This window comes from Vibrio sp. SCSIO 43009, from assembly GCF_023716525.1.
GTDB classification, from domain to species: Bacteria; Pseudomonadota; Gammaproteobacteria; order Enterobacterales; family Vibrionaceae; genus Vibrio; species Vibrio alginolyticus.
Genome location: NZ_CP071842.1, coordinates 2,421,366 through 2,536,708 on the forward strand (window position 1 = coordinate 2,421,366; position 115,343 = coordinate 2,536,708).

General features: G+C 44.5%; 107 protein-coding genes, 1 tRNA gene and 2 pseudogenes (2 of these 110 cut by a window edge). 53 read left to right on the forward strand and 57 right to left on the reverse strand.

Going from position 1 to position 115,343, the window contains the following annotated elements; translation table 11 throughout:
* The 7 genes from J4N43_RS11175 to J4N43_RS11205 all read right to left on the reverse strand — a co-directional run.
* Positions 1-360 carry the beginning of a TrkH family potassium uptake protein gene (locus tag J4N43_RS11175; protein WP_053350461.1) on the reverse strand. 1,008 nt of this gene lie to the left of the window's left edge, so only the first 360 of its 1,368 coding nucleotides appear in the window; it begins with the start codon at positions 358-360; its stop codon lies off the left edge, out of view.
* Positions 357-1,019, reverse strand: coding sequence for a potassium channel family protein (locus tag J4N43_RS11180; protein ID WP_005388291.1), 663 nt, complete (start codon positions 1,017-1,019; stop codon positions 357-359). Before J4N43_RS11180 ends, J4N43_RS11175 begins: the two co-directional genes overlap by 4 nt.
* 250 nt (positions 1,020-1,269) lie before the next feature.
* Complete coding sequence (locus tag J4N43_RS11185; RefSeq protein WP_005382264.1) at positions 1,270-2,478, reverse strand: DEAD/DEAH box helicase; 1,209 nt, start codon at positions 2,476-2,478, stop codon at positions 1,270-1,272.
* A 99-nt stretch (positions 2,479-2,577) separates the two neighbouring features.
* On the reverse strand, positions 2,578-3,318 hold the full coding sequence (locus J4N43_RS11190) for a transglycosylase SLT domain-containing protein (protein ID WP_080996858.1): 741 nt from the start codon (positions 3,316-3,318) through the stop codon (positions 2,578-2,580).
* A 210-nt stretch (positions 3,319-3,528) separates the two neighbouring features.
* Complete coding sequence (locus J4N43_RS11195) at positions 3,529-4,773, reverse strand: NAD(P)/FAD-dependent oxidoreductase (RefSeq protein WP_053350460.1); 1,245 nt, start codon at positions 4,771-4,773, stop codon at positions 3,529-3,531.
* A 7-nt stretch (positions 4,774-4,780) separates the two neighbouring features.
* The gene (locus J4N43_RS11200) at positions 4,781-5,848 is read right to left on the reverse strand and encodes a class I SAM-dependent methyltransferase (protein ID WP_053350459.1); all 1,068 of its coding nucleotides are present in this window, start codon (positions 5,846-5,848) and stop codon (positions 4,781-4,783) included.
* A 27-nt stretch (positions 5,849-5,875) separates the two neighbouring features.
* Entirely contained in the window at positions 5,876-6,274 is a 399-nt protein-coding gene (locus J4N43_RS11205; protein WP_005382272.1) for a hypothetical protein, read from the reverse strand.
* A 76-nt stretch (positions 6,275-6,350) separates the two neighbouring features.
* Between J4N43_RS11205 and J4N43_RS11210 the strand changes: the two genes are divergently transcribed.
* Genes J4N43_RS11210 through J4N43_RS11290 form a run of 17 tightly spaced genes read left to right on the forward strand, consistent with a single transcriptional unit; the run spans position 6,351 to position 21,565 of the window.
* Entirely contained in the window at positions 6,351-7,079 is a 729-nt protein-coding gene (locus tag J4N43_RS11210; RefSeq protein WP_017634792.1) for a beta-ketoacyl synthase chain length factor, read from the forward strand.
* Positions 7,076-7,843, forward strand: coding sequence for a lysophospholipid acyltransferase family protein (locus J4N43_RS11215; protein ID WP_005388305.1), 768 nt, complete (start codon positions 7,076-7,078; stop codon positions 7,841-7,843). Before J4N43_RS11210 ends, J4N43_RS11215 begins: the two co-directional genes overlap by 4 nt.
* Before the next feature lie 13 nt (positions 7,844-7,856).
* Positions 7,857-8,117 carry a phosphopantetheine-binding protein gene (locus tag J4N43_RS11220; protein WP_053350458.1) on the forward strand — a complete coding sequence of 87 codons (261 nt, stop codon included), beginning with the start codon at positions 7,857-7,859 and terminating at the stop codon, positions 8,115-8,117.
* A gap of 15 nt (positions 8,118-8,132) precedes the next feature.
* Positions 8,133-8,390, forward strand: a complete 258-nt coding sequence (locus tag J4N43_RS11225; RefSeq protein ID WP_005382279.1) for an acyl carrier protein — start codon at positions 8,133-8,135, stop codon at positions 8,388-8,390.
* Positions 8,390-8,950 (forward strand): COG4648 family protein, encoded by a 561-nt coding sequence (locus tag J4N43_RS11230; RefSeq protein ID WP_025766967.1) that lies wholly within the window; start codon positions 8,390-8,392, stop codon positions 8,948-8,950. The genes J4N43_RS11225 and J4N43_RS11230 overlap by 1 nt, the downstream gene beginning before the upstream one ends.
* A gap of 4 nt (positions 8,951-8,954) precedes the next feature.
* Positions 8,955-10,355 carry an AMP-binding protein gene (locus J4N43_RS11235; protein WP_053350457.1) on the forward strand — a complete coding sequence of 467 codons (1,401 nt, stop codon included), beginning with the start codon at positions 8,955-8,957 and terminating at the stop codon, positions 10,353-10,355.
* Between the two features lie 10 nt (positions 10,356-10,365).
* Positions 10,366-10,734: an ApeI family dehydratase gene (locus J4N43_RS11240; protein ID WP_017634794.1), complete on the forward strand. Its 369-nt coding sequence runs from the start codon at positions 10,366-10,368 to the stop codon at positions 10,732-10,734.
* Positions 10,727-12,433: a glycosyltransferase family 2 protein gene (locus tag J4N43_RS11245; RefSeq protein WP_042524042.1), complete on the forward strand. Its 1,707-nt coding sequence runs from the start codon at positions 10,727-10,729 to the stop codon at positions 12,431-12,433. The genes J4N43_RS11240 and J4N43_RS11245 overlap by 8 nt, the downstream gene beginning before the upstream one ends.
* Positions 12,417-13,970, forward strand: coding sequence for an HAL/PAL/TAL family ammonia-lyase (locus J4N43_RS11250; protein ID WP_017448720.1), 1,554 nt, complete (start codon positions 12,417-12,419; stop codon positions 13,968-13,970). Before J4N43_RS11245 ends, J4N43_RS11250 begins: the two co-directional genes overlap by 17 nt.
* Positions 13,970-14,416 (forward strand): acyl-CoA thioesterase, encoded by a 447-nt coding sequence (locus J4N43_RS11255; protein WP_053350456.1) that lies wholly within the window; start codon positions 13,970-13,972, stop codon positions 14,414-14,416. Before J4N43_RS11250 ends, J4N43_RS11255 begins: the two co-directional genes overlap by 1 nt.
* Positions 14,416-15,036 carry a LolA family protein gene (locus tag J4N43_RS11260; RefSeq protein ID WP_042523990.1) on the forward strand — a complete coding sequence of 207 codons (621 nt, stop codon included), beginning with the start codon at positions 14,416-14,418 and terminating at the stop codon, positions 15,034-15,036. Before J4N43_RS11255 ends, J4N43_RS11260 begins: the two co-directional genes overlap by 1 nt.
* On the forward strand, positions 15,008-17,350 hold the full coding sequence (locus J4N43_RS11265; RefSeq protein WP_053350455.1) for an MMPL family transporter: 2,343 nt from the start codon (positions 15,008-15,010) through the stop codon (positions 17,348-17,350). Before J4N43_RS11260 ends, J4N43_RS11265 begins: the two co-directional genes overlap by 29 nt.
* A complete protein-coding gene (locus tag J4N43_RS11270; RefSeq protein WP_053350454.1) occupies positions 17,347-17,958 on the forward strand; it encodes a DUF3261 domain-containing protein in 612 nt (203 codons plus the stop codon). Before J4N43_RS11265 ends, J4N43_RS11270 begins: the two co-directional genes overlap by 4 nt.
* Positions 17,959-17,978: 20 nt before the next feature.
* Positions 17,979-19,166 (forward strand): beta-ketoacyl-[acyl-carrier-protein] synthase family protein, encoded by a 1,188-nt coding sequence (locus tag J4N43_RS11275; RefSeq protein ID WP_053350453.1) that lies wholly within the window; start codon positions 17,979-17,981, stop codon positions 19,164-19,166.
* Entirely contained in the window at positions 19,159-19,623 is a 465-nt protein-coding gene (locus tag J4N43_RS11280; RefSeq protein WP_053350452.1) for a hotdog family protein, read from the forward strand. The genes J4N43_RS11275 and J4N43_RS11280 overlap by 8 nt, the downstream gene beginning before the upstream one ends.
* A complete protein-coding gene (fabG, locus tag J4N43_RS11285) occupies positions 19,620-20,345 on the forward strand; it encodes a 3-oxoacyl-ACP reductase FabG (RefSeq protein ID WP_005388326.1) in 726 nt (241 codons plus the stop codon). Before J4N43_RS11280 ends, fabG begins: the two co-directional genes overlap by 4 nt.
* Positions 20,342-21,565, forward strand: a complete 1,224-nt coding sequence (locus J4N43_RS11290) for a beta-ketoacyl-ACP synthase (RefSeq protein WP_053350451.1) — start codon at positions 20,342-20,344, stop codon at positions 21,563-21,565. Before fabG ends, J4N43_RS11290 begins: the two co-directional genes overlap by 4 nt.
* Positions 21,566-21,659: 94 nt before the next feature.
* On the opposite strand, the gene J4N43_RS11295 is transcribed toward J4N43_RS11290, so the two are convergent.
* Entirely contained in the window at positions 21,660-23,351 is a 1,692-nt protein-coding gene (locus J4N43_RS11295) for a class I SAM-dependent methyltransferase (RefSeq protein ID WP_005382296.1), read from the reverse strand.
* Positions 23,352-23,514: 163 nt separating this feature from the next.
* Positions 23,515-23,591: transfer RNA gene (locus J4N43_RS11300), tRNA-Arg, on the reverse strand.
* Between the two features lie 203 nt (positions 23,592-23,794).
* Between J4N43_RS11300 and folD the strand changes: the two genes are divergently transcribed.
* Positions 23,795-24,655, forward strand: coding sequence for a bifunctional methylenetetrahydrofolate dehydrogenase/methenyltetrahydrofolate cyclohydrolase FolD (folD, locus tag J4N43_RS11305; protein WP_005382297.1), 861 nt, complete (start codon positions 23,795-23,797; stop codon positions 24,653-24,655).
* Positions 24,656-24,723: 68 nt separating this feature from the next.
* Here folD and J4N43_RS11310 read toward each other — a convergent pair whose 3' ends face one another.
* The 4 genes from J4N43_RS11310 to J4N43_RS11325 form a co-directional block, all read right to left on the reverse strand.
* The gene (locus tag J4N43_RS11310) at positions 24,724-25,923 is read right to left on the reverse strand and encodes a NupC/NupG family nucleoside CNT transporter (protein WP_005382298.1); all 1,200 of its coding nucleotides are present in this window, start codon (positions 25,921-25,923) and stop codon (positions 24,724-24,726) included.
* A gap of 257 nt (positions 25,924-26,180) precedes the next feature.
* Positions 26,181-27,125 carry a LysR family transcriptional regulator gene (locus J4N43_RS11315; RefSeq protein ID WP_025766976.1) on the reverse strand — a complete coding sequence of 315 codons (945 nt, stop codon included), beginning with the start codon at positions 27,123-27,125 and terminating at the stop codon, positions 26,181-26,183.
* Between the two features lie 87 nt (positions 27,126-27,212).
* Positions 27,213-28,184 carry a lytic murein transglycosylase gene (locus J4N43_RS11320; protein WP_005388330.1) on the reverse strand — a complete coding sequence of 324 codons (972 nt, stop codon included), beginning with the start codon at positions 28,182-28,184 and terminating at the stop codon, positions 27,213-27,215.
* Between the two features lie 48 nt (positions 28,185-28,232).
* Positions 28,233-28,514 carry a YcgL domain-containing protein gene (locus J4N43_RS11325; protein ID WP_005382303.1) on the reverse strand — a complete coding sequence of 94 codons (282 nt, stop codon included), beginning with the start codon at positions 28,512-28,514 and terminating at the stop codon, positions 28,233-28,235.
* Between the two features lie 197 nt (positions 28,515-28,711).
* Between J4N43_RS11325 and minC the strand changes: the two genes are divergently transcribed.
* Genes minC through minE form a run of 3 tightly spaced genes read left to right on the forward strand, consistent with a single transcriptional unit; the run spans position 28,712 to position 30,470 of the window.
* Positions 28,712-29,374 (forward strand): septum site-determining protein MinC, encoded by a 663-nt coding sequence (minC, locus tag J4N43_RS11330; RefSeq protein WP_005382304.1) that lies wholly within the window; start codon positions 28,712-28,714, stop codon positions 29,372-29,374.
* A 17-nt stretch (positions 29,375-29,391) separates the two neighbouring features.
* On the forward strand, positions 29,392-30,204 hold the full coding sequence (gene minD / locus J4N43_RS11335; protein ID WP_005388331.1) for a septum site-determining protein MinD: 813 nt from the start codon (positions 29,392-29,394) through the stop codon (positions 30,202-30,204).
* 2 nt (positions 30,205-30,206) lie between these two features.
* Positions 30,207-30,470: a cell division topological specificity factor MinE gene (gene minE, locus J4N43_RS11340; protein ID WP_005388332.1), complete on the forward strand. Its 264-nt coding sequence runs from the start codon at positions 30,207-30,209 to the stop codon at positions 30,468-30,470.
* A 77-nt stretch (positions 30,471-30,547) separates the two neighbouring features.
* Here minE and rnd read toward each other — a convergent pair whose 3' ends face one another.
* From rnd to yoaA, 7 genes are all read right to left on the reverse strand, one after another.
* Positions 30,548-31,666 (reverse strand): ribonuclease D, encoded by a 1,119-nt coding sequence (gene rnd, locus J4N43_RS11345; protein ID WP_031777213.1) that lies wholly within the window; start codon positions 31,664-31,666, stop codon positions 30,548-30,550.
* 78 nt (positions 31,667-31,744) lie between these two features.
* The gene (fadD, locus tag J4N43_RS11350; protein WP_033906908.1) at positions 31,745-33,436 is read right to left on the reverse strand and encodes a long-chain-fatty-acid--CoA ligase FadD; all 1,692 of its coding nucleotides are present in this window, start codon (positions 33,434-33,436) and stop codon (positions 31,745-31,747) included.
* Between the two features lie 106 nt (positions 33,437-33,542).
* Complete coding sequence (locus J4N43_RS11355; protein WP_005382215.1) at positions 33,543-34,397, reverse strand: alpha/beta fold hydrolase; 855 nt, start codon at positions 34,395-34,397, stop codon at positions 33,543-33,545.
* Between the two features lie 6 nt (positions 34,398-34,403).
* Positions 34,404-34,961, reverse strand: a complete 558-nt coding sequence (locus J4N43_RS11360) for a Slp family lipoprotein (protein ID WP_005382214.1) — start codon at positions 34,959-34,961, stop codon at positions 34,404-34,406.
* A 41-nt stretch (positions 34,962-35,002) separates the two neighbouring features.
* Positions 35,003-35,308, reverse strand: a complete 306-nt coding sequence (locus J4N43_RS11365; protein ID WP_017819942.1) for a hypothetical protein — start codon at positions 35,306-35,308, stop codon at positions 35,003-35,005.
* Between the two features lie 60 nt (positions 35,309-35,368).
* Positions 35,369-36,070, reverse strand: a complete 702-nt coding sequence (tsaB, locus tag J4N43_RS11370; protein WP_053350450.1) for a tRNA (adenosine(37)-N6)-threonylcarbamoyltransferase complex dimerization subunit type 1 TsaB — start codon at positions 36,068-36,070, stop codon at positions 35,369-35,371.
* 29 nt (positions 36,071-36,099) lie between these two features.
* Positions 36,100-38,040: a DNA repair helicase YoaA gene (gene yoaA / locus J4N43_RS11375; RefSeq protein WP_005382210.1), complete on the reverse strand. Its 1,941-nt coding sequence runs from the start codon at positions 38,038-38,040 to the stop codon at positions 36,100-36,102.
* A 218-nt stretch (positions 38,041-38,258) separates the two neighbouring features.
* On the opposite strand from yoaA, the gene purU reads away from it, so the two are divergent.
* A complete protein-coding gene (purU, locus tag J4N43_RS11380; RefSeq protein ID WP_005382206.1) occupies positions 38,259-39,092 on the forward strand; it encodes a formyltetrahydrofolate deformylase in 834 nt (277 codons plus the stop codon).
* Positions 39,093-39,166: 74 nt separating this feature from the next.
* Here the strand turns inward: purU and J4N43_RS11385 are convergent, their stop codons facing one another.
* Positions 39,167-39,766, reverse strand: coding sequence for a VOC family protein (locus J4N43_RS11385; RefSeq protein WP_158159586.1), 600 nt, complete (start codon positions 39,764-39,766; stop codon positions 39,167-39,169).
* Between the two features lie 220 nt (positions 39,767-39,986).
* Between J4N43_RS11385 and argS the strand changes: the two genes are divergently transcribed.
* The 3 genes from argS (at position 39,987) to J4N43_RS11400 (ending at position 42,925) form a co-directional block, all read left to right on the forward strand.
* Positions 39,987-41,720, forward strand: a complete 1,734-nt coding sequence (gene argS, locus J4N43_RS11390) for an arginine--tRNA ligase (protein ID WP_005388349.1) — start codon at positions 39,987-39,989, stop codon at positions 41,718-41,720.
* A 104-nt stretch (positions 41,721-41,824) separates the two neighbouring features.
* A complete protein-coding gene (locus tag J4N43_RS11395; protein WP_005382194.1) occupies positions 41,825-42,253 on the forward strand; it encodes an HIT family protein in 429 nt (142 codons plus the stop codon).
* 150 nt (positions 42,254-42,403) lie between these two features.
* On the forward strand, positions 42,404-42,925 hold the full coding sequence (locus J4N43_RS11400; protein ID WP_042523163.1) for a YqhA family protein: 522 nt from the start codon (positions 42,404-42,406) through the stop codon (positions 42,923-42,925).
* Positions 42,926-43,033: 108 nt separating this feature from the next.
* Here J4N43_RS11400 and J4N43_RS11405 read toward each other — a convergent pair whose 3' ends face one another.
* The 5 genes from J4N43_RS11405 to znuA all read right to left on the reverse strand — a co-directional run bounded on the left by J4N43_RS11405 (position 43,034) and on the right by znuA (position 51,065).
* Complete coding sequence (locus tag J4N43_RS11405) at positions 43,034-43,264, reverse strand: FeoC-like transcriptional regulator (RefSeq protein ID WP_005426709.1); 231 nt, start codon at positions 43,262-43,264, stop codon at positions 43,034-43,036.
* Entirely contained in the window at positions 43,261-45,537 is a 2,277-nt protein-coding gene (gene feoB, locus J4N43_RS11410) for a Fe(2+) transporter permease subunit FeoB (protein ID WP_053307516.1), read from the reverse strand. The genes J4N43_RS11405 and feoB overlap by 4 nt, the downstream gene beginning before the upstream one ends.
* Positions 45,537-45,764: a FeoA family protein gene (locus tag J4N43_RS11415; protein ID WP_005382190.1), complete on the reverse strand. Its 228-nt coding sequence runs from the start codon at positions 45,762-45,764 to the stop codon at positions 45,537-45,539. Before J4N43_RS11415 ends, feoB begins: the two co-directional genes overlap by 1 nt.
* A gap of 833 nt (positions 45,765-46,597) precedes the next feature.
* The gene (locus tag J4N43_RS11420; protein ID WP_053350448.1) at positions 46,598-49,975 is read right to left on the reverse strand and encodes an AraC family transcriptional regulator; all 3,378 of its coding nucleotides are present in this window, start codon (positions 49,973-49,975) and stop codon (positions 46,598-46,600) included.
* A gap of 202 nt (positions 49,976-50,177) precedes the next feature.
* Positions 50,178-51,065 carry a zinc ABC transporter substrate-binding protein ZnuA gene (gene znuA, locus J4N43_RS11425; RefSeq protein ID WP_033906913.1) on the reverse strand — a complete coding sequence of 296 codons (888 nt, stop codon included), beginning with the start codon at positions 51,063-51,065 and terminating at the stop codon, positions 50,178-50,180.
* Between the two features lie 78 nt (positions 51,066-51,143).
* Between znuA and znuC the strand changes: the two genes are divergently transcribed.
* Positions 51,144-51,932 carry a zinc ABC transporter ATP-binding protein ZnuC gene (znuC, locus tag J4N43_RS11430; protein ID WP_005382185.1) on the forward strand — a complete coding sequence of 263 codons (789 nt, stop codon included), beginning with the start codon at positions 51,144-51,146 and terminating at the stop codon, positions 51,930-51,932.
* Complete coding sequence (gene znuB / locus J4N43_RS11435; RefSeq protein ID WP_005382183.1) at positions 51,925-52,710, forward strand: zinc ABC transporter permease subunit ZnuB; 786 nt, start codon at positions 51,925-51,927, stop codon at positions 52,708-52,710. Before znuC ends, znuB begins: the two co-directional genes overlap by 8 nt.
* Positions 52,711-52,829: 119 nt before the next feature.
* Here the strand turns inward: znuB and sucD are convergent, their stop codons facing one another.
* From sucD to sdhC, 8 genes are all read right to left on the reverse strand, one after another.
* Entirely contained in the window at positions 52,830-53,702 is an 873-nt protein-coding gene (gene sucD, locus J4N43_RS11440; RefSeq protein ID WP_005382181.1) for a succinate--CoA ligase subunit alpha, read from the reverse strand.
* Entirely contained in the window at positions 53,702-54,868 is a 1,167-nt protein-coding gene (gene sucC / locus J4N43_RS11445; protein ID WP_005382179.1) for an ADP-forming succinate--CoA ligase subunit beta, read from the reverse strand. Before sucC ends, sucD begins: the two co-directional genes overlap by 1 nt.
* A gap of 213 nt (positions 54,869-55,081) precedes the next feature.
* Entirely contained in the window at positions 55,082-56,290 is a 1,209-nt protein-coding gene (odhB, locus tag J4N43_RS11450; protein ID WP_005382177.1) for a 2-oxoglutarate dehydrogenase complex dihydrolipoyllysine-residue succinyltransferase, read from the reverse strand.
* 28 nt (positions 56,291-56,318) lie between these two features.
* On the reverse strand, positions 56,319-59,144 hold the full coding sequence (gene sucA, locus J4N43_RS11455; protein WP_017634810.1) for a 2-oxoglutarate dehydrogenase E1 component: 2,826 nt from the start codon (positions 59,142-59,144) through the stop codon (positions 56,319-56,321).
* 171 nt (positions 59,145-59,315) lie between these two features.
* Positions 59,316-60,026 carry a succinate dehydrogenase iron-sulfur subunit gene (locus J4N43_RS11460; protein ID WP_005382174.1) on the reverse strand — a complete coding sequence of 237 codons (711 nt, stop codon included), beginning with the start codon at positions 60,024-60,026 and terminating at the stop codon, positions 59,316-59,318.
* 15 nt (positions 60,027-60,041) lie between these two features.
* Positions 60,042-61,808 carry a succinate dehydrogenase flavoprotein subunit gene (gene sdhA, locus J4N43_RS11465; RefSeq protein ID WP_005382172.1) on the reverse strand — a complete coding sequence of 589 codons (1,767 nt, stop codon included), beginning with the start codon at positions 61,806-61,808 and terminating at the stop codon, positions 60,042-60,044.
* Positions 61,809-62,153, reverse strand: coding sequence for a succinate dehydrogenase, hydrophobic membrane anchor protein (gene sdhD / locus J4N43_RS11470; protein ID WP_005382169.1), 345 nt, complete (start codon positions 62,151-62,153; stop codon positions 61,809-61,811).
* Positions 62,147-62,539 (reverse strand): succinate dehydrogenase cytochrome b556 subunit, encoded by a 393-nt coding sequence (gene sdhC / locus J4N43_RS11475; protein WP_017634811.1) that lies wholly within the window; start codon positions 62,537-62,539, stop codon positions 62,147-62,149. Before sdhC ends, sdhD begins: the two co-directional genes overlap by 7 nt.
* Positions 62,540-62,935: 396 nt before the next feature.
* On the opposite strand from sdhC, the gene J4N43_RS11480 reads away from it, so the two are divergent.
* On the forward strand, positions 62,936-64,225 hold the full coding sequence (locus J4N43_RS11480) for a citrate synthase (protein WP_017819951.1): 1,290 nt from the start codon (positions 62,936-62,938) through the stop codon (positions 64,223-64,225).
* Between the two features lie 91 nt (positions 64,226-64,316).
* Here J4N43_RS11480 and J4N43_RS11485 read toward each other — a convergent pair whose 3' ends face one another.
* A complete protein-coding gene (locus tag J4N43_RS11485; protein WP_005382162.1) occupies positions 64,317-65,075 on the reverse strand; it encodes a Nif3-like dinuclear metal center hexameric protein in 759 nt (252 codons plus the stop codon).
* Between the two features lie 231 nt (positions 65,076-65,306).
* Between J4N43_RS11485 and J4N43_RS11490 the strand changes: the two genes are divergently transcribed.
* On the forward strand, positions 65,307-66,080 hold the full coding sequence (locus tag J4N43_RS11490; protein WP_017819952.1) for a DUF1853 family protein: 774 nt from the start codon (positions 65,307-65,309) through the stop codon (positions 66,078-66,080).
* Between the two features lie 61 nt (positions 66,081-66,141).
* Here the strand turns inward: J4N43_RS11490 and pgm are convergent, their stop codons facing one another.
* Together pgm and seqA are read right to left on the reverse strand one after the other, a co-directional pair.
* Positions 66,142-67,788, reverse strand: coding sequence for a phosphoglucomutase (alpha-D-glucose-1,6-bisphosphate-dependent) (pgm, locus tag J4N43_RS11495; RefSeq protein WP_158159585.1), 1,647 nt, complete (start codon positions 67,786-67,788; stop codon positions 66,142-66,144).
* A 92-nt stretch (positions 67,789-67,880) separates the two neighbouring features.
* On the reverse strand, positions 67,881-68,423 hold the full coding sequence (gene seqA / locus J4N43_RS11500; protein WP_005382149.1) for a replication initiation negative regulator SeqA: 543 nt from the start codon (positions 68,421-68,423) through the stop codon (positions 67,881-67,883).
* A 92-nt stretch (positions 68,424-68,515) separates the two neighbouring features.
* Here seqA and J4N43_RS11505 point away from each other — a divergent pair, with 92 nt between their 5' ends.
* The 3 genes from J4N43_RS11505 (at position 68,516) to fldA (ending at position 70,199) form a co-directional block, all read left to right on the forward strand.
* Positions 68,516-69,283, forward strand: a complete 768-nt coding sequence (locus tag J4N43_RS11505) for an alpha/beta fold hydrolase (RefSeq protein ID WP_017819953.1) — start codon at positions 68,516-68,518, stop codon at positions 69,281-69,283.
* A gap of 112 nt (positions 69,284-69,395) precedes the next feature.
* Positions 69,396-69,617 (forward strand): DUF2788 domain-containing protein, encoded by a 222-nt coding sequence (locus J4N43_RS11510; protein ID WP_005393038.1) that lies wholly within the window; start codon positions 69,396-69,398, stop codon positions 69,615-69,617.
* A 48-nt stretch (positions 69,618-69,665) separates the two neighbouring features.
* Positions 69,666-70,199, forward strand: coding sequence for a flavodoxin FldA (gene fldA / locus J4N43_RS11515; RefSeq protein ID WP_005382146.1), 534 nt, complete (start codon positions 69,666-69,668; stop codon positions 70,197-70,199).
* Positions 70,200-70,251: 52 nt separating this feature from the next.
* On the opposite strand, the gene J4N43_RS11520 is transcribed toward fldA, so the two are convergent.
* Positions 70,252-70,755, reverse strand: coding sequence for a DUF4442 domain-containing protein (locus tag J4N43_RS11520; RefSeq protein ID WP_005382144.1), 504 nt, complete (start codon positions 70,753-70,755; stop codon positions 70,252-70,254).
* Positions 70,756-70,955: 200 nt separating this feature from the next.
* Between J4N43_RS11520 and fcrX the strand changes: the two genes are divergently transcribed.
* A complete protein-coding gene (fcrX, locus tag J4N43_RS11525; protein WP_005382141.1) occupies positions 70,956-71,405 on the forward strand; it encodes a ferric iron uptake transcriptional regulator FcrX in 450 nt (149 codons plus the stop codon).
* Positions 71,406-71,628: 223 nt separating this feature from the next.
* On the opposite strand, the gene glnS is transcribed toward fcrX, so the two are convergent.
* Complete coding sequence (gene glnS / locus J4N43_RS11530; RefSeq protein ID WP_005382124.1) at positions 71,629-73,299, reverse strand: glutamine--tRNA ligase; 1,671 nt, start codon at positions 73,297-73,299, stop codon at positions 71,629-71,631.
* 276 nt (positions 73,300-73,575) lie between these two features.
* Positions 73,576-75,069: an N-acetylglucosamine-specific PTS transporter subunit IIBC gene (gene nagE, locus J4N43_RS11535; protein WP_005384985.1), complete on the reverse strand. Its 1,494-nt coding sequence runs from the start codon at positions 75,067-75,069 to the stop codon at positions 73,576-73,578.
* 490 nt (positions 75,070-75,559) lie between these two features.
* Here nagE and nagA point away from each other — a divergent pair, with 490 nt between their 5' ends.
* The 4 genes from nagA (at position 75,560) to asnB (ending at position 81,479) form a co-directional block, all read left to right on the forward strand.
* Positions 75,560-76,696: an N-acetylglucosamine-6-phosphate deacetylase gene (nagA, locus tag J4N43_RS11540; RefSeq protein WP_053350445.1), complete on the forward strand. Its 1,137-nt coding sequence runs from the start codon at positions 75,560-75,562 to the stop codon at positions 76,694-76,696.
* A gap of 2 nt (positions 76,697-76,698) precedes the next feature.
* Positions 76,699-77,913: a DNA-binding transcriptional regulator NagC gene (gene nagC, locus J4N43_RS11545; protein ID WP_005382105.1), complete on the forward strand. Its 1,215-nt coding sequence runs from the start codon at positions 76,699-76,701 to the stop codon at positions 77,911-77,913.
* 81 nt (positions 77,914-77,994) lie between these two features.
* Positions 77,995-79,584, forward strand: coding sequence for a cation:proton antiporter domain-containing protein (locus J4N43_RS11550; protein ID WP_158159584.1), 1,590 nt, complete (start codon positions 77,995-77,997; stop codon positions 79,582-79,584).
* 230 nt (positions 79,585-79,814) lie between these two features.
* Positions 79,815-81,479: an asparagine synthase B gene (gene asnB, locus J4N43_RS11555; protein WP_005384979.1), complete on the forward strand. Its 1,665-nt coding sequence runs from the start codon at positions 79,815-79,817 to the stop codon at positions 81,477-81,479.
* Positions 81,480-81,594: 115 nt separating this feature from the next.
* Here asnB and rfaH read toward each other — a convergent pair whose 3' ends face one another.
* Entirely contained in the window at positions 81,595-82,095 is a 501-nt protein-coding gene (gene rfaH / locus J4N43_RS11560; protein WP_005382098.1) for a transcription/translation regulatory transformer protein RfaH, read from the reverse strand.
* Positions 82,096-82,428: 333 nt separating this feature from the next.
* Here rfaH and J4N43_RS11565 point away from each other — a divergent pair, with 333 nt between their 5' ends.
* The gene (locus J4N43_RS11565; protein WP_005382097.1) at positions 82,429-83,817 is read left to right on the forward strand and encodes a peptide MFS transporter; all 1,389 of its coding nucleotides are present in this window, start codon (positions 82,429-82,431) and stop codon (positions 83,815-83,817) included.
* Between the two features lie 49 nt (positions 83,818-83,866).
* Here the strand turns inward: J4N43_RS11565 and hemH are convergent.
* The 3 genes and pseudogenes from hemH to htpG form a co-directional block, all read right to left on the reverse strand.
* Positions 83,867-84,828, reverse strand: a pseudogene (hemH, locus tag J4N43_RS11570) (ferrochelatase).
* Positions 84,829-84,995: 167 nt separating this feature from the next.
* A complete protein-coding gene (gene adk, locus J4N43_RS11575) occupies positions 84,996-85,640 on the reverse strand; it encodes an adenylate kinase (RefSeq protein ID WP_005382094.1) in 645 nt (214 codons plus the stop codon).
* A gap of 320 nt (positions 85,641-85,960) precedes the next feature.
* On the reverse strand, positions 85,961-87,865 hold the full coding sequence (htpG, locus tag J4N43_RS11580) for a molecular chaperone HtpG (protein WP_053350443.1): 1,905 nt from the start codon (positions 87,863-87,865) through the stop codon (positions 85,961-85,963).
* A 271-nt stretch (positions 87,866-88,136) separates the two neighbouring features.
* Between htpG and J4N43_RS11585 the strand changes: the two genes are divergently transcribed.
* Genes J4N43_RS11585 through J4N43_RS11600 form a run of 4 tightly spaced genes read left to right on the forward strand, consistent with a single transcriptional unit; the run spans position 88,137 to position 90,644 of the window.
* On the forward strand, positions 88,137-89,015 hold the full coding sequence (locus tag J4N43_RS11585; RefSeq protein WP_005382092.1) for a transcriptional regulator: 879 nt from the start codon (positions 88,137-88,139) through the stop codon (positions 89,013-89,015).
* Positions 89,016-89,026: 11 nt separating this feature from the next.
* Positions 89,027-89,542: a transmembrane regulator ToxS gene (gene toxS / locus J4N43_RS11590; RefSeq protein ID WP_005382091.1), complete on the forward strand. Its 516-nt coding sequence runs from the start codon at positions 89,027-89,029 to the stop codon at positions 89,540-89,542.
* Between the two features lie 46 nt (positions 89,543-89,588).
* A complete protein-coding gene (locus J4N43_RS11595) occupies positions 89,589-90,344 on the forward strand; it encodes a sulfite exporter TauE/SafE family protein (protein WP_047102891.1) in 756 nt (251 codons plus the stop codon).
* A gap of 21 nt (positions 90,345-90,365) precedes the next feature.
* The gene (locus J4N43_RS11600) at positions 90,366-90,644 is read left to right on the forward strand and encodes an Rdx family protein (RefSeq protein WP_005382088.1); all 279 of its coding nucleotides are present in this window, start codon (positions 90,366-90,368) and stop codon (positions 90,642-90,644) included.
* Between the two features lie 39 nt (positions 90,645-90,683).
* On the opposite strand, the gene yfcE is transcribed toward J4N43_RS11600, so the two are convergent.
* The 6 genes from yfcE to J4N43_RS11630 all read right to left on the reverse strand — a co-directional run bounded on the left by yfcE (position 90,684) and on the right by J4N43_RS11630 (position 93,929).
* Positions 90,684-91,229: a phosphodiesterase gene (gene yfcE, locus J4N43_RS11605; RefSeq protein WP_158159583.1), complete on the reverse strand. Its 546-nt coding sequence runs from the start codon at positions 91,227-91,229 to the stop codon at positions 90,684-90,686.
* 75 nt (positions 91,230-91,304) lie between these two features.
* Positions 91,305-91,514: a hypothetical protein gene (locus J4N43_RS11610; protein ID WP_005382086.1), complete on the reverse strand. Its 210-nt coding sequence runs from the start codon at positions 91,512-91,514 to the stop codon at positions 91,305-91,307.
* Positions 91,515-91,662: 148 nt separating this feature from the next.
* On the reverse strand, positions 91,663-92,070 hold the full coding sequence (locus J4N43_RS11615; RefSeq protein ID WP_053350442.1) for a CBS domain-containing protein: 408 nt from the start codon (positions 92,068-92,070) through the stop codon (positions 91,663-91,665).
* Complete coding sequence (locus J4N43_RS11620; protein ID WP_005382084.1) at positions 92,067-92,417, reverse strand: P-II family nitrogen regulator; 351 nt, start codon at positions 92,415-92,417, stop codon at positions 92,067-92,069. The genes J4N43_RS11615 and J4N43_RS11620 overlap by 4 nt, the downstream gene beginning before the upstream one ends.
* Positions 92,407-93,198 carry a DUF1538 domain-containing protein gene (locus J4N43_RS11625; protein ID WP_005382078.1) on the reverse strand — a complete coding sequence of 264 codons (792 nt, stop codon included), beginning with the start codon at positions 93,196-93,198 and terminating at the stop codon, positions 92,407-92,409. Before J4N43_RS11625 ends, J4N43_RS11620 begins: the two co-directional genes overlap by 11 nt.
* Positions 93,195-93,929 (reverse strand): DUF1538 domain-containing protein, encoded by a 735-nt coding sequence (locus J4N43_RS11630; protein ID WP_005382077.1) that lies wholly within the window; start codon positions 93,927-93,929, stop codon positions 93,195-93,197. Before J4N43_RS11630 ends, J4N43_RS11625 begins: the two co-directional genes overlap by 4 nt.
* A gap of 255 nt (positions 93,930-94,184) precedes the next feature.
* On the opposite strand from J4N43_RS11630, the gene J4N43_RS11635 reads away from it, so the two are divergent.
* From J4N43_RS11635 to J4N43_RS11660, 6 genes are all read left to right on the forward strand, one after another.
* Entirely contained in the window at positions 94,185-95,099 is a 915-nt protein-coding gene (locus J4N43_RS11635; RefSeq protein WP_053350441.1) for a TIGR01777 family oxidoreductase, read from the forward strand.
* A gap of 44 nt (positions 95,100-95,143) precedes the next feature.
* Positions 95,144-95,971, forward strand: coding sequence for an SDR family oxidoreductase (locus tag J4N43_RS11640; RefSeq protein WP_053350440.1), 828 nt, complete (start codon positions 95,144-95,146; stop codon positions 95,969-95,971).
* A gap of 472 nt (positions 95,972-96,443) precedes the next feature.
* Positions 96,444-97,298, forward strand: coding sequence for a co-chaperone YbbN (locus J4N43_RS11645; protein ID WP_033906924.1), 855 nt, complete (start codon positions 96,444-96,446; stop codon positions 97,296-97,298).
* Positions 97,299-97,457: 159 nt separating this feature from the next.
* The gene (locus tag J4N43_RS11650; RefSeq protein WP_005382060.1) at positions 97,458-98,375 is read left to right on the forward strand and encodes an SPFH domain-containing protein; all 918 of its coding nucleotides are present in this window, start codon (positions 97,458-97,460) and stop codon (positions 98,373-98,375) included.
* A gap of 3 nt (positions 98,376-98,378) precedes the next feature.
* Positions 98,379-98,840 carry an NfeD family protein gene (locus tag J4N43_RS11655; protein WP_005382058.1) on the forward strand — a complete coding sequence of 154 codons (462 nt, stop codon included), beginning with the start codon at positions 98,379-98,381 and terminating at the stop codon, positions 98,838-98,840.
* 324 nt (positions 98,841-99,164) lie between these two features.
* The gene (locus tag J4N43_RS11660) at positions 99,165-99,344 is read left to right on the forward strand and encodes a hypothetical protein (RefSeq protein ID WP_086046573.1); all 180 of its coding nucleotides are present in this window, start codon (positions 99,165-99,167) and stop codon (positions 99,342-99,344) included.
* Positions 99,345-99,680: 336 nt separating this feature from the next.
* Here J4N43_RS11660 and J4N43_RS11665 read toward each other — a convergent pair whose 3' ends face one another.
* The 3 genes from J4N43_RS11665 to zipA all read right to left on the reverse strand — a co-directional run bounded on the left by J4N43_RS11665 (position 99,681) and on the right by zipA (position 104,660).
* Positions 99,681-101,090, reverse strand: coding sequence for an OprD family porin (locus J4N43_RS11665; protein WP_005382055.1), 1,410 nt, complete (start codon positions 101,088-101,090; stop codon positions 99,681-99,683).
* 510 nt (positions 101,091-101,600) lie between these two features.
* Positions 101,601-103,613 carry an NAD-dependent DNA ligase LigA gene (gene ligA, locus J4N43_RS11670; RefSeq protein WP_017819968.1) on the reverse strand — a complete coding sequence of 671 codons (2,013 nt, stop codon included), beginning with the start codon at positions 103,611-103,613 and terminating at the stop codon, positions 101,601-101,603.
* Between the two features lie 90 nt (positions 103,614-103,703).
* On the reverse strand, positions 103,704-104,660 hold the full coding sequence (zipA, locus tag J4N43_RS11675; RefSeq protein WP_017819969.1) for a cell division protein ZipA: 957 nt from the start codon (positions 104,658-104,660) through the stop codon (positions 103,704-103,706).
* Between the two features lie 251 nt (positions 104,661-104,911).
* Here zipA and cysZ point away from each other — a divergent pair, with 251 nt between their 5' ends.
* The 5 genes from cysZ to crr all read left to right on the forward strand — a co-directional run bounded on the left by cysZ (position 104,912) and on the right by crr (position 109,842).
* The gene (cysZ, locus tag J4N43_RS11680) at positions 104,912-105,655 is read left to right on the forward strand and encodes a sulfate transporter CysZ (RefSeq protein WP_025767003.1); all 744 of its coding nucleotides are present in this window, start codon (positions 104,912-104,914) and stop codon (positions 105,653-105,655) included.
* A gap of 164 nt (positions 105,656-105,819) precedes the next feature.
* The gene (gene cysK, locus J4N43_RS11685; protein WP_005382045.1) at positions 105,820-106,788 is read left to right on the forward strand and encodes a cysteine synthase A; all 969 of its coding nucleotides are present in this window, start codon (positions 105,820-105,822) and stop codon (positions 106,786-106,788) included.
* Positions 106,789-107,088: 300 nt separating this feature from the next.
* Positions 107,089-107,346 carry an HPr family phosphocarrier protein gene (locus tag J4N43_RS11690; RefSeq protein WP_005382043.1) on the forward strand — a complete coding sequence of 86 codons (258 nt, stop codon included), beginning with the start codon at positions 107,089-107,091 and terminating at the stop codon, positions 107,344-107,346.
* A gap of 140 nt (positions 107,347-107,486) precedes the next feature.
* A complete protein-coding gene (gene ptsI, locus J4N43_RS11695; protein ID WP_005389298.1) occupies positions 107,487-109,211 on the forward strand; it encodes a phosphoenolpyruvate-protein phosphotransferase PtsI in 1,725 nt (574 codons plus the stop codon).
* Positions 109,212-109,332: 121 nt separating this feature from the next.
* Positions 109,333-109,842 carry a PTS glucose transporter subunit IIA gene (crr, locus tag J4N43_RS11700; RefSeq protein ID WP_005382041.1) on the forward strand — a complete coding sequence of 170 codons (510 nt, stop codon included), beginning with the start codon at positions 109,333-109,335 and terminating at the stop codon, positions 109,840-109,842.
* A 93-nt stretch (positions 109,843-109,935) separates the two neighbouring features.
* On the opposite strand, the gene J4N43_RS11705 is transcribed toward crr, so the two are convergent.
* From J4N43_RS11705 to flgL, 4 genes and pseudogenes are all read right to left on the reverse strand, one after another.
* Positions 109,936-111,060 carry a flagellin gene (locus tag J4N43_RS11705; protein ID WP_047102906.1) on the reverse strand — a complete coding sequence of 375 codons (1,125 nt, stop codon included), beginning with the start codon at positions 111,058-111,060 and terminating at the stop codon, positions 109,936-109,938.
* Positions 111,061-111,176: 116 nt separating this feature from the next.
* Positions 111,177-112,309, reverse strand: a pseudogene (locus J4N43_RS11710) (flagellin).
* Between the two features lie 506 nt (positions 112,310-112,815).
* The gene (locus J4N43_RS11715) at positions 112,816-113,970 is read right to left on the reverse strand and encodes a flagellin (RefSeq protein WP_005382038.1); all 1,155 of its coding nucleotides are present in this window, start codon (positions 113,968-113,970) and stop codon (positions 112,816-112,818) included.
* Between the two features lie 427 nt (positions 113,971-114,397).
* Positions 114,398-115,343 carry the 3' portion of a flagellar hook-associated protein FlgL gene (gene flgL, locus J4N43_RS11720; RefSeq protein WP_005382037.1) on the reverse strand. The gene runs 248 nt beyond the window's last position, so only the last 946 of its 1,194 coding nucleotides appear in the window; its start codon lies beyond the right edge, outside the window — the gene reads right to left on this strand; its stop codon occupies positions 114,398-114,400.

Genomic DNA, 115,343 nt, shown 5'->3' on the forward strand with positions numbered 1-115,343 from the left:
CGCTTGTTGACGCAAACTCAAACGCACGCCGAACATATAGAGTAAGACCGCCGACAAAGTCATCTGCCCCAACCCACCGATTTGCATTAAAAACATCAGCAAGATTTTACCCGCAAGCGTAAAGTGTTGCCCAGTATCGACAACACCAAGCCCTGTCACACTAATAGCGGACGTTGCAGTAAACAAAGCATCCGTTATCGACAGGCCCGTAACAGAAAAAACTGGCAAGGTTAGCAATACCGCAGAAGGCAGTAAAACACCGAGAAAACTGAGCAATATAATTCGCGGTTCGTTGCCTTTCGCTTTCTCTTGTTTACCATCTGGTGCGTAAAAAACACCTTTCTGATGAAAATACGTCATAGCGATTTTAATTTATTTGCGAGCGCATCTTGAGGGCCGACCACAATAATTAGGTCACCAATTTCTAGTGTGGTATTAAGGTCAGGTGCCTTGGTAATTTCTGGGCCCCGTTTAAACCCTAGCACTTGCACGCCATCGACTTTGCACAGAGCCAAATCACTTAGTGTCTTACCCATCCAACGAGAGCCAATCACAAACTCCGTCATAGCTAAGCCACTGCCTAATGGGTGGAACTCAAGAACCCGTTTATCGAGCATTTTACGCGCGACACGTATCCCCATGTCACGCTCAGGCATGATAATGTGGTCTGCGCCAATTTTTTGCAGAACACGAGCTTGGAAGCGGTCGTTGGCTTTAACCCATACTGACTTTACTCCCGCCTCTTTAGCAATCAATGTCGCAAGAATACTGGCATTGACATCCGCTCCGATGGCAATCATCACCATGTCGTAATCATCAAGTTTGAGCTCAGCAACCGTCTCTTCGTGAGTACAGTTAGCCACAACCGCCTGACTAACAAAACTGGCAGCTTCTTTAACTCTGTCTTCGTTGATGTCAACGGCTAAAACTTGAGCGCCTGAATCTTGTAACTCTTTACACACTGCCAAACCAAATCGGCCAAGACCAATAACGGCGAATTGCTTATCACCTGTTTTCATTTGTGCCCCATCTTATGCATTCATTAGCAAGCAAAAAAGTTTGCGCCCATTCCTTACCTTGTGCAAACCTGCGGACAGATAATTGACAAAAGCTTAACGCACCTTGATTCACTTTACGTGTTAAGCGTATGACACTGATTAACTTTTTTCCTCATTACCGAATAGAAACCGTCGCGATGGCTACATTATTGGATGCCTAAAAACACAAAAAGCCGCAAGAATGCGGCTTTTAGATCATGGGATAAACTGGCTATTTTGATTCGCGCTTATCGTGCGGTTTACGTTTATTCTTAGGCACGTAATTTAAAATTGAAATTGGTACTGGCTTTCTTGGCGCAAAACCTTCAATTTCCACTCGCTCTAGCAAGTGCCCTAAACGGCTTTCAATCATGCAGAGGTTCTTAAAGTCGTCTTTTGAAACCAGTGATATCGCCTCACCTTTCGCGCCAGCACGACCTGTACGACCAATACGATGTACATACTCATCCGCTGGGTAAGGTAAATCGTAGTTGATGACAACTGGCAGATTATCAATATCAATACCGCGCGCAGCAACGCCGGTTGCGACTAAGTACTGGATTTCACCCGCTTTAAACTTTTCTATTAATTCCTGGCGAACACGCTGATTACGGCCACTGTGGAATGCTTCTGCCACAATGCCACGTTTCTCAAGTTGGCTTACCAGTTTGGCTGCACCGTGTTTAGTTTCAATAAATACCAGTACTTGCGACCAGTCATTTTCTTTAAGCAAGTGACTTAACAGCGACGACTTCATGTCTTTATCGACGGTCGTGATCCACTGTTTAATATTTGATTTTGAGGCACTGTGCTTTGCAATCGTGATCTCTTCAGGATCAATAATCGCATTTTTCGCCAAGTCACGAACAGGGTTAGATAACGTCGCTGAGAACAGCAAACTTTGCACATGTTCTGGCATACAGTCGACGATTTTGTCGATCGCATCGATGAATCCCATATCCAACATTTTGTCGGCTTCATCAAGCACTAGCATTTCCACTTCATCAAAGTGAATCGCGCGTTGACCGTACAGATCAATCAAGCGCCCAGGCGTGCTTACCACAATATCGACACCCTCGATCAAGGCTTGTTTTTGTGGTGCATAATCCACACCACCAAACATCGCCATTGAGCGTAATGGTAAGTTTTTACCATAAGCTTCAATACTTTGATGAACCTGAAGCGCCAGTTCGCGTGTTGGCGTTAGGATAATCGCACGAGCGCGTTTTTTACGTTGCGTTTCGCCTCGACTAAGCTTTTCTAAGATTGGCAGAACAAAACTGGCCGTTTTACCTGTGCCCGTTTGCGCTGCTGCAATTAAATTGCGGCCACGCAATACGATTGGAATGGCTTTTTGTTGGATAGAAGTGGGTTTTTCATAACCTAGCGCTTTTACTGCATCAGCAATCGATGCGCTTAAACCAAGCTTAGAAAATGGCATAGAAAGGTCTCAACAGAGGAAATGGGCGCGTAGTGTATCAGAATCCCCGTGAAGTAACAGAAGGATTCATGCGCGAAAAACTAGGAACATGACACAATCTTAGCCCATGAAATTGGGCTGCAAACCTTTTTCTAATTTTTTCCTCACTTTGTAGGAAATATCATTAAGCGTGATTTTCCCCGTGTTGTGGCGATCGATACCTGCATTCTGTCGATAGGCAATTGAGCCTTGTCTGAACAAAACGAAAGACGGCGGTTTGCCAATCGCAGCAGGGTAGAGAATGGCCATGTAAGCATCTTCTAAGCTATTAATTTTATTTCGATAGGGCCAATAGTACGCTTTCACATAGTCAAGTTGTTCAAGCGCGCTCATTCTCGCAAGAGTCTTTGTGTTCACTCCTAATGACTCTGCGGTAGAGGGCATAAATTGAATTAACCCTGTAGCCCCGCTTCCGGAACCATTTTTGATGCTTGGACTGAAAGTTTCAGCAGTTTCAAATGCCATGCACGCCATAAGATGATTAGGATTGATCTTTAGCTCTTTACTAATACGAATGACTTTAGATTTGAACTCTGGAGAAACTTTACCTCCCCACGCGACCGCGTTCTCGGGATCTGCAATCGAAGAGACCGTTGATGCGTCATGTTCTTCGACAATTTTAGAAAGTAGAGGAAGCGTTTGGCGTAGTCGATGGCTCGAACTCACCAAGCGAATTGATTTGGTAAGAAACTTGTCTTTTTTTTGATGTAGTTTTTGGAACTTTACTAACTTATACAGTTGCTTATAAACCGTTTTCACAACGAAGCCGGATGTAGGGAACACTCCCAGAATGTAATCCATTTCCTACAAATTTAATATAAATATCAGCAACAGGAATCCTGGATGTGATCAATGTCACCATAAAAATTCTCAAATTCGATACACACCGATGTAAGTGGTCAATGTGTCTCCAACACGCTAGAAGTAAAAGTAAAGAGGCATTAAAAAGGTCTTACCAATTTTTTGGTAAGACCTAAGTTTACTGATTCTCGGATAAGCGAATGTATATTCTTACAGTTCAGCTTCCCGAACCAGTTCTGCAAGCGTCGACAAACGCTGCTCACTTTGTTTAACGTAAGGATTATTCGTATCCCAAGCATATCCAGCCAAAATCGCACTAATCATCTGTTTAATACGTGGGTTCGGGTTTTGATAGAAAATCACATCTTGCAACGTGCCGTTGTACCAGCCTTCCACATAAGTGCGGAATGTGTTCACTCCCACCATTAAGCGTTGCGAGTACTCTTCTTGCCAATCAACCTTTTCACCATTCAGCTGACGAACCAAGCAGTCCGCTGCAAACTCTGCCGATTTCATGGCGATAGTGACACCCGATGAAAATACAGGATCAAGAAACTCACCAGCATTACCAAGCAACGCGTAGTGCTCTGTCGCTAAACGTTTGACGTTAGCAGAATAGCCACCCAACTCGCCTGCTGGATTCGGGTAATTCGCATTTCGCAATAAAGCAGCCAAACCCGGCTCTTCATTGGCTAACTGCTGCAACGCTGCAATCTTATCTTCTGGGTATTGTTCGAAAAATTCTGGCTCACCCACCACACCAAACGAACAGGTACCATTAGAGAATGGGATTAGCCAGTACCATACGTCGTGATTTTCAGGATGAACTGAAATTAAAATTTTGTTGCGATCGTATTCCGGCTCTTGGGGAGAGATATGATCTTCGATATGGGTAAAGATCGCTTTTCTAGGCGGAAGACAAGAAGGTTCTTCTAGCTCCAACAAGCGTGGCAAAACACGCCCAAAGCCACTTGCATCCAGCACAAAATCTGCTTCGATTTGATAAGCCTTCTTATTTGAGTCGAGCACTTCTAATCGAGACTTTTTCCCTTCAAACACTAGGTTGAGCAGCTCATGCTGATAACGAATCTCTACGCCTTGCTCTTCAGCGCTATCTGCCAATACTTTATCAAAGTTGGCACGTTGAACCTGAAACGTCGTGCCCGGTCCTGGTGTGTATTTGTTTGTAAAGTCGAACTGGGTGTATACGCCATTACGACGAAATGCAGCACCATCTTTATACTGGAAACCAAACTGCTTTACTGCATGAGTCATTCCTGCTTGTTCAACAACTTCCATACATGCAGGGAGTAGGCTTTCTCCTATGGAAAAACGTGGAAAAGTCGCTTTTTCTAAGACAACAACATCTATGCCACGCGATTTTAATAACGCAGAAACGGTTGAACCTGATGGCCCCGCTCCTACGACAACAACTTGCTTGAGCTCTGTTTTCATTCTGAATTTAGTTTGCTTGTAGTTTTAATAAGGTATGACCAAGGCCAATATTGTCGGTTCTTTCAACGACAGATAAACCTGCCGCTTCGACAATTTCTAAGAAATCATCACTGCGATAAAAGCGACTATTACCGTTAGCTAAACAGGTAAAATAAAGAGAAGTGGCATTAAGGCTATAGGAAGCTCCCGCGTATTTTTGAGCATCCCAAAACAGCTCCAATACGTAAATAGTATCTCCCTTCGTTAACTGGGCTTTAACTTTTTTAAGGATATTGAGGATCTCAATTGGGGAAAAGCAATCCAAGAACTGGCTCATCCACCATACGTCAGCATGCTCAGGCAATGTTTGTGCTTTATCAAGCATGTTTGCAGGGTATGGACGTACACGCTCGACGAACTGGTTTTCTGAAACATTCTTCATCGCTACTTCTAATTGCTGCGGTAAATCAACAATCGTCACTTGAACGTCAAGGTCATGTTTACAACACTGAATCGCCCATTTTCCCGTATTTCCGCCAATATCCACAAGATGCTTTGGCTTGCTTGCAAATACCTCTTTAAGCAGAAGTGGGAACGAGCGATCCGAATAGAAATGATCGAACTTAAACCAGCTCTGTTTGGCTTGTTCTGGTAACGTCGATAGACCTTGATAAATGGTCTCCCAATTGCCCAACTCTTTCAAACCTGACGGTTTACCTTCTTGAATTGCTTCCGTCAAATGCATCATCGCGGCGTAACAAACATCTGCCGTAAAATCCATGTTTGCATTCGTCATACCATCATGAAGAAGGTAAAAACCAAGGTTTGCAAGCGAATAGTTAGGTCGTTCCCATAAAACAATATGCGCACTAATCGCCATATCCAACAGTACTTTAACACCATATTCTGATACTCCCGTTTTCTCGGCAATATCTGTGGCACTCATGCCTTGTGCGCCAGCGCTGTCTAAAGCGGCTAAAATACCTAAATCTCGAAGCGTTCTAGCAGTCTGGAACACGATTGGTGCAAAAGATAACTTCTGAGCTTCTGTCTTCGCCTCAAAAGCATTAAAAGGATCATTATTTTGATTTAACACGGAAAAACCTAACTGCAATTAATAGTTTTATTGTTGAGATTGATTGCCCAACAATGCAATAGCTCGCTGAATATCAACATTCAAGTTGTTTACCCAACGATTGTAATTGCGGTGGATTTTGCCATCACTTGCTTTGAGATTTACTGAGTTGAGATAAATAATTGAGTAATATTTATTATTGTATGGGATTTTTACTTCTGCAGAGTGTTTACGAACGTGGATTTTTGCAATAAGAACACCAGGGCTTACTTCTTCGATCGTCCAGCCTCGGTTAGTTGCTGATTGCACTATGGCCATTTTTACTTGTTTATTTTGAAGATCATAAGCAACTGGAGTATCCTCCACATTCATTACAGGTTGTACTCGTCCACAACCAACAAGAAGCAAAGTTAATAATAACGAGACATACAGCTTAAAACGCGACATGATAATTTCCTTTTTATTGTGAATTTGGGTCAACCCCAATTTGTATCGAGCTGTAAAATAAACAATTTAACCCAATATGCCAAACTCGAAGATCAACATTTCGTTCAATATTGATGCGTGGACAGCGAATTCATTCGGTTTATCCGAATCCAATGAATGGAAACAATGGGCAACAGAGATAAAATGGCCAGAAGATGGCAAAATCAATGTTGCAAATATTCCTGCGATGATGCGCAGAAGAATGAGCCCACTCAGTAAACTGGCGGTACAAACTGCAATCGAAATGCTTAATCAACATCAAGTTGATTACCTTGTATTTTCAAGCCGTCATGGTGAACTGCATCGCAGCGTCGCACTAGTTGAAGATATAATTAATGGAGAAGAGGCGTCTCCGATGGCTTTTTCTCAATCGGTGCACAATACCGCCGCAGGGCTTGCCACTATCGCAACTAAACAACCCATTCCCCTAACTTCTATCGCTGCGGCAGAAAACACATTCCAAAGCGCAATATTAGAAGCATGGCTGTTTTTGTCCGACAATCCTGACAAAAAAGTACTGCTTGTTGATTTTGATGAGCCTATGCCTGACTCTTATTTAGAATATGAAAGCCAACAATACCAAGGGTTTGGACTTGGCTTAATACTTTCTCATGGAGACAAGTTCGCGATACAAAGCTCCATAAACGCAGAACGTTCCGGTCATCCTCTTCCTCAAGGTTTAGTATTTTTGCAACAATACTTGTTAGATAAAAGCCAGTGGACTATTTTCGCTCCGCAACAAGCTTGGGAATGGCACAAAAAATGACTCGCTTAAATCAGTATTGGCGTGTGCTAGCAACAGGCTTTTGTTTTTCAGTATTTGGGTTAGGTGGTTTAGTACTGAGTTTCATTGTTATTCCGACCATTCGTATTTTTGTTTCAGACCAAACGGAACGCGAATATAAAGTTCAGGGTGCGATTCGATATTCATTCAACACATTTTGTAAATTGATGAAGTTGAGTGGCGCAATCGATTATCAAATTATTGGTGCCGATATTCTTCAACAAGATCGTAATTGTTTAATTGTTGCCAACCACCCTAGTTTAATCGATTACGTTCTCATTGCTTCACAATTAAATCGCTGCGACTGTTTAGTAAAATCGGCAATATGGTCGAATCCTTTTATGAAGCACATCGTAAAAGCAGCCGGATATATTCCCAATGAAGCACCGGATGATTTATTAGCACTTTGTGATGAACGATTTAACAAAGGCAACGTGTTGCTTATATTTCCTGAAGGAACAAGAACAACACCAGGTGTAGAGCCGAAATTACAACGCGGTGCAGCACAAATTGCGGTAAGAACAGAACGAGATTTAAGAGTTGTCCATATTACGGTAACACCAAGTTTCCTCACAAAAGAGAAAAAATGGTATCAAGTACCGGCAACAAAGCCCTTTTTCAGGGTTGAAGTTAAGGATAAAGTTGAGATTACCCCCTTTATAAAGCAAACTACGTCGCCGACAATAGCGGCGCGACGCTTACAACAGCACCTAGCTGAAAACATTTTTCCAGAAAACTTTTATTAATAAGCAGGTCCCAGTGGAACAGTTACACAACGACATTAAGCAACTTATTATTGATGCTTTAAACCTTGAAGATTTAACCGTAGATGATATTGAAACGGATGCACCACTTTTTGGTGATGGACTTGGCTTAGATTCTATCGACGCGCTTGAGCTTGGACTCGCAATAAAAAAACAATACAACATCGTTATTGATGCCGACGACTCAAATACGCGCGAACACTTTGCGTCTGTATCAAATCTAGCGAAATACGTTTCTTCTCAAACTAATGAATAAGTTGTAGGTATATTCATGACTGATGTAAATAAAGATCAAGTATTTGAACAAGTTAAAGATGCGCTTGTTGAGCTGTTCGAAATTGACGCAGCCGACATTCAATCAGATGCGCACTTATACCAAGATCTCGATCTTGATAGCATTGACGCCGTTGATTTGGTCGTACACCTACAGAATGTCACTGGCAAAAAAATCAAGCCAGCAGAGTTTAGTGCAGTAAGAACCGTTGACGATGTGGTTAACGCTGTCACTGAATTATTGAAGGAAAGTTAATGCGCCAATTGCTGACTGGTCTGTCTGCAATTGTACTGTTTGCCTACCCCTTCGCCGTCTATTTCGGTATAGATAAATTTGGCTTGAACTTAGTTGGGGGCTTGTTAATTGCTGCGTTACTTTTGCGTGTTTTCGTCGCAAATAAGACCCCACTAAAAGAGTTTAAGTTCTTGGCGCTCGTTACGGGCGCTGTTGGCATTGTCCTAATTACGCTTGGCATGGTGTTTAAACAACATGGGTGGCTTCAGTTTTACCCTGTCGTTGTCAATGTATGTATGCTGTGTGTATTTGGACTGAGCTTAAAACAGCCGCAATCGATCATAGAGAGGCTTGCTCGCTTGCAAGAACCCGACCTTCCGGCTAGTGGCGTGGCTTACACTCGCAAAGTGACGATGGTTTGGTGCGCCTTTTTTACGCTCAACGCTGCCGTTGCACTCTATACCTGTTTCCTACCAGTAAAAATATGGACGCTTTATAACGGCCTCATCAGCTACTTACTTGCTGGTGGCTTGTTCGCTGGAGAATGGATCGTGCGTCAATTTGTTCGAAAGGAACACTAATCGTATGAATACAACGTATTCGAGCTTTACCTCCCTAGCGACCTTGTTCATCGCGGAGAGGTCTGAGCAATCCCCAGTCTCTTACGATCGCGATACGGTTATCACGTGGGGTGATTTCCAACAGCACGTCGCAACACTTACTCAACAGCTAGAAACCCAACCAACGCAAAACATTGCGTTGTGTTTTGGCAACAGCTACCTGTTTGCCGTTGGCTTTTTTGCTTGTTGTTATGCAGGAAAATCCATTGTATTACCTGGTAATTACCAACCAGAAGCACTCAAAGAGCTCAGTGAGCACTACGATTTGTTGCTGCATGATGCCGATGTCTCGGCTCCAGAACTCGTGAGCTCGCTTTTGATCGAAGCTCAATCATTACTAGAAACCACCGTGATTAGCGAGCCAGAGGCCAAACAACCTTATTTTTGGCGTGAATTAAACCTGGCAGAAATACCAGTAACGCTATTTACTTCGGGTTCAAGCGGCACACCAAAAGCCATTGCAAAAACGCTGAAACAGCTCGATATCGAAGTTGCTATTCTAGATAACCTGTGGGGCGACACGGTTGCCAGCACACGCGTTGAAAGCACCGTTTCTCATCAACACATTTACGGCTTGCTGTTCCGCGTATTGTGGCCTTTGTGCTCCGCACGTCCATTTTCAACACACAACCTTGAGTTCCCAGAGCAAATTGTCCATCACGCTGATGCTGACACCACGCTAGTAAGCAGCCCTGCGTTACTAAAACGACTCAGTGAAGAGCACAATCCGGTTGCGATTCGGTGCGTATTTTCTTCTGGTGGTCCCTTGCCAAACCAAGCCGCGCAGCACAGCCAGTTGTTGTTTGGGTCACTTCCTATTGAAGTTTTTGGCAGCACAGAAACCGGCGGCATCGCTTACCGTCAGCAGCACGAAGCCAGTACTCCCTGGACGTTATTCCCTGGTATTGAAGCCGAGCTTAACCATGAAAATTGTTTAAAGCTCCGCTCGCCACACATTGATGAAAACACTTGGTACCAAACTGCGGATGAATGCTATTTCCATGATAGTATTTCTTTTGAATTGCGTGGACGCACTGACCGAATCGTCAAAGTCGAAGAAAAGCGTATTTCCCTTGTCGAAGTGGAAAAACGTTTAGAGCAATTGCCGTGGGTTCAAGAAAGCGTGGTGATCCCAATGGAAGAATCTGGTCGCCTCACGTTAGTCTCGATCATCGTACTTAACGATCAAGGCAGCGATGTGCTTAATGAACTTGGTAAAGGCAAATTTTGGCTTGAGCTTCGCAAGGCACTGCGCAATTGGCTAGAACCGATCGCTATCCCGAGAAAATTCCGAGTGGTCGACGAAATTCCATTGAACAGCCAAGGCAAACGCCAAGTTGCTGAAATTGAAAAACTATTCCAATAAAGCTAGTAACATGGAAAAAAGAAAACCAACTATTCAGAATATTGAAGTGAGTGACCATACCGCGGAGCTGTCGCTGCGAGTGGATGCTGACATCTTAGATTTCCAAGGTCATTTCAATCACTTCCCTCTTTTACCCGGCGTCACTCAAATTGATTGGGCGCTGTTCTACGCCGTTCAATATTTGAATACTCCCAAGGTATTTAAAGGAATGGAAGTCATCAAATTTCAAGAGCCGATTCTGCCAAACGCCGACGTTTGCCTCTCACTATCTTGGGACAATGAGCGCGAGAAATTGACCTTTAAGTACACATCGACAAACGGTGAAACCTTGGTGACTCACTCGTCAGGAAAAATGAAACTGGGTGAGTCACGTGAGTGATTATCGCCCCTGCTTTTTAATTCCTTGCTACAACCACGGCAGCACAATTGCAGACGTGGTTGCGTCGTTATCCTCTTTCGCTTTGCCAGTGCTGGTCGTGGACGACGGCAGCAATGAAGACACCAAACAAGCGCTTTCTGCTTTGAGCAAGCAAGGACAGATAAAACTGATTAGTTTGAGCGAAAACCAAGGTAAAGGTGGCGCGGTGATGGCTGGCCTACATCAAGCTCACCAACTTGGTTTTACGCACACCATTCAAATCGACGCAGATGGTCAGCACGACCTAGAAGCATTGCCGAAATTGCTCAGCGCCAGCGAAACAAAACCAGATAACCTGATTTCGGGCCAACCGATATACGACGAGAGCGTACCCAAATCCCGTTTGTATGGTCGCTACGCTACACACGTTTGGGTGTGGATAGAAACCTTGTCACTGTCAATCAAAGACAGCATGTGCGGTTTTCGCGCCTATCCAGTGGCGAAAACGGTCGCCGTGTTGAACAAGTACAGCATCGGCAAACGCATGGATTTTGATATTGAAATTCTGGTGCGAATGTATTGGGAAGGCGTCGACATTGATTTTGTTCCAACGCGCGTGATCTACCCTGAAGGTGGCATTTCCCACTTCGACGCATTGTGGGATAACGTCAAGATAAGCTGGATGCACACTCGCCTATTTTTTGGCATGTTGCCGCGCATTCCTTCGCTACTCGCCAGAAAGCGCCGAAACACTGATGACAGTAATGCCCACTGGTCGAAACGAAAAGAACAAGGCACGATTTTAGGCATCAAAACCTTGCTCGCGGTTTACCGCTTGTTCGGTAGAAAAGCGTTTGACCTGATTTTAAAGCTAGTCATGCGCTACTACCACTTCACGGGTAAATCAGCCCGCGAAGCGTCTGAGATTTACCTGCAAAACTTGCAGCGCTACGCAGCGCAGCAGAACATCGCACTACCAAAACAGTTGGACAGCTATCATCATCTGCTTTCTTTTGGGCGAACCATGCTCGACAAACTGGCAGCATGGCAAGGTGACTTTAATGTCGATAACCTAACCATTCATGGCCAGCATCATTTCGAAGAGATGGCGCAGAAAAAACAAGGCGTGCTCATTTTAGGCTCACACCTTGGCAATATCGAACTCTGCCGCGCGCTTGGTCGTCGACATTCTCATGTCAAAATCAATGCCTTGGTATTTACCCAACACGCTGAACAATTTAATGCGGTAATGAAGGCGGTAAACCCAAACTCGGAACTGAATCTGATTCAAGTCAGCTCAATGGGACCAGACACCGCGATTCTGCTTCAACAAAAAATCGAGCAAGGCGAATGGGTGGTGATCGTTGGCGATCGCACTTCTACCAGCAAAGAAAATCGTGTCGTTTGGGCAGATTTTCTTGGTAAACCTGCACCATTCCCGCAAGGCCCATTCATGCTGGCCTCGGTATTAAAAGCGCCGGTTTATCTACTCTTCGGCCTACGCGACGATGAAGCAAACACTCCGCATTTTAATGTGTACTTTGAACACTTTAGTGACCAAATCACGCTACCGCGCAAGGAGCGTCAGCAGGCACTAGAACACGTTGTTCAACAGTACGCAAAAAGATTAGAACACCACACACTGCAAGCGCCGTTACAGTGGTACAACTTTTTTAACTTCTGGACTTTAAGTAATCAGCCACATGACAAACAACAATAATCACAACATCACTTTTGGTGCCCAATCTTTAACCATCGAAGATGTCGTTGCCATTGCTCAAGGTGCAAAGGCAAACATGAACACCTCGCCAGAATTTACCGCGAAAATTGATCGTGGCGTGGCGTTTCTGGAACGATTACTGAAAGAAGAAGGCGTTATTTACGGCGTGACTACGGGTTACGGCGATTCATGTACTGTGGCGATTCCACCCGCTCTTGTGGATGAACTTCCGTTGCACCTTACGCGCTTCCATGGCTGTGGCTTAGGTCAAATCCTTTCTCATGAGCAAGCTCGTGCGGTGCTGGCAACACGTTTATGTTCATTGTCGCAAGGCGTATCTGGCGTGTCTCACGATCTGTTGAACCAAATCGTTACGCTTATCAACCACGACATTGCGCCACGTATTCCACAAGAGGGCTCGGTGGGCGCAAGTGGCGATTTAACGCCTCTGTCTTACCTAGCGGCGACCTTAATTGGCGAACGTGAAGTGCTTTACAAAGGTGATGTGCGACCAACACAAGAAGTGTTTGCAGAGCTGGGCATTGAGCCAATTCGCCTAAAACCAAAAGAAGGTTTGGCGTTAATGAACGGTACATCTGTGATGACGGCCCTCGCCTGTCTTGCCTACAAACGTGCAGAATACCTAGCGCAGCTTTGCACCAAGATTACCGCGATGGTCTCTGTGGGTATGCAAGGTAATGACTTCCACTTTGATGAAGCGTTGTTTGCGGTAAAACCTCATCCTGGTCAACAGCAAGTTGCGGCTTGGCTGCGTGATGATCTCAATGCTGAGCGTCCGCCACGCAATAGCGACCGACTGCAAGATCGTTACTCGCTGCGTTGTGCGCCACACGTCATTGGCATGGTGCAAGACTCACTGCCTTGGCTACGTCAATTGATTGAGAATGAACTAAATAGTGCCAACGACAATCCAATCATCGATGGCGACAATGAGCGCGTTCTGCACGGCGGTCACTTCTACGGTGGTCATATCGCAATGGCGATGGATACGTTGAAAGTGAACATTGCCAACTTAGCTGATTTGCTGGATCGTCAGATGGCGCAATTGATGGATTACAAGTTCAATAACGGCCTGCCGTTTAACTTAACCGGTGCAGAAGGCGAGCGTAAACCGATCAACCACGGCTTTAAAGCGGTTCAGATTGGTATCTCAGCTTGGACGGCAGAAGCGTTGAAAAACACCATGCCAGCAAGCGTTTTTTCTCGCTCAACCGAATGTCACAACCAAGACAAAGTGAGCATGGGCACCATCGCGGCTCGTGATTGCTTACGCGTACTTGAGTTAACAGAGCAAGTTGCTGCGGCTTCACTCCTAGCAAGCGTTCAAGCGGTTGAGATTCGTCGTCGTCATAACGAATTGGACGAACACCACATGAGTCAGAGTTTGCGAGTAATTCGTGACGCAGTACTGAGCGAGTTTGAATTTGTGATTGAAGATCGCCCATTGGAACAAGATTTGCGCCATTTCATTGAACGCATTCAGCAACGTCATTGGCCACTCTACGCGGAGGTATAATGCAAGAGCAGGTTCTCTACCCATTAGAAGCGGAGGTGACTATGGTCACCTCATTCCAAGATGCTGACCCGATGGGCGTGATTTATCACGGCAACTTCTTTCGATATTTTGAAGAAGCGCGTCGTGTGCTGATGGAAAAGATCCAATACAGCTATCGCGATATGCAAGACTCTGGGTACATGTGGCCGATCATCGACACGCGCGTTAAATACGTGAAGGCGATTCCGTTTAATCACACCATTCGCATTACCGCGCAACTCACTGAGTGGGAAAACCGCTTACGTGTGGATTACGTGATTTACGACGCCGCAACGAATCAACGTATGTGCAAAGCGCATACAACGCAAGTCGCCGTATCCATTGAAAAGCAAGAGATGTGCTTTGTTTCTCCAGCAATCTTTTTAGATAAAGTAGAGCAATGGCACAACCATGGGAGTCTGGACTAATGCAAAAGTGGTTACTCTCTTTTTTGTTGATATTTTCTGTTCCAGCACTGGCCACACCGACAGCAAACGTAACAGATTTGGCATCGCTTCAGCAGCAGTTGTCTCAGCATGAAATCGTGCGCGGAGATTTTACGCAGCAGCGTCATCTGGAAATGTTCAGTCAACCTCTAACCTCTAAAGGTCAGTTCACACTGAGCAAAACACATGGCTTGTTGTGGCAACAAACAGAACCTTTCGCAGTCAATTTGGTATTGACGGAAAACAAACTTCGCCAGACTTTTGCCAACCAAGATCCGAAAACGATCTCTGCTGAAGAAAACCCAATGGCGTTCTACTTTAGCCATGTGTTTTTATCCGTGTTCCACGGGGATACTTCTGCACTGCAAGAACAATTCACACTCGATTTTTCAGTTGAGAACAATCAGTGGCAGCTCGTTTTAGTGCCCAAACATTCGCCATTAAATGCGGTGTTTAAAGCCATCACCCTTTCCGGTAAAACGCATATTGATCGCCTAACCCTGCAAGAGCTGCGCGGCGATAAGACCGAAATCACGTTTACAAACCAGACCTCTCTACCTCAGGAACTCACGGATGCCGAAGACGCTCAATTCCGTTTCTAAACTCAGTCTTGGCACTCATACCTTTGCTCTGGTTTGGCTCAATCTCGTTGTTTTAGCGGGCGCGTTGCTACTCAAACAATGGGTTTGGAGTGCAGAATCTCCGATTGAGACCAACATTTTAAAACTGTTGCCGAAGAACCAACAAAACCCAGTGGCTGAGCAAGCCTTTGAGTCGGTCTCGGCAAGTATGAGCGACAAAGTCATTTTCGTGATCACAGCGCCGGACAAAAATGCCCTTTTTGCAGCGGCCACTGAATTTGATAAGGGGTTACGACAAAGTAATCATTTTCGCGATGTGGTGGGAAAAATCTCACCTCAAGAGCAGCAAGCTTGGGCGAGTTACTACTTTAAGCACCGTTTCCAATTGCTGACGCCTGAACAACGAGAGCGTTTAAGCAAAAATCCAGAGCAGCAAGTGCAGCATGTAATTCAGTCTCTGTACAACCCGTTTTCTGGAGTGACCGGGCAAGAGTTACAAAATGACCCTTTCTTGTTATTTCGTGATTATTTAAGCCAAGTTACCCAGCAATCTTCCTCTTTCCGGTTGGATAACGGCTATCTATCCGTCGAAAAAGACGGTGCTCAATACTTGCTTATTACTGCTGAGCTAAAAGACTCGCCTTATAGCCTAACTGGGCAGCTTGCAGTCCCTGATATTCAAGCGCTAGAACAAAGCGTCGCTCAGAAATATGGCGCTGAAGTCGCACATACTGGCGTTCTATTTTACGCCGACTTTGGTACGCAAAGTGCCAAATCGGAGATCAGTACCATCGGTATGTTCTCTCTGCTCGGTATCATTGCATTGTTCGTGTTGGTCTTTCGTAGTGTGATGCCACTGTCTCTGGCACTGCTTTCCATCACCATTGGTTTGCTCGTTGCGTTGTCCGTTACGACGTGGATTTTTGGAAAAGTCCATCTGTTCAGCTTAGTGTTTGGCGCAAGTTTAATCGGCGTGTCTATCGACTACGCATTCCACTACCTAACCGAACGCCTTGCGGCGGGAAATGAATGGGATAGCGAGCAAGGGTTAAAGCATATTTTCATAGCGATCACACTTGGCTTAATCACCAGTTTGATCGGCTATTTGGGCATGTTAGTGGCACCGTTTCCTGGTTTGCAGCAGCTTGCGCTGTTTTCATCCATTGGTCTGATTGCCGCTTACATCACCGTGGTGGCTTGGTATCCGATACTGGCTCGTAACCCATCGCGCTCCATTTCGAATTTACCGGGACAATCACTGTTGGCGAAATGGTTAACGCTTTGGAATCAACCTCGAATTAAAGTCGGATTACCGATGTTATGTGTGGTTGCGAGTGGCTTTTTCTTGCTGCAATTGAACTACGATGACGACATTCGTCTGCTGCAAACGATGCCGAAGGATCTCAAGCAACAAGAAACCTTGATTACGACGCTCAGTGGCATGCAATCTTCACAGCAAATGTTGGTCGTTACCGCCGACGATGACGAAAACCTAATGAAAAAGCTGGAGTCTTTGACGCCAACTTTAGAAGCGTGGAAAGCGGACAGCACCATCGAAAGCTACCAGAGTCTGAGCCGCTACTTGAGCTCAGTGGAACGTCAGCAACAAGACTATCAATTGATTCGCGATCTTTACGCGACACAATCCAGCCCACTTGCTTCCGGGCTGGGCTTAAGTAAAAAGCCCAAAATGGACGCCGACTTTATCCCTGTTACGGTTGAACAGTACTTGCAAAACCCGGTATCAGCGCCTGTACGTTTTCTTCATTTGGGTAAAATTAAAGAAAAATCAGCAACGGTTGTGGTGTTAAACCAATTGCAAGACTCCGCTGTTGTTAAGGCATTTGCCAAATCACAGTCTGATGTTGTCTACCTAAACAAAGCTGAAGAAATATCCACCCTATTTGGTGAATACCGAATCAAAATCATGGAGCTATTGGCAGCCGCCAGTGCTGTGATCTTTCTGGTATTAATCAAGCGGTACGGTCTGCAACACAGTTGCCGAGTTTTACTGCCATCATTGATTGCTTGCGCCTGCGGTCTGGCAACTGCTGTCGCGATGGGAACAACATTAAACCTGTTCAACTTGCTTGGCTTGGTGCTCATTCTTGGTATAGGGATCGATTACACTCTGTTCTTTGCCGAGAAAGCCCGCAGTGTGAGCACACTATTGGCGATCACCCTTTCGGCAATGACCACTGTGTTGTCATTTGGATTGCTGTCACTCAGCCAAACTCACGCGATTCACAGTTTTGGCATTACGGTGTTAAGTGGTATTTTTGTCGCTTGGCTGCTCTCTCCGATTGCAATTAAAACAGAGGAAACGACGTCATGATTTTCAATCACGCCTTTCGCTGCGCGACGTTATTCGCACTGAGCCTGTTTTTAAGTGCATGCAGCTTGGTCCCTCACCAATCGACGCCTCAGGTCGACATTGCCGAGCACACCCAAGTTAGCTTGCCCACTCCCGCAAGCTTGGGCTATCAGTTGTCTGCCAGTCAGTTAATTACGGCTTCTTGGGCAATAGATGGTAAAACCAAATCTGAGCAACTTCCGGTACAACTGCAAGTGATCAACAACGAAGTGGTGCTGGCAGGCTTCTCATCCTGGGGGACGAGAGTACTCTCACTGTCTTACGATGGAGAACAAATTCAAACCGAAGTGCTCAACGGTTTACAAGGTTCGCTACCGCAGCCAGAACAGGTATTATTTAACCTGATGATCACGCTCTGGCCGAGTTCCGCTTGGGAAGGATCGTTAAATGAGGTAAGGTGGCGAATTATTGATAAAAATAATTCTCGCGCCATCTTTGATAGCGACGGTGAAAAGATCATTGAGATTCAATACAGCTCTTCTAACAAGTTAGAGGGTAAGATTGATTTTCATCACCTCAAACATCAGTTTTCAATTTCTATTCAAACACTGCAACATCAGATTAACTAAGAACAATTTAGAATAACAATATGCCTATTCGCTCTTCTCAACCTTTGTATATTCAGGCCTGTGGCTTTCACTCTGCCATGGGACAAGATGACGCGCTCATCCACCAGTGTTTATCGGGAGCGAAGCCATCCAACATGGTGGTTGACCAAGATATTTTAAATTCAGGCCGCCAAACAGTAATCGGTCGAATTGCACAGACGTTACCGCAATTACCGACCGCACTCAGCCAGTTTGATACGAGAAACAACCGCCTCGCACTTTCGGCTTTGCTGCAAATCGAAGGCGACGTGCGTGACGCCATGGCTAAATATGGTCGTGACCGTATCGCAGTCGTGATCGGCACCAGCACATCTGGCATTTCAGATGGCGAAATCGCATTTGGCGAAAAGCTGGCAAACGGTAATTTTCCTGCCGACTACCATTACACCAAACAAGAGCTTGGCAACTGCAGCGATTTTATTGCCGCCTACTTTGATTTGAGCGGCCCACATTACTCAGTATCAACCGCCTGCTCTTCTAGTGGTCGTGTTTTTTTAACCGCGCAACGCCTGATTCGCTCTGGCATTGTTGATGCGGTCATTGTGGGTGGTGTGGATACCATTTGTCGCCTAACACTAAACGGCTTTAACGGTTTAGAAGCTCTATCCGATACCCTTTGTAAGCCGTTTGACCAACATCGCAACGGCATCAATATCGGTGAAGCAGCAGCATTAATGTTGCTAAGCAAAACACCTGCGCCCGTTGCTCTTCTCGGAGCTGGCGACAGCTCAGACGCACACCATATTTCCGCACCACATCCAGAAGGGTTAGGCGCAGAAGAAGCGATGAAAAAAGCGTTGGCCAATGCAGGACTTACAGCGCAAGACATTGGTTACATCAACGCACATGGCACAGCAACGCCGTTAAACGATGCGATGGAAAGCAAAGCCATTCATCGCTGCTTTGGAGACTCCGTTCCCGTAAGCTCGACAAAGCCACTTACCGGACACACATTAGGCGCAGCAAGTGCTACGGAAGCCGCGATCGCTTGGCATATTCTCAAGTACAACCTTGATTTGCCAATACAACACTGCGAAACCAAAGCAGACGATATCCATATATCGTTAGTTGAGACGCCAACCAAACTGGGTAACAAAGCGATTCTCAGCAACTCTTTTGCTTTTGGTGGCAATAACATTAGTCTTATTTTTGGTTACGCTCATGACTAAACTTCCTCCCATCGAACAACTTTTGCCACACGACAAACCAATGATCTTGGTTGATCGTGCTTTGGATGTTCAACAAGATACGATTCACTGCCAGGTTGATATCGCAGAACACAACTCGTTCTTCGACTCGACCTCTCAAACCGTGCCAGCTTACGTTGGCATTGAGTTTATGGCGCAATCTGTCGCGGCGTGGTCTGGTTACCACGCATTAATGAAAGAACAAGCGCCACCGATTGGCTTTTTGCTTGGTAGCCGTCGATACACGTCTGAATGCGATACATTTTCTCGCGGACAGGTGCTCGATGTGTATGCTGAAAAAGTTATGGAAGATAACGGTATGGCGGTTTTTTCAGCCCGTATTGAGCTACAAGGAACTGTTGTAGCGACTTGCCAATTGAACGTTTACGTTCCATCAGAAGAAAAATTACAAGAAATGAAAATCAGGAGTCAACAATGACCCGACAAGTCCTCGTTACAGGTGCCAGCAAAGGCATCGGTAAAGCCATTGCCGTTCAATTAGCCAAAGATGGTTTCCAAGTCATTGTCCATTACATGGGCGATCAACAAGGCGCGCAAGACACCCTAAACACCATCGAACAGCATGGTGGTAGCGGTCGTCTTATCCAATTCGACATCAGTGACCGTGCAGATTGTCGTGAGAAGCTAGAAGCCGATATCGCCGAACACGGCGCTTACTATGGCGTAGTAAACAACGCTGGCATCACAAAAGATACCGCTTTCCCTGCGATGACCGAAGAAGAATGGGATGGTGTGATTCATACCAACTTAGACAGCTTCTACAACGTTCTTCACCCTTGTGTTATGCCAATGGTGCAAAAGCGCAAAGGCGGCCGAATTGTTACGCTTGCATCAGTCTCTGGCCTAATGGGGAATCGTGGTCAAACTAACTACAGCGCAGCGAAAGCGGGCGTAATTGGTGCAACAAAATCACTCGCGCTTGAACTGGCAAAACGCAAAATCACCGTCAACTGCGTTGCTCCAGGGCTTATCGACACAGGCATGGTAGACGAACACGTGAAAGAACATGCGATGCCGCAAATTCCTTTGCGCCGCATGGGAGAGCCAGAAGAAGTTGCTGGTTTAGTCAGTTACCTTATGTCTGACATCGCAGGCTATGTAACTCGCCAAGTCATTTCGGTAAACGGAGGCCTAGTATGAGCCGTCGAGTTGTTGTAACCGGAATGTCAGGCGTGACTGCGTTTGGTAACGATTGGCAATCTGTCGAACCAAAACTGCGTGACTGCCAGAACGCGACGCAATACATGCCTTCTTACGAACAGTATGATGGTTTGAACACCAAGCTCGCGGCACCAATTTTAGATTTTGAACTGCCAAAGCACTACAAGCGCAAGCAAGTACGCGGCATGGGGCGTGTTTCCAAATTGGCGACCGTCGCAACAGAAAACGCACTAAGCCAAGCAGGTTTGATTGGTAACAACGTACTCACCAATGGTCAAACGGGTATCGCATACGGCTCATCAACAGGCAGTACTGACGCAATCGGTGCATTTGGTGTCATGCTGAATGAGAAAACCACCAAAGCGATCACCGCAACGACTTACGTGCAGATGATGCCGCATACCACAGCAGTGAACGTTGGTCTATTTTTCGGTTTGAAAGGCCGAGTGATCCCAACCAGCAGTGCATGTACCTCTGGCAGCCAAGCAATCGGCTACGCCTACGAAGCGATCAAACATGGCTACCAAACGGTAATGGTTGCTGGTGGCGCTGAAGAATTGTGCCCAACGGAATCCGCTGTCTTCGATACCCTTTTTGCCACCAGTCTGAAGAATGAAGACCCGAAAAGCACACCAAGACCTTATGACTCCGATCGCGATGGTTTGGTGATTGGTGAAGGTGCGGGAACGCTAGTTCTGGAAGAGTACGAACACGCCGTCGCTCGTGGCGCGAAAATCTATGCAGAAATCATCGGTTTTGCCAGCAACTGTGATGCCGCACACGTCACTCAACCACAGATGGAAACCATGCAAATCTGTATGGAAATGGCTTTGCAAAATGCGGGCATTCCTGCTGAGAAGATCGACTATGTATCTGCTCACGGCACTGCCACCGACCGCGGCGATATTGCGGAAAGCAACGCAACAGCGAATGCTCTGGGCAAAGTGCCAATCAGTTCACTCAAGAGCTACTTTGGCCACACACTAGGCGCCTGTGGCGCGATTGAAGCGTGGCTAGGTTTAGAAATGATGCACACAGGCTGGTTCAACCCAACGCTCAACCTAAAAAACCTCGACGAGCAATGTGGTGATTTAGACTACATCGCCGGACAAGGCCGAGAGCTGGACGTGAAATATTTGATGAGTAACAACTTCGCCTTTGGCGGCATCAACACCTCCATCATCTTTAAAAAGATGTAATGCCCTTAGTAAATGCAAAAGCGCTGGTTAACCAGCGCTTTTTTGTTGGTTGCCTATCAGGTTCATATATCACGCTGTAACGGCAAACAAGACATTACCATTCCGCGATACAAAGGCGACTTTTAACACCACGAATTTGTAATCCCATCGCTTCAAAGACATGCTCAAAATCTTGACAAGATGCAGGCACATTAGGTAGCGACAATGAAGCCTCGGTAAAAAACGTCCGACTCAAATTATCCGTCTCTCCCCAAGCTAACTGCCACCAATCCAAAATTCGCGGCTTGGATGCGTTTAATCGATAGCTAGCAGGAATACGATCACGCTTGTTTAGGTTTTCAACCTTAGATGTTGGTAGTAAGTTCCACTTATCATTGTTGGGCCAATAAGCAAATGGCAAACAGTGATCAACGTGATACTCATTTCGTAATTTGCTTCCACTCCATACACTGACAATGTCGCAATGGCTGAGCTTCAACTGTTCAATTCTCTTTCGCACGACTCGCGTATCATGGTCTTTATCAATCCAGACCAAACAGTCATGATACGTTTGCAATGGAATACCCCGCTCTTGATTAGACCGAAATCGTTGCATTTCCATAATCCATTGGTTGACCACCAGCGGCTCAATCCAAGAGTTATACAATCGAAAACAATCCCAAAGGCTTTCATCCAACACAAACAGCCCATAACCTTCGAGGAACTCGCTATCCACAACAATTGAACGTTTTGGCTTCTTAGCTGAACGAATCATTTCAAAGTAAGGGTTTGATTTATCACCTTGATAGGTAAAAGTGACGGGACCATCTTTTATGGTTTTTAAGCTGTCTTTTATCGCTTTATCAAGCGCCACTGCATCTTCACCAAAAAATGTCGTGCCTATAGCAAGATCATCAGGACTTAAATGGGAAAGTCTGCCCCAGCCATCGGGCTTTATAAAACCTAGCCCTTTAGACGAGTTCGAGCTTTGCTGGATGTTCTCTTTATCGATTAAACGCTTAAATTGACGAATCCAATATAAGCCAACTAATCCTAATGGGATTGCAACTTTACCTTCGCTGCGATCAACCACTGCACCAGAATGAGCGTCTGCAATACGTAGTAAAGTACGTAGTAGTGCGAGCTTATAGGTAGCCGATTTGGAATCATTGACGATAATGTGGCGAACCTTATTCAGATCACCGGAACCATCATCAGGCAAAGACATCACTACAGTTTGCCAAGATACACCCGTTCGCTTTAACTGATCGTCATCGAGAGATACGTTTCTCACCATTAAAGCGCTATTCTTTGCAAACTTTTCGAGCTCTTCAACCGATACGGGATAAGCTTTACGACCGTCAGAAAAGTCACCGTGACGAAGGCTAATCACCAATCGACCATTAGGCGCTAACAAATTTGCAAGTTTGCGAAATGCACGTTCACGGTGCGTAGGCGCAAGATGCATCCATACCGCACTGACAAGAATTAAATCGAAGCGAAAGCCAAGATTAATGGTTTTCTCAAGCTTAGGTAATGCATCTTCAAGCCAAGTAACGGAATCGCCACAGTAAGACTTACCAAGCCTTAGAAGTGCTTGAGCAGGCTCGATCGCAACAACTTCACACCCATGCTCAGCCATCCATTTCGCGTCTCGACCAGAGCCCGCGCCAACATCTAACACACGATCTCCAGCCTGGGGCCAGAAGACTCTCCAACTCGCGTGGACATCCTCAAACTGGATCGATGTGTATTGCTTCGCGAAAGAGTCGGCGTGTCGGTCATAAAAGTTAGAAGTGGCAGGCATAAAGGTTAACGAAAGGTAATTAATATGCGTCCATATTAATTGCTAGAAATTGCAATGGCTAGAATGCCATTCAAAAGTTGTAGATAGAGTGGCAATTACAGCCAAAAACCTAAAAACGACAAAGCCCCGACAACTCAAAGAGTTATCGAGGCTTTTGAATAAATGGCACGCCCTATTGGATTCGAACCAATGACCACATCCTTAGAAGGGACGTGCTCTATCCAGCTGAGCTAAGGGCGCGCTACAGGGACAGGATTATACGAGTTCAAACGGGTAAATCAACGGGTTTTCATAACATTCTGATCTGAATGCCTAAAAAAAGTCCATTAAAACGCTTAATGTTCAAAAACACCACAAAGCAAACGTTTGCGTATGGATGTTAATAAGAAATTCTGCGACAATGCGCCGCAGATAATCTGCCTTCTTAATTTATAAGGAAAGTCATGACTGCTCAAAATATAGACGGAACTCTCATTTCCCAAACTGTTCGATCCGAAGTGGCTGCACGTGTTAAAGCACGTGTTGAAGCTGGGCTACGTGCTCCTGGTTTAGCAGTGGTTCTAGTTGGTGAAGATCCTGCTTCTCAGGTTTATGTCGGTAGCAAACGCCGCGCATGTGAAGAAGTTGGGTTTGTTTCTAAGTCTTTTGACCTTCCTGCGTCTAGCTCAGAAGAAGAGTTACTAGCTCTGATTGATGAATTAAACAACGATGATGAAATTGACGGCATTCTAGTGCAATTACCCCTTCCTGCGGGCATAGACACAACACATGTTTTAGAGCGCATTCACCCAGAGAAGGACGTGGATGGCTTCCATCCTTACAACGTTGGTCGTCTTGCGCAGCGTATTCCAAAGCTTCGCTCTTGCACGCCAAAGGGCATCATTACCCTACTCGACCGTTACAACATTGAGCTACGTGGTAAACATGCGGTTGTGGTTGGTGCATCAAACATTGTTGGTCGTCCAATGACACTTGAGCTGCTGCTTGCGGGCTGCACAACAACAACATGTCACCGTTTTACCAAAGACCTAGAGAGTCATGTGCGTCAAGCTGACGTTGTCGTGGTGGCGGTTGGTAAGCCTAACTTCATCCCTGGTGAGTGGATTAAAAAAGGCGCAGTGGTGGTCGATGTCGGTATTAACCGTCTTGATTCAGGCAAACTAGTTGGCGACGTGGAATACGACAAAGCACGTGAAAGTGCGAGCTTTATTACTCCTGTTCCTGGTGGCGTTGGCCCAATGACCGTCGCAAGTTTAATTGAGAACACGATGCTCGCTTGCGAACAGTTCCACACAGACAAATAACGTAAAACTTCAGATACGAAAAAGGCTCCGCAAGGAGCCTTTTTGCTAATTGTTGATATCTATTTCAATTACAGACTTAAAATCACGCCCGCAATAGAAGCGCTCATTAAGTTCGCCATGACACCAGCGATAATCGCACGGAAACCATGCTTAGAGACAAATGCACGCTTTTCTGGTACCAAAGAGCCCAACCCACCAATCAGCATCGCCATGCTTGAGATATTTGCAAAACCACACAAAGCAAACGTCACGATTGCTTGTGAGTGTTCACTAAGTTGAGACTTCACTTCTGCAAGCTGGATGAAAGCGACGAACTCATTCACCACAATCTTGTTACCAATCAGCGAGCCTGCTGTGGTTGCTTCTTGCCATGGTATACCCAACAACCAAGCGACTGGCGCAAACACAAAACCTAGGATGAGCTCAAAACTTAATGGTGTCCCAATCAGATCACCTATCCAGCCTAACATGCCGTTTAGCATTGCAATGACACTAATAAACGCCAGTAACGTACCACCGACCGATACAGCAATGCGTACACCCGCCATGGCACCATCGGCTAATGCTTCTACTACGTTGGTTGCACGTGGAATTTCAACTTGGCTAATGTCGATATCTGCTGCTTTATCCGTATCTTCTGGCATTAAAATTTTTGCCATCAACAAGCCGGCAGGTGCCGACATAAATGCAGCAGCAATAAGATAATTGAGGTCGACACCCAGTGATGCGTAACCAACCAACGTTCCGCCAGCAACTGACGCTAAACCACCTGTCATAACTGCAAAGAACTGCGAGTCAGTCATGTGTTTTAGGTAAGGCTTTACCATTAATGGTGCTTCAATGGTGCCAACAAAGATATTCGCCGTAGCAGACAAAGACTCAGCACGACCGATACCTAGCAGCTTTTGAATACCACCACCGATAAAGTTAATGATTTTTGGCATCACACCAATGTGATAAAGACCTGAGATAAGAGAGGAGAAGAAAACGATGATACCCAGAACATTGATCGCAAAGGTGAAGCCCCCTGTCGCCAAATTACCGAATAAAAACGCAATGCCCTCTTGACCATAGTTGATCAAATTCGACACAACACTGCTCACTGAATTCAGCGCATCTCTTCCTGCTGGTACATATAAAACCAACAACGCAAACAGTACCTGCAAAGCAAACGCAAACGACACCGTTCTCAGCTTTATATTTTTTCTATTTGTAGAAAGTAGCCATGCTAGGAATAGTATGGCTACGATACCAATAATTGAGTTCATAAAATGAATCCGACAGAAGGGGGATATGGAAGGCACCGGATTGTATAGCGGACTCAAAATGCTGCAAGTTGAGGATGTTAACAGTGTGAAAAGTTTAAGCGACCAATAACTGACCAACAAAATAACCAATTGAATTTATTGAAGATAAACGTTTGCTTATTTTAATTATTTCCATATGGAAAATATGTTTCTGATTCAGGAAAAATTTTTGTGAAGTGAATCACCTTATGTGTCGTTCTACAACGTCATTGATCCTGTTATTTAGGAATAGAGATGTAAGGCGCCAAACGTTGGTCCCAATGACAAGGGTTGCCGATCTTCTGTTTGATAAAGTTAATCACTGCGGATATTTTTTTTGGCATATGTTGGCGGCTTGGGTATACCGCATAAAACGGCATCGACTGGCTGGCTTTCCAGTCAGGTAACAGCTGTATTAACTTACCCGTTCTGAACTCATCACCCAGCAAGTAAGTGGCAAGGTAGGCAATACCCCAACCTGCAATAGCCGCGTCCCGGACGGCTTCTGCCAGATCCACTGAATAGTTACCCGAGACTTTTACGTTCAATTCTTGCTGATCTTTGGTAAACGCCCACCCCGTATAGTCACGCTCCCAACTTCTGTATATGAGGCAGTTGTGAGCAGATAGGTCATCCGGTTCTGTTGGCGAGTCATGTTTCAATAAGTAATCTGGCGATGCCGCAACAACAAACTGGCAATCCGTCAAACGCTGCGCAATGTAACCTTCAGGCAAATGCTCGTTGTTGGTTACCCATAAATCGAGCCCTTCGGCTAACATATCGACCTTATAGTCAAACAGATGTACTTCCACTTGAAGTTGAGGATACAGTTCGCGTAACTCTTGAATCGCTGGAATAATGTGTAAGGTACCAAATGATTGCGACAACCCAAGACGTACCAAACCTGCCACTTCATCCCGCTGGGTTTCCATCTCTAATGTGGCGCTGCTCACCGCTTGTACCACTTGCTCACAGTGATGAAAAAAGGTTTTCCCTGCCTCTGTCGGCGTAAAGCTTCGCGTAGTGCGTTGAACAAGCTTGATACCAAGAGACGCTTCTAACTGACTCAACTGTTTACTCACATGAGACACCGACACGCCTAAGCTCTTTGCAGCAGCTGTGAAGCTTTTGTGTTTAAGAAGAGCGGAGAAAATCACCATTTGTGCGGCACGTTCAGATAACACGCTTTACCTCGATTTGGTTATAGAAAAAACAAAGGGCTCCGAAGAGCCCTTGTATTGAAGACTGGATGCCGAATTGTTTGTGGCAGATCAGTATTTAATGCGGTCAGCCAAGTGGCTCACAGCAAGTGCGAAGTAGTAAGAGCGGTTCCACTTCATCAATACGTTGTAGTTATTGTAAACCAGATACGTACGACCATTCTCGTCGTCCGGCATGATCAACCATGCTTTGATGTCTTCATCCAGTTTTGGCAACGGGCTACCGTCATATTTTGTGATACCTAATTGGCTCCACTCTTGAAGGTATTTGCCTTTTTCAGCCGTGCGCCCTTCCAGGCTGCGATCAATATTTTTAGGAACCTTAACTTGGCGACCCCAAGTATATTTATCATCCCAACCAGACTTGCTCAAATAGTTAGCGGTTGATGCAAACACGTCCGCTTCAGATTGCCATATGTCTTTTTTACCATCACCGTTGCCGTCAGCAGCAAAACGAAGGAAAGAGCTTGGCATAAACTGGCATTGACCCATCGCACCAGCCCATGAGCCTTTAAAGTTCTCTAGCTCAATATGGCCTTGATCGAGGATCTGCAGTGCCGACATGGTCTCTTTACGGAAAAACTCTTCACGACGGCCTTCAAATGCCATTGTGGATAGTGCATCAATCACTTTAAAGTTGCCGGTAAACTTACCAAAGTTACTTTCAACTCCCCAAAGTGCCACAATAAAGCGCGGGTGGACACCGTACTCATCGCCTATACGCTTTAGCTCGGTGTAATGCTCTTTGTAGAGTTGTCTGGCTTGCTTCACCTTCCATTCAGGCACCGCGCGAGGAATGTACTCATCCAATGTCAGTTTCTTTTCTGGTTGGTTTCGGTCCGCTTTTACTGCTCGGGGCTTGTACTCAACATTAGCAAAAGCAGCACTAATGACCTGCTCTGAGATACCTTTATCACGAGCTTCAGCACGCAGCTTATTCAAGTATTCATCAAAACCCTCGCTACTTGCAAAAGCCGAGGTACACATACCAACGCTAAGCATGGTAGCCAGTATCTTTTTCATATTGCCCTCCTTGAGCAAGGCAGAAATCCCAGATGAAAAACGATGACGTTATTCGCCTTTCTGCTGGGCTTTTTGTTCTTTGTACTTTTCTAATAGGTTCTCCGGCGGCGGTGGAACCTGAAGAAAGAAGCCATCATTTTGTAATGAAGCCTTCACTTTTTCGATATCAACTTGTGCCAATTTACGGCCATCAAGTTTAATCGTCATGACAGCGATAGGCTTACCGAACATCTGCATTAAGGTGTCAGGAACCTGTGAAAAATCATCCTTTTTCGGAATATAGAGATAAGTACCTTCTTTTTTCGAGCTTTTATAAATAGAACAAAGCATGACACGCCTTTTATGCTGATTTAGCCGCGTTGAGTGCGGATTAGGTTGTAAACGTCAAATTCTCGCAAACTTAATAGCAAATTTGAGATTAATTCACCTATTTGCCCACGAGAGAACTTGCTGCGTCAAAGGATGAAATATAACATGACATACCTAGTTTAAGGCAACGCTCTTTCAATAAAGGCAAGAAGTCCACGATGACCCATTCACCAGACCTTAAAGGTAGCAGTTTTACATTGTCAGTTTTACACCTTTCTGACAATGAGATCGCAAAGACTGTCGAATTTTTGCAAGAAAAAGTTTCTCAAGCACCTTCTTTTTTTGCATCCGCGCCTTTGGTAATCAATATAGCAAAAGTACAAGGCGACATTGATTTCCCTAAGCTTAAACAAGGCATCTCAGATGCCGGTTTTATTCCGGTCGGTGTAACGGGCTGTAAAGACAAGCGTGTACAAAACCTTGCTTCCGAAGCTGGCTTCGCCATTATGTCGGCGAGCAAATCGCCAAGCCAAGCACCTGCCAAAATGGCACCAACGAAAGTAGTTCGTACGCCTGTCCGCTCAGGACAACAGATCTACGCAAAAGATGGTGATTTGGTGGTGCTAGCGCACGTAAGTGCAGGTGCTGAAGTCATTGCTGACGGCTCTATTCATATCCATGGCACACTTCGAGGTCGTGCGATTGCAGGAGCAAGTGGTCAGCAGGAAGCGCGTATTATTTGCCACGATTTACAAGCAGAACTGGTATCCATTGCGGGTGACTACTGGTTAAGCGATCAAATTGAAAGCGAGTACTGGCAAAAGAAAGTAATGATCAGTAAAGCCGATGAATCATTACATTTAGAAGTTCTCGCGATTTAATCTAAAAAGGAAAAAAAATGGCACGCATTATTGTAGTAACGTCTGGTAAAGGTGGCGTTGGTAAAACCACTTCAAGCGCAGCCATCGCCTCTGGTCTAGCTCTTAAGGGAAAAAAGACCGCGGTGATCGATTTTGACATCGGTTTGCGTAACCTCGATCTAATCATGGGCTGTGAGCGCCGCGTCGTGTATGACTTTGTAAACGTCATTAACGGCGAAGCGACATTAAACCAAGCGCTGATCAAAGATAAGCGCACGGACAACCTATTTATTCTTCCTGCTTCTCAAACTCGTGATAAAGACGCACTGACAAAAGATGGTGTTCAGCGCGTATTCGGCGAACTTGATGAAATGGGCTTTGATTTCATTATTTGTGATTCACCAGCAGGTATAGAGCAAGGCGCGTTAATGGCCTTGTACTATGCCGATGAAGCCATTGTCACAACGAACCCAGAAGTCTCTTCTGTGCGTGACTCTGACCGCATTCTCGGTATTTTAGATTCTAAGTCACTGCGTGCAGAACAAGGGCTAGAGCCAGTAAAACAGCATCTGTTACTGACTCGCTACAACCCATCTCGCGTCACTCAAGGCGAAATGCTAAGCGTTGAAGACGTTGAGGAGATCTTACATATTCCACTACTGGGCGTGATTCCAGAAAGCCAAGCCGTGCTTAACGCGTCAAACAAAGGTGTGCCAGTCACTTTTGACGATAACACCGATGCGGGTATGGCTTATTCTGACACCGTTGATCGCTTATTAGGCAATCAGGTTGAATTTCGTTTCCTTACTGAGGAGAAGAAAGGACTCTTTAAACGACTCTTTGGAGGCTAGACATGTCATTATTAGAATTTTTCCGTCCACAGAAGAAAACTTCTGCGAATCTAGCTAAAGAGCGTTTGCAAATCATTGTCGCAGAGCGCCGCAGCCAAAATGATCCTGCGCCGTCTTACTTGCCTCAATTAAAAGAAGACATCTTGAAGGTGATCAGCAAGTACGTGGCAATTGATCCAAATATGGTTGACTTAACATTTGAGCACAAAGACGACGATATCTCAGTTCTTGAGCTAAATGTGAAGCTACCAGACGAAGAAAAGTAATCAGTTTCTCTCGCCAGACGAATGCTCTAATTAGAACGAAAAAGGTTGGCATCGAGGCCAACCTTTTTCATCTTTCATTACTTTAATGCTTTGTTCATCTTGTCGCCGAGTAAATCCAAACGCCACCCTTGCATCAAATCAGGCAACACTTCTGGGTCACGATCTTTTTTCCAAACCCAACTGATCAACTGATTGATCTGCTTTTTAGAGGCAAGGAACTCCGTGGCTAAACCAGACTTCTGCGAAGCCGATTTCACCAAGTCTTTCATATTTTTGAAGACCTGCTTGTAACCCGGATAGTCCATTAAACGCTCAATTTTCGCAGGATACTCTTCAGAAGGAGTTTGCTTCGCTTGTTTAACAATCGCGGCAATCTTCGCGCCATGGCGGTTAATCGCTCGGATATCAATATCTTCTGCTTCCATCTTCTTAAAGTTCGTTAAACCAAGACGAGCGACCGTTAATAGATCACCTTCTTTGAAGATAAAGTTCAGCGCTAAATCTCGTTTGATTGCTTCACGATAACGCCACGTCGCCAATGGCTTTAAAATCGCCAGCTCAGAAGGTTTTAATTGCCAAGCGCCCTTAATATCAAGGTAGGCATTCTCTTCATTGGTTACGCGAATACGTTTCGAAACGAGTAAATCACTTTCTTGCTGTACAGCTTCCCACCAACCTGCTTGCGTCACCTTATCGAACAGCTTTTCGTATAACGGTAACAAGTAATGAACATCTGCGGCAGCATAATCTAATTGCTTTTGTGTCAGTGGACGAGCCATCCAGTCGGTACGTGATTCACTTTTGTCGAGCTCTACGCCTAAATATTCTTCCACCAGCGATGCGAAGCCTGTCGATAGGCCGTGACCGAGAAAAGCGGCCATCAGCTGCGTATCCACCATAGGGAATGGTGTACAACCAAAAGCGTTTTGGAAAACTTCTAAATCTTCACCACATGCGTGCAGCACTTTTAGCACAGAAGTATCTTTTAATAGCGCTACAAACGGCGTCATATCCGTTAATTCAGTCGGATCAATCAGCGAGAGGCGATTACCATCGAAAAGCTGAATCAGACCTAACTGCGGGTAGAAAGTGCGAATACGAACGAATTCGGTATCCAGCATCACTACGTCTGCCTCTCGGGCATGAGTGCAAACCTCTTCTAGGTCTTTGTTTTTAGTAATAATTTGATAGTTCACATACTTCTCGCTATAAAAATGCCAGCAAAACGCTGGCATTCTATCATTTTTTAAATCTCTCGACTCGACGAAATCGGCTTATGCGCTTTTCTTCGCAAGTTCAGCGTCATTCTCTTCGCGTAAAACACGACGCAAGATCTTACCGACATTGGTTTTAGGTAAGTCTTCGCGGAACTCAACCAACTTCGGAACTTTGTAGCCAGTTAAGTGTTCTCGACAATGCGCGATCACTTCGTCTTTGGTCAAGCTCGGATCGCGTTTCACGACATAAATCTTCACTAATTCACCAGACACTTCATGCGGCTGACCAATAGCAGCAACTTCAAGTACTTTGCCGTGAAGTGCTACAACGTCTTCGATTTCGTTCGGGTAAACATTAAAGCCTGATACTAAGATCATGTCTTTCTTACGGTCAACGATATGCAGGAAGCCTTCGTCATCGAACTTAACGATGTCGCCGGTTGATAGCCAGCCGTCTTCGTTAATCGTATCTTTCGTTGCTTCAGGTCGTTGCCAGTAACCTTGCATAACCTGAGGACCACGAACTTGAAGTTCGCCAGTTTCAGTATTCGCAAGAGCGTTACCTTCTTCGTCCACGATACGAACTTCTGTTGATGGTACCGGCAGACCAATAGAGCCATTGTATTCAACAAGATCATGCGGATATGCCGCCACCAACGGAGAACACTCTGTTAGACCGTAACCTTCGAGCAAATAGCAACCCGTGGTCTTTTGCCATCTTTCTGCCACTGAGCGCTGCACTGCCATGCCGCCGCCAACAGCTAAACGTAGATTACTGAAATCCAACTCATGGAAATCTTCATTATTGACCAATGCATTAAATAAGGTATTCACGCCCGTAATCGCAGTAAACGGATGCTTTTGTAGCTCTTTCACGAACCCTGGAATATCTCTAGGGTTGGTAATAAGTAAGTTACGACCACCCATTTCGACAAACAGCAGACAGTTTACGGTAAGAGCAAATACGTGATACAGCGGTAACGCTGTCACGACTAATTCACGCCCCGGAGACAAGACCGGTCCGTACGCGCCTTTTGCCTGTAAAACGTTCGCAATCATGTTGCGGTGAGTCAGAATCGCACCTTTCGCGACACCTGTCGTCCCCCCCGTATATTGCAGGAATGCAATGTCATCCCCAGACATAAACGGTTTAACGTATTGTAGACGACGACCTTTGCGCAGTGCTTTGCGCATTGAAATTGCGCCCGGTAGATCGTACTTAGGAACCATACCTTTTACGTATTTCACCACGAAATCGACAATCGTACCTTTCGCACGTGGCAGCATTTGGCCAAGACTGGTTAACACTACGTGTTTGACTGGTGTTTTATCGACGATTTGTTCTAGTGTATTCGCAAAGTTAGACACAATCACAATCGTCGTCGCACCTGAGTCATTCAATTGGTGTTCAAGTTCACGAGGAGTGTAAAGTGGGTTAACGTTTACGGCGATACAACCTGCACGCAAAATACCAAATAATGCTACTGGGTATTGCAGTAAGTTTGGCATCATCAGAGCAACGCGGTCACCCTTTTGCAGTTTTAACTCGTTTTGCAGATACGCTGCGAATGCGCGACTACGCTCTTCCAATTTACGGAAGGTCATAACCGAGCCCATGTTCATGAATGCTGGTTGGTCTGCATATTTTTGTACAGACTGCTCAAACATTTCTACCAAAGACTCATATTGCTCTGGATTAATGGTTTCAGGTACGTCACTTGGATAACGTGAAAGCCATGGTTTATCCACGATGTTACTCCTCGTTTATAACTGGCTAAAAAATAGCGTCCTTTTTATTTTGAAAGCTATTACAGCACAGCGAACGTGCTTGAGCACGCAACTCTCAAACACTTGTTTAAATTTTGTTAACTACACCAAGAATTCGCGTTGCGACCTCGAGTATTTGCTCTAAATGACAGTGATGACCACCCTTGACAGAAACCACTTGCGGCGGGTTCTCTCCCCAATCAGCTTGGTTAGATGGTAAATTCTGAAATCCTTGATCGCCTAACACGATCAAATGAGGACAACGTATTTGGCTGGTAATCGAGTTAGCATGCGCTTGCGCCATTCGGTAAAGCGACGCACATTTTAACTTGGCATCATGCCGCCAATACCATTTATCTCCTCGCTGCTCCGTTCCTCGCTCGACTATCGGCAGAAGCTGCTCAGCGGTTAATTGGTTGGCTTGCATGCGTAATTTTAACGCCAGATCGAAGGAGGCAATGGCTCGCTCTGGCTTGTTTTGCTGTCTTATTCGACTTAAAACGCCATCGCGAAGACGAGGCAAACTGTTAGTAGGATCCTCATGAAGAGGTCCTGCTCCCTCAATTTGCACAAGAGCTTCGACCTGCTCTGGAAACGCTGCACTATAGCAACTTGCGATTAAAGCACCAAGTGAATGCCCTACTAATATCAGTCTGTTTGGTGATAATTCGTCCAAAAACTGATACAAATCGGCAATATAGTCATGAAAGGGGTAATAATTATCGTGAGATTTATGACTCGATAAACCGTGACCAAAATGATCGATGGCTAGGAGGTGTAAGTGAGGATTAAGTTGGTTCAACTGCTCCATGAGCGCTTTAAAGCTGCCCGCATTATCTAACCACCCATGAAGAAAAACGACTGACAAGTCAGCCGTTTTCTCGTTCCCTATCTCAAGGGCTGCCATTTTGCCGGCAGGAAGCTCGAATTGACGCTCATGCATCGCAGATTATTTGACCTGTTTTATCACTTTACCGTCTTGTGGGAAATCATTACGCCACATGCGGCAGTTAATCGAGTAACATGGGTAAAAGTAGGTTGGCGAGTCATACATGCGTACACGTTCTTCAATTTTCCATAAACGGTACCCTTCCCCCTTAATTACCGGGAAGATGTAACCGTGCTCACCGATCTTTCCTTCTTCTTCCCCTGCTCCTTTGCCTACAACCGTCACCAAACGGCCTTCACTAAAGGCGACAGGCTCTAAATAGCCATCAAAATAGGCGACAAAACGCCCCGTAGGCTCTTCATCAATATCAGGTTTACCAGACTTACTGATAGGAAGGTTTACAATCTCTAGACGCGTTTTATCTTTAAAGTTATCCACTTTAGCGATGATTCCACCAAGGCGAACATCTTCACTCACTTGCCCCTGAGACTCAGCAAAAGCTTTATAGTCTGTAACGACCAATTCTGTGCTTGCATTTAGCTCCTCTGGCAACGAGCTACACGCAGACAAACCAACCGTAGCAAATAATGCGAGAAAAAACCGTCCAAAAACCTTCATAAACCACCTTTCAATATTAGTAACCCCAAGCTGGGGAGATCTCACACGTAAATATCGACACCAAGTAATTGAGCCAGTTCCTCTTTTTTAGCTCGATTCATGACATCCATGTACTGCTCCATTGCTTTACGTGCGCCCCCTTCAGGAAGGTCATATTGCACTTGAGCTCGGTGAATTTGGGACTCATCCACGTGTTTTATGGAGTGCGCCACGGCGTTAGCAACCTTTGAAGGCTGACCTACAGGCTGCTTTGTTTGTGATTTATTTACCTGCTTCTTTTGACTGGCTTTATGAGTGCGATTTGCACCGGGAATCAAAGAAGGAGGCAAGCCATTAATCGACGCCATAGCACTCCATAAAAATACAGGGCAAACGCCCTGCTTTTTGTCAGGTTAATGAAAAACGGACTATTCGCGACCAGGAAGTTTTTTCCATGTCACATTATCACGTAAATAAACAGGGCTCGAATCTTCGACCGGCACGGTATTACCCTTTTTAAATTCTTGTTCAGCAAGAATCACAATGTCTTGTGAATCAGGGTACAGAACGTCACCATGCGTCAAATTAAACGGTAGGTCTGCTAATACTTCTTGGTAAGCATCCCAACCAGTACCTGCTGTCGTCCACGTTTTGTCGTCTGCTTGTGCCTCTTCAACGAGACGTGCTGGTGGAATTACGCACTCTGCATCCATCTCTGCCCACTCACCGCTTGCTTGGCGAGTGTAACGTGCCCAGTAAACTTCACCCATACGTGCATCAATGGCCACAGCGACATCGGTCACACCATGTAAGCGATAGCTACCTTGAGCCATTGCAGCCAGCGTTGAAACGCCGATCATAGGTAAGTCAGCACCGAACGCCAAACCTTGTGCGATACCAATACCGATACGAACGCCAGTAAAGCTACCTGGACCACGTCCAAACGCTAACGCATCCAGCTCTTGTAGAGTCAGGCCAGCTTCTTTGAGTACTTCATCAACCATTGGCAGTACTTTTTTGGTGTGATCGCGTGGTGCAACCGCGCTACGTGAAATCACTTGATCATTAGCCAACAACGCAACTGAACAGTTTTCAGTCGCTGTATCGATAGCAAGAATTTTTGCGCTCATTTAACTCTCTACAACTCTCATTTATTGGGTTATGCCTCAGCACTTGCGTCTGTGACAGATTGTTCTGCTTTCAGGAATGCTTTGATTCCATCTAAGTCTCGCGTCCTTGGGATAGGTGGTAGGCTTCCGAGGAAAATACCACCATAGTCTCGCGTGACGAGGCGATTATCACAAATGATCAACGCACCGTGATCCTTCTGATCTCGAATTAATCGCCCGACTCCCTGCTTTAACGTAATCACTGCATCCGGGATTTGTACTTCAGCAAATGGTTCACCGCCACGTAATCGACAATCCTCGATACGGGCTTTGAGTAACGGATCGTCAGGGGCGGTAAACGGTAATTTGTCGATAATAACACAGCTCAGCGCATCACCTCTAACATCAATCCCTTCCCAGAAAGCGCCCGTCGCCACGAGTAAAGCGTTACCCAGTTCCATAAACTCCGCCAAGGTTTTCTGCTTACTCATCTCCCCTTGCATTAACACAGGCAGCTCAAGTACTTCTCGGAACTTCTCACCTAGTTCACGCATCATGCTGTGCGAGGTACATAAAAAGAAGCAGCGACCATCATTTTCTTCAATCACCGGAGCAAGCATTCGGACTAACTTATCCGCTAAGCCGTTACTGTTTGGCTCTGGCAAATACCTTGGCACACAAAGGCGCGCTTGTTTTTGATAATCAAAGGGGGACGGCAGAGAAAATTGCTTTGTAGGCTTGAGGCCAAGGCGCTCAGTAAAGTGCTTGAAGTCGCCCGATACAGCTAGGGTTGCTGACGTGAAAATCCACGCGCCTTGTTTAATCTCTATTTGCTCATGGAACTTGTCCGCGACAGAAAGAGGCGTAATGTGCAGAGCGAAATGACGAGGCGAGGTATCGTACCAGTATGAGTAACCGGTAATATCGACATCACAGACGCGGTCGATGCGGCCTTTGATCAAATTGGCTCGTTCAAAAGCGGTATCCAGTAATTGACTGCGCCCTAAAGCTATTTTGAGTACATCAATCGCCAATTCGAGGCTGTCAGTTAAGCGCAATAATTCTCGCTTAATAGAACCTGATTGCAACGCCTCACGCCAGTTGCCACGAAAGCCTGGCTCACCCAATACAATCCGCATGTCCATTGCGCTTTGCATGAGTTTGTCGCCCACTTTTTGCAATTGACGCATATCTTTGGCTTCGGTGCGGTAGGCTATTTCAATGTCTTTGGCAAGATCGTGAATTTGGCGGCTTGAAACTGACTGGCCGAAATATTCGCTCGCAATATCTGGCAACTGATGAGCTTCATCAAAAATAAACACATCGGCTTCTGGAATCAGTTCACCGAATCCTGTTTCTTTGATCGCTAAATCAGCAAGAAACAAGTGATGGTTCACTACAACAATGTCGGAATCCATGGCTCGCTTACGCGCTTTCAATACAAAGCAATCAGTGTAGCTCGGACATTCTTTACCTAAACAGTTATCATTGGTTGAGGTGATGGTCGGAATGATCATGCTGTCTTCTGGCAGATCATCACAATCCCCAAGGTCACCTGTTTTGGTTTCTGATGACCAAGCACGCACTTTAACCAGTTGAGTTAATAACGTCGGGTCAGATTCATTAGTGTGGCTTTCGACCATTTGGCGGCTCAAACGATCCAAACACAGATAATTAGAGCGCCCTTTTAATAACGCCACTTGGCCATAAAAACCAAGCGCATTGACCATGAGCGGTAAGTCACGATGGTACAACTGCTCTTGCAAGTTTTTCGAGCCTGTACTGATGATCACTTTTTTACCACTCAACAGCGCAGGGACTAGGTATGCGAAGGTCTTACCGGTTCCGGTTCCTGCCTCCACCACCAACTGGGTTTGATCTTTGATCGCACTGCTGACGGCTTCCGCCATATCGATTTGTGGCTGACGAGCTTGAAAGCCAGGAATGGCCTTACCTAACGCGCCATCAGAGGAAAAAGTTTTTGCGATCATGCTTGGTATTGAGTTTGAAAAATTATCGAGAGTATATCAGAGGAATAGGAGTGACATCAGCCCACAATCTGACCAGCTTGCGGCGACACAAGGATATTTTGTTGAAACCAACGTAAGAATAGATTATTTATGGTGAAACATGGCAGTACAGTTACACCCGCCAGGGAATAATAACAAATTCGTACGCTAAAATATTAATGCATGGAAGTACCTGATTTATGGAAAAGAAAACACTGTTGACCCACTGTTCTGACGCCCCGGGTCTCATCTCGAAAATTACTAATATCTGTTACAAGCACCAACTCAACATCGTTCACAATAACGAATTTGTTGATAATACCAGTGGCCACTTTTTCATGAGGACGGAGTTGGAGGGGTACTTCAACGATCAAACGTTTCTTGCCGACTTGGACCAAGCTCTCCCGCAAGGTGCTAAGCGTAAATTGGTTGGCTCTCGCCGTAAGCGCATCGTCATTCTCGTCACAAAAGAAGCGCATTGTTTAGGCGATATTCTGATGAAAACCTACGATGGAAGCCTAGATGTTGAGATCGCCGCTGTGGTGGGGAATTACGACAAACTGCAAACTCTCACTGAGCGCTTCGACATTCCTTACCACCACGTGACCCATGAAAACCTTAGCCGTGAAGAACACGAGCAGAAGATGCTAGAAGTGATCGATCAATACGATGCTGACTTTTTGGTGCTAGCTAAATACATGCGCGTATTGACGCCGACGTTTGTTGAGAAATATCACCACAAAATCATTAATATTCATCACAGCTTCTTACCTGCTTTTATTGGCGCGAAGCCATATCAACAAGCTTACGATCGCGGTGTGAAAATCATCGGTGCAACAGCACACTTCGTGACTAATGATTTAGATGAAGGGCCGATCATCAAGCAAGACGTAATTCCTGTCGACCATACATTCAATGCCCAAGATATGGCGCAAGCGGGACGGGATGTAGAGAAGAACGTATTGAGTAAGGCTTTGAATAAAGTGATCAATGACCACGTCTTTGTTTATGGGAATAAGACAGTGATCCTTTAAGTTCATCGCTTTTGAATGAAAGAAAGGGTTGCTCATTTGCAAACCTTTCTTCTTTCTAGTCGTTCAAAACTTGCTTATTCAGCCTGCTCAGACTCCACAATACGCTTAAGTGAATGCGGGTGCAGCTTGATACAAATGCCTTGGTACTTAAACGCCACCGTTGGGTTGTTCAAGCGTTCGCCATCCCCTTTCGGGCTCGACAGTTTGATCTTCACACCCAGCTCTTCCAACTCATTAAAACGCGCCCCAAACGCTGGGTAAGTGTGTTTCAAATCAGCAAGAAACTCGTCTGCAGTTTCGGTATGAGACGGAATAACAAACTCCACATGTTCCCAGCTTTCAGTTGGGTAGATTTTGCCTTCCGCAGGGTATGGCAGTTCCAGACACTCTATCTTCCAGCCACGGCTTTCTAACGCTTTGTCGAATTCAATAACAATAATCGGGCGACCGTTGATTTTCGCTTGTGAAATCACCTTACCGTATTGATTCCATGCCTCATGCGCAGCTTTTGCCGTTTCAGGGTCATTAATACGCAATGCAATATGGTCAGCTTGAGCAAAGCTCAGATCCAGTTTTAACAGGGTTGCAAGCTCTTCAATCTTCGCCATAAATGCATCCAGATCTTGGATCATCAATTTAGGCGCTAGGCGTTTTTCAACTAGTTGAGTCGTCATTGTGGCTCTCTTTTGGGGCGATTTATCTCATTACTCTGAGCGCAATAGTAAACTCAAACCAAACCACATTTCCATTCAATCGAAAAAGTATAAATTTCCCCAATTCCTCTCTGTATGAAAAGCAATAAAGTTGTTATCATTAGCCCCATTTTTGTGAACTCCAACAGAACTCGGCACTTACTTCGCCGAGTTCTTCGTCCTTGAATTGAAGGAAACGCGTGTGAATATCCAAGCACTTATTAATGACAAAGTATCTCAGGCTCTAGAAGCCGCTGGCGCACCTGCAGGAAGCCCTGCGGCAGTACGCCAATCAGCAAAGCCACAATTTGGTGACTACCAAGCAAACGGCGTAATGGGCGTTGCTAAAAAACTGGGTACTAACCCACGAGAATTTGCACAGAAAGTACTGGATGTTCTAGACCTAGATGGTATTGCAAGCAAGACAGAAATCGCTGGTCCTGGTTTCATCAACATTTTCCTAAGCGAAGAGTTCCTAGCAAAACAAGCGGAAGCAGCACTGGCTGACTCACGTCTTGGCGTTGCAGCAGACGAAGCTCAAACTATCGTTGCTGACTACTCTGCACCAAACGTAGCTAAAGAAATGCACGTTGGTCACCTACGTTCAACCATCATCGGTGATGCGGTAGTACGTACTCTTGAGTTCCTAGGTCACAAAGTGATCCGTGCGAACCACATCGGCGACTGGGGTACTCAGTTCGGTATGCTTATCGCAAACCTTGAACGTGTACAACAAGAGTCTGGCGAAGTTTCTATGGAACTTGCGGACCTTGAAGGCTTCTACCGCGAATCGAAAAAGCTGTACGATGAAGATGAAGACTTCGCAGTAAAGGCGCGAAACTACGTTGTGAAACTGCAAAGCGGTGACGAGTACTGTGCAGAAATGTGGAAAAAACTCGTTGATGTAACCATGATCCAAAACCAGCGCAACTACGACCGTCTAAACGTGTCACTGACTCGTGACGACGTGATGGGCGAGAGCATGTACAACGACATGCTTCCTAAGATCGTTGCAGACCTAAAAGAACAAGGTCTTGCCGTTGAAGATGATGGCGCGCAAGTTGTATTCCTAGATGAATACAAGAACAAAGATGGCGAACCAATGGGCGTTATCGTTCAAAAACGCGATGGCGGTTTCCTATACACAACAACAGACATCGCATGTGCAAAATATCGTTATGAAGAGCTAAGCGCAGACCGTGTGCTTTACTTCATCGACTCACGTCAACACCAGCACCTAATGCAAGCTTGGACAATTGTTCGTAAGGCAGGCTACGTACCTGAGTCAGTATCTCTTGAGCACCACGCGTTCGGCATGATGCTTGGTAAAGATGGTAAGCCATTCAAGACTCGTGCGGGTGGTACCGTTCGCCTTGCCGACCTTCTAGATGAAGCAGAAGTTCGTGCAGCACAACTGATCGAATCTAAAAACCCTGAGCTAGATGCGGAAGAAAAAGAGAAGATCTCTAAAACAGTTGCAATGGCAGCGGTTAAATACTCTGACTTATCTAAACACCGTACGACTGACTACGTGTTCGATTGGGACAACATGTTAGCGTTTGAAGGTAACACAGCACCATACATGCAATATGCATACACTCGCGTAGCTTCTATTTTCGCTAAAGCTGGTGTTGCTATGGACGCTCTCCAAGGTGACATCAAAATCACTGATGAGAAAGAGAAAGCACTTATTGCTAAGCTTATGCAGTTCGAAGAAGCGGTTCAATCTGTCGCTCGCGAAGGTCAACCACACATCATGTGTAGCTACCTATTCGAACTAGCAGGTCAGTTCTCTAGCTTCTACGAAGCGTGCCCTATCCTAGTTGCTGAAGACGAAGCAGTGAAACAAAGCCGTCTGAAACTAGCAGCGCTAACAGCGAAGACCATCAAGCAAGGTCTGTCTCTACTAGGTATTGATACTCTAGAGCGCATGTAAGCGATTCTAGAATCGAGACGATTTAGAAAGGTTGACGTGAAAGCGTCAACCTTTTGTTTTATCTGGCGTATACTGATGTCATTCAATTCAAATCGGACAACATAATGAGTTTTGAACTGCACCCTCAACTGGCAAAAGACACCACCGTTATCGGCCACTTCCCACTGTGTGTGGCGCTTCTGCATAAAGATAACGCCGTGCCATGGGTTATCTTGGTCCCTAAACGTGCAAACCTAAAAGAGCTTCACCACTTGCCAATGCAAGAACAGCAACAGTTTTTGCTAGAGTCTCAAGCGGTAAGCCAAGCACTGGAAGCAACATTCCGTCCAGACAAGCTAAACCTTGGTGCGCTAGGTAATATGGTGCCACAGCTGCACATTCACCATATTGCTCGCTTCAAAGATGACGTAGCATGGCCGGGACCGGTTTGGGGGAACACCAAAGGTGAATTCCGTACAGAAGAAGAGCAAAACGAATTGCTTGGTCGCATTAAAAATGTGCTGTCACTGAGCTCTATTTTCCAAAAAGCATAAGCACTGCTAGCGAAAATAATTCGCCTTTGAATACGGCTGAAATAGACAGAGAAAGATTAATACGTATTTGTAACAATCTTTCTCATTTTTCTGGGATTATCACTAAAATAAAACTTGTTTAGACTACCAGCTCAGTTAGAGAGGGTCATCATCAAACAAGTCTTCAACACATTCCGATACGTCAGCTGGATCGCCATTATCTGTTCTATGGCTGCTTCATTCTTGCTTTTTCTTATGGGTGCAGCAAAAACCTATTCGGCATTTGCGGTCTTCATTCTCAATCAAACACCTCCAGAAGCACTCGCACATTTAGATAAAGCAGACATCGCGATCGCTTATTTGATCAAGTCACTGGATACGTTTCTTGTCGCACTAGTTTTGTTCATCTTTGCTCACGGCATCTACACACTATTTATTTCCAACAAAGCTAAAGCGAAAACACAAGAGCAGTCGGTTTTGCATTGGATCAGAACCCCAAACATCGGCCATCTAAAAAACATTTTGGCTGAAGTCATCATCGTGATCTTGTTTGTGAAGTTCTTAGAGCTCGTGCTGATTAACTTCGACAGCTTAGATTGGACGATCTTAACATTACCTATTTCGATTTTAGTTTTAAGTCTTGGTTTAAAGTTCCTAGGGTTAGGCGCGACTAAACACTCTGAAGAACATTAATTTCGCTGTATTCACAAACAATAACCAGCAAAATAAAAGCCGCATCATTGCTGATGCGGCTTTGTCGTTTTTACGTGATAATTTTTAGGTGACTAATTTTGATAGTCGCTACATGGTGACTGTCAGAGACAAACCATCTTGTTTAGTCACTGAGTAGCGAACTCGAGTCACGTCATGAGCTTTATTGGTGTCAACTAGGCGGCTAATTTTGCCCTTCTTAATCCACACACTTAACATCGCGTCAGCACCATCTTCACTCATCCCAAACTGCTTAGCCAGATCTGACTGGGAAACGGTTCCTTTGTCTGCAATGTATTGATAAAGCTCTTTTAAAATCATGCTACTTGCGCCTCTAATGCACCGTTTTGTTTCTTACCAACTCGTTTGAACACACGGTATGTGCCAAAGAAGATAGCTACGATCACTGCCATCCAAATGCCACTTGTCACTGGGCTATCTGCGAAATGCGTCAATTGGTTGTAGAACGTCGCACATAGGTAAGCCAAGCCCATTGTCCAAACCGCGATAAAGCGTGCGAACTTATGACCAAACTCACGTACGTAAGCCCCCATCGCCGCCACACAAGGTGTGTACAGTAGGATAAAGATTAGGTAAGCAAATGCGGCATTGCCAGAAGCAAACTGCGATTTAATGTTACCGAAGATAGAAGCATCGACTTCTTGTTCTTCGGCAACGGCATTTGAGTCAGTTAAGTCACCCACTTCAATGCCTAGTGGATCTGAGTAGCTCAAACCGGCTAGGTTTTCAGGGATACTCATTACTGCCTCTTCTAGGCTGCCCATTAGATCAAATTCTGCGTCTTCACCGTCGCTTGGCGTGGTGTATAGGCTGTTAAGCGTACCAACTACCGCCTCTTTTGCGAAGATACCGGTAATGATACCAACCGTCGCTGGCCAGTTATCTTCTTGAACACCGATTGGCGCGAATACTGGAGTAACAACTTGCGCAGCTTTAGAAAGCACCGAGTTTTCGCTGTCTTCGTTACCAAAACTGCCATCAGTACCCAATGAGTTGAAGAAACTCAGAATAGCAACAACGATAACGATGGTTTTACCTGCACCAAGTACAAAGCGCTTTAGCTTTTGCCAAGTTTTGATCACCACGTTTTGTAGCGTCGGAAGCTCGTAATCTGGCATTTCCATCACTAGGCTGTCGCTGCTACCTGGGTAAAGCGTGTGCTTAAGGAAAAGACCTGTGAAGATCGCTGCCACAATACCAAGTAGGTAAAGTGCGAATACAATGTTCTGGCCAGAACCTGGGAAGAATGCCGCAGCGAATAGCGCGTATACAGGCAGACGAGCACCACATGACATAAATGGTGCCATAGAGGCAGCCAGTTTACGCTCACGTTCTTGGTCTAGAGTACGAGTTGCCATGATTGACGGTACGTTACAGCCAAAACCAAGAACCAACGGTACAAATGCTTTGCCCGGTAGGCCGATCTTCTGCATCACTTTATCTAGTACGAATGCTGCACGAGCCATGTAACCTGAGCTCTCAAGTACCGCTAGGAAGAGGTACAAACACGCGATAACCGGAATGAAGGTTGCAACCGTCTGGATACCACCACCGATACCATCAGCAAGAACCGTCACTAACCACACAGGCAAATGACCGTCTAACAAGTGATGCCCACCATCAACCAATAATGCGCCCACACCAATGTCAAAAAAGTCGATAAATGCACTACCGATGTTAATCGAGAACATAAACATCAGGTACATAACAACAAAGAAGAAAGGAATTCCAATCCACTTGTTCAAAATAAACTGGTCGAGTCTTTCAGTCACACTACGACTTAACTTGCCTTCGCTTCGGCGAACTTTTTTACACTGTTCATGCAGATGCGTGTACTTAGTATCCGCGACATGCAAATCGATATCCAAATCTAACGTCGTAATGACTTCCAAGACTTTGCTTCTATCAATATCAGAAAGACTATTGAGCACCATTGTGTCTTTTTCAAGCGCACGAATCGCTAGTGCACGATGAGCGACGTTTTGGTCGTTAAAAAGTGCGGAAACCGTTTGAATTGCCGACTCCATCTTCTCACCGTAATGCAAAGACAATTCTTTAAGTGGCACTCCTTGAACGATGGATTTATGGAGCTTTTCTTTAAACTCTGCCACTTGAGTTTTATTGGTTGCAGATAAACTGACAACCGGACAACCTAACGTTTTCTCAAGCTCTGCAACGTTAATCATCTGACGTTCACGCTTTAGCGCATCCATCTTGTTGAGGACAACAATCATAGGGCGACCAAGTTCGCGAAGTTGCAGCGTCATGTATAAGCTGCGCTCTAAACTTGTAGCATCCACCACGTTAATAATGAGATCAGCAGGATGAGTTAGAACCGCACGCGATGCGATGGATTCATCAATACTATTACTATCATTACCACTGTCTAATGAGTAAATACCCGGAAGGTCAGTGAGCAAAAACTCATCCCCAGCATGCTTGAATTGTCCCGTTTTCTTTTCAACCGTGACGCCTGCCCAGTTACCAACTTGCTGTTTTGCGCCAGTTAAACCATTAAATAGCGTCGTTTTACCACTATTAGGGTTACCTACGGTTAGCACTTGATATTGCATTACACTCGCTCCACTTCAATTTTCTGAGCAATTGTTTCTCGCAATGCGACAGACACACCACGGACTTCGACTTGTAAAGGATCGCCCATTGGCGCACGTCGAATCACTTTGACTTCTGTATTGGGAAGCAGCCCCATTACCATGAGTTTCTTTCTGATATCTGATGAAAGACCATCTAACAACCGAATCGTCACCGTATCGCCAGGATTAATCTCTGATAACTTCATAGTGGCCCTTAAGAGTATTGCTAATGAGAAATATTATTATTTAATAAGTTTAGGTTGCCAATATTACTCCCCTATACCCCTTCAATCCTTGTGTGAAATCAAAGATTCCGTAAATGTTTTCACGCTTTCAAACGTTAACTTCGTAAATTTCCTCTCGTTATTTACGTCAAAATTAACAATTACAAATGACACCTAACGAAACAAAAATGTCACAAACCAAGACAGAAAACAAAAAATTCAAATTAAAACAATGGCTTAAGCAAAAAGCCAAACGTTGTCGCTTTTCTCATATAAACATGGCGTTATTTTTATAAGAAAAATAAGTAACCTCTCGTATAGTTACTCCATCGAGAGGGCAACCTCTCTAATAAATTCCAGAGGTGGCATGGCAACATGTCACTCCGGCAGCAAGCGAAGGTGTCCTTGACACCCGTGGTATAGTCCCCCCGGCTATACCACGATATTTTTTTTCACCTCTTTCAAAACTTCTTTACCTTATTCATCTTTTCAACACAGTTTTCGTTTTCACGAATGTCGCATGCCATCACTCCCCCAAATGAACCACGCTCTTTTGATACAGCAATACAACTGTCATTTATTTGTTGCAACTATCAGTAAATCATTCTCTTGAAGCCATTTATGCTTATTGCTATGAACATCGCGACTAACAGATAGAACGTGATCGTGCTTACGTGTTGAGAATGGATTTGTAGGCTAGATGTGATGAAGAAACAATGAAACTTACTGCGTTAGCAACTGCAGCAATAATAGAGCACTGTATGCAGCTCCCCAGCATCTTAACTATTAACTAGGGAGCGTATAATGAAGGTTTTCTAGTTAATTTCTTGGCTTTCTTGAGTCAAAGCAAACTTGGAAGGGGGCAAACCAAAATGCAGCTTAAACTTTTGGCTAAAGTAAGATGGATCATTAAAGCCACAGTTAAAGGCGACTTCACTGATTTTCTCACCCGCCAATAACTGTTCACACGCCGTTTCTAAACGAACCTCTGTGACATAGTCTTTTAACGTTCTTGACGAGGCAGATTTAAAACGTCTCTGCAAAGAGCGTTCAGACATATACAGCATTTTAGCGGCTGACGCAGTGCCAAATTCAGGATCATGGTAATGCTCTGCCACTAATTGATAGACTTTTTGCAACCACTCTTTCTCTGGTGTGACTTGATCTTCTGCAATAGTTACAGGATTGAGTTCTTGCTGCGGTTCATCCAGATAACTACTTTCCTTCGCAGATGGCCATGTAATCTCGACTTTGTTTTGAGCATCAGAAGAGAAGACAGCCAAATAACCACCACTCGTTGTCACTAGTTGGGCAAGGTGGTCAATACTCAACTCAGAGTGATTTAAGTTAGATGGAAGCCCAGTCGCGACTTTATTAGGTAATTGCGTCCCGTAATCAAGAAAGCTCAATGACACAATATCATGCCCCTTTTCTAGCATAATTCTAACCGTTTGACCCCGGAAAGAGCGCTTGATGATATTGGCAAAAATGCTATTGAAAATAACATCAAGATTAAAGCTTTCCAGAGCAACCCGGCTCTGCTTACTCTCATCTTCTAGCTCTACCAAAATACCCGCTTTTGCAAAGTCATCTTGCCATACATCAACCACTGACTGAGTTATCTGACTCAAGTTGTAGTTCTGACTCCCACCACTTACATCACTTGGAACGCTTTTGAGTTCATTTAACTGCCAATTCGTTTTAGCCAAATGATCCTCCGTCGCAGTATCGAGAGGCATAGGTAGTTTCGCCACAATAAAGTCGACGCTTGATTTTATGGATAGAGCTACATGGTCTACGAGTAGGTTTCTAACTTGAATCTGTTTACGTAATTGCTGGTTGCTCGTAAGCAACACTCTACTTTGATGTCTTAACTGATTCGTTTTGAGAGTCACTTGAGCTGCTAGATCACGGTTAGCCTGTACAACGTAGCGAGAGCGCCAGAAAACAAGTAATGCGACGACCGCAATACTAGCTACGACAAAGCCTAAAATAGCAAATCGCGATAGATACCAAGGATGAAGGACGATAAAGTGAGATTCTAAACCAACGACTCCAGTGGCAACTTGAGACTCATTACTGACCTGCAAGTGATATTCACCGGAACTAAGGTGCTCGAGTGTCAGTTGGCCCCCCTCTAACGTTTGCCATGGGTCATCGTTGTTCAATCGATAGTACAAATTTTGACTGTCTGGTTTTGGCATCACACCGAATAAAAAACTCAGCGAAGATCCATATGGCAGTGTGATCCCATTCAGATCGGCACTACCAACTTGCAGAACTTCATTTTCAAGCACAACTTGGCTAACAATAAACTTAGACTCTGGGGGATTAGATACAAGCAGCTTGGATGCTTCTGCTTTTACGAGTCCGTACTTCGACCCCAGAACAAGCTCTCGCTCACCAATTTCTGTCTGCTGTATAACGCTACAAATACCAGGGAGGAACTCATTGTTCATTAAGCCTGATGACGATGAGTAATGTTTCACTAACTCACCCGAAAGGTGGTAATAGCTTAAACCAACAGAGGAAGCTAACCATACACCTTGCCTGTCTCTGATCAAGCAAGCAGGTCTGGCGTTGGGCTCACTCATTTCAACAACACGTTTTTCATCGCTTCGTGTATCTGTTTTAAACACACCATAAGATGAAGCAAACCACTGGCTGCCATCAACCGCCGTGGTCATGTCTAATGATTCACCAAACTTTTCTGAAAAACGGATAAACTGGATGTTGTCATTACTGTATTGGTATACGCCATGATCGGTGCCTATTAATAGGGCATCTTCAGTATCATATAGGCGCGTAACCTTAGCAGGCAAATACTGACTTACTAGCCACTCACTTCCAAAGTTTCGTACGCTTTGTGCAGCAGTATCAACATTGTAAAGATGGTATCCGCTTGATACCCAAAGACGGTCATCACCATCAACGGTCACATGCTCTACTGCATGTCCAGCCATAACCTGTAAATAAGGAAATGTAATCTTGTTGAGACCATTTAGCTCAAATATTTCCAGCCCTTTTGAGGTTGCAAGCCAAAGCATGCCGTTTTGAAACGCAAATTCATTGATCTGCGACTCCAACTCTAAGACTTGGTTAATCCCACTCTTTCCTGAACGATAAATCTTTCGGTCATCAGCAAACCAAAGCGCACCATCAGGACCTTCAATAGTTTGCCGAATTCGTCCTGACAGGGTGTGTGAGTCATAACTACTAAAGGTCACTCGTTCAAATTTTTTACTAAATAGCGAGTAATAACGAATACCTTGGTTAGTCGCAATCCACATCCCTCCCATATTGTCGCTCAACAACGAATAAATCTTCGTGTTATCTAACTCTAACTCAAGAAAACTTGCAGGCGCGACTTCGGTGACCTCACCTGAAAAAAATGAGTACAAATAAAGGCCATGCTCTGTCCCCACCCAATACTCTTGATTTGTCTCTGCGAATGTCAAAACATGTGAGCCGCCAATTCTAATCACTTCTTTATCAGGCTGGTAAATGTTGAAAATTAAAGCGCCACGCAATGTACCTATCAAAATTTCTCTTCGCGTGTGTGAATAATAGACTTTCTCAATGTAGTTTTGACCTGAGGCAGCGACATGGTCAAACTTATCACCTTCAGAAAGATAGAAGCCGGAAGTCGTTGCTAGTGCCCACTTCGTTTCAACTAGCACCGCATCATTAATGTAAACGTAGCTATTATTACTATGTTGATAGAGCTGCAATAGAGAGAAAGAGTTTAACTCGCTAGTGTCGATATTGTAGGTATAGAAATGCGCGCCATCACTCACCCAAATATAGTTCTTTGAAGACCCTATTTTTCTTATTTGTGAGCCTGGATTTAAACTAAAGACTAAACGTCGCTCCTGATTTGGATAAGTTCGATAGACCTCATTTTCAATAAAGGTCCAAAAAGCACCTTTATGATAGGCCAACTGCTTGGCCGACGTTTGTAGGAAGCTACCTGATTTAGGCAATATAGTTTGACCATCGTAAAACAGGACTCTCCCGTGTACGTCATGAATCCACAAACCGCCCTTTTCACCCAAGAACAACTTTTTAGCCGCGATAAAAGTACCCTTTGCCTGAGTTGGCAAAGGGTAAAAGATTGCATTTGCATTATGAAGCGCAAATGCTTGGTAGGATAAGACAAAGCCCAACAGAGCAAGGGCTAATTGGCGTAGCAAGACGAAAACCTTTTGTATCAATTTGTGCTCTGAAAGTGACCGTTCATCGTTTGTAAAACATGGATTGATACGGTTATTTTGAGCTGATAATTATTGGTAATGATATCTCAATTACTTTCTGAGAAAAGGCTCGCCTTACCAAAGGTTGTAATTCTTACTACTGGATCACGTTAAAAAGACTACTCCTACATTACGACAGCACTTAATCTGACTTTTTGTTCAAGCATTGCTCAAAACTATTCGCCATATTGTTGAGAAAAGTAAAGTAACTGCCAGGTTTTGCTTCAATTGTACTCCCTAACGGGTCAAGCTCGCCTTTAGCGACGTCACTGCCTCTCATTACGCTCTGAACGACAGCCGGGGTAAACTGAGGTTCAGAAAATACACAAGCCACATCTCCACCACTTAGCTTTTGACGAATTTGAATTAAGGTCTTCGCTCCTGGCTTGCGTTCTGGGCTCACAGTAAAATGCCCCATTTGATTTAGTTCATAACGATCTTCGAAATAACCGTAAGCATCATGGAATACAAAGTAACCTTTGTTTTTTACTGGTGCCAGCTTCTGCTTTATCTGTTGGTCAGTGTCTTTTAGCTCGAGTTCAAACTTTTTGAGGTTCGCTTGATATTGAGCTGCATTTTCCGGATCAAGTGATACAAGTTGATTCACAACAGCCTTGGCCACTTGTTGTGCTTGGCTTACACCTAGCCAAAAGTGCGGATCATGTGAGCCATGATCGTGCCCATCATGGTCATGGTTGTGCTCACTATCAAATTCACGCAATTCTAGATTTGGAATTTGACTAATAGTCAAAGTATTCGATCTATCCGAAACAACTTTCTCTAGAAACGGTTCAAGATCATGTCCGTACCAGATAACCAAATCAGCCGAAGCGACCTTTTTAACATCCGATGGACGCAAAGCGTAGTCATGGGGTGATGTGTTAGACTGCAATAACACGTCTGGTGAAGTTACTCCTTGAGTAAGCTCTGTTACTAACAACTGAATAGGTTTGATACTCGTCAGTACCGTTACTGCCTGTGCTGGAAGTGTTAACATTGCTGAGGCAGCAAGAATTAATGCTCTTTTCATAGTTTTACTTGGGATATGGCGTGGAAAGTGAGATAATGTTACATTATAACATTATTGATTTGCAAATGAGTTTCATTCATGTCTTCCTTAGTCCATCTTGAGCAGCTATGCGTCGAGTTCGATGGCCGCAGAGTTCTCGATAACATTAGTATGGAATTAGAAAAGGGCAAAATAACTACCCTAATTGGTCCCAATGGAGCGGGAAAATCAACGTTAGTCAAAGTTATCTTAGGTCTTCAAAAGCCGACTAGCGGCAAGTTGAACCGACAAAGAAAACTGAAAATTGGTTACGTTCCTCAAAAGTTGAAGCTCAATGACTCCCTTCCATTGAATGTAACCCGCTTTCTAAATTTAGCAGGAAAATACAGTAAGCAGGAGTGCATTGATGCATTAAGGCTTGTTGGCGCTGAACATTTACTTAATAGTAATATGCATCGCTTATCCGGTGGTGAAAACCAACGAGTGTTACTGGCTCGCGCTCTGCTTCAGCGTCCTCAGCTGTTGGTATTAGACGAACCAGCTCAGGGTGTGGATATCCAAGGTCAAATCGATCTCTATGACTTAATTGAGAGCATTCGTCACCGCTTTGATTGTGGTGTATTTATGGTGTCGCATGACTTACATTTAGTGATGGCGAAAACGGACGATGTTATTTGTCTGCATCACCATGTTTGCTGCTCAGGTTCACCTGCCACTATTACTCAGCACCCTTCTTACATCGCACTATTTGGCAATGCTGCGAGAGAGTCTCTCGCGTTTTATCATCACGACCATGAGCACCATCATCACGATTTATCCGGAACGCCAGTAAGCGGTGATGCGACATCATGCTCCCACCATAAACACGGACATCACCATCATGATTGAGTTTCTCCTACCTTCTATTCTTGCTGGTATTGGTATCGCGATCATTGCCGGTCCACTTGGGTCATTTGTCGTTTGGCGTAAAATGGCTTACTTCGGAGATACCCTAGCTCATGCATCGTTAATGGGCCTAGCGCTGGGCTTCTTGCTCAACGTAAATCTCTACCTTGCGCTACTCGTCTGCTGTTTAGCTCTGGCCGTTTTGCTTGTCACTCTGCAAAAGCAACAACTTGTGGCTACAGACACGTTGTTAGGTATCTTGGCACACAGTGCACTCTCTATCGGTTTAGTATCGGTTAGCTTTTTGGAAAACGTGCGCGTCGATTTAATGAGCTACCTATTTGGGGACTTACTTGCCGTCTCTCCACAAGATCTGATGTTTATTTACGCAGGTGTTGTTGCGGTAAGCGCGTGTTTGTACGTCTTCTGGCGCCCACTGCTTTCTAGCACTGTTAGTGAAGAACTTGCCGCTGTTGAGGGCGTGAATACAGACTTAGTTCGATTGGTGTTAATGCTAATGGTGGGTGTAGTAATCGCAGTAGGTATGAAGTTCGTTGGCGCGTTGATCATGACTTCGCTCCTAATTATCCCAGCAGCAACAGCACGTAAAGTCTCTTCATCACCAGAGCAAATGGCATTGTTCGCATCTATTATTGGCTCAGTGGCAGTACTGATGGGGCTTAGCCTATCATGGCACTTTGATACACCGGCCGGCCCTTCTGTAGTGATCAGCGCAACATCCTTATTTATGCTGAGCCAGCTGATTAAAAGCAAAGCATAATCGCATTGAGCATTAAACGCGAAAGGCATTGCTAACAACAAACATAAATCCACTGAAACGGAAAAAGAAAAGCCTGCGAAATCGCAGGCTTTTTAATACTTATTAAGTAGTGTGGTCGATTACCAACCCGTCACTTCACGTAGACCTTGGCCAATCTCTGCTAGAGATTTCACAGTTTTAACGCCAGCCGCTTCTAGTGCAGCAAATTTGTCTTCAGCAGTACCTTTACCACCAGAGATAATCGCACCAGCATGGCCCATACGCTTACCAGGAGGCGCAGTTACACCAGCAATGTAAGAAACCACTGGCTTCGTTACATTTTCTTTAATGTACGCTGCTGCTTCTTCTTCTGCAGTACCACCGATCTCACCGATCATAACGATCGCTTCTGTCTCAGGGTCTTCTTGGAACAGTTTTAGGATATCAATGAAGTTTGAACCCGGGATTGGGTCACCACCGATACCAACACAAGTAGACTGGCCGAAACCTTCGTCAGTGGTTTGTTTAACTGCTTCGTAAGTTAGAGTACCGCTACGAGATACAATACCTACTTTGCCTTTCTTGTGGATGTGACCAGGCATGATACCGATCTTACACTCATCAGGAGTGATAACGCCCGGACAGTTAGGACCAATCATGCGAACGCCAGTTTCTTCTAGCTTCACTTTCACGTCGATCATATCTGTAGTAGGGATACCTTCAGTAATCGTTACGATTAGCTCGATACCCGCGTCAATCGCTTCTAGGATTGCATCTTTACAGAAAGGTGCTGGTACGTAGATGACTGTCGCTGTTGCGCCAGTCGCTTCTACTGCTTCGCGTACTGTGTTGAATACAGGTAGACCTAGGTGAGTTTGGCCGCCTTTACCTGGAGACACACCACCAACCATTTGCGTACCGTATGCGATAGCTTGCTCTGAGTGGAAAGTACCTTGACCACCAGTGAAACCCTGACAGATTACTTTAGTGTCTTTGTTAATTAATACAGACATTATTTAGCCTCCGCAGCAGCAACAACTTTCTGAGCAGCGTCAGTTAGCGACTCAGCAGCAATGATATCAACATCAGAATTAGCAAGAACTTCGCGACCTAGGTCAGCGTTAGTACCTTCAAGACGAACAACAACAGGTACGCTTACACCTACCTCTTTAACCGCACCGATAATACCTTCTGCGATCATGTCACAACGTACAATACCACCGAAGATGTTAACAAGTACCGCTTTCACATTGTCATCAGATAGGATGATCTTGAATGCTTCAGCAACACGCTCTTTCGTCGCGCCGCCACCTACATCTAAGAAGTTAGCTGGTTTGCCGCCGTGTAGGTTTACGATATCCATCGTACCCATTGCTAGGCCTGCACCGTTAACCATACAGCCAACGTTACCGTCTAGTGCTACGTAGTTCAGCTCCCACTGAGCTGCGTGTGCTTCACGCTCATCTTCTTGTGAAGGATCGTGCATTTCACGAAGCTTAGGCTGACGATACAGTGCGTTTGAGTCGATGTTGATCTTACCGTCAAGACATAGCAAGTTGCCTTCGCCAGTAATCACAAGTGGGTTGATCTCTAGCAGAGCAAGATCGTACTGAGAGAACATAGTGCCAAGACCCATAAAGATCTTAACGAATTGTTTGATTTGGTCGCCTTCAAGACCAAGTTTGAACGCTAGCTCACGACCTTGGTAAGCTTGTGGACCTACTAGTGGGTCAATTGCTGCTTTGTGGATGAGTTCCGGCGTTTCTTCCGCAACTTTTTCAATTTCCACACCACCTTCGGTAGAAGCCATGAAAACAATCTTACGGCTAGCACGGTCAACTACCGCACCTAGGTATAGTTCGTTCGCAATATTTGAAGCTTCTTCAACAAGGATTTTTGTTACTGGCTGACCGTTAGCGTCAGTTTGGTAAGTCACTAGGTTTTTACCTAACCACTTCTGTGCAAACTCTTTAACGCCTTCTTTTGTATCGTGTAGCTCTACGCCACCCGCTTTACCACGGCCACCAGCGTGAACCTGACATTTAACTACTTTCTTGGCTGTACTAATACGGCCTGCGGCTTCAAAAGCTTCTTGTGGTGTATCACACGCGTAGCCTTCTGGCACAGGCAAACCGAATTCTGCAAACAGCTGTTTGGCTTGGTATTCATGCAAATTCATTTCGATATTCCGTTTGTTTTTCCCTTAAGGGATTTATTATTTCCATAACGCTGCAGTCTTGGCTGCTTGTACGTCTGTAGGGTCTTCTCAAATCAATCCTTCATCATGAGTTCTCATACTGAAGGATTCAAATGAAGGCCAAACGTTGAGCTAGTCTAGCCATTGAAATTTTTAACGTCTAGCTACCTACGATAACTAGACGTTTTAGCGATATTAAACGTCTAATAGGAGACGTGCTGGGTCCTCTAGTAACTCTTTAATCGTTACTAGGAAACCAACTGATTCACGACCGTCAATTAGGCGGTGATCGTAAGATAACGCTAGGTACATCATCGGCAAGATTTCAACTTTGCCATCCACTGCCATCGGACGCTCTTGGATCTTATGCATACCAAGAATCGCTGATTGAGGTGGGTTGATAATTGGTGTAGACATTAGTGAACCGAACACACCACCGTTTGTGATAGTGAAGTTACCGCCCATTAGCTCGTCTACCGTTAGCTTGCCATCACGACCTTTAATAGCCAGCTCTTTGATGCCTTTTTCAACATCAGCGAAACCAAGCTTGTCACAGTCTTTTAGGACAGGTGTAACTAGACCACGTGGCGTTGATACCGCCATGCTAATGTCGAAGTAGTTGTGGTAAACAATGTCATCGCCATCAATCGAAGCATTTACTTCTGGGTAACGCTTAAGCGCTTCTGTTACTGCTTTCACGTAGAAAGACATGAAGCCCAAACGAATACCGTGACGCTCTTCGAACTGATCTTTGTACTGCTTACGAAGGTCCATGATTGGTTTCATGTTGACTTCGTTAAACGTCGTTAGCATTGCCGTGTTGTTCTTCGCTTCTAGCAGACGGTTAGCAACTGTCTTACGAAGGCGAGTCATTGGAACACGTTTCTGACTGCGAGCCGCTGCCGGCACGTCAACCACTGCTGGCGAGTCTTCTTTTGACGCAGATTTAGCGTTCGCAAGATGCGCTTCAATATCTTCGCGCGTAATACGACCACCAACACCAGTGCCTTTCACTTGGCTTGCTTCTAAGCCATGTTCAGCCAATAAACGGCGCACTGCTGGGCTTAGTGCGTCATTACTTTCTTCGCTAAGCGCAGCTTTGTGACGCTTATCAGGAGATGCTTCAGTACCTTCTGTTTTGTCTGCAGTTGGTTCACCTGCAACTGCGCCTGGCTTCAATTTAGCAATGATTTGTTTAGAAAGTACTGTCGCACCTTCTGCTTCAACAATAGCTTCTAAAACGCCAGCTTCCGGAGCTGGAACTTCTAGCACAACTTTGTCTGTTTCGATGTCAACCAAAACCTCGTCACGCTCTACTGCGTCGCCCGGTTGTTTGTGCCATGTCGCTACGGTTGCATCAGCAACTGATTCAGGTAAATCTGGAACCAGAATTTCAATTGTCATATCTGTTTCTTCCTTTAACTTCTAGTTCTTAATTCGAAGTTTTTGAGTTCACGTTCAGAGCGTCTTCAACCAACGCTTTTTGTTGTTTCAAGTGCACCGACATGTAGCCAACTGCTGGCGAAGCAGAAGCTGGGCGACCTGCGTATTTAAGATTTGCACCTGCAGGAATAGCGGCACGGAAGTTATGTTGGCTACAGTACCAAGCACCTTGGTTCTGAGGTTCTTCCTGACACCACACGAAGTCTTCAACGTTAGTGTATTGAGCAATTGCTGTTTGTACTTCTTCCATTGGGAATGGGTAAAGCTGTTCAATACGCACGATAGCAACATCGTCTTGCTCGTTGTTACGGCGCTGCTCTAGTAGGTCAAAGTAAACCTTACCAGCACAGAACACGACACGTTTCACTTTGCTTGGTTCTAAATCATCTACTTCTGGAATTGCAGATTGGAATGTACCATCCGCCAAGTCTTCAATCGTTGAAGTACATAGAGGGTGGCGCAGCAAAGATTTCGGTGACATAACAATGAGAGGTCGACGCATTGGGCGTACAACCTGACGACGTATCATGTGGTACACCTGAGCCGGTGTTGAAGGAACCACAACCTGCATATTTTGCTCAGCACAAAGCTGAAGGTAACGCTCTAAACGTGCAGATGAGTGCTCAGGACCTTGACCTTCATAACCATGAGGTAGAAGCATAGTAAGACCGCACAAACGCGCCCACTTTTGCTCGCCTGACGAGATAAACTGGTCGATAACAACTTGTGCACCGTTGGCAAAATCACCAAACTGTGCTTCCCAGATAGTTAAACCACCTGGTTCGGCTGTTGCGTAACCGTATTCAAACGCCAACACAGCTTCTTCTGACAATACTGAGTCAAAGACTTGGAATGGCCCTTGGTTGTCATGAATATTCGCTAATGGAATGTAAGTGCTTGCATCGGTTTGGTTATGAAGAACCGAGTGACGGTGGAAGAAAGTACCACGACCCGAGTCCTGACCAGAAAGACGAATACGCTTGCCATCGTCAACCAATGTAGCATATGCCAATGTTTCAGCCATACCCCAGTCAATAGCTTTTTCACCGGTCATCATTGCTAGACGATCGTTGTATAGCTTATTAACACGGCTTTGCAGTTTATGGCTTTCTGGGTACTGACACAGACGATTGCCTAGCTCAATAAGGCGTGTCTTGTCGTATTTTGAATCCCACTCCATATCCCATTCGTGCCCTAAGTAAGGGGACCAGTCTACAGAGTGCAACGCCATTGGACGCCATTCTTTAACAACCACTTCACCGCGATCTAATGCATCGCGATACTCATTGACTAACTGAGTCGCTGTCTCGATATCTGATTCATTTTTATCGATCAGAACATCTGCATACAATTTGCGTGGTGTAGGATGCTTTTTGATTTTCTGGTACATCAAAGGCTGAGTCGCATTTGGCTCATCCGCCTCATTGTGACCGTGGCGACGGTAACATACAAGATCGATCACGACATCACGCTTGAACTCGTTACGGTAATCCAATGCAATGCGAGTAACAAAAGCAACTGCTTCTGGGTCATCTGCATTTACATGGAAAATTGGCGCCTGCACCATCTTCGCGATATCGGTACAGTACATCGTAGAACGCGTGTCACGAGGATTAGACGTCGTAAAGCCTACTTGGTTGTTGATGACGATACGTACCGTACCACCAACTTGGAACCCACGAGCAAGAGACATGTTGAACGTTTCGGCAACCACACCCTGACCAGCGATTGCAGAATCACCGTGGATGGTGATAGGAAGTACTTTGCTACCTTGATTATCACCCAAGCGGTCTTGACGTGCTCGAACTGAGCCCATGACTACCGGGTTTACGATTTCTAGGTGTGATGGGTTAAATGCAAGCGCTAAGTGAACATCACCGCCTGGAGTCGCAAAATCAGCAGAGAAACCTTGGTGATATTTCACATCACCCGTCCCCCAAGTTTCGTCGTGTTTACCGGCGAACTCATCAAACAGGTCTTGAGGTTTCTTACCAAGTACGTTCACCAGCATGTTCAAACGACCGCGGTGAGCCATACCGATAACCACTTCACGCATTCCACTTGTACCCGCATGACGGATCAACTCTTTCGTCATCGGAATCAGCGCATCACCACCTTCTAAAGAGAAACGTTTTGCACCTGGGAATTTCGCCCCGAGGTAACGCTCCAAACCTTCAGCGGCTGTTAGCTCTTCTAGGAATGTGCGCTTCTCATCTTTGTTGAATGATGGCTGGCCTACGACAGACTCAAGGCGTTGCTGAATCCAACGCTTTTGCTCTGTGTCAGTCATGTGCATGTATTCAGCACCGATGGAACCGCAATAAGTTTTGTTGAGGGCTTCATAGATATCTTTCAACTTCATGGTTTCTTGCCCAACAGCAAAAGAACCTACGTTGAAAGTTTCTTCGAAGTCATCTTCGGTAAGATTATGAAAAGCAGGGTCTAACTCCGCCACTGTTGGGCGTTGCCATAGACCTAGTGGGTCTAATTCTGCAGCTTCATGCCCGCGGAAACGGTATGCGTTGATTAGCTGTAGAACTTTTACTTGTTTTGCATCGACATCTGGGTCACTAACTTGGACATTGTAATGCTTTGTTTCTCTAGCGAGTCGTCGGAAGTAGTCACGGACACGTGAATGTGGTTGTTCTGCCACTTCTTCTGATGGCTTAGGCAAGCCTTCAAAAACACGTTTCCACTCCTCACTTACCAGATCGGGATCACTTAGATACAGTTCGTAGAGGTCCTCTACATACGTTGCATTGGCGCCAGCCAAGTGTGAAGACTCGAGCCATGCCTTCATCACGCCGTTGTGCATATTTTCCCTTAACCAGTAGTTTTCACGTTTGCTTCGGTCTTTGCCGAGCTATAAGAGCCGACTAAAAATACGGTCGGCAATTTTTGTATTCTTTACTCGAATATTACTGAAGCAGTGAAGCGGTCATATCGGGTGATCCGCAACACTGCGACACTCCTAAGAGCGAGTAAATTAAACCGAACGATTAACCAACATCGACTTAATGTGACCGATGGCTTTCGTCGGATTTAATCCCTTAGGACAAACACTTACACAATTCATGATGCCATGGCAACGAAAAACGCTAAATGCATCATCAAGATCAGACAAACGTTCATCTGTTGCCGTATCGCGGCTATCAATTAGCCAACGGTACGCTGCGAGAAGACCAGCTGGGCCGATGAATTTATCAGGGTTCCACCAGAATGATGGGCAAGACGTTGTACAACATGCACACATGATACATTCGTACAATCCATCTAAATGCGCACGATCATCAGGCGATTGTAGGTTCTCACGTGATGGTGGTAATGCACCATCATCAATCAAGAATGGTTTAACTTTCGCATAGTTATCATAGAACTGCGTCATGTCAACGATAAGATCGCGCACGACAGGTAACCCTGGTAGTGGACGAATAACTATCTTATCGCCTTGTAGAGCAGATAACGGTGTGATACACGCTAGGCCGTTTTTACCATTCATATTCAAACCATCAGAACCACATACCCCTTCACGGCATGAGCGACGGAACGCGATGCTTGGATCTTGCTCTTTTAGCAGAATCAATGCATCAAGCACCATCATGTCTGAGCCTTCGTCTACCTCAAGGGTATACTCTTTCATGTAAGGCTTGGTATCCACATCCGGATTGTAACGGTATAAAGAGAAGTTTAATTTCATAGTCGTATCCTCCCTTTAGTATGTACGTACTTTCGGCGGGAAAGCTTCACGATGCGTTGGCGTCATGTTTACATCACGCTTAGTCATCGCTTCTGTTTCCGGATTGTAGATAGAGTGGCATAGCCAGTTCTCATCATCACGCTCAGGGAAATCGAAACGAGCATGTGCGCCACGACTCTCTGTACGGTAGTTTGCTGCAACGGCAGTTGAAAACGCGGTTTCCATCAGGTTATCAAGTTCTAGACACTCAATACGCTGCGTGTTGAACTCTGAAGACTTGTCCGCTAGATGTGCATCTTTCAAACGTTCGCGAATCACTTTCAACTCTTCTAGACCGGTTGCCATCGCATCGCCTTCACGGAATACCGAGAAGCTGTTTTGCATGCATGCTTGTAGGTCTTTACGAATCTGAACTGGATCTTCACCACCAGTGCTGTTTTCCCAACGCATAGTACGCGCTAGAGACGCTTCAATATCAGATTCTGTTGCAGGACGAGCTTCCGCTTGCGCTGCTAGCGTTTCGCCAAGGTGCAAGCCAGTGGCACGACCAAATACGACCAAGTCTAGTAATGAGTTGCCGCCAAGACGGTTAGCACCGTGTACCGATACAGAAGCAATCTCACCACATGCGTAAAGGCCTTGAACTTCCATCTCGCTACCGTCGGCCTTCTGCTTAATTGCTTGGCCAGAGACTTGAGTAGGTACACCACCCATCATGTAGTGACAAGTTGGAATTACTGGAATTGGCTCTTTCACTGGGTCAACGTGTGCAAATGTACGAGACAGTTCACAGATACCTGGTAGACGTGATTCAAGTACTTCTTTACCAAGGTGATCAAGTTTCAACTTGATATGTGGACCCCAAGGGCCATCACAACCGCGGCCTTCACGGATTTCAATCATCATTGAACGAGCAACCACGTCACGACCAGCAAGGTCTTTCGCGTTTGGAGCATAACGTTCCATGAAGCGTTCACCATCTTTATTTAGAAGGTAACCACCTTCACCACGACAACCTTCCGTCACTAGAACACCCGCGCCAGCAATACCTGTTGGGTGGAACTGCCACATTTCCATATCTTGCATTGGAACGCCTGCGCGAAGCGCCATACCAACGCCATCACCCGTGTTGATGTGCGCGTTAGTGGTCGATGCGTAAATACGACCTGCACCACCTGTAGCTAGAATGGTCGCTTTCGATTTGAAGTAACAGATTTCACCCGTTTCCATACAAATCGCAGTACAACCCATGATTGCGCCGTCTTGGTTTTTCACAAGATCCAAAGCGTACCACTCCGAGAAGATGGTTGTTTTGTGTTTTACGTTTTGCTGGTAAAGCGTGTGAAGAAGTGCGTGACCAGTACGGTCTGCAGCAGCGGCTGTACGAGCAGCCTGCTCACCACCAAACTCTTTAGATTGACCACCGAATGGACGTTGGTAGATGGTACCGTTATCGAAACGAGAGAATGGAAGACCCATTTTTTCAAGCTCGATAACTGACTCAGGACCATTTTTACACATGTATTCAATCGCGTTCTGGTCACCGATGTAGTCGGAACCTTTAACGGTATCGTACATGTGCCATTGCCAATCGTCTTTGTGCGAGTTACCCAGAGCAACAGTAATGCCACCCTGTGCAGACACAGTATGAGAACGTGTTGGAAATACTTTTGACAACAAAGCACATGATAGGCCTTGTTCTGAAATTTGTAGTGCAGCGCGCATACCTGCACCACCAGCGCCGATTACTACGGCATCAAACTCACGAACTGGAATAGACACTTACGCACCCCACAGAATAAATAGACCAGAGAAGACATAGCCGAATAGAACGGCAATAACACCAAGTTGTAGTGCGCCACGTAGTTTCGCGCACTTAATGTAATCAGTTAATACCTGCCACAAACCAACCCAAGCGTGAATCAGGATCGAGACAAGTGCCAACATGGTGAATACTTTAGTGAAGGTACCACCAAAGAATTGGGTCCAAGATGCGTAAGAGATATCTGAAAATGCACAGAAGCTAATCAGATAAATCGTGTATAGCGTCATAATGATTGCAGTTGCACGAATTAGTAGGAAATCGTGTACACCATTACGACCAAATGAAGATACGTGTTTTACCATACCAAGATCCCCGCCAATAATGATAATACTGCTGTTGCACCAAACGCGACTTTAGCGCTCATCGTGCCTGAATCTAGTTCTTCAAAGTGACCCAGATCCATCAATAAGTGACGGATACCACCTGCGATGTGGTAGGCAAGTGCAGTAAGAATTCCCCACAGGATGAATTTTACGAAGAAGCTATCGACGATGTCAGCGGCTTCCATAAAACCCATTGGGGATGACAGAGAAATGGATAGTAACCACAGTAATATACCCACCGCAACAAACGTAATTACCCCAGACACACGGTGTAGGATGGATGCGATTGCTGTGATAGGAAAGTGGATGGTCTGTAAATCTAAATTAACAGGTCTTGACTTTCTTTCTTTCACGGGCTTGCTCACTCAGCTCCATTGAGCATTTATTGTTATAACCAATTTCAGCTTCCAAACGTACAAAAGTTAACATCTACTTAACAAATATCGCGAGTAACCACCCAGATAATTGTAAACGATTTGTTAACAAACGGAATCCAGCAACAAACCTCACTCTTTGTTTCTAGCCCCGAATTTATAAGGATTTAACTAAAATTTTCTTTGCCAATATACGGCGAGCAACATTCTAATACAATTGGTGTAACAAATTATGCTACATAGAACAGATTTTTAACGATTTTCATGAGAAAAATCATAACAAGTGCACACAAAGATGGAGAAAAATTGACTTTAAGCTTTAACAACAGTACAAAAATGGCACATAAACATCCTGGACGGATTAAATAATAAACAAAGGAGATTGTTATGGCGGATAAGAAAGCGACCCTTCATGTTGAAGGTCAAGCGCCAATCGAACTGCCAATTATGGACGGTACGCTAGGTACACCTGTAATTGACGTTCGTAAGCTGGGAGCCAATGGTTACTTTACTTTTGACCCAGGTTTTCTTGCCACTGCATCTTGTGAATCATCAATCACGTACATCGATGGCGGCAAAGGTATTCTTTTGCACCGCGGTTTCCCGATTGATCAATTAGCCAATAACGCAGATTACTTAGAAGTATGTTACATCCTTCTTTATGGTGAAGCCCCTACCCGAGAACAGTACGAGCAATTCAAAACGACCGTTACTCGTCACACAATGGTACACGAGCAAATCGCAAGCTTTTTCCATGGCTTCCGACGCGATGCTCACCCAATGGCGGTAATGTGTGGTGTAGTTGGAGCACTTGCAGCCTTCTATCACGACTCTCTTGACATTAACAACGACGAACACCGCGAAATTGCAGCGTACCGCCTGCTGTCAAAAATGCCAACACTGGCGGCGATGTGTTACAAATATTCTATCGGTCAGCCATTTATTTACCCTCGTAACGACCTTAGCTACGCAGAGAACTTCTTGCATATGATGTTCGCAAACCCTTGCGAAGAGTATGAAGTAAATCCTGTGGTTGCCCGTGCGATGGATAAGATTTTCACTCTACACGCGGATCACGAACAGAATGCGTCGACATCAACTGTACGTCTAGCTGGCTCTTCTGGTGCGAACCCATTTGCATGTATTGCCGCTGGTATTGCATCCCTTTGGGGACCTGCTCACGGTGGTGCGAACGAAGCCTGCTTGAGAATGCTAGAAGAGATTGGCAGCGTCGATAAGATCCCTGAATATGTAGACCGCGCGAAAGACAAAGATGACCCATTCCGCTTAATGGGCTTTGGTCACCGCGTTTACAAGAACTACGACCCACGTGCGACAGTAATGCGCGAAACGTGTCATGAAGTTCTCAAAGAGCTAAACATTCAAGACCCTCTGCTAGACGTTGCAATGGAACTTGAGCGCATTGCGCTTTCTGATGAGTACTTCGTGTCTAAGAAGCTGTACCCGAACGTAGACTTCTACTCAGGTATCATTCTTAAAGCGATTGGTATTCCAGTTTCTATGTTTACGGTTATCTTCGCGATTTCTCGTACCATCGGCTGGATTGCTCACTGGAACGAAATGCATAGCGATCCACTGAACCGCATTGGTCGTCCTCGTCAGCTATACACTGGCGAAACACAACGTGAGTTTTCTCCACTTCACGAACGTGAATGATCTTTTAGTACGAAGATAGACAAACAAAAGGGTTGAGATTTTCGTCTCAACCCTTTTTCTTTTCAGCACTTAACGTTACGAATAGCGAACGTTAAACCGGATTATCTATATCGATAAACTCCACATGTAGGCCGTATTCATCCGCTAGCCATTTGCCTAAGGCCTGAACACCATAACGCTCAGTAGCATGATGACCTGCAGCAAAGTAATGAATGTCCATTTCACGAGCGGTATAAGTGGTGCGCTCTGAAATTTCTCCAGAGATAAATGCATCCAGCCCGTGCTGTACAGCAAGTTCAATGAAATCCTGCCCTCCACCAGTGCACCAGCCGACTGTCTCAATCATCTTATCAGTATTCTCTGGAGCGATATGCAGAGGCTCTCTTTCAAGAACTTGGTTGATCTTACTCGCAAATTCAACACCAGACATCGGCTTTTTCAAGCGCCCAAACATAGCAACTGACTGAGGGTGCCCTTCAAGCCCACCTTCTACTTCGATTTCAAGTAAGCGAGCTAATTCAGCGTTGTTGCCTAGCTCTGGATGAATATCTAGAGGAAGGTGATAACCATATAAGTTGATATCATTTTTGATCAGGCTACGAATTCGTTTACCTTTCATGCCACGAATTGGCTCAGGCTCACCTTTCCAAAAATAGCCATGATGAACAAGCAATGCGTCTGCATTAAGCTCAATCGCTTTATCGATTAAGGCTTGAGAGGCGGTTACGCCAGTGATAACACGCTTTACCGCTGATTTCCCTTCTACCTGTAACCCATTTGGTGCGTAATCTTTAATTAACTGCGGTGACAGTTTGTCATTAAGAATCTGTTCTAACTTTAAGTTATTCATTATTACTTCCAATTTCTAGCGCATGTAAACCTAAATAACCTCTCGATGGAATCAGACGAAAGAGTGCAACCTAGTTGATACAACAACGTTTTGACATCTGGCACCTTGATATCATTTAGGTCTTTAAAGTGTATCTCGAACCCTAATATCGATGCTAGCCACCCTACCCTCAAAAGCAAATTTAGTTACAATAACAAAGCTTGTCGCCTCACCATAAATTTAGGGATACGGATGAACCAACTGCAACGCTTTTACCAATGGATCGCCACTTCACCTCCGCTTTTCAAGTTAACCCCTCCGTTTGCAACCTTAGAAGATGTCTCGGTCAAACCTTTGAATAGCTCAGAACAATACAATGGTAATCCGAGGCTGGGTTTTTTATATCAGCACCTATGCACTGCGGCTCTTTCTAATTCAGAACGATATCAGATTATTGCCGAAGAAATTCAGTTAAACGACGCGGAAGGTAAGACCATTGGTGCTGTCGATTTGGTGTTGCGGAATACAGAATCAAATCAAATAGAACACTGGGAAGTGGCGATTAAGTTTTATCTTCTTTATAACGGCGTTTGGTATGGTCCGAATGCTCACGACCAGCTGCATACAAAACTGAATAGAATGCTTACTCATCAATTGAAAATGAGCGATCGCCCGGAATTTCAAAAAATAATTCCGTTAAACGACGCCCCACAAGAGCGCCTAATGATGCAAGGACGACTCTATATCAATCCGTTTACTCCAGAGCCACCCCCTAAGGAGTGCTTGGGTTATGAATTAAATCCAAGTCAGATTAGTGGTTACTGGTGCTATCAAAGTCAATGGGATTTAATTGGTAAACCCCTTTATCATTTACATAAACCATGCTGGGCGATCGGTACAGACGATTTCTCTCAACCTATTGAAAAGCCTTTAGATCGATTCATACACGCACAAACGGAAGACGGTCAATTCTGGTTTGTGGTACCAGATTCATGGCCCGGAGATAAAGCGGTTCGGGGCACTTAAACATGAAAGGGTTGATGTTTTCACATCAACCCTTTGCTAGATACATTGACCATTGGATGTTTTACAAACCAGCGGCTGCAAACACTTGATTAACGATCTCTTGTGCTTCAGCTTCGATTTGTTTCAGATGTTCTTCACCTTTGAAGCTTTCACAGTAAATCTTGTAGATGTCCTCTGTGCCTGATGGACGAGCAGCGAACCAACCGTTAGCTGTCGTTACTTTAAGGCCACCAATCGCAGCACCATTGCCTGGTGCATGCGTTAGACGAGCAGTGATCTCATCACCTGCTAGAGTTTCAGCCGCAACCATTTCTGGTGACAACTTCTTCAATACGTCTTTTTGTGGGCCATTTGCTACAGCTTGAATACGGTTGTACTTCGACTCACCGTGCTTCGCCGCTAGCTCTTCATAGTAATCTTGTGGGTTCTTACCCGTTACCGCAGTGATCTCTGCTGCTAGAAGGCATAGCAAGATGCCATCTTTGTCTGTTGACCAAGGCGTGCCATCTTTACGAAGGAAAGACGCACCAGCACTTTCTTCGCCGCCGAAACCAAACTTACCAGTGTACAGACCGTCTACAAACCATTTGAAACCAACAGGCACTTCACATAGCTCACGACCTAGATCCGCAACAACACGGTCAATCAGCGCACTTGAAACTAGTGTTTTACCAACAGCGACATCTTTACCCCACTCGTCACGATGACGGTACAAGTAGTCAATACAAACGGCTAAGAAGTGGTTCGGGTTCATCAAACCTTTTGGCGTAACGATACCGTGACGGTCGTAGTCAGGATCGTTACCAAATGCTAAATTGTATTCGTCTTTCAGTGCCAATAGACCCGCCATTGCGTAAGGAGAAGAACAGTCCATACGCACAACGCCGTCTTTATCTAGCGACATGAATTGGAAAGAAGGATCGATAGATTCACTTACTAGCGTTAGGTCTAGGTTGTATGCCTGACCAATTTGACGCCAGTAATCGATACCGCTGCCACCCAATGGATCTACACCAATCTTCAGGTTCGCTTTTTGGATTGCTTCCATATCGATAACGTTCACCAGGTCATCAATGTATGGCTTCACCAAGTCCATCTCTACAAACAGATCCGATGCTTTTGCTTCTGCTAGTGGTAGGCGTTTAACACCTTGTAAACCTTCAGCAATCAATTCGTTCGCACGATCTTCGATAGCTTGAGTCAACTCAGCTTCTGCAGGACCACCATGTGTCGGATTGTATTTGATACCGCCGTCTTGTGGTGGGTTATGTGATGGGGTAATAACGATACCGTCTGCTTTTTCATCGTGTTTGATGTTGTAAGTCAGAATCGCGTGTGAAATACCCGGTGTTGGCGTGTAACCGTTGTCTTGTTGGACAATCAATTTCACACCGTTTGCAATCAGTACTTCAATCACACTTGAGAAAGCAGGCTCAGATAGCGCATGCGTGTCTTTACCCACAAACAACGGGCCAATTGTGCCTTGCTCAGCACGAACTTCTGCTACCGCTTGAGCGATCGCTAAAATGTGGTTTTCGTTAAAAGTGTGCTTGTCTGCAGTACCGCGGTGGCCAGAAGTACCAAATTGAACTTTGTGTTCTGCGTTTGCCGCGTCTGGTTGAAGTAAGAAGTAGTTAGCAACGAGTGCTGGGATATTGTGAAGATCTTCCTGCTGCGCTTTTTGCCCAGCACGAGGGTGCATAGCCATGTTTGACATCCTTTCTTTCAATACAAATAAAATTAAAAAAGCCTCATAATATCCGCTCACTGCGACGCATTATGAGGCTTCTATCAGGTTTCTTAGATTGAACCTGTTACTTTTTCTATTAAGTCAGGTTGGAACCCCATGTGTGCCATCACTTGTTCAACCATCTGTCTTTTACGACTTGTATTGTTATTCGTGATAACCCAAAACGGTGTGCCAGGAATGGCTTTTGGCTTGGTCGTATTACCGTTTGCTAGCAAGGTTTCTTCATTATCTGCAAAGTACACGCGTTTGCGTCCTTTTACATTCGTAGCCTGGGCGAAACCTTCTGGATTCAATTTATGTAAGGTCGATAATACCAACATAAAGCGATCAATCGCTTTTTTTAGACCGGCAAACTCATCAGAAATAAGCAGCGAACGCATTTCTTTCACTACATCAACAGATTCCGTTTTACCCGCATCTTTACTTACTACAATCCCTTGTGGCTTCTCTACTACAGGCGCGGCTTTAGCTTCCTGCAACTGACCATCAAGGTTTAAAAGGCGTCGCAAAATATCCGAGGCGCTTTCACCGATATGCTTAGTTTGACTAGCTATATAACGGTATAGATCCTCATCAACCTCAATTGTTTTCATTCGCTTTTCACATTCTCAATGTTTAAACTCTGGGGGATTATAACGAGATCCACGCGGATACTCCACGTTAAACCCATCACGAATAAGATAAAATGTCAGCATTACTCAACTATAAGCAGGAAGGCCAAGGCCAAACAGTTGTTTTGATTCACGGATTGTTTGGTAGTTTAAGTAATCTGGGTCTACTCGCCCGCGATCTTATTAAAGATCACACGGTGATCAGTATTGATCTGAGAAATCACGGCCTCTCTTTCCACTCCGAAGTCCATAACTATACCGATATGGCAAAAGATGTGGCTCAGCTCCTTCAGCACTTAAACGTTGAGCCATCTATTGTTATTGGTCACTCCATGGGCGGAAAAGTCGCGATGGCTCTTGTGGACATTGCGCCAAATGTAGTCAAGCAGTTAGTCGTTCTCGACATGGCGCCTGTAGCCTACACTACGAACCGTCACGATAATGTTTTTAACGGCTTACATGCTGTTATTAATGAAAAACCAGCAAATCGACAGCAAGCCATGGATATCCTAGCTCAACATATTGAACTCGATGGTGTAAGACAATTTCTCTCTAAATCACTGTACAAAAATGGCGATAAGATGGATTGGCGGTTTAACGTACCGAGCCTTTTTGAGAATTATGACCAAATTATTGGCTGGCAAGAAATCACACCAACAGATATCCCAACTTTATTTATCAAAGGCGGCGACTCTGACTACTTAATGCCAGAACATCAGCCGGCAGTGAAGCGACAATTTAACCATGCTAAAGCACACATTATCGCTGGCACTGGTCACTGGTTACACGCCGAGAAACCGACAGAAGTAATGAGAGTCATTCGAAAATACATTTCGAGTTAACAAATTCGAAAAGCAACACTAGATTATTGAAATAACCCTTCTTGTAGTGCATTAACTTTACCGTTTAACAGTGGTATAGTGCGCCCAAGATTTTTCGGCATGAAGGGCTAAAATGCTTTACGACTATATGGATATGCTCGAGTCTATTGGGCTCGATCTTCTTTTTGCTGCTATCTTTTTTTTCATCGGGATGGCGATAAAAGATGTGCTAAAGCAAGGCAATGTACCTGTTTTTGGTCGTCGTATTGTGTGGTTAGTCCTTTTCCTAGGCTGTGCTGGCTTTATTGCAAAAGGTGTAATTCAGCTAACTTGGGAAGGCTCAGGGTTAGGTTAAACCCTTAGTAGCATCGCCAATAACAAACAATGTAAAGGTATAGACTCTATGGCAAGTGTAGGTATCTTCTTCGGTAGCGACACAGGTAATACTGAAGCCGTTGCAAAGATGATTCAAAAGCAACTAGGTAAACATCTAGTTCACGTTCAAGACATCGCGAAAAGCAGCAAAGAAGACATTGATAACTTCGATCTTCTTCTTCTAGGTATCCCAACTTGGTACTACGGCGAAGCACAATGTGATTGGGATGACTTCTTCCCTGAGCTTGAGCAAATCGACTTCTCTACTAAGCTAGTGGCTATCTTTGGCTGTGGCGACCAAGAAGACTACGCAGAATACTTCTGTGACGCGATGGGCACAGTCCGTGATATCGTTGAATCTAAAGGCGGCACAATTCTTGGCCATACCTCGACAGAAGGCTACGAATTTGAAGCGTCTAAAGCACTTGTTGAAGGTGACGAAAGCCAATTCGTAGGTCTATGTATTGATGAAGACCGCCAACCAGAATTGACTGACGAGCGTGTTGAAAGCTGGGTTAAACAGATCTATGAAGAGATGTGTTTAGCTGAGCTAGAAGGCTAATCAAATTGAATGATGCAAAGACCTCCACTTGGAGGTCTTTTTGTATGTATTGTCACACAGCATCGGTGAGTACTTCCTCTTCGCGATACTGAGGTTTCTTTCTTACATAAAGCTTGCGTTGAACCTCTGAAACCACATTCCCCTGTTTATCTTTTACATGAGTAATAAACTCAGGAAAACACTTTTCTCCATTCCGTGTCATTTGATAAATGTTTTCCAGCATCCCTTCAGTGACCTCAAATTCTGCAAACAAATCACTTTGCCCCGGCTTAATAAAGTTAATGCTTGCCTCTTTATCCCACACATAATATTCCTCTCGTAGAATCCCCATCAGCATCAACGAGTAAATAGGATCAGTTAAAGAGAAAATACTGCCGCCATATTGGGTGCGATTGGCATTTTTATTCCACCAGCGAAGCTTTAAACGTACCTTTACAGTACGGAAGTCTTGAGAAATATGTAAGATTTTAATACCCGCCCCCCAAAAAGGAGGCCAAATATTGAGTGCGAACTTTACAATTCCTGGTTTGTATATCTTCGCTAGTCGCCTATTCATCGCTATCCCTGCCCTCTCCAAGCTTAATGTTACACAATTGTAACTGGTCAGAGCTGTAATATAATGGACCTGTTTCTAATTTACAAAAAGATTCTATTAACCCTTTGAAGTTCGTGGTTTAATGTTCCGAACGCTTATCCTATAATGGTAGGAAGATTGAATTCTGTTAAATCGCTGCAGATGATCCAACGGGAAAGTATATGTCAGATAATAATCAGGCGCTGAAGGATGCGGGTTTAAAAGTAACCCTTCCGAGGCTAAAAATTCTAGAAGTACTTCAGCAGCCAGACTGCCAGCACATCAGTGCTGAAGATTTGTACAAAAAGTTGATTGATCTAGGTGAAGAAATTGGCCTAGCAACTGTTTACCGAGTTCTAAACCAGTTCGACGATGCTGGTATTGTAACTCGTCACCACTTTGAAGGTGGAAAGTCAGTCTTCGAATTATCGACTCAACATCACCACGACCACCTAGTGTGCCTAGACTGTGGTGAGGTAATTGAATTTTCTGACGATCTTATCGAAGAACGTCAAAAAGAGATTGCAGCTAAGTACAATGTTACACTAACAAACCACAGCTTATACTTGTACGGCAAGTGTAGCGATGGTGGCTGTAAAGACAATCCAGATGCACACAAACCGAAAAAATAAGGGTTTGTTAATTTAAAAAGTAAACGTCAGCACATGCTGGCGTTTTTTGTTTCTAGAAGTCAGTACCTTAGAAGTCAGTACTTTGGTTACAGAACAACAGTTACTAAACGCCCATCTTTTTTATCCACAGTTTTGCACATCTGTATAGCACTCTGTGGGATTAGGTATAAAAAATGCCAGCGTTTGTGCTGGCATTTTTCATCACTCTCAGCATTAATCGAGATTATTGATTCTCAATTTTTGCCCAGGTATCACGTAGACCAACCGTGCGGTTGAATACTAGATTATCTGCTGAAGAGTCTTTCGAGTCTGCACAGAAGTAACCCATACGTTCAAACTGATAACCTTTTTCTGCTTCTGCAGAAGCTAGGCTAGGCTCGACAAAGCCATTGATCACAACTAATGATTCAGGGTTGATAGTAGAAGCAAAATCTTCCGCTGCGCCTGGGTTTGGCACCGTAAATAAACGATCGTACAGACGAATTTCCGCTGGAAGAGCTTTATCAGCTGACACCCAATGAATAACGCCTTTCACTTTACGACCATCTGCTGGGTTTTTACCTAGCGTATCTGCATCGTAAGAACAGAAGATCGTTGTGATGTTGCCTTCGGCATCTTTTTCAACGCGCTCAGCTTTGATCACGTAAGCACCACGTAAACGAACTTCTTTACCTAGCACTAAACGCTTGTACTTTTTGTTCGCTTCTTCACGGAAGTCTTCACGCTCAATCCACAATTCACGCGTGAATGGCACTTCACGCACGCCCATTTCAGGTTTATTTGGGTGGTTGGCAACTGTCAAGTTTTCTACTGCGCCTGCTTCAAAGTTTTCGATAACAACTTTAACAGGATCCAGTACAGCCATTGCACGCGGAGCGTTCTCGTTTAGGTCATCACGAATACAAGATTCTAATGAACTAAACTCGATCATATTTTCTTGCTTCGTTACACCAATACGCTTACAAAACTCACGAATAGATGCAGGTGTGAAGCCACGACGACGCAGACCTGAGACAGTCGGCATACGTGGATCATCCCAACCATTAACCAGTTTTTCAGTAACTAGCTGGTTAAGCTTACGCTTAGACATCACTGTGTATTCAAGGTTTAAACGACTGAACTCGTATTGATGTGGACGGCTTTCGATCGTGATGTTGTCTAGAACCCAATCGTACAGACGACGGTTATCCATGAATTCAAGCGTACAAATAGAGTGCGTAATGCCTTCTAATGCATCAGAAATACAGTGCGTAAAGTCGTACATTGGGTAAATGCACCACTTATCACCAGTTTGGTGGTGCGTAGCAAAACGCACACGGTATAAAACTGGATCGCGCATGACCATGAATGAAGAACCCATGTCGATTTTAGCACGAAGACACGCTTTACCTTCTTCAAATTCACCAGCGCGCATTTTTTCAAACAACGCCAAGTTCTCTTCAACAGAACGGTCACGGTATGGACTTGGTTTACCTGGCGCCTTTAGTGTGCCGCGGTATTCACGAATTTGCTCTGGACTTAGCTCATCTACATACGCTAAGCCTTTGTTAATCAATTCAATTGCATATTCGTAAAGCTTATCGAAGTAGTTTGATGAGTAACATACTTCACCACTCCACTCAAAGCCCAACCAGTTTACATCTTTCTTGATAGACTCAACGTATTCGATGTCTTCTTTTTCAGGGTTTGTATCGTCGAAACGCAGATTACATTGACCCTGGTAGTCCTGAGCAATACCGAAGTTCAAACAGATAGACTTAGCATGACCGATATGCAGGTAGCCATTTGGCTCCGGCGGGAATCGAGTATGCACGCTAGTGTGTTTACCATCCGCTAGATCTTTATCAATGATCTGGCGAATAAAGTTTGATGGACGAGCATCAGCTTCACTCATCTATAGCACCTCAAAAATATTAGTATTGTCAGAGAAAACGGAACCCTGTATCCAAGTATGGTTTCACAGAGTACATTGTTCCTAATGATCCACAATTCTAAGCAATTAGACAACAAGAACTCGCTCTAAAACGACAATATTTATCGAGTTAGCGTGAAAGCAAAGCAGATTCAAAGGGCCTAAACGAAAAAAGGCCTCCTGCGGAGGCCTTTTGCGATGTTGTAGTATCAATTGTTTGCAATACCAATAACAAACAATCGCACCACTATTAAACAGTTAAGCTGGTAACTGAACACCACTTAAGTCTTCATCTTTAGATACATTCTTCATCTCACCAGCAACAATCTCTGCTAGTGGACCAAGGATAACTTGTAGGTTGTTTGTACCTAGCTTCACAACTCCCATAGCTCCAAGATCTTTCAGAGTTTTCTCATTGATAACGCTCATATCTTTCACAGAAAGGCGCAAACGAGTAATACAGGCATCGATAGAACTTAGGTTGTCATGACCGCCAAGTGCTTTCAAGTACTGACGAGCAAGCTCTGAAGAATTGCTTGATCCAGCCACGTTAGATGAAGCTTCTTCATCATCTTCACGTCCCGGTGTTTTAAGGCCAAACTTAACAATCACGGTACGGAACACGAAGTAGTAAACCGCAAAGAAACCAAGACCTTGTACAATGAGCATGTACCAATTTACCGCTAGCGGGTTACGAGTCGACAATACTAAGTCGACTAAACCAGCAGAGAAACCGAAACCTGCAATCCACTGCATTGATGCCGCGATATAAACTGATAGACCAGTCAGCGCTGCGTGAAGAACGTACAGTCCTGGAGCAAGGAACATGAATGCAAATTCAAGTGGTTCTGTTACACCTGTAAAGAATGAAGCAAACGCAGCTGCAATCATGATAGATGCCACTTTCTCTTTATTCTTTGATTTCGCAGTATGGTACATCGCTAGAGCAGCGCCTGGTAAACCAAACATCATGATTGGGAAGAAGCCCGCTTGGTACATCCCCGTAACACCAACCGTTGCCGTGCCTTCAGCTAATGATTTCGCACCGCCAAGGAAGTTTGGAATGTCATTAATACCAGCAACATCAAACCAGAACACTGAGTTTAGTGCATGGTGCAGACCAACAGGAATTAGAAGACGGTTGAAGAATGCGTAAACACCTGCACCTGCTTCACCCATACCTTGAATGCTTTCACCAAAACTTACCAGACCGCCGTAAACTGATGGCCAAACGTACATCAGGATGAACGCAATAACGATACCAGCAAAAGACGTTAGGATCGGTACAAGACGCTTGCCAGAGAAAAACGCCAGTGCTTTGTGCAGCTCTACGTGAGAAAAACGGTTGTACAACTCAGCAGAAACAATACCAACCAAGATACCGACGAACTGGTTATTGATTTTACCAAATGCAGCAGGTACTTCACTTGGGTCAATGCCTTGAATTTGTGATACTGCACCAGGTGCCAAAAGCGTTGTGACAACTAAGAAGCCCACGAAGCCTGAAAGTGCAGCGGCGCCATCTTTGTCTTTAGACATTCCGTAAGCAACACCAACAGCGAACAATACTGACATGTTGTCAATGATCGCTGCACCAGCTTTAATAAGAAATGCAGCAAGTGCACTGTTTGCGCCCCAGCCATTTGGGTCGATCCAGTAGCCAATACCCATGAGTATTGCTGCTGCAGGAAGTGTGGCAACCGGCACCATAAGCGCCTTACCCACCTTCTGGAAGTATCCGAGAATGTTCACCTTAAGTTCCCCCTATAGGATTAGATGTTATGTTGAATGACTTATTTCAGCCGTCCAATTTAGTCATCCTAAGTTTATGATATTAATTTTGCTCCGCAAATTAAAAGCTCACCGTTTGTGATCATAATCACCACAATTTGCCCTTTCTGAAGGTTTTTGCTAGCGAGATCATAAAACTTATTTTATTATACGAAAAAATGGCGTTTTAAAGATAATATTCTCGCACTTTATGCAAGGCAGAATCAGTGTTATTTTGGTATCTAGGCGGGTAAATCACTGTAACTTTGCTCTGAAAAAGAATCATAGAAAAACCATACAATTATTACTTTTCAGTTAGTTACTATGACAATAACATCGATAAAACGCGACTTGCTGTATGTGACTCGTTATCTAATTCAGTGATACAAACTAAGTACCCATATGACTGAAGCAGTCTCTACTTAGATAACGATATAGAAATTGAATTCTCATCTATAAGGACTAGCTGACTATGTACGCGCTAAGTAACTGTAAAATTTATACCGGTAGTGATGTTCTTACCGATCATGCGGTCATCATCGAAAACGATCTTATTCAATCTATTGTGCCAGTTTCTGAGCTACCTCAAAGCATCGAAGTAAAAGACCTTGCAGGCGCTAATCTAAGTCCAGGCTTTATCGATCTGCAGTTGAACGGTTGTGGCGGTGTAATGCTAAACGATGCAATTACCCCTGAAACCATGCAAATCATGCACCAGGCAAACCTCAAATCTGGCTGTACTAGCTTCCTGCCAACACTCATTACGTCATCTGATGAAGATATGCGAACTGCAATTGCCGCAGCTCGTGAGTACCACAACAAGTATCAAAATCAATCGCTTGGTTTACACCTCGAAGGTCCTTACCTTAACGTCGCGAAAAAAGGCATCCATAACGTCGATTTTATTCGCCCATCAGACGAAAGCATGATCGACCTTATCTGCGCAAACGCCGATATCGTAGCGAAAGTAACGCTAGCACCTGAGCATAACGACCCAGAGCATATTTCGCGATTAAAGGCTGCTGGCATCGTGGTTTCAATTGGCCACACAAATGCAACCTACGCCGAAGCACGTAAAAGCTTTGAAGCAGGCATTACTTTTGCTACACACCTCTTTAATGCAATGACACCAATGGTTGGTCGTGAACCAGGAGTTGTTGGTGCAATTTACGATACTCCTGACGTATACGCTGGCATTATTGCTGATGGTTTTCACGTCGACTACGCAAACATCCGAATTGCTCATAAAATCAAAGGTGACAAGCTTGTTTTGGTGACGGATGCCACAGCTCCAGCAGGTGCTAACATTGATCACTTTATTTTTGTCGGTAAGAAAGTATATTACCGAGATGGTAAGTGTGTTGATGAAAATGGCACGCTAGGCGGCTCAGCTTTGACAATGATTGAAGCAGTTCAGAATTCAGTTGAGCACGCGGGGATCGCTTTAGACGAAGCTCTACGAATGGCCACGTTATACCCAGCAACAGCAATTGGTGTTGAGGATCGCCTTGGCCGAGTTCGAAAAGGGATGGTTGCAAACCTGACCATTTTCGATCGTGACTTTAAAGTAAAAGCGACGGTTGTTAACGGACAATACGAGCAAAATTAAGCATGAATGGCGGACAGATTGGTAATGTAGATTTAGTAAAACAGCTTAACAGCGCTGCGGTATATAGGCTGATTGATCAGCAAGGTCCTATCTCCCGTATTCAAGTCGCGGACGTGAGTCAGCTCGCGCCTGCTAGTGTTACCAAAATAACCCGCCAACTTTTAGAGCGCGGCCTTATTAAGGAGGTCGCCCAACAAGCTTCAACTGGTGGTCGTCGTGCGATCTCTTTGACTACTGAAGTCAAACCTTTTCATTCGATTGCCGTTCGCTTAGGTCGAGATTACGTACAGTTCAGTTTATACGATTTAGGTGGCACCGCGCTTGCAGAAGATCAGCATGAATTGCACTACACTAACCAAGCAGACTTAATCGCAGGGCTTATCGATTTATTAAAAGATTTCGTAAGCCGTTGCGAAGACAAAATTGATCAACTCATCGCTATCGGCATCACTTTACCGGGCCTTGTTAACCCAACAACTGGCGTGGTCGAATACATGCCTAATACCGATATCGATAATCTTGCTCTCGGTGAAATTGTTGGAGAGAAGTTTAATACAGCATGCTTTGTTGGCAACGACGTACGTGGCATGGCGTTGGCTGAGCACTACTTTGGAGCAAGCCAAGACTGCCAGGATTCTATTTTGGTTAGCGTCCACCGCGGTACTGGCGCAGGTATTATCGTTAACGGCCAGGTTTTTCTTGGTTTTAACCGCAACGTCGGTGAAATTGGTCATATCCAAATTGACCCGCTTGGTGAGCAATGCCAATGTGGAAACTTTGGCTGTTTAGAAACCGTAGCTGCAAACCCAGCGATTATTCAACGAGTGAAGCAACTGATTACTCAAGGATACGAATCAAGCTTAACCGACCTTGAAAACATCACAATTGAAGCGGTATGTCAGCACGCAATGAATGGTGATGAACTTGCGAAACAGAGTTTAGTGCGAGTGGGCAACCAGCTAGGTAAAGCGATTGCGATTACGGTTAACTTATTTAATCCACAGAAAATTGTAATTGCTGGCGATATTACTGCAGCACAAGATATTGTTTTCCCTGCAATTCAACGCAATGTAGAGAATCAATCTCTTAAAACTTTCCATAACGACCTCCCTATCGTGGCTTCTCACATTGATAAGCAGCCAACGATGGGCGCATTTGCGATGATTAAACGCGCTATGCTGAACGGAGTTTTGTTACAAAAGTTACTGGAAGACTAAGTTTATACAACCAATTGAGTTACAATCTCGGGCTGTGTTTTCACAGCCCGTTTTTGTATATCAGGAATACAGCTTAACAGTATGGAAATTATTCTAATTACAGCCGCTTTTTTAGCTGGTTTTATTGCGCTTAAATGCAGCCTCCCTCCCCTCGTTGGTTTTCTACTAGCTGGATTTGGCTTGCATGCATTTGGTTACCAAAGCAATGACGTTATCGTCACTCTCGCAGATCTTGGTGTTACTCTTCTTCTGTTTACTATTGGACTCAAACTCGATGTAAAAACCCTGCTGTCCAAAGAAATATGGGGAGGGGCAACCGCCCACAACATACTCTCTACCGCTTTTTTTGCCCTAGCGTTATCCGGCTTAAAACTACTGGGCTTGACTTCGCTAGCCAGTATGGACGGCAGCCAAATCCTGCTCTTAGCTTTTGCACTATCGTTCTCTAGTACCGTTTTTGCCGTAAAAGCATTGCAAGAAAAAGGCGAAATGAACGCGACCTACGGCACACTCGCGATCGGTATCTTAGTTATGCAAGATATTTTTGCCGTAGTATTCCTGACTGCTTCAACCGGAAAAATCCCAGAATGGTATGCCATCGGTTTGTTCGCACTGCCTTTCCTTCGTCCCCTATTCTATAAGCTGCTCGATAAAGTTGGCCACGGCGAAATGCTGGTGCTATTCGGTATTTTCTTCGCGCTTGTTGTCGGTGCTGGGCTATTCGAGTTGGTCGGGATGAAACCAGACTTGGGCGCGCTAATTTTAGGCATGCTACTCGCAGGTCACCCAAAAGCCTCAGAACTATCCAAGTCATTATTCAATATGAAGGAGCTCTTTTTAGTCTGCTTCTTTTTAAACATTGGTTTATCCGCCTCATTGAGCGTGAATGGCGTCGTTCTCGCCCTGCTATTTATCTTACTGCTACCAATCAAAGGACTCTTGTACTTCGTCACTATTAATCATTTTAAGTTTCGAGTACGTACCTCTTTGCTCGCCTCTTTATCACTATTTAACTACAGTGAGTTTGGTCTTATTGTTGCAGGGTTGGCCTATAAAATGGGCTGGATGCCAAGTGATATGCTTGCTGCGATTGCGGTTGCGGTGTCGGTATCCTTTGTAATTTCCGCGCCACTTAACCGCCTTAGCCATAAAATTTATCAACATTCAGGTAAGTGGCTACAAGAGACAGCGGTAGAAAAGCTCAATCAACGCGACCAACTCATCAACCCAGGTCATGCCCAAGTATTGATCTTAGGTATGGGGCGTATTGGAACGGGCGCTTATGATGAGCTACGCTCACGCTATGGCAAAATTTCATTGGGTATAGAAATTCGTGAAGACGCTGCACATCATCATCGTTCAGAAGGAAGAAATGTGATTTCTGGTGATGCCACCGACCAGGATTTCTGGGAGCGAATTTTAGATACAGGTCATGTAAAACTGGTTCTGCTTGCAATGCCACATCATCAAGGTAACCAAACAGCACTTGAGCAGCTTAAACGCAGAAAATATAAGGGGCAAATTGCCGCTATCGCCGAATACCCAGATCAATTGGAAGGCTTACTTGAAAATGGCGTTGACGCAGCATTCAATATTTATAGTGAAGCTGGTAGCGGTTTTGCTCGACACGTCTGTAAACAACTTCAGCCTAAATTCACACCAATTAAATAAGCAACAGCACTGATATTTTTTGAAAGGCTTTCTATTGATAGAAAGCCTTTTTTGTATATTTTTCATACCAAACCTTGATCTCATTCACCAAAACAACGGTTGAGTTAAATGTTTTCCATACAACAAGGCCTTTTATCATTTTTTTAATCACAAAACGTTGCTTTTTTTATTAGTAATGGCAAATTTAAACCATACCGATTAGAAATTGTTTAGTTTAGTAAGGATGTAGTATGTGTTCAGTATTTGGCATTTTAGACATTAAAAGCGATGCAGCCGCATTGCGCCCTATCGCATTAGAGATGTCGAAAAAACTTCGTCACCGTGGCCCAGACTGGTCTGGGATTTACTCTTCAGAGCGTGCTATTTTAGCGCACGAGCGCTTGGCGATTGTTGGCCTAAATAGTGGTGCACAGCCGCTATACAGCCCTGATAAGAAGCTCATCCTTGCCGTCAATGGTGAAATCTACAACCATAAAGAAATTCGTGCTCGTTACGAAGGAAAGTACGAATTTCAAACCGATTCAGACTGTGAAGTCATTCTTGCACTTTACCAAGATATGGGTGCAGATCTCCTTGAAGAACTAAACGGTATTTTCGCTTTTGTGCTCTACGACGAAGAAAAAGATGAGTATTTAGTCGGCCGTGACCATATTGGTATTATCCCTCTTTATCAAGGTCACGATGAGCATGGTAACTACTATGTGGCATCAGAGATGAAGGCTCTTGTTCCAGTATGTAAAACAGTAAGTGAATTCCCTCCTGGTAGCTACTACAGCTCTAAAGATACTGAGCCAACACGTTACTATGTTCGTGACTGGAACGAGTACGCAGCAGTACAAGGTAACAGCACTAGCAAAGAAGAATTGACTGAAGCGCTAGAAGCGGCTGTTAAACGCCAACTAATGACTGACGTGCCTTACGGTGTACTTCTTTCAGGCGGTCTAGATTCTTCTATTACATCTGCGGTAGCAAAACGCTTTGCAGCGATGCGTATTGAAGATGATGAAAAGTCTGAAGCTTGGTGGCCTCAACTGCACTCTTTTGCTGTTGGCCTAGAAGGCGCGCCTGACCTGAAAGCAGCTCGCGAAGTTGCCGACCAAATTGGTACCGTTCACCACGAAATGACGTACACGATTCAAGAAGGTTTGGACGCGATTCGTGACGTGATTTACCACATTGAAACGTATGACGTGACGACTATCCGCGCATCAACACCTATGTTCTTAATGGGTCGTAAGATCAAAGCGATGGGTATCAAGATGGTATTGTCTGGTGAGGGCGCTGACGAAATCTTTGGTGGCTACCTTTACTTCCACAAAGCGCCAAACGCGAAAGAGTTCCACGAGGAGACAGTGCGTAAACTGCTTGCTCTGAACATGTTCGACTGTGCTCGTGCTAACAAGTCGCTGGCAGCATGGGGAGTTGAAGGACGCGTACCTTTCCTAGATAAAGAGTTCATTGATGTAGCAATGCGCTTGAACCCAGCAGACAAGATGTGTGGCAACGGTAAAATGGAGAAACACATCCTTCGTGAGTGCTTCGAGCACTACCTGCCAGAATCGATCGCATGGCGTCAAAAAGAGCAGTTCTCTGATGGCGTTGGCTACAGCTGGATCGATACGCTGAAAGAAGTAGCAGAACAGAAAGTGACAGACCAGCAGATGGAAACAGCTCAATATCGATTCCCATACAACACGCCAACGACAAAAGAAGGCTACGTGTACCGTGAAATCTTTGAAGAGTTATTCCCACTTCCATCAGCAGCAGAGTGTGTACCAGGAGGCCCTTCAGTAGCGTGTTCTTCAGCGAAGGCGATTGAATGGGATGAATCGTTCCAAAACTGTGTTGACCCATCAGGTCGTGCAGTACAGACCGTTCACAACGACTCATACTAATTCTCTACGATAAAGATAAGGGTCGGTTCGTCCAATCCTTTTAAAACAGACAGAAAATTAGATACGATCAAAAAGAGGTGCTTTTGCACCTCTTTTTATGTTTGATGGAATTAGGCTATTTTAAATCTAAATCACTATTGTCTATGCTGACAGGCACACGCTTGGTGATCATCTGAACTAGCATAATTGAGCGTTTCTCACCATCTTGTTCTTGGAAGATGGCATCTATGCCCGCAAATTGACCGCTTTTAACTCTAATTTGATCGCCTGGTTTTGGCATACATTCAGAAACGGTATTGTCATTACAACACTTTTCTAGCTGCATCAATTCGAAGACCAAGTCACCTTGAACTTCTTTCGGTTGAGCACCAAAACGCACAAAGTCAACAACACCTCGAGTAGAGCGGACTGAGGTGAAGTTTGGCCCTTGCTCATAATCAAAGTAAGCGAATACGTAACAAGGAAACAGCGGTTCCTCGACTTTTTGTCTTTTACCGCGCAAAATCTTCTCAACTTCTACAGTTGGATAAAAGCACTCAACACCTTGATTTTCAAGGTGTTGTTTCGCCCTAACCTGCTCCCCACGTTTACAATAAAGTAGATACCAACGTTTCATCTTTTTACTAGCCAATTCTATTTTGTTTTTATCCTAGCATTAAGCCAAAGTTGAGTCATTGATATTCAGTTTATCTATAAAAGTATGATTATACATCGCTCGCATTAACGACATTTTTCAGCAACTTACGATAAAGAAGTCCATAGGCAAAAATGGAAATTAAGTTTGTAACACAACCAATACACCATCATATAATCTGCAAATCCAATCAAAAACAGCCACTTAACAAACAAAAATAGTTGAATGGCAAAATTTTATTATTTGTCACTCGTTGAATTGCATTGTATACGTAGAAGTCGTTAAAAAATGTAATAACTATTATTAGAAGAGCTTATGTCAAACCAACATCAATATTTTGGTCATCCACGTGGCCTGTTCTTATTGTTCGGTACAGAACTGTGGGAACGCTTTTCTTACTACGCAATGCGTGCCATTCTCGTGCTTTACCTTACTGATACAACAATGAATGGCGGCCTTGGCTGGTCAACCAAAGACGCATTAGACCTATACGGCATATACACAGGGCTTGTGTATATCACGCCTCTTATCGGTGGTTACCTAGCAGATAACTATTTAGGTCAACGTCGCTCAATTTTGCTTGGTGGCGCGTTAATGGCCATCGGCCAGTTTACTCTTGCACTTCCTGCTGATGCTTTAGGTATTGGTTCGCTACACAGTTTCTATTTAGGTCTTGGCCTACTTATCACTGGTAACGGTCTCTTTAAGCCAAATATCTCAACCATGGTTGGCGACCTTTATCAAGAAGGTGACAACCGTCGTGACGGCGCATTCACTATCTTTTATATGGGTATCAACTTAGGTGCATTACTTGCCGGCGTCGTTTCTGGCTCTGTGACAACCTCTTACGGTTGGAAAGCTGGCTTTGTTGCCGCTGGTGTGGGTATGCTGGTTAGCCTAGTGATGCAAATGGTACTGGCTCAATCATGGCTTGGTGATATTGGTCGCGAACCAGCGGCGAAACGAGATCTAAACAACAAAAACGCCACCACGAAGCAGCCACTCACCAAAGAAGAAGTGAATCGACTAAAAGTAATTCTGGTCATGAGCTTATTCACTATTGTCTTCTGGGCAGGCTTTGAACAAGCTGGTGGTCTGATGAACATCTACACTCAACAATATACTGATCGCATGATTGGTGGTTTCGAAGTTCCTGCTGCGTGGTTCCAATCACTAAACCCATTTTTCATTATTACTCTAGCGCCAGTTCTGGCTGTCCTTTGGGTAAAATTGGGTAAACGTGAACCTACTTCGCCAGTGAAATTTGCGATGGCACTATTTTTCTTGGCGATTGGTTTCCTTTGTATGGTTGGCGCAGTGCTAGAACAAGGTGGAGATACAACAGTAAAAACATCGATGTTATGGTTGGTCGGCGCTTTCTTCTTCCACACATTAGGCGAGCTGTGTTTATCACCAATTGGTCTTTCATTGGTGACTAAATTAGCACCGCTTCGCTTAGCTTCACTTATGATGGGTGCATGGTTTGGCTGTAATGCGATTGCTAACTATGTTGCGGGCTATGTGGGCTCTCACGTAGGCGAGTTAGGCGCTATGGCTATCTTTAGTGGTATTGCGGTCAGCGCAACCGTAAGTGGCGTAATTTTGCTCCTATTCTCTAATACACTCGTTCGCTGGATGCATGGCGCTGAAAATACGCACAGCACGGCAGAGCAAGTAGAAGAGCAGCAAGTACAAGTTGCTTGATCGCTCAACTAAACGTAGAAAGGGTCGCTATTGCGACCCTTTTTTGTATCTAAAGTTTAGATTGAACTAACTCAACCATCATCTCGATATGAAGTTCACTATCGTTCAAACAAGGGATGTAGGTAAAGTTTTCGCCACCAGCTTCAAGGAAAATCTCTTTACACTCTTCCGAGATCTCTTCCAACGTCTCTAAACAATCTGACGAAAATGCAGGGGTCACAACATTAATATTTTTCACACCCTTTGCAGGAAGTGCCTCTAGGGTCTTATCGGTATAAGGTTGAAGCCACTCTTCTCTCCCAAATCGGGACTGATACGTCACCAATTTGTTGTTCGCTTAAACCTAACGCTTCCCCAAGCAAGCGAGTCGTCTCTTCACAATGCTGTGGGTAAACATCACCATTGTCAGCATAGCGTTTTGGAATACCATGATAAGAACACAGCAGGTAATCTCCCTGACCATTCTTTTGCCAATGTTCACGAACTGAATGCGCTAACGCTTCAATATATTTCGGGTGATTGTAATAATCACGAATAAAGCTAAAGCCTGGCATCACCGGCAGGTTTTTAAATGCTTTAGTGATTCCGTCAGAAACCGCTGCCGTTGTTGTGCCCCGAGTATTGCGGATACAAAGGTAAAACAATGACTTCATCAACGCCTTGCGCCAATAGGGCTTCAAAGCCTGATTGTAAACTTGGGTTACCATACGTCATACCAAGCTCTACAGGTATATCAAGCTTTTGTGCTAACTTTTCAGTTTGGCGTTTAGAGTACACCATCAACGGCGAGCCCTCTTCCATCCATACTGATTGATAGAGTTTGGCAACTTTAGGAGCTCGGATAGGAAGGATAACGCCGTGCAATAGTGGACACCAAAGCCATCGAGTCATGTCTACCACTCGGTGATCATGAAGAAACTGACTTAAAAAACGCTTTACGGCAGGAGCGGTTGGTGCGTCAGGAGTTCCCAGGTTAACTAGGAGTACACCCTGTTTATTATTCTCTTTCATAACATCCTATTCATGGTAAACGGCTTGGTTCATATATTTAAGTAACCTCGAAGTAACGAATAGCCGAGCTGAAGTTAATTAGATATATGTTTACGAGTAAACTAAAAAAAGCGACCACTTGGGCCGCTTTCAATATATCAAAATATTAAATTTTTGACTTCAGCAAATTAAGATAGTGCTTTCTCGATATCCGCACTAACTTCAGCTACTTGCTTAGTACCATCAAACTTAAGGTACTTAGTCTTGCCTGCTTCAGCTTCTTTGCCGTAGTAGTTGATTAGCGGTGCAGTTTGCTCGTGGTAAACACCTAGACGAGCACGTACTGTTTCTTCTTTGTCATCATCACGAACAACAAGATCTTCACCAGTTACATCATCTTTACCTTCCACTTTAGGCGGGTTGTAAACCACGTGGTAAGTACGACCAGAAGGAAGGTGAGCACGACGACCAGCCATACGCTCAACAATCACATCGTCTGCAACGTCAAATTCGATAACGTAGTCTACGTCTACGCCCATTTCTTTTAGGCCGTCAGCTTGAGGGATAGTACGTGGGAAACCATCTAATAGGAAACCGTTTGCACAGTCTTCTTGAGCGATGCGCTCTTTGATAAGACCAAGGATGATTTCATCAGAAACTAGCTGACCAGCGTCAATAACAGCTTTAGCTTGTTTACCAAGCTCTGTACCTGCTTTGATAGCAGCACGAAGCATATCACCAGTAGAGATTTGTGGAATACCGTATTTTTCCATGATGAAGTTTGCTTGTGTGCCTTTACCTGCACCTGGAGCACCTAGAAGAATGATGCGCATGATTTATCCTCTTTAATATTTAAGATTTATACCGAAGCTCACAATAGCTGACCTCTTAGACATCAAACCTGAGAAGCACCTGCAACGATAAGTTTCGGTATAACGTATATAGGCGAGCAAAAATACACGCCTTATTACTCACATTCAAGTCGCAGATTCTATCACAGGTTCTCTGAGCAAAGAGTGTATTAAGACTAAAGAATGTTAACAGTACCCTCTTTCACGCCCTATTGATTATTAACTCAGCACTTGAGATGCAAAATTTTGCGACAACAAACAAAAAGCTCGCGAAATGCGAGCTTTTTGATTTGCAGAGGTTATTACACCTTAGTCAAAAGTTGATTAACGGCTCCTAAGAACTCTGTTGGATCCTCAATAGAGCCTCGCTCCGCTAGCATTGCCTGACCAAGCAGAACTTCAACCCAGCGACCAAACGCTTCTTCATCGGCTTCGTCAGCCATACGCTTAACCAATTCGTGCTCAGGGTTTAGCTCAAAGATGTATTTCACTTCCGGTACAGCTTGACCAGCTGCCGCAAGAAGCTTCGCCATTTGAGTGCCCATTTCGTAATCGTCCGTTACCACAACAGCAGGCGTGGATGCGAGTTTGAAGGTCGTACGAACTTCTTTCACACGATCGCCTAGGTAAGACTTCGTGCGCTCTACAACCGACTTAAACTCTTCTTCGGTTTCTTTTTGCTTCTCTTTTTCTGCTTCATCTTCAAACTGACTTAGATCAAGCCCAGCCTTAGTGATTGACTGGAACTGTTTACCATCAAACTCAGTTAAGTAGTTCATCAGCCACTCATCAATGCGGTCGTACATCAAGATAACTTCAATGCCTTTCGCTTTGAACTGTTCTAAGTGAGGGCTGTTTTTCGCAGCTGCATAGCTGTCTGCCGTCAAGTAGTAGATCTTATCTTGACCTTCTTTCATGCGCTCAACGTAAGACGCCAAGCCCACAGTTTGCTCAGAAGAGTCCACTTCAGTTGAGGCAAAGCGCAATAAACCTGCAACTTTCTCTTTGTTTGCAAAGTCCTCCGCAGGGCCCTCTTTCATCACAAGACCAAACTCTTTCCAGAATGATTGGTATTTCTCTTCGTCATTCTTGGCCATACGTTCAAGCATCGTTAGCACGCGCTTAGTACAAGCATTACGTAGAGACTGAGTCACTTTATTGTCTTGTAAGATCTCACGCGATACGTTTAGCGGTAAATCGTTTGAGTCTATTAAACCACGTACGAAGCGTAAGTATGACGGCATAAATTGCTCTGCATCGTCCATAATGAATACGCGCTGTACGTACAGTTTCAAGCCTGATTTGTGGTCGCGGTTCATCATATCCCAAGGTGCTTTCGATGGGATGTATAGTAAGCTCGTGTAGTCGTTTTTACCTTCTACACGGTTATGACTCCAGACCAAGGGATCGGCAAAGTCATGTGATACGTGCTTGTAGAACTCTTGATACTCTTCTTCTGAAATGTCAGATTTGTTACGCGTCCACAGTGCTTGGGCTTTGTTGATTTGCTCCCACTTCTTCTCATCTGTTTCCTTGCCTTCGTCATCACGAACGACAGTTTGGATTGAAACAGGAATGCCGATGTGATCAGAGTACTTACTGATAACGTCACGTAGACGCCACTCATTCAAAAACTCTTTACCCTCTTCACGCATATGAAGAATGATGTCGGTACCACGTGACTCTTTGGTAATGTTTTCGATGGTGTACTCACCTTCACCCGCTGAGTGCCATTGTACCGCTTCATCAGCGGCTAGACCCGCAGCGCGAGTGCGCACGGTAACGGCGTCAGCAACGATAAATGCCGAGTAGAAACCAACACCAAACTGACCAATAAGCTGAGAGTCTTTGCTCTGCTCTTCAGATAGCTTTGAGAAAAACTCGGCTGTTCCAGATTTTGCGATTGTTCCTAAGTGCTCAATCACATCATCACGGCTCATACCGATACCGTTATCAGAAATGGTTAAGGTATTTGCGCTTTCATCAAACGACAGTTTCACGCAAAGGTCTGCATTACCTTCGTATAGATCTGGGTTAGATAACGCCTGAAAGCGCAGTTTGTCTGATGCATCTGATGCGTTAGAGATCAGCTCGCGCAAAAAGATGTCTTTATTTGAATAAAGAGAATGGATCATTAAATGCAGTAGTTGTTTTACTTCTGATTGAAAACCACGAGTTTCTTTATTTTGAGATACGGTTTCGCTCATGTGTGCTCCATAACATCTAAACTAATTGGCTTTTTCATAGGGACAAGTTTGTGACTTTCCCCTTGAAATCACCTTACCGAGATGTCATTTAACATGTGGCTGACAAATGTAAATTCAAGGTCAATATTGCTAAAAACGGTGTTTTTTTAGAAAATTTTAATTATCCTACCCGTCTAAAAGCATCTAAAATGTCGTGCGCACTCCAAGCGCCCCGGTAATTTTGTGACATAAATCACCATAATTACAACATCATCCATCTAAGAAGAACTAAATGACTAACATTGGCACCAAATTTCTACTTGCTCAAAGGTTCACCTTTGATCCAAATAGTAATTCGCTCGCTGACCAACAAAACGGCAACGACGTTGTACGATTAGGAAGCAACGAAAGCCGTATACTTCTGATGTTGGCAGAGAGACCAAACGAAGTTTTAACCCGTAACGAGCTTCACGAGTTTGTTTGGCGTGAGCAAGGTTTTGAGGTGGATGACTCAAGCCTGACTCAAGCGATTTCTACTCTGCGTAAGATGTTGAAGGATTCAACAAAATCTCCAGAGTTTGTTAAAACGGTACCTAAACGTGGCTACCAACTCATTTGTTCAGTGGAACGCTTGAGCCCATTTTCTACTGACTCTAACACTGACGTTGAAGAAACCGCTTCTGAACAAGAAGCGCCAGCAGTGGAGTTAGAAGCGAGCGATACACCACCAACAGAGATAGTGACCGATACTACTGCTGATCTTGAGCCTCAAGTAGAGCCGACTAAAACTCAGCCGAAGCCAGCATCTAACACGATTAACTGGCTACCGCGTGTCATTATCTTTTTGTCTCTGCTGCTTCCTGTTTGCGTATTGTTATTCACGAACCCTGCGGAATCCCAATTCCGTCAGATTGGTGAGTATCAAAGTGTACCGGTGATGACACCTGTAAATCACCCTCAAATCAACAACTGGTTGCCTTCAATAGAGCAATGCATTGAGCGCTACGTGAAGCACCATGCAGAAGACTCGTTGCCAGTGGAAGTGATTGCCACTGGTGGACAAAATAACCAGCTGATTCTGAACTACATTCATGACAGTAACCACTCTTACGAGAACGTAACACTGCGTATTTTCGCAGGTCAAAACGATCCAACAGACATCTGCAAATAAAGGAGGCCAATATGAAGATTAAATTAGCATCTGCGGTTTTGGCCGTATCCGTTCTTTTCAGTAGTTGGTTGTATTGGGGAAGTGACCTAAAAGTGGAGCAGCTCCTCACAGCAAACGAATGGCAGTCGACCATGGTGACAGTCATTACAGACAGCTTGCCTGACGATACTGTCGGCCCACTACGCCGAGTTAATGTTGAATCAAACGTGAAATATCTCCCTAATGGTGACTATATTCGCGTAGCAAATATAAAACTATTCGCTCAAGGTTCAACCGCAGAATCAACGATAAATATCTCGGAAAAAGGCCGCTGGGAAGTAAGTGACAACTATTTGTTGGTCTCGCCTTCGGAGTTTAAAGATATTTCATCTTCTCAATCAAAAGACTTTTCCGAAGCACAGCTACGTTTAATTACTCAAATTTTTAAGCTAGATGCGGAGCAAAGTCGTCGTATTGACGTCGTGAACGAAAAAACACTATTGCTCACTAGCTTGAACCACGGTTCTTCGGTACTGTTTAAAAACTAATTTTGATTGGATGATAAGGGGGCAAGACGCCCCCTTTGTTTTGCTTATGGATTGGCTAGATACCACTACTCTCTTTTTCGGTTCACTAATCGCCAACACGCTGGCTTCACTTTCCGGTGGCGGAGCAGGCTTGCTTCAATTCCCTTTACTCATCTTTCTCGGCTTACCGTTCTCCGTTGCGCTAGGCACACATAAAGTGGCTTCGGTCGCTTTAGGCTTAGGCGCAGCAAGCACGCATTTAAGATCAGGCACTATTAAATGGAAAATCGCGCTCTACCTTATCTTGTCCGGCAGTATTGGCGTGATTTTAGGGGCTAACTTAATTGTACAGATCCCTGATGGTATCGCGGAAAAGATGCTCGGCACGATGATCCTAGCGCTGGGTATCTACTCGCGATTTAAGACATCGCTAGGCCAAGCTGAAGTAATACGCAACCGTCATCCTATTGGTTGGGTTATTGGTGGAATTGGCTTGCTGTTTATCGGCATCATTAACGGATCTCTTACCGCAGGTTCTGGTTTGCTCGTGACACTATTTTTGGTGCGCTGGTTTGGTTACGACTACAAACAAGCCGTTGCTTACACCATGATTTGTGTCGGCCTGTTTTGGAATGGCATTGGAGGCATTGCCGTCGTACAGGCAGGGGCGCCTATTCACTGGGCTTGGTTACCTGTTTTATTGTTAAGCTCTTTTCTAGGCGGCAGTTTAGGCGCATGGGCCGCGACTCGATACAGTAACAGAGTGATTAAAGTTGCATTCGAAATTCTCACGTTTGCGGTGGGCATCAAGTTGCTGGTTTAAAAAGATTAAAAGGAAAGTTTCATGGATAAAGCAATCATTGATATTTATTACTGCCGCCAGTGCAACTGGATGTTGCGTTCAACTTGGCTATCGCAAGAATTACTGCATACTTTTAGTGAAGAAATAGAAACAATCAGCTTACACCCAGACACAGGTGGTCGCTTCGAAATTTTCTGTAATGGCCAGCAAATTTGGGAACGGAAAAAAGACAGCGGCTTTCCTGAAGCCAAGGTGCTAAAACAGCGCGTTAGAGACATTATCGACCCAGAACGCGATTTAGGACATTCAGACACAAAATAGGGAGCAATTCGCTCCCTATTTTTTTACTTAGTAAAACCGTTAAATCATGGTTTGTGCTAATACTTCGCCTTCTGGCGTTTTTACCGTTAGCTTATTGTCTTCTAGAGTACCAAAGCTTCTCGGTAAGCCATTACGTGGGAATGTCATCGAGCCTGGGTTGAATATAATGGCTCCATCTTGCATCTCTGCGACGGGAACATGTGTATGCCCGTGGGCGATGATATCACCTTCGCGCAGTGGCGGCCGTTTTTCAGAGTTGTACAAGTGACCATGAGTCAAAAAGATTCTCTTGCCAGATTCAAGTAGCACCCATGAGTAATCCATCATCATTGGAAACTTCAATAGCATTTGGTCCACTTCACTATCACAGTTGCCACGTACAGAAATAATTTGATCATTGTATTGGTTCAATAAGTCTGCTACCTGTGGAGGGTTGTAGCCTTCCGGAATAGGGTTTCGCGGCCCATGGTTTAGCGTATCTCCTAGCAAAATCAGGTGGTGCGCACCAGAAGCCAAAAATAGATCAATGGTTTCTTTAGTTGCTGGCAAAGAGCCATGCAGGTCTGAGGCAAAAAATAGTTTCACGACATCATCTCCTCAAAAAGTATGAGGTCATTCTACGGCATTTTTTTAGCAGCTCAACCTACGACGGTTTGAATACTACTGGTAGCGCAATGATTCAATGACCATAGGCAAAACATAGAACCATGCTGCATACGCTGTTCCAACCAACACCAGTATCCAAAACACCATCGACATAAATTTTGATTTGGCTAGATGGTGCAGCGGATCGGGCTCTCCGCATCCTGGACATGCATGAGCGCGTTTTGAGATTTGTTTCTCACACACGGGGCAAGAGACTAAAGGCATGATACAGATTCCTCGACATTAGGCTTAGGGCGCAAAGAATAATGGTGAATCAACACATATGCAACCTAACATATATTAAATATTTTAGTTCTTTGTAACAGTCGCTGACTTGAGAAAAAATCGTTGATTTTTCATTTATATCAACCTATTACACTTCTTCTCGCACCATACCATTGATGACAATATTGTTATAACTCACCATCCCAATGACCTCGCCACTTTCAATGACCGGCGCTCTGCTTATGCCAAATCGCTCAAACAAACGGGCACAATATTTTACGTTCATATCTGGTTCGACACACAAAGCGGGCTTGGTCATGATTTCATAAATATTTGTGCGCTGAGGAGAACGATTATTCGCCAGCACCTTTTTGGCGATATCATTCATCAACACGATGCCATATTCATCATTATCATCTCGCTTTTTCACCACCAGCGCTTTGACTTGGTATTTTCTCGCTAGCGTTATGCCTTCGTATACGGTCATCAGTCCATCAACCATCACATACGTTGCCGCCATAACATCTCGAACTCTAATTATCGTTTGATCACTCATAATTCATCCTCAACCACTTTGGTCAACGTTTCTACTTGATGCGCGACACCGACTGCATCTTCAATATCGATCTGAATAGCAATGCCCTGCCCCGACTCTCTGTCGAATTCACCAACCTCATTAATGGTTTCTAATATGTGTCGAGAGAGATGTTCCTCGACCACAAACAGCAGCACATCTTTTTGCACTTCTAGCGTTAAACCAAAAAACGTTCGCTTTTGATTTAAACCTTGCCCGCGAGCATTGTTAATCACTGTTGCACCGGTCGCACCAGCATCGCGTGCAGCGTCCAGCACCTTGTCTGTTTTGCTGTCTTCAACAAACGCAAGTATCAATTTAAAGCGCATTTTCTTCTTCCTCCGAGACGTTTTTATTCAGCCACTGGGTTATTTGCGCATAGCCCATCACAGAGATCATAGGAAATAGACTGGCAAACGCGATCAAGCCAAAGCCATCAATCATTGGGTTTCTTCCAGGGACGGTCGAAGCAAGCCCTAACCCTAATGCAGTTACAAGTGGGACAGTGACGGTAGAAGTTGTTACGCCTCCAGAATCGTAGGCGAGTGGAACAATAAGCTTAGGAGCGTAAAACGTTTGAATCACAACGACGATGTAACCCGCGATGATGTAATAATGAATGGGATCGCCCACGACAATCCGGTAACTCCCTAATGCAATACCAATTGCCACCCCAAACGCAACGGCTACGCGCAAGCCGTTAATACTGATACTGCCTCCAGAGACTTGGTTTGCTTTTATCGCTACAGCGATTAAAGAAGGCTCTGCAATCGTGGTACTAAAGCCTATAAAAAAGGCGAAGGTGTAAACCCAATAATAGTCGACCCACATTAAGGCTTTCCCTACCGATACTTTGAACTCTTGTAAAAACTCCGGCGCCGTTAATTGCACAGCCATCGTCTCCCCAAGTGGAAACAACGCCATTTCTAATCCAAGTAAAAAAAGAGCTAGCCCGAAAATCACATAAACGAACCCAAGCAAAACTTTCTTAAGGTTGCTAACAGGACGCCTTAACACGGCTAACTGAAAACCAAAAATAATGCTGGCGATGGGAACGACGTCTCTAACGGTCGATAATAAAGTGTCTAGGAAATGATCAATTGAAATCATGTTACGACCATTCCGTAAACCATCACAAACATCATCGGTAACAGCGAGGCAAAAGCGATTAAACCAAAGCCATCCACCATAGGGTTGCGCCCTTTAATAGAAGACGCTAAACCGACGCCCAGTGCAGTGACCAAAGGTACTGTTATGGTGGACGTGGTTACACCTCCGGAATCGTAAGCGACGCCAATAATGGCTTCAGGTGCAAACCACGTCAGTATTACAACGCCTACATAGCCACCAATGATCATGTAATGAATCGGCCACCCTTTTAAGATACGCAAAACGCCGATAACGATGGCTATACCCACAGAGAGAGCTACTGTTACTCGAAGTCCTTCTCCGTAATCCTGCATGGACTGCTCTGAGTTAGCGATCATTCCGCCCTCTGCCGCAACTTCTGAGGCTTCTTCCGCTACCGCGGTCAATGCAGGTTCAGCTATCGTGGTGCCAAACCCCAAACAAAACGCAAAGACTAATAACCAAAACACACTGCCTTTTTTTGCAAAGGCTTGAGCCATACTCTCTCCGATAGGAAAAAGACCAAGTTCTAGGCCAAAGATAAAAAAGGTTAATCCTAAAACGACAAGCAACAAGCCAAAAAGAATGGAGACCAGGTTGGGCAGCGGCTCTTGCAAAACGACTAATTGGAAAAAAGTGATAACAATGATGATGGGTAATAAGTCACGAGCACTATTGAGGAGCGCTCGAAAAAGCGCAACAAATGCTTCCATGCCTATCCTCCTTGATTGTGCAAACTGATTACGCTCGTTCCAATGAGCGATAACTTCTAGTCTGGCATAGATTTCACTCTTCTACCGTGAATGCACTAGCGCCATCTATAACATTTAGTTACATATTTTCTAATATGTGAAGTTAATAGTATCTCTGCCAGCTTGTCACTATCCCAGAAATAATGGTGTTGAGATGATCAAGCTAAGCACAAAGCGACTATAATGTTCTAATACGTGTACATTCAAAGAGATAACATGAAGATATTACTCACAGGTGGCACTGGGTTTATTGGCTCGGAGTTGCTCAAGCTGCTATCAACTCACCAGGTTATGCTACTTACACGCTCTCCAGAGCGAGCAAAACAACGCCTACAGCATGCTGATCTGGGTAATATCGAATACCTTGACTCGCTCGAGTCGTTCGCCGATCTCAATCACGTTGATGCCGTCATTAATCTTGCAGGTGAGCCTATTGCGGATAAAAGGTGGACCAGCGAGCAAAAAGAAAAAATCTGCAAAAGTCGTTGGAAAATTACCGAACAAATTGTTGAGCTGTTCCACGCTAGTACCGAACCTCCTTCTGTTTTTATTAGTGGCTCGGCAGTTGGCTACTATGGTGATCAACAAGACCATCCGTTTGATGAGTGCTTACATGTTAATAGCGACGACTTTCCTCACGAGGTTTGTGCAAAGTGGGAGCAAATAGCCAAGCGCGCAGAGTCGGAGCAAACTCGGGTTTGTCTAATGAGAACTGGCGTGGTACTCGGCCTTAATGGTGGTGCGTTGGCAAAGATGCTATTACCTTACAAGCTTGGCGTAGGCGGCCCACTTGGGAACGGTAATCAGTACATGCCTTGGATTCACATCCTAGATATGGTCCGCGCCATCATGTACTTGCTTGAAACACCACATGCCCACGGTGCATTCAATATGTGCGCCCCCCATCCTGTGACTAATCGTATATTCAGCGGCACACTAGCTAAAACGCTAAAACGTCCGCATATCTTGTTCACGCCTAAATGGGTGATGGAACTCCTAATGGGAGAATCTTCCTGCTTATTGTTTGATAGCATGAGAGCCAAACCCAAAAAACTCACCGAACTGGGCTTTAAATTTAGCTACTCCAGAATAGAGCCAGCACTCAAGCACTTGCTTCATGACCGGAGCTGATGAATGATGGCTCCAATCAATGCTTCTGAGTCTTAAATTAAATTATGAAAAAGTCGATTCTTATTACGGGTTGTTCAACCGGCATCGGTTACGTGTGTGCTCACGCCCTACAAAACAAGGGATTTAATGTCATTGCATCTTGCAGGAAAGAACAAGATGTCCAGCGCCTAATTAATGAAGGGCTAACCTGCATCAATCTAGACCTAAATAACCCAGAAAGCATTTCTTCGGGCGTGATGCAAGCGCTAGAATTAGCAGAAGGTAAGCTTTACGCAGTGTTCAATAATGGTGCCTATGGTCAGCCCGGAGCACTGGAAGACTTACCCACCGAGGCTCTTCAAGATCAATTTCAGACCAACTTTTTTGGTTGGCACCAGTTGGTCAGAGAAGTGCTTCCTCATATGCGCCAGCAAGGCGAAGGACGCATCATACAAAACAGCTCTGTTCTTGGTTTTGCCGCAATGAAATACCGTGGTGCCTATAATGCATCAAAATTTGCCTTAGAAGGCTGGACAGATACGCTCAGGCTAGAGCTTGCGGATACGAATATCAAAGTGGCATTGATAGAACCAGGACCGATCGAAACTCAATTTAGAAACAATGCATTACGAGCCTTTGAGAAGTGGGTTGATATTGAATCTAGCCCCCATCGTCATGCTTATGAAGGACAAAGAGAGCGACTCAACAACGACAAGTCTAATAATCGATTTGTTTTGCCTGCAGAGTCTTGCATCGCACCAGTTCTTCATGCATTAACTAGCGTTTCACCGAAAATTCGTTATCGAATTACTACACCGACTAAATTATTCGCAGTCTTGAAAAGACTATTACCAACCCGTGTACTTGATAAAATTTTGCGACAGGCTGCATAAAAAAGTTTTGTCGAAATGTAATTTCACCGTAACAATGTGATGTCATTATGAACATGTAGGTTAAAAAAGCCTCAACTAAACGAATCAATTTCTACGCAATTCAGCGGGGATTCTTTCGCCCAAAGTGATTGAGTTGCTTAGATTTGGTATCGCCACCCATTACGTTTTGTAGCAATGTTTATACTACTGCGAGGCAACAATGACATTAAATCAGCTTAACTGGCTTAGTGTGGGTGTAGTGTTGACCATGTTCATCCTATTTTGATACCGCACTAACAAATAGCATTAGAATTGCGCTGCTTCGGCAGCGTTTTCTTTTTATCTAACACCTGAGCAGCAATAACCTCACTCTGTTACCTCACGTTTTCTCAAAATAGAATGATTCATTATTGATGGTGAATGTCGCTTGAATTTCACCTAAATCAACTCCATATCTAATATCAACGACAAGACACAAGGCAAGGATACTCTGATGCAATCCCCATTTATCGTTGAGATAACAGAACAGAACTTTCGCGAAACGCTTGAAGGTTCAATGAACACGCCCGTTTTGATCCACTTTTGGGCCAACGCTCAACCAGAAAGCGCACAGATACTCCCTGAGTTGCAATCTCTTGCTCAACAGTACAACGGTGCATTTACGCTTGCTCTACTAAATTGTGAAGTTCAGCCCGCTTTAGCGTCTCAATTTGGCGTGCAAGTATTGCCAACTATCGCGCTGTTTATAAATGGTCAAGCCGTCGATGGTCTGGGAGGCCCCCAGCCAATTGATGCCATTGCCACCATGCTACAAAAGCATTTGCCAAGCCCAGATGAACAACTATTAAAACAAGTCAGTGAACTTCTTCAGCAAAGTGAGCATGCTCAGGCTTTGAGCATCATCCACACTTTGCCGCCAGAGCTGCAAGAGCGTGGTGATGTGAAACTCGCGATGGCTGATTGTTTGCTAGAAACCAAACAATTTGATATTGCCCAAGAACTACTGAACGCTATCCCTCTCGAGTATCAAGATAACTACTACAAGAGCCTAATAGCCAAGCTCGAGCTGCATTTGCAGGCTGCAGATAGCCCTGAATTACAGCGACTAGAACAAGCATACGCAGCAGACATGGCAAACTTCGAACTCGCTTGTGAATTGGCGGTACAATACAACCAAGTTGGTCGGGATGAAGAAGCGTTGGAACTGCTGTGGAATATTCTTAAAAAAGACTTGGGCGCCCAAGACGGTGAAGTGAAGAAGACTTTTATGGATATTCTCAGTGCACTAGGTCAAGGTAACGCATTAGCAAGCAAATATCGTCGCCAGCTTTACTCAATTTTGTACTAAGCGCCGCATTCTTCTAGGAATAAGACAACAAAGGCCGGTGTTTCCGGCCTTTGTCATATAAAAAACCAATAACCTATCAAAGGTCTCAGAACTTCAATTGTCTATTGTCTATAAATAGGTAAAAATGGATCGAATATTATGCACTTAAGGGAATAACTCATGCCAATTGATTCACTGATCACCATCGGTATTTTCGTCGTTCTTGCTGTCGTTATCTTATCTTCAGCCATTAAAACGGTTCCGCAAGGAAACAACTGGACAGTTGAACGCTTCGGACGCTACACCCACACATTAAAGCCGGGTTTAAACTTGATCATTCCATTCGTTGATAAAGTTGGTCAAAAAGTAAACATGATGGAGCGCGTTCTCGATATTCCTGCGCAAGAGGTCATTTCAAAAGATAACGCTAACGTGGTTATTGACGCTGTCGGATTTGTTCAAGTGATCGATGCTGCAAAAGCGGCTTATGAAGTCAACGACTTAGAACACGCTATTAGAAACTTGACCCTTACGAACATTCGTACCGTTTTAGGTTCAATGGAACTGGACGAAATGCTGAGCCAACGCGACATGATCAACTCTAAGCTGTTGGCGATTGTTGACCAAGCAACAAACCCTTGGGGCGTAAAAGTCACACGAATTGAGATTAAAGATGTCCAGCCACCAGCCGATCTGACCGCTGCAATGAATGCGCAAATGAAAGCCGAGCGTAATAAGCGTGCGGAAATTCTTGAAGCAGAAGGGGTTCGCCAAGCTGAGATATTAAAGGCCGAAGGTCATAAACAATCAGAGATATTAAAAGCTGAAGGCGAAAAGCAGTCTGCTATTCTCCATGCAGAAGCACGTGAGCGTGCCGCGCAAGCAGAAGCAAAAGCGACTTACATGGTTTCCGAAGCCATTGCAAAAGGTGACATGCAAGCCGTCAATTACTTCATTGCACAGGGCTATACCGAAGCGATCAAGAGCATTGGTCAAGCCGAAAATGGTAAAATCATTATGCTTCCATTAGAAGCAACCGGACTAATGGGCTCGGTTGCAGGGATAGCAGAAATGTTTAAACAGCAAGATAAAGAATAATTTATGGACTTTTTTAGTTTGTTGGAAGGTATCTCTTTCTGGCATTGGCTAGCGTTTGGCTTTGCTCTTTTAGCAGTTGAGCTACTTGGTACCGCAGGGTATTTTCTCTGGCTCGGGATGTCTGCACTTATCGTTGGAGCCATCATGACCGTTTTGCCAATGAGCTGGCAATTGCAATGGCTTTGCTTTGCAAGCTTCAGCTTAATCACCACCTGGCTTTGGTGGCGACGACAATGGTCTAAAGACAAGCAAGAAGACCAAGAAAGAGATCTGAACCAAAAGTACAAGCAGTTAATTGGGCGTACTCTTATCCTTGAAGAAGACTTTTCCGTCGGACTCAATCGCATCAAGGTAGCCGATACCACATGGTCCGCACAATCGGATCAAGCACTTCCAGCCGGTACCCGCGTAAGAATCACCGATGTTGAAGGTATTATTTTAATCATTGAGCCTGATTCTAATTAATTTATGCCAAAGTAATGGGGCAAATCATGCTCCATTACTTTAATCTAAACAACTGCTTTCATTTCATTACCTTAATTAAAATCGAGAAAAAAATAAGTATTAGTAATATTATTAATACCCTACCTACCATTTCCTATTATTTAATTATTCAACACACGACAATCAATAAGATAGAAATATATCTAGGTAAATTATCGATCTAAATTTATTTTAAAAAATAAAACTTTATTGAATTATTTTTTGATCTTTTTATCCTCGGATACATACTTAACGCATAAGCATTTAAGTTAAGTGCTTTTTATTTGGTAAGTAAGAGGATGTACTATGAATAAGCTTCTCTTTTTAATGATGTGCGGTATTTTTTCTTTTTCTTCCTTTGCCTACAACAACGGAAACGGCGGTACAACTAATTTGGGACCTATAGTCGAATGTAAGATGCCAAGTGGCGACGTTACGAATATTCCAAGTGAAATGTGTCGATTTAGAGGTGGGGAATGGGAATAGTAAAGAAGTAAGAGCTTAGTTTGATATAAGAGCCCTTTTCAACCTTACCTTTCTGCGTAGTCACGGTTTATACAAGTACGTAGATATTTAAAGTTTATATTGAGGTGATGATTATGAGATTTTTATCTGGTCTATTAGTAATATCTTTTGCCATAATTCCGTTAACCACTCATGCTAATGGTGCATCCGGTGGTCGTACGTTAGGCCCAGAGATAAAGTGTGAGTTGCCAAACGGTAATGTACATATGTTGCCACCGTTATATTGCAAAATATACGACGGCCGAGAAGTGAAATAGAAAAGGAGCCTAGCGGCTCCTTTTATTATCTCATTAAGTATTAGTGGAAGCTGTAAGGGATAAGAACTTGTAGACGTAAGTCTGTTTCATCCGCATCGCCAGCACCTGCGTACTCATCACGTTCTAGGATTGTACCGTGTAAACGAATGGTAGAACCTTTAAGCGCGCCACTTTGTAGTGAGTAAGATACTGTTGCGTTAACTGCGTATTCGCTTTCGTAATCCCAGTCACCTGATGCTCCGCTTGCTGCAGAGTCAGCGCCAGTACCGTAACCAAAGCCTAGGTAGTAGTTCCAGCCGTTACCTTGGTTGTAAGATAGACGGTTGTACCATGCTAGCTCACCCGCTTTGTTCCAGTCAGACAGCGCGTCCCACCACTGAGACCAAGTACCATTGTTCATACCATATGTATGAATAGTACGAGGAACGAAGTCCGCACGGTTATCTGTGTCTGTGTAGCGCAACTCAGACATCCAAGCTAGCTTGCCGAAAGATTGATTCAAAGATAGACCAGTGTGGAAACCTAGACCATCGTATTTCACATCATCGTCAACACCGTAGAAATCAAATGCTAGAGTTGTACGGTCACTAACAGTGTACTTCAAGTAAGCCTTGTAAGAAGTGTTGTCAGTTTCGTTGTGGTAGCTAGTTACTTGACCTGCACCCCAGTCAACACCATTTGCATATTGAACGCCAGTAGCTTGACCCAAACCAAGTTGCATAAACAAGCTGTCAGTTAGGTTACCGTTTAGGCCTAGAGAGTGTAGGTAGCTCCATGAAGTGTCAGACCAAAGCGCTGGTGCGTAATCATCTTCGTGAAGCAGCCAAGGTGCTGTAAATTGGTCTGCGCCAAAGTAGCTTAGGTTGAAATCACCAAGTTTAGCGTTTAGTTCGAAACCACGGTAAGTACCAGGTACAAAGCTCCAAACGTTACCGATTGTACCGTTACCACCAGCCTGTAACATACCGAAACGAGCATTAAAGTTTTCGTTTGCTTTGAATTTCAGCGCTGCTTTGTAAACTTTAAGCTGCTGACCATCACCTGCACCCCAGTCTAGGTTGTTACAAGTTGAGATTTCGTTACATAGGTAGCCTTCGTTTGAATTGTAAAGACTATCGTTGTAAAGATCGCCAGAGTAGTAAGCCGCAACATCTGCGCCCACCCAACCATCGTGGTAGCCAGAAGTGAAGTCTAAAATTGCGTTGTAAGAAGAGTAGTTTAGACGACTCCAACGGTCACCATTTTCACCGCCGGGCTTACCTGTTGTACGAGTTCGTGAACGAGTATCAACTATGAATAATGCATTCAGACTTGAGTCTTGCATAAATTCGTTCACTTTCTCTACGTACTCGCCACCTGCTGCACTTTCAGTAGACGCTGTAGCTGGAGCGACAGCAACAACACCAAACATTGCTGCGGTTAACGCTGAAACCTTAAAAAATTTGTCCATGGAAAAACTCCTAAAAATGGATATAGCTGTATTTTTCTATCTCACCTTTAGTTGGCCGCCGAAGGAGAGAAGTAAATTCCTGATCAAACCTCATTATTTCTAATTTGGCTTTTTTTAGTTCCTGCATACACACCGTGTATCCACGTGATTAAGACTAACTTCGCAGCTAAAAACATCCAAATGGAACTTATTTTTTTTCTAAAAAAATATGAGCCACTCCAAAGTTCCATATAACTTATTGATCCAGATCTTATTTTTAACAACACCAACACAACTCAACAAAATATCATTTAAAATCAAACATTTAAATTTAGCCTGAAAGTATCAACTTGAAGTCACTCGCAGACTAAAAAAGCCAAAAAAACCAATAACCCAAGGTTCGATCTTGATCACTGAAAAGAACAAAGGCATCAATTACTCAATAAAAAAACACTTAATTATGAACAAGAAAAAGCCCCGCATGCTTACCATACGGGGCTTTTAGTTATTTTTTAGCTTTTTTGAGAAGACTTAATTCATCAATTCGAGTAAGTCTTGTTCTGTTTTAATTTCGATACCCAGTTCTTGTGCCTTTGCGAGCTTCGAACCTGCATTTTCACCAGCAAACAAAATATCGGTTTTCTTAGAAACACTACCCGTCACTTTAGCCCCCAGTGCTTGGAGGGCTTCTTTGGCTTCTGTACGCCCCAGTTGAGAAAGTGTTCCCGTTAATACTACTGTTTTACCTTCTAATGGTAATTCCCCCACCTGCTCAGTAGTATTAATCTCTGGCCAATGAATTCCTTGTTCAAGCAAATCTTTAACCACCGCTTGGTTCTGTTCTTCACTAAAGAAAGTCGTAATATGTTGAGCAACCACAGCACCGATGTCTTGCACTTCAATCAACTGCTCTTCGGTAGCATTTTGGATCGCTCCCAACGTTTTAAAGTGCATTGCTAAGTTTGCTGCGGTTGCCTCGCCAACTTCACGGATCCCCAGTGAATACAAAAACCGAGGTAAAGTTGTTTCTTTGGATTTTTCTAACGCATTCACAATATTCTGCGCAGACTTTGGCCCCATGCGATCTAGTACGGTTAAAATCCCCGCTGATAACTTAAATAAGTCAGCAGGAGTTTTCACCATCTCACGATCAACAAGCTGCTCGATCACTTTATCGCCTAAACCGTCAACGTCTAACGCTTTACGAGAAACAAAGTGTTTTAGCGCTTGTTTGCGTTGGGCTTGGCAAACTAAGCCCCCCATACAACGTGTTACCGCTTCTCCTTCGATCCGCTCAACATGCGAACCACAAACAGGACACTGAGTTGGGAAAACAATATCTCGAGCTGTTTCTGGTCGACGCTCTTTGATGACAGAAACGACTTGCGGAATAACATCGCCAGCACGGCGGATCACAACGTGATCACCAATCTTGACTTGCAGACGTTCTATCTCATCTGCGTTATGAAGCGTCGCATTACTTACCGTTACCCCACCAACAAATACAGGCTCTAGTTTAGCAACAGGTGTAATCGCACCAGTGCGACCGACTTGGAACTCCACTTCATTCAGTGTCGTCATTTCTTCCTGAGCTGGAAATTTGTAGGCAATCGCCCAACGTGGAGCGCGAGCAACAAAACCCAGACGCTCTTGCACGGCAATATCGTCAATTTTAATAACGACACCATCGATCTCATAAGGGAGGGCATCACGACGCTGCAATATATCTTGGTAGTAAGCTTTTACATCCGCCAAGCTTTCAACTCGCTTAGTTTCCGGACACATTGGCAGTCCCCAAGATTTGATTTGCAAAAAGCGTTCGTAATGACTTGCTGCCAATTCTGCACCTTGCACCACGCCTACACTGTATGCATAGAAGCTAAGCGGACGAGAAGCCGTAATACGTGAATCCAATTGTCGTAAGCTACCTGCCGCAGCGTTACGTGGATTAACAAAGATTTTCTCGCCTTTCTTCCTTGCTAATTCATTGAGCTTTTCAAACCCAGCTTTCGGCATAAAGACTTCACCACGAACTTCAAGACGATTTGGCCAGTCATTACCTCTGAGTTTTAAAGGAATAGCTTTAATCGTACGCACATTCTCTGTGATGTTTTCACCCGTAGTACCATCGCCTCGAGTGGCCGCCTGAACTAAAACGCCATTCTCATATAACAAACTTACGGCGAGTCCATCCAATTTAGGCTCACAACAGTATTCTTTCACACTCTGGCTGCCCACGCGCTCTTGTGCGCGCTTGTGGAAACTATCGAGTTCACTATCATCAAACGCGTTATCAAGCGAAAGCATCGGTACTTCATGTGTCACTTGGCTAAACGCAGAGAGAGGTTGCCCACCGACACGTTGGCTTGGCGAGTCTACGGTTATTAAGTCAGGGTTCTCAGCTTCAATATCCAGTAACTCTCGCATTAAACGGTCGTACTCGGCATCAGGGATCTCTGGGTTATCTTCCACGTAGTAACGCACAGCGTGGTAATGCAACGACTCTTTTAGTTCTTCTAGTCGCTGAAGTACTGATTCAGACATAGTAAAGCCCCGTGTATTTTCAATCGGTGAGGTTGGGAAATCCAAGAAAAAGGGCTCCATCCGGAGCCCTATTATTATTTGCTGTTAAGATTATGCGTTAGCGGCATTAAACTCAACTATTTGACGTCGATAAGATGCTAAACGATCTGGCGTCATTAAGTTGCGCTGGTCATCAAGTACGTTACCACCTAAGTCATCAGCAATTTGCTGCGCAGTTCGGAGCATTAAGTTGAAGTTCTGTTCAGCCTCGCCATAACAAGGCAATGTCATGAAGAATGAAATACCCTTCGTTGTAAACTCAGCAGGATCAGCATGTTCAAACGTACCAGGGTGCATCATATTAGCGACGCTAAACAGCACTTTGCCGTTACCGGACAAGTCGACATGACGATGGAAAATATCCATCTCGCCATAAATTAGACCGTTTTGTTGCATACTTTCAAATAAAGCAGTACCAACAAATGGCTCTTCACCAGCACAGTGCACATTCAATACAATCACTTGCATTTCAGGTTCTGGCTTTGGCTCTTCCTTAGGCTCTGCAACGACAGGCTCACTAACCGTTTCGACTTGCTGTTCTTTCTCCGTAATATCAAACGCGGCGGGAATAACTTCTTCTTCCACAGCAGGCTGGAATGGCTCTTCAGCTACTGTTGCTTGAACAACAGGCTCAACGTCCTCTTCTTTATCTTTTTCTGCAACAAATGAAGGGATGTCATCCGGCTCCTGCTGCGTCTGTTTGACTTCAGATGGACCACCGAATAACGGGTCAGATTCAAACTTGTTGTCGAAAGAACTCGCCATCCCAAAATCTGGTTCTTTGCGATCTTTGCGAATGATCTCAAAGTCATCTTCAGGAGCGGGAGCGAAGTCTCGTTCTTTCTCAACAAGATCATTTTTGTCTTCTTGGTCAACATCCAGCTTACCAAGTGGCTTGTTACCAAACTTTGCTTTGCCTTCTTTTTTACTGCTCCATAAACCATGAAACAGTAATGCCGCGATGGCTAATGCGCCAACAACAATGAGTACGAATCGCAATTCCTGCATTATTTACTCTCAATATACTTGTTTTTACTACTCGCAGTTCCTTGAGCAGCAACCCAAGTGCAATAAATCTGAATGATACGTTTACTTTACCAAAACTATATGTAGATTTAGAACAACTTAATGCAAGAAGTTCCGTTTTTTGTTGTGATTCTTGCCACGATTCCACTTAACAAGACGTCATTTGTCAGGGCTTTGAAAGAAAAGTCCTCACAGGTACAATGAGTTTTCATTTACACGAAGCCAAAATAGACATGAAGAAAAACAATCAGCAGAGAACCGGGTTCGGTTATTTTCTATACGGGATACAATTGGCACTAGCCCCTAAAATCAGGCGCTTTGTCATCTTACCTCTACTTGCAAATATCTTGCTTGTAGGTGGCGCCATCTTCTATCTATTTTCAAACCTTAATATATGGATAGAAGGCTGGATTGGGCAGCTGCCTGAGTTTTTATCCTGGTTAACTTACATTCTTTGGCCTTTACTCGCTCTAACGATACTCGCTACCTTCTCCTATTTTTTCAGCACGCTCGCGAACTTTATCGCCGCGCCATTCAATGGCCTCTTGGCTGAAAAAGTGGAAGAGTACTTAACGGGACAAAAAGTAAATGATGATGGTTTCACTGCCGTCCTGAAAGATGTTCCTCGCGTTTTAGCTCGTGAGTGGAGAAAGCTCCTTTACATTTTACCTAAAGCAATAGGCCTATTCCTGTTATTGCTCATCCCTGCCCTTGGACAAACAGTAGGCCCATTTTTATGGTTTATCTTTACCGCCTGGATGCTCGCGATTCAATATTGTGACTACCCGTTTGATAACCACAAAATCCCATTTAACGACATGCGTTACAAATTGAAACAAAAGCAAGGTAAGGCCTATGGCTTTGGGGTATTGGTGTCTGTATTTACGACGATCCCAATTTTGAACCTCATTGTCATGCCTGTAGCAATATGTGGTGCAACCGCTATGTGGGTCGCGGAGTTTAAGCACCAACGATAGTCGATTAGAGATTAAGGAAAGGGATCAGCGCCAGCTTTTCCCTTTTCTTTTATCAAGTTCTGGGCCAACCTAATAAGATATAACTTTTTAATCCTTTTCCCTTTTTTTCATACCGCATATTCTTCTATCCATATTCACACAACGTGTAATGAAGGAACATCACTATGAGCAAAATCTACGAAGATAACTCTCTTACTATTGGTAATACACCTCTCGTTCGTCTAAACAAAGTAAGTAAAGGCAAAGTTCTCGCGAAAATTGAAGCGCGTAACCCTAGCTTCAGTGTTAAGTGCCGTATCGGTGCAAACATGATTTGGGAAGCAGAGAAAGCGGGCCTTCTTAAGCCAGGTGTAGAGCTTGTAGAACCTACCAGTGGTAACACAGGTGTTGCTCTAGCATTCGTAGCGGCTGCTCGCGGTTACAAGCTAACATTGACCATGCCTGAATCAATGAGCCTAGAACGCCGTAAGCTACTAAAAGCACTAGGCGCGAACCTCGAGCTGACTGAAGCGGCGAAAGGCATGAAAGGGGCGATTGCTAAAGCAGAAGAAATCGTAGCAAGCAACCCTGAGAAGTACCTACTTCTTCAACAATTTGACAACCCAGCGAACCCAGAAATCCACGAAAAGACTACGGGCCCTGAGATTTGGGAAGCGACAGACGGTGAAATCGACGTATTCGTTGCTGGTGTTGGTACGGGCGGTACTATCACAGGTACAAGCCGTTACATCAAAGGTGAAAAAGGCAAAGCCATCACTTCTGTTGCAGTTGAGCCAGCAGAGTCTCCGGTTATTGCACAAGCACTTGCTGGCGAAGAAATCCAACCTGCCCCACACAAAATTCAAGGTATCGGTGCTGGTTTCATCCCTGGTAACCTCGATTTAGACATTATTGACCGTGTTGAGCAAGTTACCTCAGAAGAAGCGATTGAGATGGCTCGTCGCCTAATGGAAGAGGAAGGTATCCTAGCTGGTATCTCATCTGGCGCAGCGGTTGTTGCAGCGAACCGACTTGCAGAACTACCTGAATTTGAAGGAAAAACAATTGTAACTGTCTTGCCAAGTTCCGGTGAGCGTTACCTAAGTACAGCACTCTTTGCAGGTATCTTTACCGAAAAAGAGAACCAACAATAATATGTGTTCAAATCAATTTTTAGTTTAAAAAAGCCCCGTTTAGGGGCTTTTTTGTTGATCCCTGCCCTACCTTTGGTAATATCAGGGTGTTTTATTTCTAGCTTCAAAATAAAGAAGCAGAACACAAAAAGGTTTCAAAGTGATTACGCACGCAAACAGTTGCGTAGTTACCAAACTTTTGACTAGTATCAGAACTGACGCGCTTTGAACTCTTCCCGTGCTAGCGCACAAGATGTAAAGCAGTTAAGCTAAAATCTGGTCACAAACTAACAAAAAAATACATTTATTGGGGTATATCACATGTACGAGAAGCAAGTAGAAATCACAGCAGAAAACGGCCTTCACACTCGTCCAGCTGCACAGTTTGTTAAAGAAGCAAAAGCATTCGACGCAGACATCACTGTGACTTCTAACGGTAAAAGCGCTAGCGCTAAGAGCCTGTTCAAACTACAAACACTAGGCCTAGTAAAAGGTACTCAAGTTACTATTTCTGCTGAAGGCCCACAAGCTCAGCAAGCAGTTGACCACCTAGTTGCTCTAATGGACCAACTACACTAATCCGGTCTCCTACTCCAGAAGCCATTTTGTGAAAGCAAAATGGCTTCGTTGGAAATAGGCTCAAAACTAAGCTAAAACTATTCGTTAGCGCACCCATTATTCTCCCGTTTTATAAAGTTGACCAAACTTAAGGTAAGGCTATGATTTCAGGCATCCTAGCATCTCCTGGTATTGCAATCGGTAAAGCACTACTACTTCAAGAAGATGAAATTGTCCTAAACACAAACACTATTTCTGACGATCAAGTAGAAGCTGAAGTTCAGCGTTTCTTTGACGCTCGTAACAAATCTGCAGCTCAGCTAGAAACTATCAAGCAAAAAGCGCTTGAAACGTTTGGCGAAGAAAAAGAAGCGATCTTTGAAGGTCACATCATGCTTCTTGAAGACGAAGAGCTAGAAGAGGAAATCCTAGCACTTATCAAAAACGACAAGATGACTGCTGATCACGCTATCCACTCAGTGATCGAAGAGCAAGCATGTGCTCTTGAGTCTCTAGACGACGAATACTTAAAAGAGCGTGCAACTGACATCCGCGATATCGGTTCTCGTTTTGTTAAGAACGCACTAGGCATCAACATTGTTTCGCTTAGCGATATCAACGAAGAAGTAATTCTTGTTGCTTACGACCTAACGCCATCTGAAACTGCACAAATCAACCTAGACTACGTGCTTGGTTTTGCTTGTGATATCGGCGGTCGTACATCTCACACTTCAATCATGGCTCGCTCACTTGAGCTTCCAGCTATCGTTGGTACTAACGACATCACGAAGAAAGTTAAGAATGGCGACATGCTGATTCTTGACGCAATGAACAACAAGATTGTTGTTAACCCATCAGAAGCTGAGCTAGAAGAAGCGAAAGCGGTTAAAGCAGCATTCCTAGCTGAAAAAGAAGAGCTAGCGAAACTGAAAGACCTACACGCAGAAACGACTGACGGTCACCGTGTAGAAGTTTGCGGTAACATCGGTACAGTGAAAGACTGTGACGGTATCCTTCGTAACGGCGGTGAAGGTGTTGGTCTGTACCGTACTGAATTCCTATTTATGGACCGTACTGCGCTACCAACTGAAGAAGAACAGTACCAAGCGTACAAAGAAGTTGCGGAAGCAATGAACGGTCAAGCTGTGATCATCCGTACTATGGATATCGGCGGCGATAAAGATCTCCCATACATGGATCTTCCAAAAGAGATGAACCCATTCCTAGGCTGGCGCGCTGTACGTATCAGTCTGGATCGTCGTGAAATCCTTCGTGATCAGCTACGTGGCATTCTACGTGCTTCTGCACACGGCAAACTGCGTATCATGTTCCCAATGATAATCTCTGTCGAAGAAATCCGTGAGCTTAAGAAAGCGATCGAAGAGTACAAAGAAGAGCTACGCGCTGAAGGCCACGCGTTCGACGAAAACATCGAAATCGGTGTTATGGTTGAAACTCCTGCTGCTGCTGCGATCGCACACCACTTAGCGAAGGAAGTGTCTTTCTTCTCTATCGGTACAAACGACCTAACTCAGTACACACTAGCGGTTGACCGTGGTAACGAGATGATTTCTCACCTATACAACCCACTATCACCTGCTGTACTTACTGTGATCAAGCAAGTTATCGACGCTTCTCACGCAGAAGGTAAATGGACTGGTATGTGTGGTGAACTTGCAGGTGACGAGCGTGCAACACTTCTACTTCTAGGTATGGGTCTGGACGAGTTCTCAATGAGCGGCATTTCAATCCCTAAAGTGAAGAAAGTAGTTCGTAACTCTAACTTCGCAGAAGTGAAAGCAATGGCTGAAGAAGCCCTTTCTCTACCAACAGCAGAAGAAATCGAAGCCGTGGTAGAAAAGTTTATTGCTGAGAAAGCTCAGTAATCGGTAGTACCAAGTAATTCAATACTTAATGGCCATTAGACGGCGAAAAAAGTCGTCTAATGAGCTATATTGGTATACTATAATTCGACAGAATAAAACCAAACCTTAGGAGCATGACACAATGGGTCTGTTTGACAAACTTAAGAAGCTTGTATCTGATGACAGCGCTGACGCTGGTGCTATCGAAATCATCGCGCCACTTTCTGGTGAGATTGTAAACATCGAAGACGTGCCAGATGTTGTTTTCGCTGAGAAAATCGTTGGTGACGGTATTGCTATCAAGCCAGCAGGCAACAAAATGGTAGCTCCTGTAAACGGTACTATCGGTAAGATCTTCGAAACTAACCATGCGTTCTCTATCGAGTCTGACGACGGTGTTGAGCTTTTCGTTCACTTCGGTATCGACACAGTTGAACTAAAAGGCGAAGGCTTCACGCGTATCGCTGAAGAAGGTCAAACTGTTAAAGCTGGCGACACTGTAATTGAATTCGATCTAGCTCTTCTAGAAGAGAAAGCGAAGTCAACGCTAACTCCAGTTGTTATCTCTAACATGGACGAAATCAAAGAGCTAAACAAGCTTTCTGGTTCTGTAACTGTTGGTGAAACTCCAGTTCTACGTGTAACTAAGTAATTTTTACTTAATCGAACACGAAAAAAACGCTGCCAATGGCAGCGTTTTTTATTATCTGACTTTTTTTGAGCGATGGGCATCGCTGAAACCCGCTCAGCTAAGTAATCCAAGTGCCGAACTCGGCCTTTGCTTTGCCTGAGCCAATAACGCAGTTGTCGCATCTTGGAGCACTTGAGAACGCACCATTTCCGTAGATTCTCTTGCGAAGTCTGTATCTCTTATTCGACTCTTGGATTCTGTAACACTCTGATTCACAGTATTTAAGTTATCCACCGAACCATTTACACGGTTCTGAAAGCTGCCAATTTCACTTCGGTGCGAATCAACGTACTTAATTGCTGCATCAATCACCCCAATTGAAAGCTGCGCCTTACCTGCCGTCGACATATCGATGTCATCCATTGTGACTAATTGACCAGCGCTCACATCAAGCTCATCCGCTAAACTCCCTTCGAGAACCACACCCTCTGGCGCCTTCATCGTAGAAGCGAAGAATTGCAGTTCATTGTTTTCCGTTACTGAAGCATTCACTATCGATTGTTGAGCATTGATGTAAGTGGCGACCTGTTCTATACGGTCACCCAATTTGAGTCCAATGGATTCCGTTTGGGTTTGCCCTTTACTGTCTTGGTATTCGACTTTGAGAGTTTGGTTATCTCCAGTGACTCGCCAATCTTTATCGACCGCATCACCAACATAATGCTGCCCTCCCATCTCTGGGATGTGGCTACGCATGTTACGTAACGTCAAAGAGATTGAATTAGCGTTCGCGCCAATATGGAAACTTTGTGAACCGTAAGATCCATCAAACAGGTTTTTATCCCCAAATGTTGTCGTAATCGCGACACGATCAAGCTCATCTTGCAGCGCTACGACCTCATATTGAATACTTTGCCGATCACTTGAGTCATAACTGCCGTTTGCTGCTTGAAGCCCCAGAGAGCGTAAGCGCTGCAATATGTCACTGCTTTCGTGCAATGCTCCCTCCGCTGTTTGAGCAACAGAAAAAGCGTCGTGCGCATTTCTTAAGGCGACATCAAGCCCTCTCGTTTGTACATGGAGAGTATTCGATATCTGTAAACCTGCCGCATCATCGCTCGCCGAGTTGATTCGAAACCCCGAAGTTAGGTTGCGTTGTGACTCAACATTTTGCGCAGCTGCTTGACTCAGGTGTCTCTGCGCCACCATCGCAGAAACATTGGAATTTAAAGAGATCATCTAATCGATATGAATGCCTTATCGAACATACTGTCAGGACACATCTGAATCGTTATAGCCAATAAGCAAAAAGCCAGGGATGAGCCTGGCTTTGGTTTCTTGCTTTGTTAAATTGATTAACCTAGCAGACTTAGCGCTGAGTTAGGCGCTTGTTTCGCTTGCGCAAGGATTGAGCTTGACGCTTGCGATAGAATTTGTGATTTGGTCATTGCCGTCGTTTCTTTCGCGAAATCTGTATCTTTGATACGGCTCTTCGACGCATTCACGTTCTCGTTAATGTTGTCCAAGTTGCTGATTGCGTGGTTGAAACGGTTCTGGAATGCACCTAGCTCTGCGCGGTGGCTGTCTACGTATTTCAGTGCCGCATCGATGATAGCAACAGATTCTTGTGCGCCACCAACTGAGGTTACGTCGATAGTATCTACTGTTACTTTTTTACCTTCGCCAAACCTAGTTCACCAGATAGACCGCCTGAAAACTCGACCTCGCCCTCAACTTTGTTGTTGCCAGCGAAGATTTGCAGTTTACCGTCTTGGTCTACTGAGGCTTTCACTAGGTCAGTTTGACCGTTAATGTAAGTCGCAAGCTCTTCGATATCGTCACCCGCCTTTGCGCTGATGTTGATTTCTTGCTCTTGGCCGTAGCTGTCCGTTAGGTTGATTTTTAGGTCGTTCTTACCTTCAGCAACGTTCCAGTCTTTACCTTTACCACTTTCAGCTTGGTAGCTCACACCGCCCATCATTTTGTTGTCTGAACGCATGTCTTTTAGCTCAAGCATCACTGCTTCACCGTTATCTGCACCGATTTGGAACGATTTCGCACCGTGTGTGCCGTTTAGTAGCTTGTTACCACCGAAAGAAGTGGTTTCTGCGATACGGTTTAGTTCGTCGTTGAGCGCGGTCACTTCTTCTTGAATCGCCACACGCTCTGATTTCGAGTTTGAGCCGTTTGCTGATTGCAGAGACAAGTCACGCATACGTTGAAGAATATTAGTGGTCTCATTCATTGCACCTTCAGCAGTTTGTGCAATCGAGATACCGTCGTTCGCGTTGCGAACCGCTACATCCAAACCACGGCTTTGTACGTTCAAACGGTTCGAGATTTGTAGACCCGCAGCGTCATCTTTTGCGCTGTTGATTTTAAAACCTGAAGACAAACGCTCCATAGAAGTTTGTTGAGCTGAGTTTGCGTTGTTTAGGTAACGCTGAGCGGTCATCGCTGATACGTTAGTGTTTACATTCACTGCCATGGTGATTTCTCCAATTGATTTTCCGGTGTAGCGGTTTCCGACGTCTCGGAAAACCAAGTAGTTCTCTCAAAGTTACCTCTATTAACGACACCAAATTCAGAAGCTTTAGAAAAAAGTTTAAAAAAATAACATTGCGAGATTTAGCTAATAAAATTGAAGAAAAGTAAGAAAAAGTGCTCAAGTTTCCACAAATCGAGCCGAGAGGGCTAAATTGTATAGAAAATCAGCAAAAGGAAACAATTAAAGGTAAGTTCGCAGACGATAGACGTGAAGATTAGAAAAGAAAAAGCCCCTTTTCCTTTGAGAGAACTGGGGCTAGGTTGGTCGCCAGAGCCTATGTGGAGATCAAGAGAAATGAACACATTTCCGGCATACCGAGTGCAACTTTACATTGAAAATGATTGGCAGGTGAGAGATGAGAGAGCCGCTCATTCTATTGTAAAGCTGCTTGCCAAAAGCCTGCATTCCCATCCACGTCTGAATGTATTGAGTACAGGCTAAGTAAACTACTGCAATAGTGACATTGCAGAGTTTGGCAACTGTTTCGCTTGAGCAAGAATCGATGTACCTGCTTGTTGCAAAATTTGTGCTTTGGTCATTTGCGTGGTTTCTTTCGCAAAATCTGTATCTTTAATTCGGCTGTTCGATGCGTCAACGTTTTCTTGGATATTCGCCAAGTTGTTGATGCTGTGACTCAAACGGTTTTGCTTCGCACCTAAGTCTGCACGTTGCGAGTCTACGTATTTCAGTGCCGAATCCAGCACAGAAATCGCGTTTTGAGAACCTTGTACCGTGGTCATATCAATATCTTGTACTGACGTTCTGATAGGTTCATCACTCAGGCCAAGCTCAGATGCTAATCCACCAGAAATAGAAATCTCACCCTGAACGTTTGGATGCGCGACAAAAACTTGCAACTTGCCATCTTCACTTACAGACGCATTAATCATATCAGACTGACCATTAATGTAAGTGGCAAGCTCTTCGATGTCGTCGCCCGCTTTGGCATTAATGTTGATTTCTAGATCATCAACATTGCCGTCTTCGTCTTCACCCATACCTGGTAGCGTGATCTTCAAGTCAGATTTAGCTGGGTCAACGCTCCAGTTTTTATCTTTACCGTTCTCAGATAAGAAGGTCACACCGCCCATGCGAGTATCGTCCGCACGAATGCTGGTGAGTCCCATGATCATGGCTTCACCTGAGCTCGCACCAATCTGGAATGCCGCTTCACCGAATGAGCCGTTCAATAGACGACGACCACCAAATGAAGTGGTTTCCGCAATACGGTTTAGCTCGTCAATCAATGCCATTGACTCTTCGTTGATCGCCTGACGCTCAGCTGGAGAGTTAGTACCGTTCGATGATTGAATCGCAAGGTCACGCATTCGTTGCATGACAGAGGTTGCCTCATTCATCGCACCTTCAGCGGTTTGTGCAATCGAGATACCATCGTTCGCGTTACGCATTGCGACATCTAGGCCACGAGACTGTGCAGTTAAGCGGTTAGAGATCTGTAGACCTGCCGCATCATCTTTTGCACTGTTAATCTTATGTCCTGAAGATAAGCGCTCCATCGACGTGTTTAATTCATCAGTCGCTTTGTTTAGGTAACGCTGCGCGGTCATCGCGGAGACGTTAGTACTAACTGTTACAGCCATTTTGCTCTCCTGTTGAGTTCGCAAGCTTTTGCGAAGCGGCCAGCTTTACTCTCATTTGGATAAGCACTGACCGTAAAAGTTACTTGCTAAATCTGCCTTAAACGCAGGGTTTAGAATCTCTAAATCTGTTCTGATATTTTCAATGCAATTTGTGTGCCAACTTGCGTAAATTATTTAACTACTTTTAAAAGAATCAAATAAACAATAAGTTAGCTTTATCATTAAGCTATTTCCGGTTTGTCAGCCTCATCTTAGCCCAAGGGTATTGAACGCTGCCCTGTTGCCGCCCGACTTGCCTCCCGCATCATTGCCGCTTTGGGTAAAATCGTGCCGCATGACATCTCAGACTCTCAGGTTACGTCGACTTATCGCGCTTAAGGCTTTGCACATAAGGCATCAAAATCAGACAATGTGTATGAGTGTCATACTAGATGTAGTTAAACAACGTTAGATCTTTGGTCTTACCGAATGCTTGTTGCGATGCCTGTAACGCTCGCGAGTTTTCACTGAACTCGATCACGGCTTTGGAGTAATCCAAGTCCTCAAAGTTGCTCTTCGCTTTTGCCAGAGACAAATTAAAGTCTTCATGATTTTGCTCTTGGATATCCAGCGTACTCAATCGAGCACCGGCATCTGTACGCGCTTTATTCAAATGGATAAAAGCAGCGTGGAATTCTTCTGTCATTTGGTGCAATTTAGCAGTCGCCGACGTATCCGAAACCGATTTGTCTGACCATGCCATTGCATCCTTGAAGGTATCGAAAATGCTGAACTCTGCCCGCTTTTCGATCTCAATGCTGTCACCAGGCGTAATTTGGCCTTTTACGTGCACTTTCAGGCCTTTGTATTCAATCCCTTTCTCTGGTGAAAACTCATCGGCATCCACTACTTTGCCGTTACGCTCTAATTGGTAACCAAATTTGCCGTTATTCATATCGACAAATGTCACGCGATACGCCGCATCATCCTTAGCGTCAACGTTAGTAGCTTTGTTTAGCAACAGCTCAGAGCCGTTTTGTAGATCGTAATTTGGCTGATAGTCGCCAAATGGGTTTGGTATCTCCATAAACAGCTTGCTGCCGGGATCGTTCATTGGCATCTCAAGCATGCTGGAGACTTTCATTTTGCGCTGATAATCGTCCCCAGCGTATTGCACGCTACCATCTTTATCGCGATAAAATGGTTGGCTTTTTGGCTTAGTGCCAGCAAACACGTAGTTACCAGATTCATCTTGCGAGTTCACCAAGTTAAGGAAGTTGTTCGCAATCTCTTCTAGCTCACGCTTCTTTGCTTGTCGGTCTTCAGCAGAAAAGGCACCGTTAATCATCTCCATCGTTAAGCGCTTCGACTCGTCGGCAAAATTCTCCGCATTG

What these genes read in the sequence shown, in the direction of transcription:
- J4N43_RS11665 (WP_005382055.1), bottom strand. Translation starts at nt 101,090, where the DNA reads ATGGACAAATTTTTTAAGGTTTCAGCGTTAACCGCAGCAATGTTTGGT.
- glnS (WP_005382124.1), bottom strand. Translation starts at nt 73,299, where the DNA reads ATGAGTGAAGCTGATGCTCGTCCATCAAACTTTATTCGCCAGATCATT.
- fabG (WP_005388326.1), top strand. Translation starts at nt 19,620, where the DNA reads ATGACCCGACAAGTCCTCGTTACAGGTGCCAGCAAAGGCATCGGTAAA.
- minD (WP_005388331.1), top strand. Translation starts at nt 29,392, where the DNA reads ATGGCACGCATTATTGTAGTAACGTCTGGTAAAGGTGGCGTTGGTAAA.
- J4N43_RS11550 (WP_158159584.1), top strand. Translation starts at nt 77,995, where the DNA reads ATGGAAATTATTCTAATTACAGCCGCTTTTTTAGCTGGTTTTATTGCG.
- J4N43_RS11405 (WP_005426709.1), bottom strand. Translation starts at nt 43,264, where the DNA reads ATGATTTTAAAAGAGCTTTATCAATACATTGCAGACAAAGGAACCGTT.
- znuC (WP_005382185.1), top strand. Translation starts at nt 51,144, where the DNA reads ATGTCTTCCTTAGTCCATCTTGAGCAGCTATGCGTCGAGTTCGATGGC.
- J4N43_RS11520 (WP_005382144.1), bottom strand. Translation starts at nt 70,755, where the DNA reads ATGAATAGGCGACTAGCGAAGATATACAAACCAGGAATTGTAAAGTTC.
- J4N43_RS11505 (WP_017819953.1), top strand. Translation starts at nt 68,516, where the DNA reads ATGTCAGCATTACTCAACTATAAGCAGGAAGGCCAAGGCCAAACAGTT.
- seqA (WP_005382149.1), bottom strand. Translation starts at nt 68,423, where the DNA reads ATGAAAACAATTGAGGTTGATGAGGATCTATACCGTTATATAGCTAGT.
- J4N43_RS11565 (WP_005382097.1), top strand. Translation starts at nt 82,429, where the DNA reads ATGTCAAACCAACATCAATATTTTGGTCATCCACGTGGCCTGTTCTTA.
- nagC (WP_005382105.1), top strand. Translation starts at nt 76,699, where the DNA reads ATGAATGGCGGACAGATTGGTAATGTAGATTTAGTAAAACAGCTTAAC.
- tsaB (WP_053350450.1), bottom strand. Translation starts at nt 36,070, where the DNA reads ATGAGCGCAAAAATTCTTGCTATCGATACAGCGACTGAAAACTGTTCA.
- sucC (WP_005382179.1), bottom strand. Translation starts at nt 54,868, where the DNA reads ATGAATTTGCATGAATACCAAGCCAAACAGCTGTTTGCAGAATTCGGT.
- J4N43_RS11600 (WP_005382088.1), top strand. Translation starts at nt 90,366, where the DNA reads ATGGATAAAGCAATCATTGATATTTATTACTGCCGCCAGTGCAACTGG.
- J4N43_RS11310 (WP_005382298.1), bottom strand. Translation starts at nt 25,923, where the DNA reads ATGAACTCAATTATTGGTATCGTAGCCATACTATTCCTAGCATGGCTA.
- J4N43_RS11275 (WP_053350453.1), top strand. Translation starts at nt 17,979, where the DNA reads ATGCCTATTCGCTCTTCTCAACCTTTGTATATTCAGGCCTGTGGCTTT.
- J4N43_RS11225 (WP_005382279.1), top strand. Translation starts at nt 8,133, where the DNA reads ATGACTGATGTAAATAAAGATCAAGTATTTGAACAAGTTAAAGATGCG.
- J4N43_RS11355 (WP_005382215.1), bottom strand. Translation starts at nt 34,397, where the DNA reads ATGCATGAGCGTCAATTCGAGCTTCCTGCCGGCAAAATGGCAGCCCTT.
- J4N43_RS11240 (WP_017634794.1), top strand. Translation starts at nt 10,366, where the DNA reads ATGGAAAAAAGAAAACCAACTATTCAGAATATTGAAGTGAGTGACCAT.
- nagA (WP_053350445.1), top strand. Translation starts at nt 75,560, where the DNA reads ATGTACGCGCTAAGTAACTGTAAAATTTATACCGGTAGTGATGTTCTT.
- J4N43_RS11385 (WP_158159586.1), bottom strand. Translation starts at nt 39,766, where the DNA reads ATGACGACTCAACTAGTTGAAAAACGCCTAGCGCCTAAATTGATGATC.
- pgm (WP_158159585.1), bottom strand. Translation starts at nt 67,788, where the DNA reads ATGGCTATGCACCCTCGTGCTGGGCAAAAAGCGCAGCAGGAAGATCTT.
- J4N43_RS11360 (WP_005382214.1), bottom strand. Translation starts at nt 34,961, where the DNA reads ATGAAGGTTTTTGGACGGTTTTTTCTCGCATTATTTGCTACGGTTGGT.
- feoB (WP_053307516.1), bottom strand. Translation starts at nt 45,537, where the DNA reads ATGCAATATCAAGTGCTAACCGTAGGTAACCCTAATAGTGGTAAAACG.
- znuA (WP_033906913.1), bottom strand. Translation starts at nt 51,065, where the DNA reads ATGAAAAGAGCATTAATTCTTGCTGCCTCAGCAATGTTAACACTTCCA.
- J4N43_RS11230 (WP_025766967.1), top strand. Translation starts at nt 8,390, where the DNA reads ATGCGCCAATTGCTGACTGGTCTGTCTGCAATTGTACTGTTTGCCTAC.
- J4N43_RS11660 (WP_086046573.1), top strand. Translation starts at nt 99,165, where the DNA reads ATGAATAAGCTTCTCTTTTTAATGATGTGCGGTATTTTTTCTTTTTCT.
- folD (WP_005382297.1), top strand. Translation starts at nt 23,795, where the DNA reads ATGACTGCTCAAAATATAGACGGAACTCTCATTTCCCAAACTGTTCGA.
- J4N43_RS11215 (WP_005388305.1), top strand. Translation starts at nt 7,076, where the DNA reads ATGACTCGCTTAAATCAGTATTGGCGTGTGCTAGCAACAGGCTTTTGT.
- sucD (WP_005382181.1), bottom strand. Translation starts at nt 53,702, where the DNA reads ATGTCTGTATTAATTAACAAAGACACTAAAGTAATCTGTCAGGGTTTC.
- ligA (WP_017819968.1), bottom strand. Translation starts at nt 103,613, where the DNA reads ATGTCTGAATCAGTACTTCAGCGACTAGAAGAACTAAAAGAGTCGTTG.
- purU (WP_005382206.1), top strand. Translation starts at nt 38,259, where the DNA reads ATGGAAAAGAAAACACTGTTGACCCACTGTTCTGACGCCCCGGGTCTC.
- J4N43_RS11490 (WP_017819952.1), top strand. Translation starts at nt 65,307, where the DNA reads ATGAACCAACTGCAACGCTTTTACCAATGGATCGCCACTTCACCTCCG.
- J4N43_RS11325 (WP_005382303.1), bottom strand. Translation starts at nt 28,514, where the DNA reads ATGCTTTGTTCTATTTATAAAAGCTCGAAAAAAGAAGGTACTTATCTC.
- J4N43_RS11705 (WP_047102906.1), bottom strand. Translation starts at nt 111,060, where the DNA reads ATGATCTCTTTAAATTCCAATGTTTCTGCGATGGTGGCGCAGAGACAC.
- yoaA (WP_005382210.1), bottom strand. Translation starts at nt 38,040, where the DNA reads ATGATCGCAAAAACTTTTTCCTCTGATGGCGCGTTAGGTAAGGCCATT.
- J4N43_RS11645 (WP_033906924.1), top strand. Translation starts at nt 96,444, where the DNA reads ATGCAATCCCCATTTATCGTTGAGATAACAGAACAGAACTTTCGCGAA.
- J4N43_RS11460 (WP_005382174.1), bottom strand. Translation starts at nt 60,026, where the DNA reads ATGAAATTAAACTTCTCTTTATACCGTTACAATCCGGATGTGGATACC.
- sdhD (WP_005382169.1), bottom strand. Translation starts at nt 62,153, where the DNA reads ATGGTAAAACACGTATCTTCATTTGGTCGTAATGGTGTACACGATTTC.
- J4N43_RS11615 (WP_053350442.1), bottom strand. Translation starts at nt 92,070, where the DNA reads ATGAGTGATCAAACGATAATTAGAGTTCGAGATGTTATGGCGGCAACG.
- ptsI (WP_005389298.1), top strand. Translation starts at nt 107,487, where the DNA reads ATGATTTCAGGCATCCTAGCATCTCCTGGTATTGCAATCGGTAAAGCA.
- minE (WP_005388332.1), top strand. Translation starts at nt 30,207, where the DNA reads ATGTCATTATTAGAATTTTTCCGTCCACAGAAGAAAACTTCTGCGAAT.
- zipA (WP_017819969.1), bottom strand. Translation starts at nt 104,660, where the DNA reads ATGCAGGAATTGCGATTCGTACTCATTGTTGTTGGCGCATTAGCCATC.
- odhB (WP_005382177.1), bottom strand. Translation starts at nt 56,290, where the DNA reads ATGACAATTGAAATTCTGGTTCCAGATTTACCTGAATCAGTTGCTGAT.
- htpG (WP_053350443.1), bottom strand. Translation starts at nt 87,865, where the DNA reads ATGAGCGAAACCGTATCTCAAAATAAAGAAACTCGTGGTTTTCAATCA.
- J4N43_RS11365 (WP_017819942.1), bottom strand. Translation starts at nt 35,308, where the DNA reads ATGGCGTCGATTAATGGCTTGCCTCCTTCTTTGATTCCCGGTGCAAAT.
- J4N43_RS11205 (WP_005382272.1), bottom strand. Translation starts at nt 6,274, where the DNA reads ATGTCGCGTTTTAAGCTGTATGTCTCGTTATTATTAACTTTGCTTCTT.
- asnB (WP_005384979.1), top strand. Translation starts at nt 79,815, where the DNA reads ATGTGTTCAGTATTTGGCATTTTAGACATTAAAAGCGATGCAGCCGCA.
- J4N43_RS11255 (WP_053350456.1), top strand. Translation starts at nt 13,970, where the DNA reads ATGCAAGAGCAGGTTCTCTACCCATTAGAAGCGGAGGTGACTATGGTC.
- toxS (WP_005382091.1), top strand. Translation starts at nt 89,027, where the DNA reads ATGAAGATTAAATTAGCATCTGCGGTTTTGGCCGTATCCGTTCTTTTC.
- J4N43_RS11640 (WP_053350440.1), top strand. Translation starts at nt 95,144, where the DNA reads ATGAAAAAGTCGATTCTTATTACGGGTTGTTCAACCGGCATCGGTTAC.
- sucA (WP_017634810.1), bottom strand. Translation starts at nt 59,144, where the DNA reads ATGCACAACGGCGTGATGAAGGCATGGCTCGAGTCTTCACACTTGGCT.
- J4N43_RS11620 (WP_005382084.1), bottom strand. Translation starts at nt 92,417, where the DNA reads ATGCGCTTTAAATTGATACTTGCGTTTGTTGAAGACAGCAAAACAGAC.
- J4N43_RS11195 (WP_053350460.1), bottom strand. Translation starts at nt 4,773, where the DNA reads ATGAAAACAGAGCTCAAGCAAGTTGTTGTCGTAGGAGCGGGGCCATCA.
- J4N43_RS11630 (WP_005382077.1), bottom strand. Translation starts at nt 93,929, where the DNA reads ATGGAAGCATTTGTTGCGCTTTTTCGAGCGCTCCTCAATAGTGCTCGT.
- J4N43_RS11415 (WP_005382190.1), bottom strand. Translation starts at nt 45,764, where the DNA reads ATGAAGTTATCAGAGATTAATCCTGGCGATACGGTGACGATTCGGTTG.
- J4N43_RS11510 (WP_005393038.1), top strand. Translation starts at nt 69,396, where the DNA reads ATGCTTTACGACTATATGGATATGCTCGAGTCTATTGGGCTCGATCTT.
- J4N43_RS11290 (WP_053350451.1), top strand. Translation starts at nt 20,342, where the DNA reads ATGAGCCGTCGAGTTGTTGTAACCGGAATGTCAGGCGTGACTGCGTTT.
- J4N43_RS11485 (WP_005382162.1), bottom strand. Translation starts at nt 65,075, where the DNA reads ATGAATAACTTAAAGTTAGAACAGATTCTTAATGACAAACTGTCACCG.
- J4N43_RS11265 (WP_053350455.1), top strand. Translation starts at nt 15,008, where the DNA reads ATGCCGAAGACGCTCAATTCCGTTTCTAAACTCAGTCTTGGCACTCAT.
- J4N43_RS11395 (WP_005382194.1), top strand. Translation starts at nt 41,825, where the DNA reads ATGAGTTTTGAACTGCACCCTCAACTGGCAAAAGACACCACCGTTATC.
- rfaH (WP_005382098.1), bottom strand. Translation starts at nt 82,095, where the DNA reads ATGAAACGTTGGTATCTACTTTATTGTAAACGTGGGGAGCAGGTTAGG.
- J4N43_RS11270 (WP_053350454.1), top strand. Translation starts at nt 17,347, where the DNA reads ATGATTTTCAATCACGCCTTTCGCTGCGCGACGTTATTCGCACTGAGC.
- J4N43_RS11650 (WP_005382060.1), top strand. Translation starts at nt 97,458, where the DNA reads ATGCCAATTGATTCACTGATCACCATCGGTATTTTCGTCGTTCTTGCT.
- J4N43_RS11280 (WP_053350452.1), top strand. Translation starts at nt 19,159, where the DNA reads ATGACTAAACTTCCTCCCATCGAACAACTTTTGCCACACGACAAACCA.
- J4N43_RS11210 (WP_017634792.1), top strand. Translation starts at nt 6,351, where the DNA reads ATGCCAAACTCGAAGATCAACATTTCGTTCAATATTGATGCGTGGACA.
- cysK (WP_005382045.1), top strand. Translation starts at nt 105,820, where the DNA reads ATGAGCAAAATCTACGAAGATAACTCTCTTACTATTGGTAATACACCT.
- J4N43_RS11635 (WP_053350441.1), top strand. Translation starts at nt 94,185, where the DNA reads ATGAAGATATTACTCACAGGTGGCACTGGGTTTATTGGCTCGGAGTTG.
- J4N43_RS11185 (WP_005382264.1), bottom strand. Translation starts at nt 2,478, where the DNA reads ATGCCATTTTCTAAGCTTGGTTTAAGCGCATCGATTGCTGATGCAGTA.
- J4N43_RS11655 (WP_005382058.1), top strand. Translation starts at nt 98,379, where the DNA reads ATGGACTTTTTTAGTTTGTTGGAAGGTATCTCTTTCTGGCATTGGCTA.
- J4N43_RS11250 (WP_017448720.1), top strand. Translation starts at nt 12,417, where the DNA reads ATGACAAACAACAATAATCACAACATCACTTTTGGTGCCCAATCTTTA.
- J4N43_RS11595 (WP_047102891.1), top strand. Translation starts at nt 89,589, where the DNA reads ATGGATTGGCTAGATACCACTACTCTCTTTTTCGGTTCACTAATCGCC.
- J4N43_RS11295 (WP_005382296.1), bottom strand. Translation starts at nt 23,351, where the DNA reads ATGCCTGCCACTTCTAACTTTTATGACCGACACGCCGACTCTTTCGCG.
- crr (WP_005382041.1), top strand. Translation starts at nt 109,333, where the DNA reads ATGGGTCTGTTTGACAAACTTAAGAAGCTTGTATCTGATGACAGCGCT.
- J4N43_RS11625 (WP_005382078.1), bottom strand. Translation starts at nt 93,198, where the DNA reads ATGATTTCAATTGATCATTTCCTAGACACTTTATTATCGACCGTTAGA.
- J4N43_RS11715 (WP_005382038.1), bottom strand. Translation starts at nt 113,970, where the DNA reads ATGGCTGTAACAGTTAGTACTAACGTCTCCGCGATGACCGCGCAGCGT.
- fcrX (WP_005382141.1), top strand. Translation starts at nt 70,956, where the DNA reads ATGTCAGATAATAATCAGGCGCTGAAGGATGCGGGTTTAAAAGTAACC.
- znuB (WP_005382183.1), top strand. Translation starts at nt 51,925, where the DNA reads ATGATTGAGTTTCTCCTACCTTCTATTCTTGCTGGTATTGGTATCGCG.
- J4N43_RS11260 (WP_042523990.1), top strand. Translation starts at nt 14,416, where the DNA reads ATGCAAAAGTGGTTACTCTCTTTTTTGTTGATATTTTCTGTTCCAGCA.
- J4N43_RS11480 (WP_017819951.1), top strand. Translation starts at nt 62,936, where the DNA reads ATGGCGGATAAGAAAGCGACCCTTCATGTTGAAGGTCAAGCGCCAATC.
- J4N43_RS11180 (WP_005388291.1), bottom strand. Translation starts at nt 1,019, where the DNA reads ATGAAAACAGGTGATAAGCAATTCGCCGTTATTGGTCTTGGCCGATTT.
- fldA (WP_005382146.1), top strand. Translation starts at nt 69,666, where the DNA reads ATGGCAAGTGTAGGTATCTTCTTCGGTAGCGACACAGGTAATACTGAA.
- adk (WP_005382094.1), bottom strand. Translation starts at nt 85,640, where the DNA reads ATGCGCATCATTCTTCTAGGTGCTCCAGGTGCAGGTAAAGGCACACAA.
- J4N43_RS11690 (WP_005382043.1), top strand. Translation starts at nt 107,089, where the DNA reads ATGTACGAGAAGCAAGTAGAAATCACAGCAGAAAACGGCCTTCACACT.
- J4N43_RS11610 (WP_005382086.1), bottom strand. Translation starts at nt 91,514, where the DNA reads ATGCCTTTAGTCTCTTGCCCCGTGTGTGAGAAACAAATCTCAAAACGC.
- cysZ (WP_025767003.1), top strand. Translation starts at nt 104,912, where the DNA reads ATGAAGAAAAACAATCAGCAGAGAACCGGGTTCGGTTATTTTCTATAC.
- J4N43_RS11320 (WP_005388330.1), bottom strand. Translation starts at nt 28,184, where the DNA reads ATGAAAAAGATACTGGCTACCATGCTTAGCGTTGGTATGTGTACCTCG.
- minC (WP_005382304.1), top strand. Translation starts at nt 28,712, where the DNA reads ATGACCCATTCACCAGACCTTAAAGGTAGCAGTTTTACATTGTCAGTT.
- J4N43_RS11190 (WP_080996858.1), bottom strand. Translation starts at nt 3,318, where the DNA reads ATGGATTACATTCTGGGAGTGTTCCCTACATCCGGCTTCGTTGTGAAA.
- J4N43_RS11235 (WP_053350457.1), top strand. Translation starts at nt 8,955, where the DNA reads ATGAATACAACGTATTCGAGCTTTACCTCCCTAGCGACCTTGTTCATC.
- J4N43_RS11585 (WP_005382092.1), top strand. Translation starts at nt 88,137, where the DNA reads ATGACTAACATTGGCACCAAATTTCTACTTGCTCAAAGGTTCACCTTT.